Raw genomic sequence first — 114,383 nt, forward strand, 5'->3', positions numbered from 1 at the left:
CGCTGATCCACTCATCCGCCCGTCCGACGTCTCCGAATACCTGCCGACGCGCCCGGCGGGGCGTGAGCATGCCGTGGCCCGGGCCGGAGGAGTTGATCTGCAGATGCGCACCTCGGATCCCGACGTCGTCGCCTTGGTCGACGACGTCCTGTACCAGCATGTCGAAGAGCACTGCAGCGTCCTGACCGGCGTCGACGACGAGCTGGCACCGCTGACGGATTCCCTGCGCGGCGCGGTGGGCGGCGGCAAACGCGTGCGGGCCACGTTCTGTCTGCTCGGGGCCCAGGGTGCATCCGGCGGTCACCGTGTCCCGGGCGTCGTCGAGGCCGCCGCGGCCATCGAACTGTTCCATCTCGCCGCCCTCGTCCACGACGACCTGATGGACAACAGCGCCGATCGTCGTGGCAGGCCGACCGTGCACCGGTCGTTCACCGAGGAGCATCTGCGGGCGGAGCGACTCGGCGACCCGGCGGCACACGGTGCAGCCGTGGCCATCATGGCCGGTGACCTCTGTCTGATGTGGTCCGACGATCTGATCGCCCGCGGCCTCGCGACCGCCGACGGCACGGTCGCCGGTGCCGCACGCCGCGAGTGGCAGGGCATGCGCGACGAGGTCTTCGCCGGTCAGTTCCTGGACATGCTCAGCCAGACCCAGTCGGCGACGTCGAAACATCGTGCACTACAGGTGCTTCGGTTCAAGAGCGCCGAGTACACCGTCGCACGGCCGCTGCGTCTCGGCGGAAGTCTCGCCGGCGCCACACCCGACCTGCTCGACCGATTCGACCGGATCGGGCTCGCGGCCGGTGAGGCATTTCAGCTCCGCGACGACCTGCTCGGTGTCTTCGGCGACCCGGGACGGACTGGGAAACCCGTCATCGACGACATCCGTGAGGGCAAGCGCACACTGCTCGTCGCGTTCGCCGAGGAGCGGGCGTCCCGATCCGAAAGGCGCGTGCTGGCCGATCATCTCGGAAAGCCGGAGCTGACCGAGGACGAACTGCGCATGGTGTGCGAGGTGTTGATCCGGACCGATGCGGCACGACTCGTCGAGGAGCGGATCGACGACCTGGCCGATCGAGCACTGCGTGGCGTCGACGACCTCCCCGTCGACGACCGCACGAAGGCCGAGTTGTCAGCGCTCATCAGGCGATGTGTCTGGCGCGACGCGTGACCGGGGCACCCCGAACCGACCACGGTGTGGTGGTCGAACTCCGTGTGTGGCACGTCGATTCGATCGTGCAGGCGGTGCGGCGGGTGGCGGGCGACCGCCGGCGCCTCCGCACTCTGCCCGGTCTGCTGTTCGCCAAGTCGCTCGGCACCGGCTCGGGACGCACGTTCACCATGCGCGACGCCGATCCGCACCGCTGGGCTCTGCTCACCGTCTGGCAGGACGGCGATGCCGCCGCAGACGGCGCGAATGCCGAAGTGCTGCAGTCGTGGGCGGCCAACAGCGACGAAGAACTCCGCGTGACCATGCGGCCGCTGACCTCGCGCGGCGCCTGGTCACGCACGGATCCGTTCGGCGCAGGCCGGGCGGCAGACCGGAACACCTGGTCCGGTCCCGTCGCCGCCATCACCCGGGCACGACTGCGGCCCACCCGGATGCTGTCGTTCTGGCGTGCGGTGCCCCCGGTCGCCGACGCCCTCACCGACGCATCCGGCCTGCGTCTCGCCGTCGGCATCGGCGAATCCCCGATCGGGCTGCAGGGCACCTTCTCCCTGTGGGATTCGACCGACTCGCTGACCTCGTTCGCGTATCGTTCTCCGGCCCACGTGTCCGCGGTGCGGCGGACCAAGCCGGCCCGCTGGTATGCGGAGGAGCTGTTCGCCCGACTCGCCGTCACCGACGTCGTCGGCACGTATCAGGGGCGCACCCCGTGAGCGCCTCACCGGGTCGGACGGTGCTGGGGCGGACGGTGCTGGGGCGGACGGTGCTGGGGAATCGCCGTGCCATGGCCACCGGTGACGGACCACGCCGGTGGACGCGGGTTGTCGCCTGGGTGTTGTTCGGGGCCACCGTGATCGTGCAGATCATCTTCCCGTACACCGACGGCGGCACCCTGTCACTGACCGTCGCCAGCGTGCTCCTCCTCACCGCGGCGGTGATCGTCGACGTCGGCGTCACCCGCGGTCCGGGCGCCGCGATGATCCTGGTGGTGGTCGCCGGTGGTGGCGGGTTGCTCGCCGAGACGATCGGAGTGCACACGGGCCTCCCCTTCGGAACCTATTCGTATTCCGGCACACTCGGCCCCGAGGTGCTCGGCGTCCCGGCCCTCGTCCCGTGCGCCTGGATCATGATGGCCTGGCCCGCACTCGCCGCGGCCCGGCGCCTGGTGGGTACCCGTCGACGGTGGGCGACGGCCGCGGTCGCGGCCCTGGCACTGACGTCGTGGGACGTGTTCCTCGACCCTCAGATGGTCGATCAGGGTCATTGGGAGTGGCGATACCCGACGCCCGCCATCCCCGGGGTGGAGGGGATTCCCGTCACGAACTTCGTCGGCTGGATGCTGGTCTCGCTGGTCATGATGGTGTTGCTCGACCGGTTCATCTCGCGCGGTCCGTCGACACCACCGCCGGCGGACGCCCTGCCGATCGCCGTCTACCTGTGGACCTACGTGTCGTCGGTGCTGGCACATGCGGTCTTCTTCGGCCGCCCGCCGGTGGCGCTGGTCGGCGGCCTGATCATGGGCGTCGTCGCAGTGCCGTTGGCGATCAATGTCATCCGTGAGGTGCGAGATGCGCGGTGAGATGCTCGCACGCGCGGCGGTGTGGTCGGGGACCGCAACCGCCGTCGCCTCCCTCGCCCTGACGATCGACAACGCCCGGCGCATCCGGCGTCCCGATCATGACGCGGCGCCCGCACCGGAGTCGCTCACGGTGCTGCTCCCGGTCCGCGACGAGGTCGACAACGTCGCGGCCTGCCTCGACTCCATCGGTGCGGCGGCCGACCGATGGCCGGGTCCGGTACACATCATGGTCCTCGACGACGAATCGACCGACGGCACCGCAGATGTGTTGGTCGACCTCGCGGTTCGTGACCGGCGCATCGAGGTGCTGTCGGGCAGTCCACCGCCGCCGGGATGGCTCGGCAAGGCATGGGCGTGTGAGCAGTTGTCCGGCAGGGTGTTTCACGACGGTGTCCTGATCTTCGTCGACGCCGACGTCCGGGTCGCGCCGTCGGCCTTCGCGGCGTCGGTCGCGCTGCTGCGCCAGACCGGTCTCGACCTGGTGTCGCCGTATCCGCGACAGATCGTCGGCGGTCCGGTCGAACGTCTCGTCCAGCCGCTGCTGCAGTGGTCGTGGATGAGCACCCTGCCACTCGGCCTGGCCGAACGCTCACCTCGGCCGTCGCTGTCCGCGGCGAACGGACAACTGCTGGTGGTGGATGCGGCCGCGTACCGCCGTGCCGGCGGGCACGGGGCGGTGCGGGACGAGGTGCTCGAGGACATCGGTCTGCTGCGGGCCATCAAACGATCAGGCGGCCGCGGAGTGGTCGTCGAGGGCAGCGAGCTGGCGACCTGCCGCATGTACGACGGGTGGCAGGAGGTCCGCGGCGGCTACGGCAAGTCGCTGTGGACAGCATTCGGTTCGATCCCAGGAACGGTCGCGGTCACCGCGTTGCTGATCCTCGGATACGTGGTCCCCGCGGTCGCGGCGACGCGCGGATCGCCGGTCGGTGCGCTCGGCTACCTGGCGGGCGTCGCGTCACGGGCCATCACGGCCCGCCGGACCGGTGGCCGGGTGTGGCCCGACGCGTTCGCACACCCGCTGTCCGTCGTCGCATTCGCGGCGCTCACCACGGATTCGGTGGTGGCGCATCGTCGCGGGCGGCTGCGGTGGAAGGGCCGACAGGTGAGCTCGTGACGCGGATCATCGTGGTGGGGGCCGGGGTCGGCGGACTGGCCGTCGCGATCCGACTGCAGGCGCAGGGCCACCAGGTCCTGGTCCTCGAGCAGGCCGAGGAGGTAGGCGGGAAGCTCGGCGTCCTCCACCACGACGGCTTCACCTTCGACACCGGGCCGTCTCTGGTGACCATGCCGCACATCCTGGAGGAACTCTTCGCCGACACCGGCGCACCGCTGTCGGAGGTCCTCACCCTGCAGCGACTGCCCGTCGCCGCCCGCTACCGCTTCCCGGACGGCACGGAACTGGACATGCCCGGCGAACTCGATGACATCCCGGCTGCGCTCGACGATGCACTGGGCCCCGGCACGGGCGATCAGTGGTCATCGTTCCTCCGCCGGGCCGAGAGGATCTGGGATGCCACCCACGGCCCATTCCTGGAATCACCGGTCACGTCCGCCGACATGATCCGGATGGCCCTGCGACCGGCCGATCTCCTCCGGGTGGCGCCCTGGCGTACGTTGCGGGGTGTGGGCCACCGCTATCTGCGTGACCCGCGGCTGGTGATGCTGCTCGACCGCTACGCCACGTACACCGGCTCGGACCCGCGGCGCGCGCCGGCCGCGCTCGCATCGGTGCCGTGGACCGAGCAGGCCTGGGGATCCTGGTATGTGCGAGGCGGTCTCGGCACCATCGCGACCGCGCTCAGGAATCGCTTCGAGGATCTCGGCGGTCGGGTCGAGACGGGCACCGAGGTCGCCGAGATCACCACTTCCGCCGGTCGGGTCGACGGCGTCGTCGCGGGCATGAAGCATCGATCGGCCGATCTCGTCGTGGCGAACGCCGACGCGCACGAGGTCTACGATCGGCTCGTCCTCGACCACCGGGCCCTACGCGAGGGCAGCCGGATTCGGCGCACCACCCCATCTCTGTCCGGGTTCGTCATGCTGTTGGCGGTCGACGACCCACCCGCCGATCAGCCGCATCACCAGGTGCTGTTCGCCGAGGACTACGACGCCGAGTTCGATGCCGTGTTCGGCCGTGGGGGCAGTCATCGTCCGGTGGAGCGGCCCACCGTCTACATCTCCGCACCGGACGATCCCGCCGTGGTGCCCGGGCCCCGGACCGGGGCGTGGTTCGTACTCGTGAACGCTCCGCCCCACGACACCGGACTCGGAACCGATTGGGACGCTCCGGGTCTGGCCAACAGCTACGCCGACCAGGTGATGGCCGTCATGGCCGAACGCGGAGTGGACGTCGCCGACCGGATTCGGCACCGGATCATCCTCACCCCGGCGGACCTCGAGCGGCGGACGATGACGCCCGGCGGCTCGATCTACGGCACGGCCTCCAACGGTCCGCGAGCGGCATTCCTCCGGCCCGCCAATACCTCCCCCGTTCCGGGGCTCTATCTGGTCGGCGGGTCGTCGCATCCGGGAGGCGGGCTACCTCTGGTGATGCTGTCGGCGCGGATCGTCGCCGACCTCATCGGTCGGTCGGGATAGTCGCTCGAGAGATCACGTACCAGACCGCGAGACAACGGCTTCCGGCACCGGCAGCGGCCCGACGGAGCGGTCTCCGCGGACGCGCTTCCGGACGAGTTCGGCGCTGATCAGGCACATCGGCAACCCGATTCCCGGTGTGGTGCTCCCTCCGGCATAGAAGAGACCCGAGACCTTGCGGGAGCGGTTCGCGGCACGCAGGAATGCGCTCTGCCGCAGCGTGTGTGCGGGACCCAGCGCACCCCCGGACCACGAGTTGAGATCGGTGACGAAGTCGGCGGGACCGACCGTCCGCCGCACGACGACACGGTCGGCGAGGTCGGGCACGCCGGCCCAGCGGGCCACCATCTCGATGGCATGGTCGGCGGTCTGCTCGATGAGCGGGTCCCCGGTCCCGTCGATACCTCCGCGCCCCAGCCCGGGATCGGCCGGGACCGGCACCAGGATGAACAGATTCTCGTGATCTGCCGGAGCCACCGAGCCGTCGGTCGCCGACGGCTTGCACACATACAGCGATGCGGGAGTCGGTATCCGCGTGGGTTTCTCGAAGATCGAGTCGAAGTTCGCCGTCCAGTCCTCGGTGAAGAACAGTGAGTGATGCTGCAGTTCGGGCACGGGGCCGCGCACGCCGAGGTAGACGAGGACCGCGCCCGGACCGGATGTCGCGCGATCCCACCAGCGCTGCGGGAACGTCTGCAGTTCCGGTGGCAGCAACCTGGTCTCGACGTGATGGAGATCGGCGGCACCGACGACGATGTCGGCCGGGACGATCTCGGTACCGCCGCCCGGCGTGCGCACCTCGACGCCGCTGACCGCGGGCCGTCGGCGACGAGCCGGCGAGGTGGGCCTGCGTGACTCGGTGAGGATCGCGGTTGCCGGCGTCGACGTGCGGATGCGCACTCCGCGTTGCTCGGCCAGCCTCACGAGCGCGTCGACGAGTCGGGTGAATCCGCCATCGGGATAGCGCACCCCGTCGGCGAGATCCAACAGGCTCATCAGGTGATACATCGCCGGTGCGCGGTCGGGTGAGGAGCCGAGGAACACCGCGGGATAGCCGAGGATCTGGCGCAGACGCCGGTCGCGGAAGCGCGCCGCGATGTGCTTGTCGAGGGTACCGACGAGCAGGGCGGCCAGACGCGGGGCGTTCGCGAGGACGTCGCGCCCGAGGAATGCCCGCGGTGAGTCGAAATTGGTGTACAGGAACCGTTGCACCGCAAGGTCGTAGGCGTGTCGCGCCGATGCCAGGTACTCGTCGAATGCTACGCCCGCTCCCGGCTCGACGGCATCGAAGAGCGCCCGGTTGACGGACTCGTCGGCCATGATGTCGATGCTCTCGTCGTGCCCTTCGAAGAAGACGCGATAGCCGGGATCGAGACGTCGCAGGTCGATCTGTTCGGCGGTCGTCGTACCGAGTAGTCCGAAGAAGTGGTCGAAGACGTCGGGCATCAGCCACCACGACGGCCCGGTGTCGAAGCGGAAGCCGTCCCGGCTCCATGAGCCTGCCCGACCACCCGGTTGCTCGTTCTTCTCCACCACCTCGACGTCGTGCCCGTCCTCGGCCAGCAAGGCCGCGGTCGCCAGGCCGGCCACCCCGCCGCCGATGACGACGATTCTCTTCGGCGCGCCGGTCACCCGTGGACCGCCCCGGCCGGCGCGGGCCTCGGCTGCCCGCGACGCAGCGCCGCGGCGGTCGCGATCCTCGCCTTGGCCGCCGACGACACCCGCACGCGTTGCCGCAATGCGACGTCGGCCGGCGTGTCTCGCAGCCGGGTCGAGAGCGCGGCGAAGAGATCGTGGGCGGTGCAGACGGCGATCCGGCTGCTGCGCGGCAGTCTCGGGATCACCGCGGCCGCGGCCGCCAGATCCAGATCGATGTCGTCGAGCCAGCGGTTCCACGCCGTGTCGGTCGGGTCGGCGGGGTCGAGTCCCACGAGGTATCGGCGACCGAGTTGCTGGCTGTCGTCGCCGAAGTCGCGGAGGAAGTTGATCTTCTGGAAGGCGGAACCCAGGCGCTGGGCTCCCGGTGCCAGGTCGTCGTAGTCGGCGGCGCACCGTGGGTCGCCGGCGAGGAAGGCGCGAAGACACATCAGGCCGACCACCTCGGCCGATCCGTAGATGTAGGTCGCCAGGCTGCGCTCGTCATGGGTCACGACATCGACGTCGGATCGCATGGATGCGAAGAACGGGGCGGTCAACGACGTGTCGATTCCCACCCGCTGCGCGGTGCGCGCGAATGCGTGGATCACCAGGTTGGTACTCACCCCGGTCGCCATGGCCGTGTGGGTCTCACGTTCGAAGGCGTCCAGAGCATCTCGGCGTTGAGCCGAATCCTGTTCGGGTCGTGGCGCATCGACGATCTCGTCGGCGACCCGCACGAGAGCGTAGATGTTGTGCACATCGCGACGGACCGGCTCGGCCAGCAGTCGCGAGGCCAGCCCGAAGGACGAGGAGTACGACCGGATGATCAGACTCGCGCTGGCCTCCGCCAACGCGTCGTAGTGGTGATACGGCAGGTCTGCGCGGTCCGTCGACGAACCGCGTGTCACCGACGTCATGACCGCCCCGATCGTGTCGCCGCGAGTCGGTAGGGGTCCCGGCCCGTTCCCAACGACAGGATCTGTTCCACGAACCACGGGCTCAGGGCCCACGGACTCCGCTCCGCGAGCGACCACACGTCGGCGATGTCCGCCCACACGAAGTCCATGACCTCGTCGGGATTCGGCTCCGGGTGACCGTTCGCGCGGGCAACGTAGACCGGGCAGATCTCGTTCTCCACGGTGCCGCTCGCATCAACCGCCCGATACCGGAAGTCGGGCAGGACCGCCTGGAGGTCGTACACCTCGAAGCCGAGTTCACGCGGCGCGTACCTGCGGACCGCGTCTTCGACAGTCTCGCCGGGGCGCGGATGTCCGCAGTACGAGTTGGTCCACACGCCCGGCCATGTCCGCTTCCCGAGCGCGCGGCGGGTGATCAGGATGCGACCCTCCCCGTCCACGACATGACAGGAAAAGGCCAGATGAAGCGGGGTGTCGGGACCGTGGACGGTACGTCGGGGTGCGGTGCCACGCGGCCTTCGGTCGGCGTCGATCAACACCACGAGATCGTCTGTCATCCCCTGCTCCTCCATCACTCACCACTGACCAGTGTGCTCGGGCAGTGAGTGCTTCGGAGCCGACGGGGTTCCGGATGGCGCTCAGCGGCGCGGATTGCCCCGGTACTTCCGGTGGTATTCGTCGTAGAGGTCGGCGTTCTGCTCGCGTTCACGCTTGCTCACCAGATCGGGATCGAGCCCGTGCTGTGCGAGGCGGTGACGTCGGTACACGCGATTGAGCGCGATCGAGAAGAAGATGTACGGGAGGATGATCGGGATCGTCATGTTGAGCCGGACGATCCAGTCCGCGGGGACGAACAGCATCGGCACCAGGATCAGCACACAGGGAACCGCCCAGCGAAGGACCATGCGCGTGGTCGCGCCGGGGCCCGTGAGGTCGTTGGTCACCCAGGTCCTCATCGACGCCGGCAGCTTCGCGCCGTAGGCGTATCGGACGTACTGCCATCCGGTGGGCCGGGCGGCGTCGCTGGTCCGCCCGGTTCGCGGACCCTCGAGTGACCTACGGACCGACTGGTGAGCAGTCTCGCGGGTCATGGGCTCTCCTCATCCGGGCGTCGGCGGCACCTCTCCATTCAATCGTACACGATTGAATAGGTCCCTATCGTCGTCACCTGAGCGTTTCCATCTCACAGATCGACCGCGCGCGTCCGCTGCGGCGGAGGTCCGACGAACTCCAGGTCGAGGTCCGCGGCCGCGGCCCCGAGTTTGGCCATCATGTCTCCCGGGTTGATGAGTCCTTCGGTGTGCACGAAGTCGTCGGTGTTCTCGCCGGTCACGTCGAAGAAGCTCTCGAACACGTCGGAGGTGAGCATGCCGAGCATCGTGGTGTTGTGTGCGTCGAACGCGAAGCTGTGGATGGTGCCGGCGGGCGCGTGCAGGTAGTCGCCGGCGGTGAGCAGCGTTTCGACACCGTTGGCGTACAGCCACACCCGTCCGGAGACGACGAAGAAGTTCTCGGTGTGCTGACGGTGGAAATGCTGCGGGATGTACGGCGACTTCCCGCCCAGGGTCAGCACCGAGAAATAGCGGCCTCCCGTGGTGCGGCCACGAGTGCCGTAGGCGTTGATCGCGTCGGGCCAGGCACGTCGGTCGCCGGTGTGTGCGCGCAGAAAGTAGCCCTCGACGCTCTCCGGCAGGACGTCGTCCCACGCGTCGCACGCCGCCACACGCGGAAGATCGTGCAACCGAGCACCGGTCGGCGCGAACAATTGATCCGCGTTCCTCGATATGCCGGATCGTCCATCGGCCGAGTAGATGCGGGAGACGACGTCGGCGCCGGAATCGGCCAGTGCGTCGAGGGCTCCGCCGGGCGCCGACCAGAACAGCAGCTTGGTCATGTGGCCGAGCATCCGGTACGCGACCGGGATGCCGGGCGGCACGTGGACAGAATCGCCTGGGGTGAGGATGCGACTCTCGCCGGGTAGCCAGAACTGCACGCATCCGTCGAAGACGTAGTAGGAGCGCTGATGGTCGGGCAGGCTGTGGAAGCCGGCACCCGCTCCGCGCGGGCCGAGAATGTATGCGGCGTCGAACAATCCGCCGGTGTCCGCGGCGCGAGCGATCACCGTCCAGAGTTGGTTGTCGACCTCGTAGCGCATCCCTTCGCCGTCGGCGAGACGGTACGGAACGGGTTCCCCCGGGAGCGCGTCGACCACTGGGGCGAGCTGGTGGATGGCACTGAGGTCGGTGGCCGGGGTCATCGGATTCCTCCTGAGGTCGTGTTCATTGCGCGCGGAGCGGGAGCGGCGAGGTGTCGGGCGAAGAAGTCGCCGATGTCGTCGAATGCGAACGTCGTGCGGTCTTCGGTTCGGACGGTGTCGCGCGCCGAGAGGTGCAGCGCAGCCGCGGGACCCTCCGCATCGAGCCGGCCGTCATCCATCACCGGCGGTGACGGTACGTCAGATCTGTTGGGCGGGTTGAGGAATCCGTGTTGGAAGCCATCGACGAGGTAGAGGTCGACCTCGACGCCGGCGTCCGCCAGCGCATCGTAGAGCCGTCGGCTGTGGTCGGCGGCGACCAGCAGATCACCGGTGCCATGGGAGATCTGGAACGGCGGCGCACCCGCGGTGACGTGGTGGAGCGGACTTGCGGCACGCGCAGCGTCGGGCAGGTCGGCCGGGTCCCCACCGATCAGCCGCCCCTCCGGGCTCTCTGCGGGTGAGGTGACGCCGGGCAGTGGCAGCCCCGGCTCGATCTCGCCGGGGACCAGGGTGGCCGGGCCGTAGGATTCGGCGACGGCCTGCACGCCGGCATCGCCGGTGGTGGGGCCCTCACCGGGCAACTGGTCGACGGCGGAGAACAGACCGGTCAGTGCGGCGAGGTGACCTCCGGCGGACGCTCCCCAGACACCGATGCGGGTCGGATCGAGACCGAGATCCGATGCGCCATCGCGCAGATGCCGGATGGCCGCGCGCACGTCGTGGAGCTGGGCGGGGAAGTGCGCCTGTCCGCTGAGCCGGTAGTCGATGCTGGCCATCGCGAATCCGCGCTCACAGAAGTGGCGTACCAGGTCCGGGCACAGGGTCCGGTCACTGGTGAACCATCCACCGCCGTGCAGGAAGACGATCACCGGCGCAGGCACAGGTGCGCCGGGGGTGACGAGGTCGAGGTGCAGGTCGCCGGCCTCTCGACGCGCATAGACTAAGTCGCGGCGGACGATTCCAGAGGATCTCACGCTCCCCAGTCTGTGGCGGCAGGGTGACCGAGTCCACAAGGAATCCGTGCACGATCATGAGGCCCGGCCTCATGATCATCGGCGAACGAGCCTGCTCACCGCCTCCACTGCGACCGCCTCGAACGCGTCGATCAACGGAATGGCGTGGGACTTCCGTCGGCACAGGTAGGTGGTCACCGGTGGAAGGTCGGTGATGGGGATGTAGCGCAATCCCGGCCGGGCATGCGTGGATGCGGCGGTGGCGCCACAGATGTTGACGCCGACACCCGCGGCGCACAACTGGAGCACCTCGTCGAACTGGTTGGCCAGCGGCAGGATCCGGGGGTGGACGCCGCTCGGCCGCGGGTCGACGAACCAGCCCTGGGCTCCCCCGGCATCACGTATGCCGATGAAGGTCTCCTCGTCGGTTTCCTCCAGCCGGACCGATTCACGATCGGCCATCCCATGCGATTCGTTGACCACCAGCATCCGGTCCTCGGACCACAAGGGCGTGGTCTCGATTCCGTCGACATGTGGCCTCTCATGACCGATCATGAGGGACACCTCGACCTCGCCGTCACGCACCGCGGTCAACGGATCGGTCAACGGAAGACTGTGGATCTGCCATTCCACGTCGGGAAACCGTGCGACCGCGGCCGCCAGGACCGCGTTGGTGAACTCGTTGGCCGCGGCGACCCCGATCCGGAACACCCTCGGGGACTTGCGATCTGCGTCCGCCCATGCCGTGACGCCGTCCATGGCGACAGCAACGCTGCGAGCGAGCGGGACGAGGTCGGCGCCTCGCGGGGTGAGCTGCACCTGCCGGGAGGTCCGTCGGAACAACGGTGTGCCGACGCGCCGTTCGAGTTGCTGGATCTGCTGACTCAACGACGACGGCGAGATGTGCAACCGTTCGGCGGCCCGGGCGAAATGGAGTTCGTCGGCGACCGCGAGGAAGTACCGCAGGTGCTGGACGGTGAGATCCACGGTGACCTCCGAACTCGGCTGACTATCGCCAGTGTCGCATATCGCGCCGGGCGGGCATTGGCCCGCAGGTCACGTGGCGGTCAACACCTCAGCGAGGGACCGATAGACTCCCGCCGGTCACCTTGTCCGGGACGATCTCGCCGGCGGCGATCCGATCCCTGATCTTGAACTTCTGGATCTTTCCGGACGGGGTCATCGGGAACGATTCCGCAAAGAACCACATCGACGGAACCTTGTGCGCCGAGATACGTTCGCGACACCAGGCTTTGAGCTCGTCGGGGTTCGGCGGCGCCGCCGGATCGATCGCGCAGATGACCGCACCGATCTGCTCGCCCCAATAGTCGTCCGGAACTCCGACGACAATCACGTCATGCACCTCTGGATGGTCGAACAACAGGTCCTCTATCTCCCGCGGGTAGATGTTGACCCCACCGCGGATGATCATCTCCTTCAGCCGGCCCGAGATCTTCAGAAAGCCTCGTTCGTCCATCGTCGCGAGATCACCCATGTGCAGCCAGCCGTCGTCGTCGATGGTTGCAGCGGTCGCCTCCGGCATGTCGAAGTAGCCGATCATGTTCTGGTATCCGCGGCAGCAGATCTCGCCTTGTTCACCGAGCGCGACCACCCGACCGTCGATCGGATCGACCAGTCGGACTTCCAATTCCGGGAGCGGCTGCCCGACGGTGGTCGCCTGGTCTTCGGCGGTGTCGGTGACCTTGGTCTGACTGATCACGCCGTGCATCTCGGTTTGTCCGAAGAGAATCGAGAAGCTGCAGTTCCAGGTCTCGGTGACCCTACGGACCAGCGCCTCGGGGACGGTTGCCGCGCCCGAAAGCACGGTCTGCATACTCGACAGATCACGGGTGGCGCTGTCGGGGTGATCGAGCAGGGCTATCAACATCGTCGGCACGAGCAGTCCATGCGTACCACGGTAGGTCTCGTACGCCTCGAGGACACCCGCCGGATCGAAACCGGGCAGCACCACATATGTTCCGTGCGCCGACATCGTCCCGAGTTCGGTGACCGCACCACCGCCGATGTGATACATCGGCATCGCGTTCACACAGACGCCGCCATCGCCCATCCCCGCGCGCTCGAAGACAAAGGTGGCTTCGTTGACGATCCCCTTGTGGTGCAGCAAGGCTCCTTTCGGAAACCCTGTGGTCCCTGAGGTGTACTGGATCTGGACGGGATCGGTCGGCGCCACGTCGGGAAGTCGAATCGCGGCGTCGCTTCCATCGGCGAACTTCTGCCACTCATCGTCAGGGATCGTCGTGCGGACCGTATCGACCTCTGCCCCTGCCGCGTCGACGATGGCAGCGAGATCCGCACCGCGGTAGGAACGCTGGTAGAAGATCCCGACGGCCCCGGACTGACGCAGAACGTACGCCAACTCGTCTTTTCGGTATGCCGGATTGGCCGCAACCACAATCATTCCCGCCATCGCGATCGCCTGCTGCAGCACCACCCAGTCACCGCTGTTCGCCGCGAAGATCGCGATGCGGTCGCCGGGCTCGAAATCGGCCAGAAGCGCTCGCGCGTACCGCTCCGTGTCCCGTAGGAGTTCTGCGTAGGTCCACGAACGACGCTCACTCGGGTCGGGAACCGCGTCCACCAGGGCAACCCTGCCCGGCGCAGCGGCGGCGCCTTCCCGGAGGAGTCCGGGCAACGTGATGTCCCTGACTCCTGAACTCGGCACAGCCGGCCAATCAGATGTCTTGAGCTTCATGGTTTCTCCTGTCAGAAGTTCGAGAGCCTCCGGCAGACAGCCGCCGAATCAATCGGGCCTGGAGTGCTCTATGTCACATAGTAACGGTCGGACCATTGGTCCGCAACTGTTGCGATCGGCGTCATAGAAATGACTGATCCCCCGAACATGCTGCGCTGCAACGTGTTCGGTAACTCCGCAACGGGCCGTCATCGTCGGTGGTAACTCACCGAGGCAACGGTGCACAGCCGATCGTCAGACGTCCGCGACTCGACCCGCACCACCGCCGAGTTTCGACCTACATGTAGTGGAAGACAACGGAATACCAATCTCGAATCCGCTCTTCCCGGCCGAATGTAGGACATCTGCAGCAAAGTAGGCGTCAGTCCGTCAGTGCATGTATCAACCGTGGCTGTTGCCGCCCGCTCCGACATGAATGCCGCAACTCCACCATGCAGAGAACCCGCGGGATTGAGACAGAGACGACCGACGTCGAGCACGCTCGCGTCACTTCGACACCGACCTCCCAACAACGTGATCACATTCCCGCTTCCACGGTCGATCGCCTCGGGAGCGGTCTGAGCATTTGAGATCGACTGGTCAAGTGTGAAGACCACTCGCTCTACAGCTTTGGCGACCACGTCACCGCCGAACGTCACGATTTCACCGTCGGAGACGGCCGATCGCTCGTCCCTGAAGATCGTACGGCTCGAGGACCGGAGGTCCGAGCCGTCGACGACCGGGGCGCCGCAGAAGGTGATCGACAAGTCGGTGGTGACCGCCCACGCATTCCGAGGCCGGTGTGCGACCGCCGGGCTGCCGATCGCGGTGTCGATGAAGACGCAGAGTGCACCATAGGCGATCCGACCGTCCTCACCCACCAACCACTCCCCGGTCGTCATGGCTCCCGCCGTGTTGCTGGAGGTTCCGATCACCGAGTGCACGCCGAACACGGCCTCAGGGTTTCCCAGCACCGCCGTGATCGGTGGATCATCCACCGCGATAACGCCCTTGGCGTCGACGACAGCGGCCACGGAGCACACCTCCTACAGTTCTTTCGAGACCCGCGCGTTGAGACACTGCATCAGAACGCGGAGATCCCACCGTTGACACTGATGGTCTGCCCCGTCAGCCGTGCCGCCGCGGGGCCGGCCAGGAAGACGATCAGGGCGGCCAGGTCATCCGGAACTGCCACGCCCAGGTGGGCCTGGGTCGCCGCCTTCTCGAACAGTGATCGACTGAATCCGTCACTCAGCACATTGTCGGCCGTACGGGTTCCCTCGATCAGGGAAGGTGTGACCGCGTTGACCCGCACGCCATTTCGTTTGGCTTCGACCGCGGCTACCCGCGAGAACATGACTATTGCAGCCATCGCAGCACCCAACGCACTCTCGCCCGGCGTCGGGACCTTGGCGGCATCCGAGGCGATGTTGATGATGCTCCCCCCGCCCTGCGCTTGCATCAGCGGAAGCACCGCACGTGTGAACAGCATGGGCGGCAGAGCCTGGCCGCTCAGGATGGCGGAAATCGACGCGGAAGGCGTCCGATGTAGCAACTCCGGCTTGTAGGCCGTCGTCGTCGAATTGACACAGATGTCCACCGATCCCATCGCGTGCTGCGACGCGGAGACGACGCGATCGACCTCGGCCTCGTCGGAGGCATCTGCGGCCAGGAACAGGACGTCCGCTTCAGGATGGCTGTGCAGCACCGTTTTCCGCGCCAGACCTCCTCGCTCCTCATTGCGGCCGACGAGCACCATTCGTCCGACTCCGGCGTCTGCGAGACCGAGGGCAGTGGCTAGTCCGACACCGGACGTCCCGCCGACGATGATCGCACCGGCTTCCTCGTACCTGCGAACCAGTGGGGGTTCCGACATTCACTTCACCTCTCGGGACAGCCGACTACATGCACCCGAAATTTCGTGTGCACATGGTCTCTAGTTTTACACCATCGACTACTTCATAGCTAGAGTTGTATCATTTCAATATCTTGCCACCCCGGCACGTCCCCCGCCCCTCCTGGAGACCACTGTGAACCCGATCGTCAACCGCTACACGCAGCTCGTCCAGATCGACCATCCGATCGTTCAAGAGGGGCTCGGACCCTTCCGAACACCCAAGCTCGCCGCTGCCGTGTCGAATGCCGGCGGGCTCGGTACGGTCTCCATGCCCGGGATGCCGGCGGACCTGGCGGCCGGTGCCCGCCTGTTCCGCGACCACATCGAGGAATGTCGATCACTGACCGACCGTCCGTTCGCAGTGAACATCCCGGTCGGCGTCGACGGCAACGGAGTGGTGTTGCCGTTCACCGACATCTACATCCGCATGGTGCTCGATGCGCGGCGCGAGGACGCCGAGTTGGCTCGTCAGCTCACAGTCCTCACGACCTCGGCCGGGTTTCCGGGGGACTACATCGCCCCGATCCACGATGCAGGCATGATCCATCAGCACAAGGTCGGCTCGACGCGACAGGCCGTCAAGGCCGCGGAAGCCGGCGTCGACGTGATCATCGCCGCCGGGTTCGAGATGGGTGGACATGCGCCGAGCAAAGCTGTGCACTCCTACGTTCTCGTCCCCAGCGTGACCGAGGCCGTCGACGTTCCGGTCCTGCTGACCGGTGGCGCCAGAGATGCACGCGGGCTCGCAGCGGCCATGGCCTTGGGCGCAGATGGCGTGGCCATGGGAACCCGATTCATCACCAGCACGGCGAATACCGACTGGCACCCGGCCTACATCCAGGCGCTCATCGATGCGAAGGAAGGAGATGACGTCGCCTTCGACGGCGTGTACGGGCCCTGCCGGGGGCTCAGGAACGCCGCCTCACGCCGGCTCACGGACCACGGCACGCCGGACTCCGGAGAGATCGCCGACGCCGTCGAACTCACCCGGTGGAAGATCGAATCGATGCAGCGCGCCCAGACCGACGGGGATGTGGAGCAGGGACTGGTCCTGGCGGGGCAGGTGGCTTCGGCGATCGACGACATCATCGACATCGCGGAGTTCGTCCCGAGCACGGCCCGAGGTGCGGCGGAGATCCTCCACACACTCGCTTCATCGCTTCCCACACCGGCGGTTTCAGCGTGACTGCCCGGGCGTGAGCGTCAGGGCCAGTCGCTACGATGTCGCTCATGACCGATCGTGCCGCCGAGTCGGCGGAAAGGCCCGCGACCTCGATCGGCAGCGCTCGATCTGCTCTGATCTCCATCCTCGGCGAGCTCGTCGCGCCATACCGCCAACCGGTACACACAGCGGCCTTGCTCTACGCGCTCACCGGGGTGGGCTTCGGAGAGTCGGCGAGTCGGCAGGCAATAGCCCGGGCAGGGGCGTCCGGATTGATCTCCGCCGAGCGTGATGGACGCGAGACGAAGTGGGCGGTCACCGAGCGTACGTACGAGATATTCCGCGAGGGCGTCAACCGGGTGTTTCCCGATGCCTCTGCCGGCCGCCGTTGGGATGGTAAGTGGCTGGTGATCATCGTGCCGATTCCCGAATCGCATCGCGCGACCCGCAAGAAGCTGTACGCGGCCTTACGGTGGGCCGGTTTCGGGAATCCGAGCGCGGGAATCTGGGTCACTCCCCACGTCGAACGACTGCCTGAAGCCCAGGCAGCGATCGAGTCTCTCGGATTGTCGACCAACACGATCTCGTTCATCGGATCGACCGCGACGATCGGGATACCCGAGGCCGAACTCGTGGAGCGGTCATGGGACCTCGAGAAGGTCTCGGCGGCATACGACGAGTTGCGGGAGCGATTCGACCACCCCGAACAGCTCGCGGGCAAGGACGCCCTGGTGGCACACATCGAGCTGATCGACGCCCTGCGCCACACCCCTTATATGGATCCGCAACTGCCACAAGAACTCCTGCCTGACTGGCCCGGCCTCACGGTCGTCCATCGGCTACAGGCCCTGCGTGCCGAACGCGCACCTGCGGCGCACGCACACTGGCTGACGATCGCCCGCCTCGACTGAATATCCAGGACTCATCGCCCTGCTGAATCCTGCCCGCAGCACATTTTACATTTCTAGACATCTTCATCCTGTAGTTGTAGTATTTGATCGACGCCACGATGAGACTTTCCCAGTCCACAGCCACCGCGTCTCATCCACAGCCAAAGGAATCTCGTGAGCGAACTCCACGCGCCCTCGATGGCGATGTTGCAAACGGTCGCCGACGACCCCGTCACATACGCCAACAACTGGAAGACGGCCCACCAGCGCCCCGTGGTCGGGTCATTCCCGATGAATTTCCCCGTCGAGCTGGTCCACGCGGCCGGCGCGCTGCCGGTGATCATCCAGGAGAGCCGGACGCCCATCACCGAGGGCCGGAGCCTGCTCGCCGAGTTCTACTGCGGATACACGCGGAGCGTCGCCGATCAGGCCGCCATCGGCGAACTGGATGTGTTCGACGCCTTCGCCGCGGCCGACCATTGCGTCCAGCTGCTGGGTGCGGTCGACGCCATTCGATATACCCGCCCGGAAAAGCCGGTCCACTTCGCACAGTTCACCAGCGCCATGGATGACGCGTGGACGAAACCGCGGGTGGACGGCCGGATCGCTGAGCTGAGGTCGCAGATCGAGACCGTGACCGGGACAGCGGTCGAGACTGACACACTCTCGGCAAGTATCAAGGCGTTCAACAGAAATCGACAGCTTCTCCGCCACTTCTACGAACTGCGGCGGTCGGGTCGTGCGCGCATCACCGCGAGCGAGATGCAGCTGTTGGTCAAGTCAAGCATGGTGATGGACATCGACCAGCACACAGCGGCCCTGCAGACCATTCTCGCCGAACTCCCCGTCCACGACGAAGCACCGGATGACGTGGTCCGCCTGCATATCTCGGGGCACTTCTGCCACGCACCCCGTCCAGAGATCCTCGATGTCATCGAAGAATCCGGCGCCATCGTCGTCGACGACGACCTGTACACCGGATTTCGATACATCTCGACCGACGTCCCCGAGAGTCAGGACCCACTCGCAGCCCTCTCGTCGTGGTATCTGGAGCGCAATGTCAAGGCGCCGTGCCCCACTCGAGTCACCAGCGAAGTCGATTGGGATACATATCTTCTGGACTCCATCGCAGCCAGTGGCGCGTCGGGCGTCCTGGTTCTGATGGCCAAATTCTGTGAACCGCACATGTTGTATTACCCGGAGCTACGCAAGGCACTCGAGAGCCACGGCATTCCGTCCTTGCTCATCGAGACGGAGCACGAAGGAATCCCGGTCGAGAAGCTGCGAACACAGATGGAGACGTTCGTCGAACGAATCCGTCGCCACGTGACCACGGTCGCGGTCTGAACCAAAGGAGTGCACTGTGCAAACCGAACTGTTCCAGAAGGACAAGACCAACAAGCTTTCCAGCACCCGGGTCGGCGGCAAGATGACCGCCGATTACTGGGAGAACATCTTCACCGCGAAGGAACGCGGCAAGCACGTCGTCTGGTACAACGGGGCCGCCATGAACCCCTTGTTCCAAGCGGCGGGTCTCGAGTGGTGTCACGGCGAGGCATTCGCGGCGCGCCTGGCGGCGCAGCATCTCGAAGAGCCCGCGCAGGCAGCGGGCGCCGAGTACGGGTACATCGGCGAATTGTGTTCATATGCCAGGACACATCTGGGATGCGCGGTCCTGACGCAGCAGAGTCGCACCGAAAGCGAGACCGGCGTGGTCGGCCTACTGGACCAGAAGGAACTCGCCGCAAAACTGCCCGCACCGGACTTCTTCGTCAACGGCTACGCAGGCTGCAGCACCGGTCAGCAGTGGGATGCGATGACCTACCGCGTCTTCGATCGCAAGCTCCCCGTCTTCAATGTCTCGCTGCCGATGCTATGGGGCAACAAACCCGACGCCGGCTATATGCGCGGCGAGGAATGGGTGGAGGTCAGCGACTATGCCGAGGGGCAGCTTCGCGAGCTGATCACCTTCCTGGAACATCAGACTGGCCGGCCATTCGACTGGGATGTGTTGAGTGAGAGCATGTCCTTCATCAAACGTGCCTCGGAACTCCGGCTCGAGGCGATGCAGCTGTGTACTCACGCACCGACGCCGGCGACGTACTGGGACTGGGTCGCCAGCATCGCGCCCATCAACTTCCTGCCCGGAAATCAAGCGCTCGTCGACTACTTCGCCGGAGTGAAGGCCGAGATCGAGCAGCGCCTACGGGATGGCGTGTCCGCGGTGAAAGACGAGCGCTACCGCGTGTACTTCGACGGGATCATGAACTGGAACAAGCTCGGTTTCCTGACGAGGAAGTTCGCCGAGTACGACGTATCGGTCGTGGCCGGCCGTTACACGCATGAATCATTTTGGCAGGAACCACAACTCATCGATGTCGACAACCCGCTGCGCGGCATGGCGCAACACTATCTGCTATGCCCGTTGAACCACGGGCTGAAGAACCTGCAGGAGCTGTTGCTGCGCCGGCTCGACGAGTACGCGATCGACGGCATCGCCTTCCACTCGACTCGAACCTGCCGGGCCATGACGAATCCACAGACCATGTTGGCGAAGACGGCCGAGCGTGAACGCGGTGTGAAGTCGTTCTTCTTCGAAGGCGATGTCGCAGACGCATCCTTCTACAACGACGAGCTGTTCGACAGCCGCCTCGAGGCGATGCTGGAGGCGATCGACGTGCAACGCACGAAATCACTGGTCTGATGACCTGGTACACGATGGGGGTCGATCTCGGGTCGACGACCGCCAAGGCGGTCGTCGTCGATCAGGACGGCACACGTGTCGGGTCGAGTGTGATTCAGATGGGTGCGGTCAGCCGCGATGCAGTCGTTCTCGCGATGGATCGTGCGCTGAGCGCGGCCCAGCTGGAGGCACGAGACATCAAGCGCATCATCAGCACCGGCTACGGACGCAAGCTCGTACCCGGGGCAGATCGGTCGTTCACCGAGATCACCTGCCATGCCCGGGGTGCCGCCGCCATGCATCCCGGCGTTCGTCTCGTGATCGATATCGGCGGCCAGGACAGCAAGGCGATCACCGTCGATGCCGACGGACTTGTCGATCGTTTCGCGATGAACGATCGGTGCGCGAGCGGCACCGGACGCTTCTTTGATGTTCTCGCGCGCGCGCTGGAAGTGGATGTGAGCGAGGTCGGGGCGCTGGCCATGTCCGGAACCGACGGTCTCGAGGTCAGCAGCATGTGTGCGACCTTCGCCGAGACCGAGGTCATCTCGATGCTTGCCCAGGGCCAGGCGAAGCCCGATATCGCAGCGTCCGTACACAAGGCGGTCGCCGCGCGCACGGTTGGACTCGTGTCGCAGGTCGGCAAGGCGACGCCGACGGTGATGACGGGTGGGGTCGCTCGCAACGAGGCGGCCCGCCACTACCTCGAGAAGGCTCTCCGTCAGCCGGTCGAGTTGCTGTCAGAGCCGCAGATCGCCGGCGCCTACGGGGCCGGCCTTCTCGCACGCGACGAGTACCTCGGATCGCTCGGCCGGGCCGAGACCCGGGACTCGGCAGCAAAAGGGCAACTGGCCGATCGTGCGAACGGCATTGTGCCGCAATGCGCGGGATGCAACGGGAGCCTGGGCCACAGTCACGATCACGAGCCTGTCCCGCTGACCCTGCGGAGCAAATTGTGACGCCTGTGGGTCTCAACGATTCCACGGTCGTCGTCGTCGACGACGACACCCCGCTCGGGCGTCTCGTGGCGCTCCGGTTCGTCCGGGCCGGGTCGCAACGTATCGGCATCGTCAGTTCCGATGCCGCACGCGCCGAGGCCACCGCCCAGGAGGTGTTCGCCGCAGCGTCGGGAATGTGGGCGGTCGCCGCCTCGGGCGATCTGTTGTCGAGGTCCGACGCACAGCGGATGGTGTCGGAGCTCGCAGCCTCACTGGGCGACGCGGATGTCGTCGTCAGTTGCCGCCCCAGCTCAGAGCTGGTCAGCGACGTCGTTACGGAAGACATGGCCGCGCGCGAAGCGGGCATGGTGATCCGTGTCGGCGCCCACGATGCGCACGAGGTCATCGGGGGCGTCACCGTCTGCACAGCCGCCACAGATCGCGAGCCCCGCGACACGGCGGCGTCGATCGTCGACGCTGCCTTACGATCTCGCACCGTCACCAATCGTGACGCGCGGTAATCGCACGAGATGCGTGGACGCTGCGATCAGGTTGTCGAACGCGGCGCAGACTCCGCGACCAGACTGGTCCACCGCGAGTGGGCGGTGGCCGACCACTGCTCTCGGCGCCGCCGAAACAGGGCTGCTCCCTCCCTGCCGACCCACTCCGGAAGGAGTTCTTTCGGCAGTTGCGGATCCAGCCGCATGAAGCGCTGCTGAAGCGAGACCAACTCGATGTAGGCGAGGAGCACCTCGTCGTCGTCTGACGGGTCGGCCCCACCGTCCTGGGTCAGCAGTGTTCGGTAGCTCGTCTCCAGATCGGAGAAGTCCCAGGCCCGGGCCACGATCTCATCGGTGGCGAGTCCGCCGAGTCCGAGAGAGCCGGTCAGCACGAGCGCAGAATCGGACAAGCCGAGCGTCGAAACCAGATCCGCGAGTTCTCGCTGACGGTCGACGTGCGGTGTCACCCATACGCCCGGATTGACATTTCCCATTCCAAGCCAGCTCAGGCCGCCGTTGAGTCGGTTGCGCACGGTGCTCTTCCGTTGCGACACCGTCACTGTCAGCACGAGCCACTCATTGTCCCAGGGCGACGGTCCCTCGAGGTACGCACTCGACCGCTTGATACCGTCCGCCGCAAGCGCTCGACCATGTTCGGCGAGATGCCATCTCACGCCGCGCCCGACCCGCTCGCGCTCGATCCACTTGGCTGACGCAGCACGTGAGAGGAGTTGCCGCACGGCGTGTTCCTCGATACCCATTCCCCCGAGCACCTTCATCAACGCGGCAGTCCATGCGCCCTCGTCCGAGTCGAACAAGAACTCGCCGATGACCGTCAACAGCATCGACCGGGCGCTCGGCGGCGGCAATGGCTGCCGAGCGAAACGGTGGTACGCGATCAACGACTCCTCCTATGGTGTGCTGACGAATTTACCCACTTGCACCTGCGAGAGGAACTCATAGGCACTCAATCTGTCCTGCAGCGACTCGACGTCCACATTCGCCGCGCCATCGGCACTCACCACCACTGTGACATGGCGTCTGAGCCCGGCGTCATCGATCTCGATCACGCAATCGACCGGCGCGCGACTACAACTGGCCACCACTTGATGGACCTCATCTCTCAACGCCAGCGTCCGCAATGCCGGTTTCGAGATCTTGCCCACGGGTGTCAGGGGAAGCCGATCGAGGACCGTCACATGCGCCGGAACCGCCGCCTTCTCTTGAACGGAATCACGACAGAACATCAGGAGGTCGGCCGATTCGGCGGTCGCCCCCGCCTCCAGTTGCACGTACGCAACCGGCATCTCGCCCTTCGCCCGGTCCGGCCTGCCCACCGCGGCCACCATCTCCACGGCCGGGTGTGCCGCCAGTGCTTCCTCGATGTCCCGCGGGTCGATGTTGTGCCCACCGCGAATGATGAGGTCCTTACTGCGCCCCGACACCCACACGTAGCCGTCATCGTCGATGGAGCCCAGATCACCGGTTCGCCCCCAGACACCACCGTTCGGCACGTCCTGCACGAAGAACTGCGTGTTCAGTTCCTCGTCGAGATAGCCTTCGCTGACCGTCGGTCCGCCGATCAGCAACTCTCCCGGCTCACCCGGCCCGCAGTCGCGCAGCCAACGACCGTCATCGTCGAGAAGCACCGCCCGCACTCTCGACTGCGGCAGGGGCCGGCCGGCAGAGCCCACACGGGGATGCTGATCGTCGTTGGGGTGGCCGGTGATGGTGCCATGAAACTCGGTGCCGCCCCAGCACTCTCGTAGCCATATGCCGAACCGTTGGTGAAAGCCGCGGATCAGCGCGGTCGACACAGTGCTCCCGCCGACGTTGAAATCGGTCAACGTCGTGGGGCCGTTCGGCGCCGACGGGGCGTGCAGCAATGCGAATGCTGTGGTCGGCGTGGTCATCGTCGAGGTCATGCCGTATCGCTGCACGATGTCCCAGAAACTGTCGACGACATCGCGGGACCGGAAGCCGCCAGACGTCAGCGTCAGCAGCGTCTGACCGTAGACCACGGACCGCAGTGCCAGTGCGATGCTGCCCCCACAGTGAAAGTTCGGCATACCGTGGCCGATCACGGTCTCTTCTTCGCATCCCATCAGCGCACCGACATTCCACGCGATGATCAGTTGGCCGTACTGCGACATGCGCACCAGTTTCGGAGCACCCGTGGTACCACCGGTGGGCATCACCATGCTGTCGCGGTGAGGATCGTCGTCCACGTCGACCCGGCGGTCACGATGGTCTTCCACTGCGGCAGTGAAGGTGTCGTGTTCCCCGCCGACGAGCAGAATCTCGTTGAGAGTCGGCACTGCTGCCAGTATCGCCGGAATGTCCGAAGCTCGCTCGGCGAGAACCTGACTGGTCGTGACCATCACCGTGGCGGCTGTGCGGTTGAGGGTGTTGACGAGAGAGGCGATCTCGAGGAAAGGGTTGAGCGGCACCGCGATCCCCACTCGCTGCGCACCCCACGTCGCGATGAGCCCCTCGGGGAACATGGGCAGCATCACCGCGACCACGCTCGGTGCACCGGCGGCACGATCGAGGAACATCGCTGCCGCGCGTTGCACGGCCTCCGCCAGTTCGCGGTAGGTCACCTCCCGCCTGGGGGTCATGAAGTCGGGCGCCTCGAGGTGCACGATCGCTGCCTTGTCCGGGAAACGGCGAGCTGATGCGGCAAGGCAGCCGTATATCGTCCGAGCGGGCAGAAGGTGGTCGTGATCGCGGCGTTCGACGTCGAGAATGTCCTCAGGCGTCCGGACTCGGTGCCGCACCACCGATCGTCGCACAGTCGTGTCAGACAACGGAGATACCCCCGTTGACGCTGATCACCTGTCCGGTGATCAGACGCGAGAGTGGCGACGCGAGGAAAAGGATCGCATTCGCCAGATCCTCGGGCTCGGTCAATCCGAGTTGTGCCTGGGACACGATCTTGTCGAAGATCTTCTTGCTGAACTCGGCGCTCATGGCGCGATCGTACGAGCCGGTGTTGACGATCAAGGAAGGTGTCAGCACGTTCACTCGCACGCCGTACCGCTTGGCCTCGACGGCGAGCGTCTGGGAGAAGGTCACGATGGCTGCCATCGCCGCTCCGATCCCTGTTTCACCCGGCGTGGGCACCTTCGCGGCGTCCGACGCTATGGTGACGATCGAGCCCCGACCTCGTTCGCGCATGACGTCGACGACAGCTCTGCTCATCAGGACCGGCCCGAGCGCCTGCTGGACCAGGATGTCCATCAACTTCTTCGGAGCGATGTTGTGCAGCAACGTCGGCTGGTACTGCGCAACTGTGGAGTTCACGAGGACATCGACATCACCCAGGTGCTCCTTCGCCTGGCGGACGACGTCGTCCGCGGCCCCGACCTCGTTGATGTCTGCGGCGACGAACAGCACATCGCACTCGGGATTCGATGCCGCCAGGGCGGTCACCGCATCTTTCCCGCGTGCCTCGCTACGTCCGACGATGACCTGTTTCGCGGCTCCGCAGTCCGCGAAGTAACGGGCGGTGGACAGGCCGACCCCCGACGTGCCACCGGCGATCACTATGCCTGTGCCTCGGAAGTCGTATCCGTCTCGGGGAGAGGGTGCTGAGGTGATGTGTGCGTCGGTCATTGTGCGTTACTCGCTTCTTTCGACTGCGTGGCCTGCGCCGCGAATGGGATGGACTCATGTTGTGGAGCATGGATTTTGACGATGTACTTCGCGCTCACCGCGCCCAGTGCGCACATGGCCAGGCACAACCCACAGACAGTCCACACGCCGCCGGCGGTGGGTTCGAGGGCCGTGGCGACCAGCGGCGCGAAACCGGCGACGAGCGCGGCCAACTGCATGCCGAACGAACCAGCCGTGTATCGCACGGCGGCGGGCAGACTCTCGACGACGAAGGCCGGAAAGATCCCGTTGACCACTGCGTGACCCAAGCCTGCGACCAGTATCAACGAGATGAACACAAGGGCGAGATTGCCGACCCCGAGCATGGCGAAATAGAGAAAGAGCAACAGCGACTCCGCCAACAGACCGAAGATGATCAGACGGCTGCGGCTGACCCTGTCGGACAGGGCACCCCACACCGGGTTCATGAGGACGACGACGAGAGTTGCCGCCGAGACCACCCACAGCATGCTGGTGCGAGGAATCCCCGAATTGCTGACCGCGTAGCTGAGGCTGTAGACGGTGATCACGTACCAGATCGACATCATGCCCGCCATGATGAAAGTGATGCCGAGGATGGTCGTCGGGTACTTCATGAGCGCATCGCGGATCGGGCGGTGTTTCACCGCAGCCGATCCGGCGGGGCCGGTCGCCCGGTCCGCCTGGCTCTGCTTGAAGTCGGGAGTCTCGTCCAGCCCACGGCGGATGAGCATGCCGACGAACACGATCACGGCGCTGAGAAGAAACGGCACGCGCCATCCCCATGAGTCGAACTGATCATCCGGCATCAGCGTCACGATCGCGAAGACGATCGTCGCCAACAACGTGCCGCCCTGCGCCCCGGCGGTGGAGAAGCTGCCGTAGAACCCGCGTTTGTCACGCGGAGCGTGTTCCACCGATATCAGCACCGCCCCGCCGAGCTCTCCACCGACCGCCAGTCCCTGTAAGACACGAAGCACCACCAACAGAACCGGCGCAAGCGCTCCGATCGTGTCGTAGGTCGGCAGAAGACCGATGCACACTGTCGCGGTGCCCATCACAGCAATGGTGAGCAGTACGGCCGTCCTGCGACCGTGTTTGTCGCCGATGTAGCCGAACAGCAGGCCACCGATGGGCCGTGCCAGGTAGCCGGCGGCGAACGTCGCGAAGGACAGCAGCAACGCCACGTGAGCGCTGACATCACGGAAGAACAGGTCACCGAAGACCAGCGCGGCGGCGGTTCCGTATGCGACGAGGTCGTAGTACTCGATTGCCGATCCCGAGAACGCAGCGAGCGACGCACGTCGCGACGTCGCCCTCGAGGGCGGCGACGCGACGGCAACGGGCGGGGATGTGGACATGTGAACTCCTGACAGGGTGATGGGATTCGTCGAGTGAAGTGGTGACGACATCGTGGTGGCTGGACGACGATTGGTACGACCATAGAATGTGAGCTGGGTCTCGTCAAGGGCTGTTCTGGCACCAACCAGATCGAATATCCTTGCGCACCAACATCTTCAGCACCGACGCAGTGCGCTCCGCACATGTGTACGAACCGCCGGTGCCGTACGGCGCAACTGGGGCCGCCACGGCCCAGGTTGCCCCGATTGCCTGTACAGCACTATGTGGAGCATAGCCCCTAGCTGCAACGTTGTACACTTTTTTTCACATACATTTGCATTTCGTCCAAAGTGGGCGCATGATCGGGTCGTCAGGTGGAACACAGCCCAGTGCACCCACACATCCGGCACATCGCCACGCGAGAGAAGGACGAGCGAGACCCATGCCGTCGACGTTCACACAGGCAATGGCCACCTTGGGGGCCGCTGCCGAGTTTCCCAATACCTATGTCGCACAGTGGAAGCAGCGAACAGGCGGAAAGGCCATCGGACTGTTCCCGATGAACTTCCCCGCCGAACTCGCCCACGCTGCGGGCGTGTTGCCGGTGATCATCCAGGAAGATCGCGAACCCATTACCGCAGGACGAAACCTGCTGGGCGAGTTCAACTGCGGCTATACACGCAACCTGGCCGATCAAGCGGCGCTCGGCCGGCTCGACGTCTACGACGGATTCTTTCAGGCCGACCATTGCATCCAACTGCTGGGCGCGGTTGACGTCGTGCGTGAAGACGAGCCGGACAAGCCCGTCTACTTCGGTCAACTGATGTCGTCCATGGGCGACGAGTGGACGTTTCCACAAGTGCTGGAGAAGATGAACGACTTCCGTGTCGAGCTCGAGAAGTTCACCGGCAGAGCTGTCTCAGATGACGACATCGCGAACAGTATCGAGATCTTCGATGAGAACCGCCGACTGATGCGGTCCATCTTCGACCAGCGCCGGCACGGTGACGCCGCGCTCGCGCCGGATCAGATACAGGTCCTGGTCAAGTCGAGCATGATCATGGACAAGCAGGAGCACACAGAGTTACTTCGCGAGGTGATGGCTGAACACGGCCCGGTTCCTCGCGACGACAGGATTCGCGTTCACCTGTCCGGTCACTTCTGTCACGCACCCAACCCGGAGTTGCTCAAGGTCATCGAGGACAGCGGCGCCATAGTCGTCGACGACGACCTGTTCCACGGAACCCGATATGTCTCTACCGACGTCGGCAGCACCGACGATCCGATGGCCGCGCTAGCATCGGTATATCTGCGTCGCAACAGTGCCGTTCCCTGCCCGACCCGGGTCCAGCACGACGTGGACTGGGACCGCTTTCTGGTCGATTCGGTGATCGCCAGCGGCGCACAGGGTGTCATCGTGTTGATGGCGAAGTTCTGCGAGCCACACATGTTGTTCTATCCAGAACTTCGAAAGGCATTGGAAGCCCGGTCTATCCCGTTGTTGCTCATCGAGACCGAACACGAAGGTCTACCGCTGGAATCCATCCGGACCCGGGTCGAAGCTCTCGTCGAGCGGATCCGGCGCAAACAGCTCACCACCGTATAACGCCCGCTTCGACCTCACCCGGAGGACAACTGTGTCAGCCCCCACGCTCGCCAATTCGAACAAGCTCGTGATCCCCACCGCCACCAACATGGTCGGTGACTACTGGGACAATCTCTTCACCGCGAAAGAACGCGGCAAACAGGTCGTCTGGTACAACGGTTCGGCGGTCAATCCGTTCTTCCAGGCAGCCGGCCTCGAATGGTGCCATGGAGAGGCCTTCTCGGCACGCCTTGCTGCCCAACAACTGGAGAAGCCTGCACAGCTCGCCGGTGAGGAGTACGGGTACATCGGCGAACTGTGCTCGTACGCACGCACACACCTCGGCTGCGCCGTCCTGACGAAGCAGGCGAGATCCGAGGACGAGACCGGCATCGTCGGCCTCGTCGATCAACAGGAACTCGCGTCTCGCCTGCCTGCCCCGGACTTCTTCGTGAACGCCTACGCCGGCTGCAGCACCGGTCAGCAATGGGACGAGATCTCCTATCGCGTATTCGGCAAGCAGGTCCCGATCTTCAACGTCTCGCTTCCGTTCCTTCCCGGCAACAAACCGGACGCCGGTTATCTGAGCGGTGAGGAATGGGACCAGGCGTCCGGATATGTCGCCGATCAACTCTACAAGTTGGTCGAGTTCCTCGAGACGATGACTGGTCGTCCATTCGATTGGGATGCATTGCGACAGAACATGTCCTACATCAAGCGCGCATCCGAGCTCAGGCGAGAGGCCATGGCCTTGTGTAGAGCAGCACCGACACCTGCGACCTACTGGGACTGGATCGCGAGCATCGCGCACATCAACTTCATGCCGGCCGGGCCCGAGTTGGTCCAGTACTTCACCGATGTCAAAGCCGAGGTCCAGCGTCGTCTCGACAACAGCACCGCCGGAGTGCGCAACGAGCGGTATCGCCTCTATTTCGACGGCATCATGAATTGGAACAAGCTCGGCTGGCTCTCGCGCAAGTTCGCCGATGCCGATGTCGCCGTGGTGTGTGGACGGTATACCCACAACGCGTTCTGGCAGGAGCCGCATCTCATCGACACCGAGGACCCGATTCTCGGCATGGCGCAGCATTACCTGCTCTGCCCGACAAATCACGGTGTCAAGACACTCAAGTACCTGACCAACCGCGACTGTGTGGACTACGGGATCGACGGCATCGTCTTCCACGCGTCTCGCACCTGCCGCGCTTTCACCAACCCGCAACACCTGCTCGCGAAGTCGGCACAGAAAGAACTCGGCATCCCGTCCATGTTCTTCGAGGGCGACGTGGCGGACGCATCCTTCTACAAGGACGAGATCCTCGAGAGTCGACTCGCGGCAATGCTCGAAGGTATCGACGTCCGCCGAAGCCGGATCTGATCGACCGTGACGGACCATTTCATGGGCGTCGACCTCGGGTCGACCTCGGCGAAGGCCGTCGTCCTCGACGACGGTGGACGGCTGTGTGGAGCCAGCGCGGTGCAGATGGGAGCCGTCAGCAAGGCCGGGCTGCAGCGAGCCGTCGATTCGGCGTTGGCAGAGGCATCACTGCGCCGAGCAGAGATCACGGCGACCATCAGCACCGGCTATGGGCGAAGACTCGTCCCGGGTACCGGACGCACCTTCACCGAGATCACCTGTCACGCGAGAGGAGTTGCGGCCCTGTGCCCCGGCGTTTCGCTCATCGTCGACATCGGCGGGCAGGACAGCAAGGTCATCGCCGTCGATGGCGACGGACTGGTCGAGGACTTCGCGATGAACGACCGATGCGCCAGTGGAACAGGACGGTTCTTCGAAGTGCTTGCACGCGCGATCGAGTGCGAGGTCGACGAACTCGCCGGTCTCGCCCTGTCCGGCGACAAGAATCTCGAGGTCAGCAGCATGTGCGCCACGTTCGCCGAAACCGAGATCGTCTCCCTGCTCGCGAGTGGCTGCGAACGAACCGACATCGCAGCTTCGGTTCACCGCGCAGTGTCGGCCCGGACACTGGGGCTCGTCGCCCAAGTGGGCAAGCGCTCGCCGATCGTCATGACCGGAGGCGTGGCCAAGAACGCCGCAGCGGTGCACTATCTGAGCGCCGCACTCGACGCGCCCGTCACGGTTCCGCCGGATCCGCAGATCACCGGCGCCTATGGCGCCGCCCTGTTGGCCCTCGAAACCTACGGAGCGAGTATTTCGATCGAGGATGTAGAGGTCGAAGGAGTCGGAGCAGCCACCGACGCGAGCCACTCGTGCGGGGGCTGCGCTGGATCGACCCCGCTGCACATGCCTTCGGTTCGAGTTTCATAGATTCACGATCCACCCGCTCGCGAGCCGCCATACCGGCCGGCTGCCATCCAGTCGAACGTCGCTGCATAGAAAGCAGGAGGACGCCATGGAACAGACACATCATTCGTTCTGCCGAGTCTGCATCAACCAGTGTTCGATACTCGTGAAGACCGAGAATGGCGTAGCGACTGCTGTGCATGGCAACAGCAGCAACGAGCTCTACCGCGGGTACACGTGTGTCAAGGGAAGGTCTCAACCCGATTACCTCCGACACTCGGACCGCCTCATGCACACTTTGGCTCGAACTGCCGACGGTCACCACCCGATGCCGGTCGAGACGGCGCTGGACCAGATCGCCGACCAGTTGGCCGATATCCGTGATCGCCATGGCCCCAGGGCGATCGCCAGTTATGCCGGCACGATGGCCCACATCACCACCGCGCCGACGGCAGCGCCGTTGCACGACGCATTGTTTGATGCGATCGGCTCCGACATGCGGTTCGACCCGAACACCATCGACAAGGGCGGGAAGCAGGTCGCCGCATCGCTGCTCGGCTCCTGGGGTGCTCCTTCTCAGGGCTTCGCGTCCCCTGAGGCGATCTTGTTGATAGGCATCAATCCAGTGGTGACGTGCACGGGTCTTCCCGCGGGCGCACCCAAACGATGGCTTCTCGATACGCTTGCGGCCGGCTGCAAGTTGATCGTCATCGATCCACGCCGCACCGAGGTCGCTCGACTTGCCGACCACCATCTGCAGGTGGCCCCCGGACATGATGTCGCGATCCTCGCCGCCATGATCCGTACCGTGATCGAGGATGACCTCTTCGATCACGATTTCGTACATCGTCACGTCCGAGGTCTTCCGGAGCTTCGTGCCGCCCTGAGCGCATTCGATCCCGATCAAGTGGCCCGACGTGCCGGAATAGCCGCCACAGACCTCGCCGCTGCGGCTCGCTGCTACGCAGGAGCACCGCGGGGATACACAATGGCCGGGACCGGGCCGAACATGGCGGGGGACGGAACTCTGGTCGAGTACCTGGTGTTGGTTCTCGAGACACTGTGTGGCCGCTGGCTGCGAGCCGGTGAGACGGTGGCCGCGACGCCGACCTTACTCCCTCCGACATCTTATGTGGCACAGGCTAGTTCATTTGAGGGCAAGTGGGCGCTACCCGGAAGGATACGGGTGCGCGGCCTGCGACGAACGAAGGCCGGTATGCCCACAGCCGCGTTGACAGACGAAATTCTCACGCCAGGTGAGGGCCAGGTCCGCGCACTGATCAGTTGGGGTGGTAACCCCGCCGTGGCATTCCCGGACCAACAACGCACAATCGAAGCGCTCAAGTCGCTTGACCTTTTTGTTCAGATCGATCCGTGGTACTCGGCATCGGCTCAGTTCGCCGATTACGTGATCGCACCTACGATGCCGTTGGAGGTGCCGTCCACGACGGTCTTTCTCGACTACCTTGCGGCCCGAGGCACCGGCTACGGGATCGGGCAGGCCTACGGTCAATACACGCCCGCAGTCGCGGAACGACCCCCGGGGTCCGATCTCATCGAGGAATGGCAGTTCTTCCTCGGCCTGATGCGGCGCATGGGATATCCCGTCGAGGTGACACCGTTCGGCACTGGGCCGCAAGGGCCGCGCTACACGATCACCGGTCAGCCCACCACCGACCAACTCATCGAAATCCTGTCCCAAGACGCGTCCATTCCGCTCGCAGAGGTGAAGTCACATCCCGGTGGATTGTCCCGGTCCGACCGCCTGCAACGGGTCGACGAGGGGGATCCTGAGGTGACCGATCGTCTCGACATCGGCAATCCTCTGATGATTGACCAGCTTTCCGAACACCTCGACGTGTCCACGACAAAGGACCGCTCCGACCGACCCTTCCGGCTGTTGTGCCGCCGTTATCTGCACGTTTACAACTCTTCCTGCAACGTCGAGCGGACCAATCGGGGAAAGCCCTACAACCCCGCATACATGAATCCTCACGACTTGGCAGCCCTTGACATCTCGGAGCGTGACCTTGTGCGGATCACCTCCGATCGCTCAGCAATTGCAGCTGTGGTGCATGCGGACGCCCAACTCAGACCGGGGGTGGTCTCGATCGCCTTCGGCTACGGTCCAGCGACCCGAGACGACGACGTGTGGGCAGTCGGAAGCAGTCCGAGTCGGCTCGTTTCGGTGTCTGATGTCTTCGACAGGTACACCGGCCAACCGCGGATGACGAACATCCCCGTATCCATCGAAAGGATCACGTCCGAGCCGCAGCGTCATCAACAATGAGGCGCACTCCCCGGATTCGTTGCGGTGCCGGTTCACACACGCAGATCCACAGAGTCACGGACCCTGCCGGATACGGCCTCCGCCGGCGCGCGCCTCCGCCGTGACCGCATCCGACCTCCCCAGCTCCTCGTGATCGAGCGAGTATCGATACGATCCCATGCCGAGCAGGCATGCGATACCGGCGACGACCATGACGACGATCGGCAATGCACCTGCGGCGTAGGAGCCGGTCGCACCATAGACCTGTCCCAACAGGAAGATGCCGAACGCCGAACCCATCGCATACAGGAAGTACACACATCCGAGGACTCGTGCGTACGAGTGCTTCGGGAAATACCTGCTGGTCATGTACGCGGCCATGTCTCCTTCGGCACCGAGCGCGAAGCCAACCAGAATCGCGCCGGCGAAGAGCAGTGTCGTGGTCGTCGGCAGGATCAACAGCGATACACCGACCGCACACAGCGCGAAGATCACCGAGCCCACGATCGGAGCGAAGACCCGGTCGAGGAGGTACCCGACCACGAGACGCGCCAACACCGACGACAGGCTGAGGACCGACAGGATGACCACTGCGGTGCCTCGTCCGATTCCCTTGTCGGTCGTCATGGGCACGACCTGCGACATCAGCCCGAACGTGGCCGAGGACACCAGGAAGATCGCAGCCGCCAGAAGCCAGAACTGCCGGTAGTTCTTGGCGATGGAGAACAGTGACTCGCCGGCAACACGTCCGGCGGCGCGGGCCTCGCGGCGTTCGGCCTCATGCTGAGCCGGCATACGCGTGACGAACGAATACACAGCGGCGGGGATCAACGTGCACAGCGCTCCGATGACCACAAACGTGGTCCGCCACCCTGCGAGTCCCAGCACCCAGTTGGCGAGGTAGGGCATCAAGACACCACACGCCCCCAAACCCGCCATGAGGACTCCGAGCGCAAGGCCCCTGCGATTGCCGAACCACGCGCTCACGACTGTCGCATGCGCGACCGGGTTCAGCGCACCGGCTCCCGCACCGATCAACACGCACAGGGCGTAGAAGGCGACCTGGCTGTCAGGCATTGCCGCCATCAACATCAGTCCACCGCCGAAGGCGAAGACCATCGGTACCGAGGGCCGGCTGGGCCCGTACCGGTCGACCAGTAAACCGAGGACGACGATCGACACGCCGGTCAGGATCGTCTCGATGGACAGACCGTTGGATATGACGCTTCGATCCCAGCCGAACTCCTCGGACATCGGCTTGCCGAGCACGTTGAACAGAACGTTCACGGCGGTCGTGCCGAACAGGAGGGTGAGGAAACCTGTTGCGGCATACCACCATTTGTTCAACTGCCGGCTCTGGGCCGTGGTAGTCGTCGTACTCATCGGAAGTCCTTCTGTCGCGGCCGATTCGTGCAGCACCGGAGGCCCCACCCCCGTTAGGTGCCCGGCGTCACAAAATGACACCATATGGACAGTCCAAAAGTAAATATCGGACCAAGAATCGACAACCCGCTTCCCCTACTCGAGCTCGGGTATTGCCCATCGGGCGCCCTCGCAGCTAGTGTTGTGCAAATGGTCAGTCCTAATGACCAGAAGATCACCGAGGGCCCCGCGCCCACGACATGAGAGGACACCGAAGTCTGATGGCCGACGATTTCACCGACATCACCTACGAGGTCGACAACGGGCTGGCATGGATCACGATCAACCGGCCGGACCGCTACAACGCCTTCCGTGCGCAGACCGTCGACGAACTGATCCTGGCGTTCAAGCGTGCATGGGCGAGTTCCGAGGTCGGCGTCGTCGCGCTGACCGGTGCCGGCGACAAGGCATTCTGCGCGGGTGGCGACCAAAAGCAGCGCATGGAGACCGGCGACTACGGTCCTTCACAGAGCGGTCTTTTCGAGGTCGAATCCCTACATCGAGTCATCCGCGACAACCCGAAGCCGGTCATCGCGGCCGTGAACGGGCTGGCCATCGGCGGTGGGCATGTGCTCCACGTGCTGTGTGACCTCACGATCGCCGCCGATACCGCGCAGTTCGGACAGAATGGTCCGCGGGTCGGCTCGTTCGACGCCGGTCTGGGGTCCGGTTACCTGGCCCGCGTCGTCGGCGAGAAGCGGGCGCGCGAGATCTGGTTCATGCTTCGCCGTCTGTCTGCGGAGGAAGCCCTCGACTGGGGCCTGGTCAACAAGGTCGTCCCCGCCGCCGATCTCAAGGCCGAGGTCCGCGCGTGGGCGGATCAGATGCTCGACTTCTCCCCCACCGCCCTGAAGGTGCTCAAGCAGTCACTCAACACCGACACCGAGCATTTCGTGAGCATCGGCCAGATGGCCTACTCCACGCTCGAAATCTTCGGGGAGACTCCCGAATCGCGCGAGGGGATCACCGCGTTCAACGAGAAGCGCAAGCCGGACTTCACTCCTTACCGAGGAAAGTGACTTGCAGTTCTCACCCGAGCAGCGCGAGTTCGCGACGGCAATTCAAGACTACTGCCGCCGCGAACTCGCCACGGTTGCACAGCGTGACGCCGTCACCGACGGCGGCACACTCTCCAACAGCCCCCAGGTGCTCAGCGACTTCGCGCGCCACGGCTGGCTGGGGGTGTCGCTGCCCGACGAGTACGGTGGCGGCGGTGCCGGTTTCGTCGACGAGTGCGTCTTCCTCGAGGAATCGGCGCGTGGACTCGCTCCGATCACCGGGTACTCGACCGGGCTGACGGCCGCGCAGACGTACCTGCGTTGGGGCAGCGACGATCAGAAGAAGACCATCGTCACCAACCTGACCGCCGGCCGCCTGGAAGCGATCGCACTCAGTGAGCCCGGCGCCGGGTCCGATCTCGCCGGCCTGCGGGTGACGGCTCGCCGCGACGGTGACCGGTATCTGATCAACGGGCAGAAGACCTGGATTTCGGCGGCGCACGTCGCGGAGCACATCCTGGTTCTCGCGCGCGAGGACTCCTCGGGCACCAAACACCAGGGGATGACTCTCCTCATGGTCCCGACGTCGACTCCAGGCCTCACGATCCGCGGGATCGACACGATGGAGGCCCACACGTGCAACGATGTCTTCTTCACCGATGTCGAGGTTGCGACATCCGCCGTCGTCGGTGAACCGCGCAACGCCTGGAAGCAGCTGATGCGCGGGCTGAGCATCGAACGCCTGATCATCGCCGCGATGAGCATCGGCGGCGCGCGACGGGCGCTGGACGACGTCATCGCGTACGCGAAGGAACGCGAGCAGTTCGGACAGACATTGTCGTCCTACCAAGCGCTTCGCCATCGCCTGGCCGACCTCGCCACCGACATCGAGGTTGCGCGGGTCTTCCTCTACGACGCCGCCTCGCAGATCGATGCGGGTCTCGAAGATGACCTGTCCCGCCAGAGCGCAATGGCCAAGATGCGCTGCACCGAGGTCGCCAAGCACGCGACGCTCGAGGCGATGCAGATGATGGGCGGCTACGGCTACGCAAGGGAATACGGCATGGAGGGCCAGGTCCGCCGGGCTCTTGCTCCGCCGATCTACGGTGGCACCAACGAGATTCAGCGCGAGATCATCGCCAAGAACATCGGCTTGTGAGATACACGCACATCTCCTGAGACAACGAGGTACATGATGACCGAGGATACGACTTTCTCACCGAAACTATTGTCCGGCAAACGAGTGCTCATCACCGGTGGTGGGACGGGATTGGGTCGCGGCGTCGCGCGTCATCTGGTCGACCACGGCGCCGAGGTCCATCTGTGGGGGCGCCGCGAAGCCGTGCTCGCCGAAGCGGCGGAAGAGGCCTCTGCATCCCGGCCAGGGGCCGTTCAGTACCACACCGTCGACGTGCGCGACTACGAGAACGTCGACGAGACGATGGGCCGGATCTGGTCGGAGTTCGGGCCGTTGACAGGTGTGGTCAACAACGCAGCGGCGAACTTCATCGCGCAGACCAAAGACCTGAGTCCTCGTGCATTCCAGGCGATCACCAGCACTGTGATGAATGGCTCGTTTCATACCACGCACGCGGCCGGTAAGCGCTGGATCGCCGATGGACTCCCGGGCAGCGTGCTGTCCACGTTGACGACGTGGGTGTGGACGGGATCGGCGTTCGTGGTGCCATCCGCGATGGCGAAGGCCGCGGTCCACTCGATGACGATGTCGCTGGCCGTCGAGTGGGCCAAGCACAACATCAGGCTCAATGCCCTTGCTCCTGGCCCGATTCCGACGGACTACGCGTGGGAGATGCTCAACCCCACCGACAAGAGCTCGGTCGGCGCGACTCAGGCCGATCAGATTCCCGCCGGACGGACCGGCACCATGGAGGAACTGGCCAATCTCACCATGTTCCTGCTGTCCGATGCGTGCGATTACCTGACCGGACAGACCATCGCGATGGACGGTGGGCAGATGCTCGCCGGTCCGGGAACCTTCGCCGGGCTCAACGGTCTCACCGACGCCGACTGGCAGCAGATCAAAGAGACCAGCAAAGCCGCCTCGGAATCCGCCAAGGCGCAGCGGAGCGTGTAGACGGGCGGACGTATGCATACGACGGTGGGGCGCATCAATTCGATGCACCCCACCGTCATATCCGCACTTGTGGTCAGGTCACTGCGGAGGAGACCCGTTGCGCCGACCGTTCGATCGACACGCGGTCGCCGGCCACTCCCGGCTTCCAAGGCAACAGAAGTCGGTCCCGGCCCTTGTCGACGTACCGAGGAATCACGTGAAGATGGAAATGGAACACCGTCTGCCACGCATCCGCGCCACAACAGTTGAGCAGGTTGACACCATCTGCCCCGAGTTCGGTGATCGCCTTCCGAGCGACCCGTTGCGCCGTCAGGGTGACCGCGCTCAGGTCGTCCGGAGGGATGTCCAGCAGATCCCTACTGTGGCGCTTGGGGACGACGAGCAGATGGCCATCGGATGCCGGGTTGACGTCCATGAATGCGAAGGTTGAATCATCCTCTGCCACCTTGTGACTGGGAATCCTCCCGGCCACGATGCCGCAGAACACACACTGGTCGGCCATTCCGGAGATCCCCTCGTGGACGGTCAGAGCGACGGCCGGTACTGGTACTTGCTGCTGCGGGTGAGCGCGAACTCGAAGATGCCCGTACCTCTCACCCCATCCAGATCGAAAGCGCACAGGCGGTCGGTCAACGCGGAGTCGAGCGAGCGTGGCGACACGGCTCCGCCCAGGTCGTAGCGATCTGACTCGACATGGTCCACGCCGCGCGACACCCCGTGGTGCCCACCGTATCCGGCGCCGGCCATGAAACCGCCGCCGGCCCGTGCATCGGCATGTACCCGATATACCTCGCCAGATGCGGTCGATACCTCGACCTCGCCGTCCACGAGGTCGAGGTCGTCGGTGAAGGACAACGCGTGCCGCACACCGGTGATCGGATCGAGCCGACCGTTCTCGCGCATGACAGCTCCCTCCAAGAGAAGCCGGTCACCACTTCGGGTCTCGACCAGTAGGAATCCGATCGAGAAGTCGGGGAACTGCGCTTGATACCAAATGTGCAGCCCTTGGCCGCCCGACATGGTGCGGACTCCGCGCGACCGATCACGCTGGCCGTACCAGCCGTCGACGGACACCGATTCTCCGTCGATGGTCAACTCACCGTCGTAGCGCCCGGACTGGAACAGGTGATCGAACGACGTCCGCTTCGCTGACTCGTTGGTGACCGCGACCTCTCCGAACCACGCCGGGGTTCGGGCACGCCAACGGACATCGAACTCGACCCCGATCTCGTTGGCGGCGAGCTGAAGTCGCCACAGTGCGTTCGGCTCGACGACCTCGAACCGGAACGGCCCAGCACCAGATCTGTCGGTGGCACTCAGCAGACTCGCATGCCGGAGATTGCGTTGCTCTCCCTCGTGCGACAGCACCACGAAGCCGTCCACGGTGTCTTTGGGCGGATAGATGCCGAATCCCATGATGATCGAAGGTGACAGCTCATCGGTCGGATGCATGTTGAACATCAGGCGATCGAAGAAGCCGTCCGGCAGGTCGATTGCGTCGGCACCGACGAGCGGATCGTGGAAGGTCGTCGCGTCATCGTGGGTGGTTGACATGTGCACTCCTAGGTGTGTATTCGCGGTCGTCGGGCGAACCCTGTCGATGTCAGAGGCCGGCCGGATCCACGGCTGCCAGGCCGGCCGACCGGCGCGCGTCACGGAGGAAGCTCTGCACGAGCGCCGGGTCCGAGTAATAGGGATCGCCGATGCCGTCGCGCACGCGGCGACGGCTGTATTCGTAGAGGACCGCCAGTTTCCACAACGATAGCGTCGTGTACCAGGCGAGGCTGCTGACGTCGCGGCCCGTTCGGTCACCGTAACGCTGTGCCAGCTCGGATTTTGTCGGATATCCGTCCTCGAGCATGGCTGCGCTCAACTCGGCGGTGGGATTCATCGGCTGCCCCGGATCGGGTACCGTCGCGAGGAGATAACCCAGGTCCAGGAGTGGATCGCCGATGGTGGCCAGTTCCCAATCCAGCACCGCGGCAATCCGACCCGGTGTGTCGGGCGCGAGGATCACGTTGCCGATGCGGAAATCGCAATGGATGAGCGTCGCACCCGACTCCGTCGGGACGTTCTCCTCCAACCATGCATCGACATCGGCGAACTCCGAGGGCGGAGTGCCGTTCTCGTCGGAGACGAGGCGGCGCATGCGCTGGAGGTGCCGCGCGTTGAATCCTTCTGGGCGTCCCATCCGTTCGAGCCCGGCCTCTCGCCAGTCGACGGCATGGAGGTCGGCGAGAGTGTCTACCATGCTCTGACCGATCGCCCGTCGCTGCGCGACCGAGTCGAGGGGTGGAGGAGTTCGGTCGGTGACCACCGGCCCCGTCGCGAAGCTCATCACATAGAAGGGGACGTCGAGGACCTCGCCGTCCTGTGCCACCGCGAGCACCTCCGGCACCGGCACCACTGTCGGGTAGAGCGCGGTGAGCAACTTCGCCTCCCGCACCATGTCGTTGGCACCCGGGGGAATCGGCGGCGGCGGTGGACGTCGTACGACCACGCTGGTCTCCCCATCGCTGACCAGGAACGTCAAGTTCGAATGGCCGTCGCCGATCGGCCTGGTCGTGATCGAGCCCGTCAGAATCCCACGTGTCTCGAGGAAGTCACGCAGGGCATCCCGCGTCTCCACATCCCAGTCCCATGACATGTCACATCACCGACCGGTGAACTCTGGCTGCCGCTTCTCCTTGAAGGCCGCCAGCGCCTCGGGCATGTCATCGGTGCGCGTCAGCAACGCCTGACCACGATTCTCGAGTTCCAGAGCTGCTTCGTACGAGGATATCTCGGTGTTGCGCTGGATTGCCCGCTTCGACATCCGTACGCCTCCGGGTGAGTTCCGTGCGATCAAACGCGCCATCGCGAGCGCCTCGTCAAGAAGCTGCTCCGACGGCACCACCTGATTCACCAAGCCGGTCCGGAGTGCTTCGTCGGCCTTGACGATCCGCGCGGTGAATCCGATCTCCGCCGCCCGAGCGGGCCCGACCAGGCGCGCGAGGTTGTACGAGGTGCCCAGCTCCCCCATCGACAAACCGACCTTCACGAACGCAGCGCTCATTTTCAGAGTCGGTGCAGCGAGTCGGATATCGGCGGCGAGGGCGAGCGCCATCCCGCCGCCCGTGGCGGGACCGTGCAGCGCAGCGATCACGGGGAAGGGCAGGTGACGGATCGACTGGATACCGCCGGTGGCGGTCTCCTGGAACTTCAGGAACTCGCGCACGCCCATCTCGGTGATCACATGGATCTCGTCGAGGTCGAAGCCGGCACAGAACGCTCGCTCACCGGCCCCGGTCAGGATGAGGGCGCGCAAACCGCTGTCTCGCAGCGCCCGACCGGCGGCGAGATGTTCGTGGAACATGGTCACCGTCTGCGAGTTCATACGATCGGGACGGTTGATACGCAGGATGCCGATACCTGGTTCTGCCTCCTCGAAGGTCAAAGTCTCGAGATCGGGGAATTCGATGGTCATCTCTCGGTGCCTAACCCTGGTGTGTGGTGTCGCGGAACGGTCATCGGCCCTGGAAGACCGGTGCCCGCTTCTCTTTGAAGGCGGCGAGGGCTTCGGCCATGTCCGGACTCCGGGTGAGCAGCGCCTGCCCACGGTTCTCGAGTTCGAGCGCGGCGGCGTACGAGCCGACCTCCAGATTCGCTTGCAGGGCGCGCTTCGAGAGCTGCACTCCGCCGGGGGAGTTGGTCACGATCTGCTCGGCAAGGGCGAGCGAGTCAGCGAGGACGTCGTCAAGGCTGACCGAGTTCACCAGACCGAGTTCCTCGGCTTCGGCCGCCTCGACGATGCGGCCCGTGAAGCAGATCTCGCTGGTCTTGGCCGGGCCGATCAGGCGGGTGAGCAGCCACGAGGTACCAAGGTCCCCGGCCGACAGTCCGATTCGGACGAACGCCGCGTTGAACTTCGCCGTCGTGCCCGCCAACCGGATGTCGGCGGCCAGGGCGAGAGAGAATCCACCGCCCGCGGCGGCGCCGTTGACCGCCGCGATGACCGGCACCCGCAGAGACCGGATAGCGGACAATGCGCGGGCGGCGCGTTCCTGCTGATCGAGCATGCCGAGCGCCCCCAGGTTGGGCAGATCGTCGGCGTCGGCGAGGTCATACCCGGAGCAGAACGCCTTTCCTGCGCCGGTGAGAATGACGACCCGGCAGTCGTCCTCGGTCTCCAACCCCCACGCGAGCTGTTCGAGCTCGACGAACATCAGGTTGGTCATCGCGTTGTATCGGTCGGGTCGATTGAGCGTCACAACGACGATGCCCGGCTTGACCTCCTCGGCGAGCAGGGTTTCGAACCTCGTGTCCAGGGTCTTCATCATCGAACTCCTCGTGCTGGTGTGTGATGTGGTCGACTACCGATCAGCGGAACTGCGGTCTGCGCTTCTCGACGAATGCAGTGATGCCCTCCGCTGCTTCGCCGTCCTCGAAGAGCGTCTGGATCTGGTCGACCTCGAACCGCGCGCCGTCGGCGAGCGGAAGGTCGAACGCCCCGTCAACGGTGCGGACCACGGCGAGTTGTGCAGGCAGGGACGGCCCGACGAGTTCGTCCGCGAACGCCAGTGCAGCCTCGACGGCGCTGCTGTCCGTCAATCGGTCCACCAGCCCGATCCGATATGCCTCGTCGGCCGGGACCTGCCGCGCTGTCAACATGATGTCGAGAGCGCGCCCACGCCCGACGAGTCGGGGCAGGCGCTGAGTCCCGCCAGCGCCCGGAATCAATCCGAGCTTTACCTCGGGGAGTCCGAGCTTGCCGTTCGGCCCTGCCACGCGCAGGGTGCATGCCAGGGCCAGCTCGAGCCCACCGCCCAGCGCGATACCGTCAACGGCCGCGATGGAGATCCAGCCGGCCGCGGCGATCCGGTCGTTGACCTCGCGCATCTTGTCGCCGTACGCAGTGAACGATTCGGCATCGATCGACGACAGGTGTTTGATGTCCGCGCCGGCGGCAAAGAATCCCTGCTGCGCCGAGGCGATCACCATGACCTTGACGTCGCCCGCCTTCTCGGCGGCGTCCATGGCGAGGTGGAGGCCGTCGAGCAATGGGATACCCAGCGCGTTGGCGGGTGGACGTTCCAAAGTCACGGCGACGATTCCTGGTTTGACCGTCTTCCAGGTGACGACATCTTGCGCCTGGTCTGCCATACGTCCTCACATTTCGCCTACTGACCCCCGTTCGACGGTCAGATACTCCTCCCTGGAAGCTATCCAGTCCGCCCGTTCAAGTCAACCATTATTTTGGTACGACCAAAAGACGTTTGAGCAACACTCCCTGCGTATGGGGTCGCGACGACAAGGGCGTTGCTGTTAAATTAGGTACGACCAAATGCACAGAAAGCAGGTGGCAATGCCCGAGTCGCCCTCGTCGAGCGCGGTCGCGCGACACCCGGTACAGCTGCAACCAATGCAGGTACCCAAAGCATCAGATGTACTCGCCAACGACCTCCGCGAGCGCATCCTTCGTAACGAGTTCCCCTCGGGCACCGCGTTGCCCCCGGAACGCGAGCTGGTCACCCAGACTCGCATGAGTCGCACCACGGTCCGCGAAGCGTTGCGAATCCTCGAGGTTCAAGGACTCGTCACGATCAAGACGGGGCGGTCGGGTGGTGCGTTCGTGCAGCAACCGGGGGGCGATGCACTCGCCACGTCGGTGAGTCTGCTCATCCGCGGACAGCAGTTGAGGTTGACGGCCCTACTGGAGACCCGCGAGGCCATCGAGCCGGCGTGTGCGAGCCTTGCCGCGAAGTACCGGACCGACGACGATCTGGCAGCGCTCGACGCCGCCAACACCGCGATCGGCGACCTCGATCTGTCTCTCGAGTCGTTCCTACAGGCGAACGTGGACTGGCACCTCGCGGTGGCCACTGCAAGTCACAACGAACTGCTCACGGGCTTCATGAGTGCGCTGTCCCACGCGATCTACACGTCGACGGAGAACAAGGCCTTCGTGGACGACGACGTGCGCAGGACGACCTACAAGGCGCACAAGACCATCACCGACGCGATCAAGGCCGGCGATTCTGCTGCTGCGATGCGTCGTATGACCAAGCACGTGCACGGCTATGCAGAGGCGGTGGTCCAGGTCGAGGAGCGCACGAAGATCGACCTGGGCGAGTCCTGAAAGGGTTCAGGTCTCGATACGCCGCCTCGCGCCAGGGCGCTCGGAGGCGTACTCGACCAGCGGTCAGTCGATTTCCGATGATCGAGGAGGCGACGAGCGCGAGGAGCCGTATCGAGATCGGCCGAGGTTCAGACTGTCGCGGGTGACGACAGGTGCTGCCGAAGGCCCGCCAGGATCTCCGTGTTGATGTTCATGGTCTCCTCGTCGGAGAGCCCCCAGGGCGGAGCGATCAGGTCGAGGTGGTCGAAACCGGAGGGGATGCGGCCGAGCGCGGCAGCGAATTCGGGCGGCCGGCAAGCGATCGCGATCGTATCGATCATCTCGTCACTCACCGCACGCACGAGCGCATCGGTATCGCGATCCCTGGCTGCCTGCCGGATCACCTCCTGCGCGGCACTCCAGCCGTGCAACTCGAACAGCCGGTCGTAGACCCGTGAGGCCGCGTACTGGCCGATGGCGAACGCCGCCTGCCGACGTGCGAGTTCGACATCGTCATTGATCGCGCAGATGCGAATACCCATGATCGTGACGTCGGCGGGGTCGCGTCCCGCACGTTCGGCACCGATCGCGATCTCGTCGGCGACGGGCCCTCGTACGTAATCAGCGGTGAACATCGGGTGACCGACGAGGCCGTCGGCATGCTCACCCGCGGTGCGCAGCATGAGCTTGTTCACGCCCGCTATCCAGAGCGGGATGGTCGGCCGAACCGGTTCCGGCACATCGGAGGTCGGCCTGATATGGATGCTGTAGAACCGGCCATCGTGATCCACCGGCCCCTCGTGCAGCCGCCACAACGCCTTGAGAACGGTCAGCAGCTCGGCCATACGCGCCGCGGGTGCTTCGCCACTGACGCCGTGCCAGGCCTCCATCATCTTCGGTGTCCCGTTGCCGAGTCCCAGGATGATGCGGCCGCCCGACAGTTCGTCCAGGTCACGAGCCTCCGCTGCCCACATGAGTGGGCTGCGGCCCACACCGTAGGCGATGTTGGTTCCGATCGCGATGGTGTCGGTACCGGCAGCCAGCGCGGCCATCGGGATCGTCGCGGACCTGCTGTACAGCTCACTGGTCCAGACCGCGGCACATCCCACCGCTTCCGCCTCACGGGCCAGCTCGGTCATCGTCTCGAATCGACGACGACCACTACCCACTCCGAATGCATTGACACCGAAAGTCGCCACGGTAATTGTCCTTTCATCGAGCATCAGGCGCGCCGGGGGAAGCGGTCGAACTCGGGCCTGCGCTTGGCCTTGAATGCCTCACGCCCCTCCTTCGCCTCTTCGCTGGCGTAGAACAGCAGATTGGTGTCATGCGCGAGTTGTTGGATGCCGGCGAGTCCGTCCTCGGCGGCATGAAAGCTCGCTTTCATCAACCGTAGAGCCATCGGTGAGAGTTCGAGCATCTCCCGGCACCACCGCACGGTCTCTCGTTCGAGATCGGCCAGCGGTACCACAGTGTTGACCAACCCCATCTCCAGCGCCTGCTCGGCGCTGTACTGACGGCAGAGGAACCAGATCTCCTTGGCCTTCCGGATCCCGACCATGTCGGCCAGCAGTCCGGCCCCGAAGCCTCCGTCAAACGATCCGACGCGCGGACCGACCTGCCCGAGACGGGCGTTGTCGGCGGCGATCGTCATGTCGCACACGATCTGCAGGACGTGCCCGCCCCGATCGCATACCCGGCGACCATCGCGACGACCGGCTTCGGCAATCGGCGGATCTGCACCTGTAAATCCGTGACGTGGAAGCGCCCGACCGCGTCGGGCCGGTCGGGCTCGGTCAGATAGCCCGTGTCCCCGCGGACCCGCTGGTCACCGCCCGAGCAGAACGCCTTGTCGCCCTCCCCGGTGAGCACGATGACCCCGATACTCGGATCCTCGCGTGCATGGGTCAATGCCTCGGAGATCTCGATGAGTGTCTGGGGCCGAAAGGCGTTGTGCACCTCGGGTCGGCAGATCGTGATCTTCGCGATGCCGTCATCGGTCCGGGAGTAGTCGACGTCCTCGTAACGACGGACCGTAGACCACTCGACCGTTGGAGTGGTCACCGTCAGGCCATCGTGAGGCCGCCGCTGACCGACAGGGTCTGACCGGTGATGTATCCGGTCTCGTCGGAGGCGAAGAAGGCGACTGCTGCAGCAATGTCGGCCGGGAGGGCAAGGCGCTTCATCGGCACGGCACGGGTCATTCCGCCGAGCACCTTGTCGGCGTCCTGGCCGGAGTTGTTCGCGAACTTTCGAAGCGCCGGGGTGTCGGTGGGTCCGGGGCACACGGTGTTCACGGTGACGCCCTTGGTCGCGACCTCGCGCGCGAGCGTCTTGGTGAAGGCGATGATGCCGCCCTTGGCGCCCGAGTAGACCGCCTCCAGCGACGAGCCGACACGTCCCGCATCGGAGCCGATGTTGATCACCCGGCCGAAGCCCCGCTCGATCATGCCGGGCACGACGGTGTGGTTGACACGGAGCGCGCCCTTGAAGTTGATGTCGAGGATCTTGTTCCAGAAGTCCTCGTCGGTGTCGAGGAACTTCATGAAGTCATCCCAGCCCGCGTTGTTGACCGCGACGTCGATCGGGCCGAGCTCCTGCGAGACCTGTTCGACCGCAGCCTTCACCGAGGCTGTGTCGGTGACGTCGATCGGAACCGCGATGGCCTCTCCCCCGGCCGCGACGATCTCCTTCGCGGTCTGCTGCGCGACCTCGAGGTTGAGGTCGGCGACGGCGACTCGGAAGCCGACCTCGCCCAGCTTCCGGGAGATGCCTTCGCCGATGCCCTGGGCGCCGCCGGTGACGAGCGCAACTCGATTGCTCATGACTTGGTGTCCTTTCGTTGGTGTGGTGTCTGCTTGTCTCATGCAGCGGCTTCCACCGCGTTCGTGAGTTCGTCTCGGAACTCGGGAGCGGCGACCGCGATCAGTCTGCGCCGCCGCTCGGCGAGTGGTTGGCCCCGCAGGTGTGCGATGCCGTGTTCGGTCACCACACAGTCGACGTCGGCGCGTGCTGTCGTCACGACGCCTTCGTCGAGCGTGAACTTGATCGACGATCGCCCACGCATGGTGGAGCGCAGGGCAACGATCGAGCATTTCCCGGTGAGGGCGGCAGCTCGCGCGAAGTCGACCTGCCCACCGACCGCCCCGAGATAGGTGCCCCTGCTCATCTCCGCACCGACCTGTCCGGTCAGGTCGACCTCGATCGCGAAGTTGACCGCGACCAGCGAGGAGAGCTGCGACAAGACCTGTGGCGCATGGGTATAGCTGGTCGGCCGGAACAATACCGGCGCCGCGGCTATCCGCGCGTACATGTCGGCCGAACCGAGCGCCGTACCCGCCACGGACAGCCCGGGGTCGATCTGTTTGCGCGCGCCGGTGATGACGCCTTTGTCGATCAAACTGAGCACGCCGTCGGTGATCATCCCGGTGTGCACGCCGAGATCCTTGTGACCGGCAAGCGCGTCGAACACTGCAGCGCCCGTCGAACCGATACCCACCTGGAGGGTGTCGCCGTCGTCGACGAGTTCGGCGATGTACTCGGCGATCGCCCGATCCAGATCGCCGGGTGCGCGGCGCGACTCCTCCTGCAACGGCCGGTCCGTTTCGATGGTGGACACGAATCGACCCAGCGGGATTCGCGGGGACCCGGGTACCACCGGCATCTGCTTGTTGATCTCGGCGAAGAGCAACGACGTGTGGGCGATGGCGTCCGCCATGTAGTCGACGCCGATACCCAAGGAGCACATGCCGTCCGCATCGGGCGGTGCCACCTGCAACAGGCCCGCATCGCACGGCAGCCGATGCTCGGCGAACATCCGCGGAAGTGCCGAATAGTGACACGGCACGACCTCGAGCTGGTCGGTCGCCCCGAGATCACGCAGCGCGCCCAGCCCGCCATACGACACCATGGTGTCGGTCGGCGAGATGGCCTGCGCCAACTGATCGTTCCAGCTCAGTCCAGTGAACAGCCGCAGCGGTCCGAGCTCCGGTGCCTGCTCGAGGAGTTCGTCGACGAGCGGGCGCGGCTCGGCGGCCGCCTGACTCCACCACACGCCCGTCCCGGGTTTGAGCAGTCCCCCGAAGTCCACCATCAGTCCACTCGCTCGATCAGGGTTCCGGTTCCGAGACCACCACCGCAGCACATGGTCACCAGTCCCAGATGGCTGTCCCGTCGTTCCATCTCGTTCAGGATCGTGGCGATCAGACGCGCCCCGGTGGCACCGACCGCGTGGCCGAGGGCGATCGCGCCGCCGTTGACGTTGACGCGGTCCTCGTCGGGTTTGAGTTCACGCTGCCATGCCAGCACCACCGAGGAGAACGCCTCATTGACCTCGAACAGGTCGATGTCGTTGATCGTCAGTGCGTTTCGCTCGAGAAGCTTGTGTGTCGCCGGGATGGGACCGGTCAGCATGATGATCGGATCGACACCGACGGTGGTCTGATCAGCGATGCGCGCACGCACCCGCAGACCGTGTCGATCCGCGGCTTCGCGTGTGCACAGCACGACCGCCGCCGCACTGTCGCAGATGGGGCTCGACGACCCCGCCGTGATGCGGCCGTTCTCGGGGCGGAATACGGCCTTGAGCTTGCTCAGCGTCTCGAGTGATGTTCCCGAACGTACGGTTTGGTCGCCGGTGCGGACCTCGCCATCCAGTTCCATCGAGACCATCTCGTCGACGAACCGACCGGCCTCGATGGCATCAGTCGCCAATGCGTGCGAGCGCACGGCGAACTCGTCCATCTCCGCGCGCGAGATGCCCCAGCGTTCTGCGATGAGTTCGGCGCTCTCCCCTTGCGTGACGAAGTCGTAGCGTTCGCGCAGTTCAGCCGGCCATGGCTCGCCATAGAGTTCGCTGATCTTGGCGGGCGAGTTCATCGGCACATGACCCATGTGTTCGACGCCGCCGGCGATCACGATGTCGTGCACTCCGGAGGACACCAATGCGGCAGCGAAGTTCACCGCCGTCTGCGCCGACCCACACCGACGGTCCAGTGTGGTCGCGGGCACCTCTGCCGGATATCCGGCCTGCAGCCAGGCATTTCGGCCGATGTTGCGGGACTGTTCACCGAACGGCGCCGTACATCCGATGACGAGATCTTCCACCACACCCGGGTCGATACCCGTGCGTGCGACCAGATCCTGGTAGCACGCGGCGAGCATCGCGTTCGGATGGGTGTCGCGGAACCAGCCCTTCTCGGGATGCGATTTGCCGATGGGGGTACGCACCGCCTCGACGATGACCACCTCTCGTCCCGCGTTGACGAAGGGGCCGGACACCTTTGCTCCCATGTCAGATCACCGTCCCGCCGTCGACCGGCAGGATCTGCCCGGTGATGTAGGCAGCCGCATCAGAGGCGAGAAACACGAAGGTCGGCGCGATCTCGTCCGGATATGCCCAGCGACCCAATGGGATTCGCGCCAAGGTCTTTGCCGCGAGCTTTTCGTTGCTGCGGATGTTCTCGGTCATCGCGGTGGCCGCGAGGGGTGCCACCGCATTCACGGTGACCGACTGCCTCGCCAGCTCACGAGCGAGCGACTTCGTCAGGCCGATGATGGCCGCCTTTGCCGCTCCGTAGTTGGCTTGGCCGATCGTGCCGGTCAGTCCGGCCGCCGATGTCACATTGATGATCCGGCCTGTGCCGTCCTCGGGCAGCACGTCCAGCGCGGCGTGGCTGCAGTGGTAGCTACCCATCAGGTGGGTGTCGAGCACCCTGCGGAACTTTGCCTCATCCATCTTCGGGAACATTGCCGGCGCGATCACGCCGGCGTTGTTGACGAGGATGTTCAGTGTCCCGCTGCCGAGTTGAGCAGCCGCGGCCACCGCATCCCGCGCGTTGTCGGCGTCGCAGACATCCAGCGCGAAGGGCTCCGCCGTGCCACCGGCGGCGGTGATGCGTTGGCTCACCTGGGCCGCCGCGTCCTTGTTGATGTCGGTGACGAGTACGGCGGCGCCCGCAGCGGCGAACGCTTCCGCGACGGCCGCGCCGACGCCACTGCCGGCGCCGGTGACGAGTGCGGTGCGTCCACTGAGCCCGAAGACGCTGATTCCCTTGGGCTCCGAAGATCCCGAATAGTCACTCATCAGTAGCTCCTGGGTAGGCCGAGGACGTGCGATCCGAGGTAGTTCAAGATCATCTCCTGGCTGATCGGCGCGATTCTGGTCAGCCGGGCTTCGCGGAAGTACCGGGCAACGTTGTATTCCTCGGAGTAGCCCATTCCGCCGTGTGTCTGCAACGCACGGTCGGCTGCTTCGAACCCCGCGTCGGCACACAGATACTTCGCGGTGTTCGCTTCTCGGCCACAGGGTTTCCCGTTGTCGTACAGCCACGTCGCCTTGCGGAGCATGAGTTCGGCCGCGTCCAGCCGCGCGAGCGACTCGGCGAGCGGGAACTGGATTCCCTGATTCTTGCCGATTTGCCTGCCGAAGACCTCGCGGTCGTTCCCGTACCGGACACCGGCACGAAGCGCGGCCCGGCCGATACCGAGAGCCTCTGCGGCGACGAGACACCGTTCTGGATTGAGGCCGTCGAGAATGTACTTGAATCCCTGGCCCTCCTCGCCGACGCGGTCTTCGATCGGGACCTCCAGATTGTCGATGAACAACTCGTTCGACGTGACCGCGTTGCGCCCCATCTTCTTGATGGGTCGGATGTCGACCTTGTCGCGATCGAGATCGGTCAGGAAGAGCGTCAGACCGTCGGTCTTACGCGGAGATTCGTCGAACTTCTGGGTGCGGGTCAGCAAGAGGATCTTCTCCGACTCCACGGCCTTGGAGATCCACACCTTACGGCCGTTGACGACGTACTTGTCGCCGTCCCGCTTGGCGAACGTGGTGATCTTGGTCGTATCGAGGCCGGCTCCCGGCTCGGTCACGCCGAAGCACACATGCAGATCCCCGTTGACGATGCGCGGTAGCGTTCGCTTCTTCAGTTCCTCGCTGCCGTGCACGATGACCGGGTGCATACCGAAGATGGACAGGTGCATCGAACTGGCACCGTTCATGCCCGCACCGGAGGCCGCGACCTGTTCCAGAAGGATCGACGCCTCGGTGATCCCGTACCCGTGGCCGCCGTACTCCTCCGGGGTCGTGATCCCGAGCCAGCCCCCCTCGGCGAAAGCGTTGTAGAACTCCGTCGGGAATTCGTGCTTCTCGTCCTTTTCCTGCCAGTACTGGTCATCGAACTTCGCGGCGAGTTCGGTCACCGCATCACGAATCGTGATCTGGTCCTCGGTCAGTTCGAAATCCACGTCAGTTCTCCATCTCCTCAGTCCTGGCAACTATACCAATGGACTGACCAAATAACGCAAGGGGTTGTGATCAGGTTGTTGCGGCGGGTTCGTCGAGCAGGGACGCGGCGATGCGCTCGTTCCAGGTGCCCGGGGCGCCATAGAGGGTCCGGTCCAGCTTGGCGCGCTTGTAGAAGAGATGCAGATCGTGCTCCCACGTGTAGCCGATGGCGCCGTGGACGGTGAGCGACGATTCGGCCACGTCGGCCACCACCTTGGTGACCTGGGCCTTCGCGACTGCCGCAATCGTGTCGGCGTCCGGAAGTCCGGCGTCCACCGCCGCCGCGGCGTAGAGCGCGATCGAGTACGACGACTCGACGGCGACGAGCATCTGGGCGGCGGCATGTTTGACCGCCTGGAACGCCCCGATGAACTGGCCGAACTGCTTTCGTTGTTTGCTGTAGTCGACCGCCAACTCGAGCATGCGTTCGGCGGTTCCGAGGGCGTCGGCGGCCACGAGGATCGCCGCCAGCGCCGAGGTCCGTGAGAATGGACCGTCATCGTGCGCGACGAATCCGTCGGCCGCGGCACCGCTGAACTCGACGGTCGCCGCCGCGCGTGAACGATCCAGCAGATTCGTTGCGGACAGGGACGCCGCCGATGCCGCCACCCGTACCCATCCGGGACCGTCGGCACCCTCGACCGGCACGACGAAGACATCGGCGTCGACAGCCCCGAGGACGTGGGTCACCGTGCCGGAGACGGTTGCACCGTCGATGGTCAGCGGCGCCCACGTAGGTGCGCGATCGGCACGAAGAGCGAGAGCGAACTTCTGGTCGCCGGCCAGCTGGGCAGCCAACTCCTGGTCGCCGAGCAGCGGCGCAACAAGGGCTGCGGCGAGCCATCGCGAGTCGGGAACCGCTGCGCGGCCGAACTCCCGCGCGGCGAGCGCCAGCTCGAGAACCCCACCTCCCTGGCCTCCGGCCTCCTCGGGATACCCGACTCCCCACCAGCCCTCGCCGATCAACGCGTCGGCGAAGCGCGACGAGTCTCCTGTGGCCTGCAACTCCCGGACCGTGTCGGTAGGGAACTTGGCGGAGATCCATTCGCGCAGTGATGACGCGAACAGCTCCTGTTCATCGGACAGTTCCCAGTGCATGGGCGCTCCTCACTTCACAGCCGCGTCGGGTGCGGCTTCTCGGTCGGCGCCGTGCACAACGGCACTGATCGCCTCGACGGCCTCAGGGTTCTCCGCACTCGACAGGTCCCCGGGGTCGGTGCCCATCGCCGCGGCGCGAACAGCGCGGCGGAGGATCTTGGCAGAACGGGTCTTCGGGAGGGCGTCGACCGTCCAGACCTTCGCCGGTGCGAACGGTTTGCCCACGCCGGTGGCCACCAACTGCCGCAACTCATCAGAGACACCGCCGGTGGGCACACCGGGACGGGGAACCCAGAAGGCCCACACGGTTTCGCCCTTCTTCGGGTCCGGGACGCCCACCGCCGCAGCCTCCGCCACTGCGGGATGCGTCGTGAGTACCGATTCGACCTCGGCCGGGGCGAGACGCTTGCCAGCGACATTCATGACGTCGTCGGATCGGCCCAGGATGTACCAGCGGCCGTCATCGTCGATCAGCGCGAAGTCGCCATGACACCACATCCCCGGGAAGGTGGACCAATACGATTCGAGGTACCGTTCGCGATCACGCCACACGCCCCGGGTCATCGCCGGCCACGGCTGCCGGCAGACCAGCTCGCCGATACTGCCGCGCAACGGCTTCCCGTCGTCGTCGACCACATCCACGTCCATCCCGAGCGACGGCCCGCCCAGGGAGCAACTCGGGATGGACTCCACCGGGTAGGGCGCCAGGAACGAGCCGCCCACCTCGGTACCGCCGGAGAAGTTGATCACCGGAACGCGTCCGCCGAATACTGTTGCGGCCAGCCAATCGTAGGAGTCGGGATCCCACGGTTCACCAGTCGATCCGAGTACTCGCACCGACGACAGGTCGCGCTTGGCGATCTCTTCGAGCGGCGTCGATCTGATCGCCCGGATCAGGGTCGGCGAGACTCCCAGCATTGTGACGCTGTGACGCTCGGCGAGATCCCAGAGCCGGCAGGTGTCCGGCACATCGGGAGAACCTTCATACAACAGAAGCGTTGCGCCGTTGGCGTGCGTACCGAATGACGCCAACGGGCCCATGACCCAGCCCATGTCGGTGATCCAGCAGAACGTCTCGCCCGCCGAGATGTCGAACGAGTACGCCACCTCGGTCGCCACCTTGATGGTGAAGCCGGTGTGGGTGTGGACGGCGCCCTTGGGTTTTCCGGTGGTACCCGACGTGTAGCCCAGCATGAGCGTCTGCATGGCGGGGAACGGATGGAACTGGTGTGGTTCCCGCGCGGGGTCGATGAGCGCATCCCAGCTGACTGTCGCGACGTCGGCGCCGCCGACGTCGACTACGCCGCCGACGTTGCCTATGGTGATGATCGAAGAGACCGACGGCGTCTGCGACAGCGCCTTGGCGAGTTCGTCGGCCATCGGCACGGTGCGGCCCCGTCGAATGGTGCCATCCGCCACGACGACCGCCTTGACCTCGGCATCGTTCAGTCGCGACGCGATCGCCGGCGCGGCGAACCCGGAGAAGAGGGGGACGAGGATGGCTCCGATACCGGCCGTGGCATACAGCGCGACAACAGCTTCCGGGATCATCGGTAAGTAGATACCCACTGCATCGCCCTCCCCGACACCGAGTTCGATCAGTCCCGCCGCGACGCGGCCGACCTGATCGGCGAGTTCGCGGTAGGTCATCGTCCGGACCGTCCCGTCCTCGGCCTCATGGACAACGGCTGCGCGGTCCGCACCGTCGGCGAGCCACCGGGTGATGCACGCGTCGACGGCGTTGAACGTTCCGTTGACGAACCAATCCGGGAATTCCGCGCCGCGGGAGGTGTCGAGGACCTTGTCGTACGGCGTCGCGAACGGGATGCCCAGGTCCTCGATCGCCGATTCCCAATACCAGGACACGTCGGCCGTCGACCGCTGTCGGAGTTCGTCGATCGACTCGATGCCGTGTGCGCGCCCGAGGCGCAACACGTTGGCGTTGTCGATGTAGTCGCTGGTCGGATTCCACGTGTATGTGCTCATCACGCCGCCTTTCTCAGCTGCGGGGCATCCCGAGCACGCGCTCGGCCGCGATGTTGCGTTGGATGAAGGTAGAACCGCCCGCGATAGCGGTGCCGCGAGCTTGGTAGGCGAGGCGCAGCCAGCGCTGTTGGTCGCCATCCGCGGTCTGCGCACCTGGCGCCTCGTCGCCGGCCGCGAGCCCGAACTGCCCACCGAAATCGCTGAGCTCGAGCCCGAAATCGGCGATGTCCTCGACCAACGGGCAGAAGTAGAGCTTGCCGATGGAGGTCACCGGCCCCGGCGGCTGCCCCGAAGCAGCGCCGGTGATGACCCGCTGACCGATCAGATAGTGCGTCAGGGCACGGCCGTAGAGGTCGGCGATACGCTGCCGGATCTCGGACCTCCCCATCAACGGGTTTCCGTCATCGTCAATGGTTCGTCTGACCTGATCGATCAGGTCGCCCACCGCTCGAGTGGTGTTGACGCGACCGGTGGCGATCCCGACGCGCTCGAACGCGAGCGTGCCCATCGCGACCTTCCATCCGCCATCGACCTCGCCGACCACCGCGGAGTCCGGCACGAACACATCGTCGAGGAATACCTCGTTGAACTCGGCCTCGCCCAGCATGTGCTCGAGCGGGCGCACCGTGACCCCGTTCGCAGTCATCGGCAACAGGAAGTAGGTGATGCCCTTATGCCGGTCACCACCTCCGGTGCGCGCCAACAGGATCGCGTTGTCGGCAATCTGCGCGCGCGACGTCCAGATCTTCTGGCCCTGGATCGTCCATCCGCCGTCCACCTTGGTCGCCTTGGTGCGCAACGACGCGAGGTCTGAGCCGGACTCCGGCTCGGAGAAGAGCTGGCACCAGATCTCGTCGCCCTTCAGGATCGGCTCGAGATACCGCTGTTTCTGCTCATCGCTGCCGAACGCGACAACGGTCGGCCCCGCGAAATCCTCACCGATGATGTTCAGTCGCTCGGGCGCGCTGGCGCGGTCCATCTCCTCGTTGAAGATCGCCTTGATCTTCGCATCGGCACCCGCGCCGCCGAAATCAGTCGGCCACGACAGCCCGGCGAAACCGGCATCGAACAGTTTCCTCTGCCACACCGACCAGAATTCCCGTTTGTCCTCGAGCCGTGTCGACTCCGGCCAGGACAGAGCCGGCACAGTATCGGTCAACCATTCACGAACGCGAGTCCGGAACTCCGCTTCGTCCGGCGAATCGCTCAGATCCATCTGAACCTCCACATCATTATGGCTCAAAGGTACTATAGGTCAGACCATAAAATCTAGGAGGTTTGGATGACGAGATCCTCGACTCAGGGGATACCCATCGGTTCGGTGCTCGACACGGTGTCGTTCGAGGTCGAAGCCGGGAAGATCATGGAGTTCGCACGAGCCACGCATGCCGCGGACCCCGTGCACACCCACCCCGAGGCCGCCAGGGCAATGGATTTCCCCAACGTCCCGGCGACTCCCACCCACGTCGTTGTCGCCGCACATCATCGCGATCAGAAGGAGTTCGTCGCGGCTCTCGGCCTTGCCATCGAGCGCGTCGTGGTCGGCTCGGTGGATTGGGAGTACATCCGACCGATCGTCGCGGGAGATCGATTGACCGGAACCCGCCGCGTCATCGACGACGTCACGCGGGAGGGCAAGCGTGGTGGGGTGATGCGTCTGGTCACTCTCGAGACCGCCTGGGTCGACGACACAGGCGCCACCGCCGTAACGCAACGTGAGGTACTGATCGAGAGAGGCGCGTGATGGGCCGTCCGGCAGCGACATTGGAAGTCGGCCAAGTAGTGGAATCGCGATCGATCGGACCGATCACTCAAACCGACATCGTCCGATTCGCCGGTGCCGGAGGGGATTTCAATCCGCTGCACCACGACGCGGCGTACGCGCGTCAGGCCGGCCTCCCCGACGTCATAGCGATGGGCCAGATGCAGGCAGGAATGCTTGCCGCATGGATCGCCGACCTCGTGCACGTGGAGAACCTGCTGTCGTTCTCGGTCCGGTTCGCGTCTCCGTTGGCGATCGGCCAGACGATCGAGATGACCGGGACGGTCTCTTCGGTTAGTACCGAGGATGCCACGGCTCACCTCGAACTCCTCGCGAAGTCCGGTGACAGAGCGGTCATCTCAGGGCGTGCACGCGTCAGAATCGCACTCTCCGGATAGCCGTCGAGATCGTGCTGCGATCAGCAGCGCAGCACGATCTTGCCGAATGCTCCGCCGGCCTCGAGTTCTGTGTGGGCCGCAGCTGCGTCGGCGAGTGAGTAGGTAGCGGCGATCGCCGGCGGAACAACTCGACCCGTCGAAACGAGGTCCATGAGATCACGGAAGTCCTCACCACCGCCCATTGTGGTGCCGAAAAGACTGTACTGTCCGAAAAAGAACGGCCGGACGTTCATCGTGACCTGTTCGGCGACATTGGCGCCGAGCACGACGAGTCGCCCACCCGGCCGCAAAGTCTGAACGGAGCGATCCCAGAGTCCAACCGGATCGAGGACGACATGGAACCCTGCGCCGTTGGGCGAGAGCTCCTTTGCCAGTTGTGGCCAGTTGTCGTCGGTGTGCAGGACGCCGCCCGCGGCTCCCGCGCGCTGCGCCTTGTCCAGCTTCTCCGACGTCGACGCGGTCACGAATGTCTGCGCTCCGACTGCCGATGAGAGCGCGAGCGCCATGGTCGACACACCACCCCCCGCGCCGATGACGAGCAGCGATTCGCCTGACGTGAGACCTGCACGTGTCAGCAGAGCGCGGTAGGCGGTGACACCGACAAGTGGTAGAGCCGCGGCCTGCTCCCACGAATAGCCGGCGGGACGAGGTGCGAGGCATTCCTCCGGGACGCTGACGTACTCCGCGTAGGTCCCCGCCGTGTGATCACCGAGAATCTGGAACTGCGGCGATGGCGCCGCTGACCGGTGTCCCCAGTACAACGACGGCAGGATCACCACTTCTTCGCCGGTGTCGACACGAACACCGGCGCCATCTGCACCCGGCGTGTGCGGCAACGGAGAGCGGTACTGGCCTCGGCGAACCAGAACGTCGTGCCAGTTGAGCGCGGCCGCATGCACTTTAACGATGACCCAGCCGGATCGCGCGATCGGCTCGTCGACCTCGCGCGGAACGAGCACCTCGGGGCCACCGAAGTCCGACATGACTATCGCCTTCATGCTGTCGACCCTGTCACGCTGTTCACCTCTGCACGACCACGTTCGCAACGGCACAGAGCTTACCCGTCGAACTCCTGGCGTTCACTCGCACCACGGCGAGCGAACGGCCCCGGTGGACCACCTCGGCCTCGAAAGACGTCATGCTCGCAGCATCTCCGGGGCGGACGTAGGCGATGTCGATGCTGGAGGTGCGGAGGACACCACCGGCATCGAGCGCCGACATGGCGGCGAACTCCGACCCGCAGATCAATACGCCACCATGCACGTTGCCCATGCCGTTGGCCGCCAGGGGTGTCGGCGACAGTTCGACGATCCCGGCGGTGATGTCGCGGAATCCTAGAGCATCGCGAACCGTGACCTCACCCGCCGGCAGCTCGAAGTCCACGGTGGAGTTCGACGGACGGGTCGCGACCTCAACCAGATGAGAACGCTGGGTCACCAACGCAATCGGACGGCCGGAGGCGTCGGCCACCACGCCGCGCGTGGTACCTCCAAGGTCGTCGCGTGCGATCAACTCGCCGGTGACGGTCATAGGTGGGCCCGCGATCGGGGGATCGGCGAGGAAATCCAACCGGATGCCGAGGCTGACAGGCCACCTGTCGGTGCCCGAGCCGGCCGCCACGACATATCCGGTCACGTCATCGAGCGGAACACCTAGGGCACCGCGGCAGGAGCCGGCCACCGGGTCATTCAGCCAGCCGCCGGCCTCCACAGCGAGTTCACCTCGATCGGAACCGAGGGTCACCGGACTGACCCGTAGCAGTGCTTCGGCTCCGGAGACGACGAATTCGGCGGTTGTTGTTGACATCCGGTTCAGAGTGCACCGGCAGCGGTCGGCTGTTCGAGCTCGGCCGCCACCTTCTTGCGCAGCACATGCTTCTGGATCTTGCCGGTCGCGGTCATCGGCAACTCGTCGATCGCGATCACCCGCTCAGGAGTCTTCTGGATGGCCACGCCCCGATCCGTGAGGTAGGTGCGGAGATCGTCGACAGACGGGACAGGGTGTCCGTCCTTCGCCACGACGTAGCAGCACACCTTCTCACCGAGCTTCTCGTCGGGCATTCCGACGACGGCCAGCGAGAGCAGATCCGGATGATCGGCGAGCTTGTCCTCGACCTCACGGACGCTGATGTTCATGCCGCCGCGGATGACGATGTCCTTGGTACGACCGGTGACCCGGACGAAACCGTCCTCGTCCATGACCCCCAGATCACCCGAACGCGAGAAGCCCTCGGGGGTATACAGCTCGGCTGTGTCCTCGGGCCGATTCAGATACTCGATCATGTGCGACGGGCCACGGTAGGCGATGTCGCCCTCGGTGCCGCGTGGCACAGCGAATCCGTCGGCCCCGACGACCCTGACCTCCGCACCCGGAAGGGCAGCGCCATCCGAGGTGATCGCACGGTTCGGGTCGTCTGACACGGTGCAGGTGGTCGTTGACAGGTTCTCGCTGCGGCCATACAGCGACAGCACTGACGTACTCGGCAGGTGAGCCGTGGCATTCTCGACCACCGACGCGGGGATCGGCGAGCCCGCACAGGTCCATACCCGCAGTGACGACAGATCGGCCTCCGGATGACCCTCCGCTGCCGCCATCAGGGTCTGCAGGAAAGTCGTCGCGGTGACGGCTGCCGTACACCCGTACTTCTGGATCTCGATGAGTCCCTGCGCCGGGCTCCATTCCGCCATCACATGTGTGGCGGCTCCGGCGATCAACGGGATCAGCACACTGGTGACCAGGCCGGTGGTGTGGGTGATCGGAGAGGGACCGAACTGGACGTCGGCTTCAGTGTGACCGAAGGCGATGGTGAGCGCGCGAGCACCGGACGCATACGTGTTGAAGGTGTGTACACAACCCTTCGGCCGCGAGGTGGTCCCGGACGTGTACACGATGACGAACGGGTCGTCGGGGTGCACCCGAAAGTCCAGTTCGGCGTCGACCTCGGCAGGCTCGATCCCGTCGACTATCAGATCCTCGAACACCGTGATGTCACGGGCGGCAAGCGACTCGTGCGTGTTCTCCGGAGCACGTACGGCGACGATGGATTCGAGCGTTCCGGAATCTTGACGGATCTCGTCGAACATCGAGACATAGTCGAAGCCCTTGAACTCCGCCGGCGCGATCGCCATCTTGATCGAAGCATCCGATACCACGTGCGACACTTCGTCTTTGCGGTAGATCGGCATGATCGGCACCATCACTGCGCCGATCCGCGACAGTGCGGCCGCCGCCACGACGAATGCAGCCCAGTTCGGGAGTTGTACCGCTACCCGATCGCCGGCCGCGAGACCACTTCGGCGCAGGCCCAAGGCAAGCCGCTGGGCGGTGCCGTACAGGTCGGCGAACGTGAGCGAGTACGTCCCGTCGGTGATGAACACCTTGTCCGGGTGCGCCTCCGCACGGGAGCGAAGGAGTTCGGTGAAGTTCTCGTCCGTCCATTGCCCGCTCGCATAGTACTCATCGATCTGAGCCTGGGTGTATCGGCCGAGGTCTCGCTCGCTCGTCATGGTGCCCGTCCTTCGTCGCCCTGCTTGCTACGTTTGAAGATTAGAATGGTTAGACCGAATAGCGCAAGGTTCTTTCTTGATGCTCCCGCCAGGACCGAGGTCGCAGGGTCGATCGCCAAAAAATTCACCCGAAAGAGGCAGGAACCGAGTCAAGAGGGCTATTTTTATGGTCCTACCAAACAAACCATTGAGCTAAGGCCGTTCCTCGACCATGCTGGAGTGACGCCGTTCACAGGCACCGCAAGAATCATTTGTGCACACGCCGCACAGGAGGAGCGAGATGACAACCATCGACTACCGCGAGTTCTACATCGATGGCGGCTGGAAGAGGCCTGCGACGAGCGAAATGATCGCGGTGAACTCACCGACCACCGAGCAGGCGATCGGCAGCGTTCCCGCTGCATCGACGGCGGACATCGACAATGCGGTCGCGGCGGCACGGCGCGCGTTCGACGATCCCGATGGCTGGTCGACATGGCATCCGAAGCAGCGCGCCGAGGCCCTCGATCGCTTCGCGTCCGAGCTCGAATTGCGGGCGGCCGAGACAGCGCGACGTGTGTCCATCCAGAACGGCATGCCCATCTGGCTGGCCGAGCAGTTCGAGGGCGGCTTCCCCGCGGTCCTCCTGCGCTACTTCAGTCAGATGATGGTGGATTCGCCGGCCATCGATGAACGTCCCGGAATGCTGGGTGGCACGGCACGGGTCACCCGACACCCCATCGGAGTCGTCGGAGCCGTCGTACCGTGGAACGTCCCGCAGGCGATCTCCTTCCTGAAGCTGGCTCCGGCGCTGGCCGCGGGATGCACCGTCGTACTCAAGCCCGCTGAGGAGACGGTCCTCGACGCGTTCCTCATGGCCGAGGCAGCGGCCGCGTCAGGACTCCCGGCAGGAGTGCTCAACGTCGTCCCAGGTGGACGCGATGTCGGCGCTTACCTGGTTGAACACCCGGGTATCGACAAAGTGTCATTCACCGGATCCACGGCCGCCGGTCGTAAGATCGCCGAAGCGTGTGGCCGGCTCCTTCGCCCCGTCACCTTGGAACTCGGCGGCAAGTCCGCTGCCATCCTGCTCGACGACGTGGACCTGAACGCGTCTCTCGAGTCCCTCTTCGGGGTGACGTTCCTGAACAACGGCCAGATCTGCTGGCTCAACACGCGAGTGCTGGCTCCGCAATCGCGATATGGAGAGGTGGTGGACACCCTCACCGACCTGGCGAAATCGCTCAAGATCGGCGATCCGCTGGATCCGGCGACCAAGATCGGCCCGTTGGTGTCTGCGCGACAGCGCGAGCGTGTCGAAGGCTATATCGCCAAGGGCAAGAGCGAGGGCGCCAGATTGACCACCGGAGGCGGTCGGCCGGCCGATCTCGACACCGGGTTCTTCATCGAACCAACGATCTTCGCCGACCTGGACAACGACGCCACCATCTCGCGCGAGGAGATCTTCGGCCCTGTGCTCAGCGTCATCCCGTTTGCCGACGAGGCCGAGGCCCTCGCGATCGCCAACGACAGCGAGTACGGTCTCGGCGGATCGGTCTGGTCGTCGGACATCGAGCGTGCCGCCGACATGGCCTCGAAGGTGAAATCCGGCACCGTGGGTGTGAACCACTACTCGAACGATCCCGTTGCACCCTTCGGCGGCATCAAGAGCAGCGGGATGGGTCGTGAGCTCGGACCCGAGGGCCTGCACACCTTCCAGCACCTCCACACGGTCTACCTGCCGCCTGCGGGATGAGACCTCGACAGATGACGATCCGCTAGACTGTGTTCCGCATCACAGTACGGAGTGCATGGAGTGAATCAATCGATTATGACGACAGAACCGCAGACCGATGACTCCCCTTTCGGAGGATTACGGCGGTTCCTGTCACAGCTCCAGCAGGTCGATGAGGCCGACCTCGCCTCGGCGACCTGTCGCGAGGTGTGCTCGGATCTCGGGTTCTCGAAGGCGATGTTCTCGCGCGTCACCGGCTCGTCCTGGGCGCCGGAACACGTCTACGTCGCACCCGAGCTCGAGGACGGATACCGCGAACTCTGCGATGCTGTCGACGGGACACCGGTGCCGTTGCTCCGGGCACCGCGCGAAGCCGACCTGGTGAGGCTTCGCCGTCCGTACGTGCTCAACCGTCGGGCATTTCATCGCGAGGCATATCGGCCGTTGATCGATCTCTCGGATCCCGCGGCGTACGCGGCCGCCCCGATCCTCGTCGACGGGCGGACGGTGGCGATCCTTCATGTCGATCGAAACCGCGAGAGCATCTCCGACGACGATGTCCGCGCCCTCCTCATGGCCACCCGGATCTCTGGAATGGTGATGGCCACGAAACAGTATGTCCGACATCTGGACACCCGGCATCGGGCACTCGCCGGCATGGTCGAGGAGTTGATGGCCACTGACCAGGCACCGGCGACGACGTTTCGTCGGCGCGCAGTCGACACCCCCGATCCACATCGCCGTGAATCGGACGACCGCGACGCCCTGCTGACCGAGCGAGAAGGGGATGTGTTGCGGCTGTTGGCCGACGGTGCCACCAACCGCGAGATCGCATCACAGCTGTTCATCTCCGATGGCACGGTGAAGTCCCACGTTCGTCGCATCTTCCAGAAGCTCGACGTGCGATCCCGCGCACAGGCGGCCGCGCGTTATCGGGAGAGACGGCCCGGCGCGTTCACCCACGCGTGATACCCGACAGGAATAAACGGGAGCGGGTCGAGGCCGCGTTGGTCTCGGTCATGGACGCATCCGACCACGACAGCCTCGCCCAGGTCTTCTGTCAGGCGATGGCTGCCATCACGGGTTCCGAGAGCGTCGCGCTCGCCGAGATCGACGACGTCACGATTCACGAACTGGCGCGCGTCGAGCGACCTGGCGCGCCGTCGCTCCTGTCCAACGATCGCCTGACCGTCGGACTCGCCCCGCGCGCGTCGACATCTGTCACATGGCACCAGGCGGCGGGCGCGAACACGCCTGGGCAGGGCACGGTGACAATCGTCGATCTGCCCTCGGACGGGACACGAACCGTCGTGTTCATCGACGGTCAGGTCGATCAGGACGATCGCGAGTCGGTTCTGCTCCTCGTGGACATCGCCGGCGCGACGGCGGAACGTATCGCCGGCGCAGAGCGGCTGCGGGATCAGGACAACCGCTTTCGGTCGCTGAGCGAGCGGATCAAGGCGCTCGGGAACAACGACCCGGAGGACATCCATGACGATCGTGCCGCTGAATTCGCCTCAACCGCCGCGCTTCTCACGGAGCGTGAGCGTGACATTCTCGAGGACCTTCTCCGCGGGGCCTCCAACGCAGCGATAGCGGAGACACACACCCTCTCGATCGAGACGGTCAAGACCCACGTCAAACACATCCTGCGAAAAATGGGCGCGAACAACCGAGCCGAGCTGATTGCCCGTTCCGGGTGACGGTCGACACTTACATCGCCGAATCGACGACCTCGACGTGGACCTCGCTCTGATCGGCGATCACGAGCTGGCACGACAGGCGCGAGTTCGGCCGCGCGCCATCCAGGAACTCGATGAGTTCGGCCTCCTCATCAGTCGGCGGATCGAAGCCGTCTGTCATCGGATCATTCAGATAGACATGACATGTCGCACACGAGCAGCTACCGCCACATTCCGCGACGATACCCGGCAGATTGTTGCGTACCGAACCGTCCATGACCGTCTGGCCGGCCGGGACATCGACGGCCTCCTCGGTGCCGTCGGGCAGGTGGTAAACGACGCGTGCCATGTCTGTCTCCTCGATAGTTCAGGCTGTGCGAGATCTGCGACCTCCGCCTCATCGTGTGCCAGATCGAACCCCAAAGCATCACCTCTTCGGTGTAATCGCTCACCCGACAGAGGTATACGCCGTCACATGGTCTGTAGATCCCTCCTTGTGTGGGACAGATACCCCGTCGGGGGGACGAGCCGGACGTGATGCAGCGCACACACTGGACCACGTTCCAGCCCAGTGTGACGCACGAGATAGGACGCTCATGACCTCCACAGCGCAATCCCCCGCCGATCTGATCATTCCCGACGACGTCGCACAGCAGATCGTGCTTCCGGAAGGGCATCGCGACGACGGCCGCCTATTCGAGGCGTACCGCTGGCTCCGCGAGAACAATCCCCTGGGACTGGCACGGGTCGACGGTTACGACCCGACCTATCTGGTGAGCAAGCATGCCGACATCATGGAGATCGAGCGGCAGCCGCAGATCTTCACCAGTGCCGGCGGCGAAGAGAAGGGGAAGTTCAACCCGATCCTGGCGAACCAGGCGGGTGACGAGTTCACCAAATCCATCAACAACGGCAGCCTGCGCGTCCTGGAGACGCTGACCTATCTCGATCCGCCCGAGCACACCGTCGTCAAAGACATTGCCGCCGACTGGTTCCGACCCAACAACCTCAAGCAGTGGGAGGACACGATTCGGACGTTGGCCCGTGAGTCCGTAGATCGCCTGCTCACGACGGACGGAAGGATCGACTTCGTGAAGGACTTTGCGCTGCAGTATCCATTGCACGTGATCATGAGTTTGTTCGGGGTCCCGGAATCGGACGAACCTCGGATGATGGCTCTGACTCAGGAGTTCTTCGGTACTGCCGATCCAGACGCGGCCCGCGACGATGTCGAGCCGCTGACCCCCGACGCCGCTGCCAAGCAATGGGTGGCAACGATTCAGGACTTCTATGCGTACTTCGACGAACTGCTCATGAGTCGCCGCGCGAATCCGACTGGCGACCTGGCCTCCATCATCTCCACCGCCAAGGACCCTGACGGCGAGTACTTCGCGAAGGAGGTTGCCTACGGCTACTTCATCGCGATCGCCACCGCAGGCCACGACACCACTTCCTCCACCATGGCCGGCGGCATCCACGCGATCTCGCAGAATCCCGGGCTCCTCGGTCGGCTCCAGGGAGACCTGTCCCTCGTCCCCAATCTCGTGAACGAGTCGCTCCGTTGGGCATCGCCGGTCAAGCACTTCATGCGCACCGCAGTCGAGCCTTATGAGCTGCGCGGCCGCTCGATCCAGCCGGGCGACCGGTTCATGCTCCTTTACCAGTCGGGCAACCGCGACGCCGATGTGTTCGACGAGCCGGATGTGTTCAACATCGACCGACGCCCCAATCGGCACATCGCCTTCGGCTACGGGCCACACATGTGCATCGGCCAGCACCTGGCGAAGATCGAACTCCGCATCATGTTCGAGACCTTGCTGCCCCACCTCACGAATGTGCAATTGGCGGGAGACACCAAGTTCATCCAGACCAACTTCGTCGGCGGCCTCAAGAACATGCCGGTCGAGTTGGCGTTCGCCTGACGATGAGCACAACAGGCAACCCGGTTGTCATCGTCGGTGCCGGGCACGGCGGAGCGGGACTCGCCGCCCTGCTCCGTCAGTCCGGCTTCGACGGTGAATTGGTGCTGGTCGGCGCCGAAGCCCACCACCCATACCATCGGCCACCACTGTCGAAGAAGTTCGGCGGCGACGAGGAGTACCAACTGCTCCGCCCCGCGGAGTTCTACGCCGAGAACGGCATCGACTTCCGGCGCGGGGTCAGTGTCGTCAGCGTCGATCGGCCCGCCATGCGCGTGGAGCTGTCGGATGGATCGAGCCTGGGCTATCACGTGTTGGTGCTCGCCACCGGATCGACGCCGCGGCAGCTCCCGATTCCGGGCGCCACCGCGAGAGGCGTGCTGACCTTGCGCACCCTCGACGACGCATGGGCATTGGGCACGGCCCTCGACAGTCGCGCGCCGTTGGTGATCGTCGGTGGAGGGTACGTGGGCATGGAGGTCGCCGCTGTCGCCCGGTCGCTGGACATCCCGGTCACCATCATCGAACGCGAGCGGCGCGTACTGGCACGCGTCGCCAGCCCCGAACTCTCCGAACGCCTCACCGAGTATCACCGTGGTCGTGGAACCGATATCCGAGTCTCCGCACAGATCAGGGCAATTCGTACCGAGTCCGGCTCAGCGTGCGGTGTGGAACTGACTGACGACACGCTCGTCGAGGCCGCCACGGTTCTGGTCGGCATCGGTGCCGTACCCAACGAAGGGTTGGCGGGCGCAGCCGGATTGGCCTGTGCCAACGGGGTGATCGTCGACGAATGTGGCCGAACCAGTGATCCGAGGGTGTTCGCCATCGGCGATGTCGCCCGTCGACCACTCCCGGGCACCGACGAACTCGTCCGGCTGGAATCCATACCGAACGCCACCGAACAGGCCCGGCAGGTCGCTGCGGCCATCCTCGAGAGCGCGCCCCCCGAGCCCGAGGTCCCGTGGTTCTGGTCGGACCAGTTCGATCTCAAGCTCAAGATCGCCGGCCTGATGGCCCCCGGGTGTCGCGTGGTCGCTCGTGCCGGAAAGAAGCCGGGCGCATTCGGCCTGTTCCATGTCGCCGACGATGCCACCGTGGTGGCCGTCGAAACCGCCAACTCGCCGGGCGATTTCGTGACAGGAAAGAAGTTCATCGCAGCACGGACGTCCATCGATCCCGAGCGACTCGCCGATCCCGATGTCTCGCTGCGCGATGTCGCCGCCATACCGGCAGCGGGCGTATGAGATCCCACCCAACCAGTCGAACTCAGGAGAAGAACATGCAGACACAGGCAGCGTTGCTGACCGGACCCGGTAGTGATTTCACCGTGGCCGACATCGACATCGACGGACCGCGGGCCGGCGAGGTACTCGTGCAGATCGCCGCTGTCGGCATCTGCCACACCGACCTCGCCGCTCGGGATGGGGTGCTGCCCTTGGAATTCCCCGGTGTCGCCGGCCACGAAGGCGCAGGCACGGTGTTGGCCGTCGGCGATGGCGTCACCAAGGTCAGCATCGGCGACAAAGTAGGCGTCACCTTCAACAGCTGCGGCCGGTGCACCACCTGCACCACGGGGCGCCAGTCCTATTGCGAGAACTTCAACGAGATGAATTACAGCGGTGTCCGCAACGACGGCAGCAAGCCGCTCAGCATGGACGGAAAGCCGGTGGGCGGCCTGTTCTTCGGCCAGTCGTCGTTCGCCCGAGTGGCTCTGGCCAACGAACGCAACGTCGTGAGGATCGATGACGACATACCGTTCGAGCTACTCGCACCGTTGGGCTGTGGCGTGCAGACCGGGGTGGGCGCCGTCATGCGGTCCCTCTCCGCCGAAAAGGGCTCCACAATCGCCATCGCCGGCGGCGGTTCGGTGGGCCTGTCCGCGGCGATCGGCGCTGTCATCCAGGGTTGCGCGACCATTCTGGTCATCGAACCCAATCAGACTCGCCGCGAGCTGGCCCTCGAACTGGGTGCTACGCATGCCATCGACCCATCGGCCGGGGGCGTCGCCGAGCAGATCCGCATGGCGGTTCCCAACGGCGTCGACTACATCGTCGACACCACCGGGATCCCTGCAGTGGTCGAAGCCCTCATCGGCGCGACCGCGGTGCGCGGAACAATCGGCCTGATCGGCGTGCCGTCCGACCCGACCGGCACCATCGGCCTCAACATCATCGCCGCGCTCACCCTCGGTCTCACGATCACCGGAATCATCGAGGGCGACAGCGTGCCCGACGATTTCATCCCGGAACTCGTTGCACTCCACCGCGAAGGCCGCCTCCCACTCGAGAAGCTGGTCACGACCTTTCCTTTCGAGAAGATCAACGATGCCGTCGCGGCTCAACACGATGGCTCTGTGGTCAAGCCGGTACTGGTGTTCGACGACGAGTCATAGCGCGTCCCGACCTGGCGCTTGGCCCCGCAATGTCCTCTGATCGCGGCGGGGCCAAGTGCCTTCGATGGCTTTGCAGACAATTGGTCTGTCCAAATATTGGCGCTTGGGCTACGCTGAGGCAACTCGTTCGATGCCATGGAGGAAAGATGATCGGCCCCAATATGCTGTACCCCAACATATCTGAGTCAGATCGATCGATGATTCGTTACCTACTGCGCTGGGCACCGTTTGACGGCGGTGACGACGAGATCTTCCCGACGTTCGGAATCAGCCCAGGTACTTTCTACCTGCGCGTCGGCCGACTGCTCCAAGCCGAACCCGACCGAATCCCGCATCACAATCTCGCAGAGTTGATCGCGTACTGTGCCCGAAAAGCGAGGGCGACGTCAACAGGTCGCTGATTTCGAGCGGTTACCCGTTATCCCACGCCAGGACCCGCTGTGCCTGTTTCAGATGAGGAAGATCCAGCATCTTGCCTTCCAGCGCAACGGTTCCCACATCCGCAGAGAACGCTTGCACCACCCGCTGGGCGAACTCGATCTCGTCGGTCGAAGGGGTGAACGACGAGTTGATGATGTCAACCTGGGCGGGATGGATAGCGATTCGTCCGCTGAAACCCTCTGCGCGCGCACGTCGCGAGGACTCGGCAAGGCCGGCGTCGTCGCGAATGTCGACGTACAGGGTTTCCACCGCTTCAACATCGGCGGCTCGCGCGCCCATGAGGGTCAGGGAACGCACCACCTGATAGGTGGTTGCCCACTCGCCGGTGGAGCCGAGATTGGTCGACGCGCCCAGGGCAGCGCTGAGGTCCTCCGCACCCCAGGTGAGGCCGTACAGCCGGTCCAGCCCCGCGGTCGCGAAGTCACCGAGCCTGAACGGTGCGAGCGGCGTCTCGGTCGCAACCGGCAGAACCTGCACGGTTCCGGTCACGATCCCGTAGGCAGCTTCGAGAGCGTCGATATAGTGGTGCACGCGCCGCACATCCTCGGGCCCTGTGATTTTCGGGATCATGACGCCCGCGGGAACGGCAGGGATCACCGCCGCGAGGTCCGCCAGCGCGTGGCCGGTCTGGAGTGGATTGATCCGCACCCACAACTGCGGACCACCGGTGGATACGAGTTGGGCAACAACAAACTCGGAAACCAACTGACGCGCCAACGGCTTTCGCGCAGCGCTTACCGCATCCTCAAGATCGAGAATCACCGCATCGGCGGTCGTTCCGGCAACCTTGCCAAGCTTCTTCTCGCTGTCGCCGGGAACGAACAGAAAGGACCGAAGCGGGCGGCTCATTCCTGCGGCTTCTTCCGCTGCAGCCCGCTTCGCTTACACGTCGCGACCAGTTCGTCGTTCTGATTGAACGCCTGATGCAGAAAGGTGACGATGCCCTCGTCCGGGCGGGATTTGGAATCGCGCAGCTCGATCACCTCGGTGACGACATGAATTGTGTCACCGTGGAACAGCGGTTTGGGGAACCTGACCTCGTCCCATCCCAGGTTGGCCACCGCGGTACCCAGGGTGGTGTCACCGACGGAGATGCCGACCATCAGCCCGAGTGTGAAGGCGCTGTTCACGATCCGCTGCCCGAACGGCGTGTCCTTCATGTATTCCTCGTCGAGGTGCAGCAACGCCGGGTTATGCGTCATCGCCGTGAAGAGCACGTTGTCGGTCTCGGTGACCGTGCGCCTGATCGGATGATCGAACCTCTGCCCGACCGACAACTCGTCGAACCACACACCAGCCATGGCGCACCACCTCCGCAATCGAATTAACGGATCAATGGTACGACCATAAGCTGGATGCGGTCAATCAGTTCTCAGTACGCCGAGTTGACGTTGTCCATCGAGCCGTAGGTATGCGCGGCGTAGTTGCATGCGGCGACGATGTTGGCGACCGGGTCCCAGACGTCGAACTTGGTGCCCTCGACGTGGTACGCCGCAAAGGTCGGGTCGATCACCTGCAGCAGCCCCTTGGACGGGATGCCGGCGGCAGCGTTGGAGTCATAGAGGTTGATGGCCCGCGGGTTGCCGGTGGACTCGCGCATGACGTTGCGCATGATGCCGTCGTAGCTCGCGGGGATGTTGTTCGCCTTGAGGATGTCCAGCGACTGACGAATCCAGCCGTCGAGGTTGTCGGCGTAGACCGGTCGCGGCGGCGGGGCCGGGGCCACGATGGGCTGGACCGGCTTGTTGGCGGCCATCTCGATCTTCGGGGTGGGTGCGGTCTTCACCGGGAAGGCCGGCGTGGACGCGGACGCGTCGGTCTCGGCCGACGGCGCGGTATGGGTGGTGGCAACCGGCTGACGCTCGGCGTTGGCGGGCTCGGTGGTGCTGATCGCACCGGCGGTGATGGTGGCCGCGACCGCGAGCGTGGCCGCGCCGCCGACGTAGCGGATGTGGGTACGGGACGCGCTGGTCCGGGCACGCCGGAGCGACTTCGAGAGAACGAACATGTAACTGGTTTCCTGAGTGTTGGTCCGCCCATCGGCGGGCAGCAGACAACCTCCGAGGCGCGGTGGCGCTCCCGGCTACGTGGGTCATCGCTGACATGGACTTGTTGAACAAGGGACGCTGCCGTCCCGGCGCATGCCGCAATCGACCCACCGCTGTAGGGTCCAGGCGAGAATCGCTCAGGCGGCGACGGTGGCGGTGTCAGCCCCGATAGCCGCAGCGAGACCGCGGATTGCGCATGCGGGAGAAATCCGCATAGCTACTCCACTTTCTCGTGCTGCAGACGTCTCGTCTGCGTTCGTGGTTGATAACAGATTGATATACGTCCCTGAGAAAAGTCCAATAGCGGACCCGCGCACGGGGCCGATACGGCATCGAACCGACCCGTGTCAATGTCCGAAAAATGTGGTTTGCCCTGGAGGTATGCGAAATTTCGGCTCCGTGATCCGTTTCACAAGTTTGCTGGTCGAAATTCCGCGGAATCGGCGCCGGAAGGTCACGAAACAGTTCATTGAATACGCACGGACCCCGGGGGCCACCGTAGGACCATGACCTCGGTTGGCGACCTCGAGAGGGCCTGAGCGCGCTTAGGTGGACGCCGTGTCTCTTCCGTTGCCATTTCTTCGCCGATCCGGTGCCTGACCGTCGCACCTCGCCCGTCCGGCGACGCCTATCCTGCTGACAAGTCGACCATCGGGGGGCCACCGAAGGGATGACCGTTGGGCGGACAGCGTCGACGTCTCGTCGCCGCCACCATCGCGGCGATCCTCGCGGTGCTCATCGCAAGTGGATGTCAGGACACCGCGACCACACCGCCGGCGAGCCCATCCCCGTCCCCGGATCGCATCCCGGCCGATTTCGATGTGACGTTCCGCTGGATTCCAGGCGCTGTCTTCGACGTCTCCGGCCAGGAAGGCACTTTCGTCCGGGCGTTCGTCGAGTCGTTCGAACTCGCGAACGCCGGACGGTCGGTCGACTGGGGCTACCACGGATTCGCCCATGCCGCCCCGTCGAACATCGCGCAGATGATCGCTGCGTACCCGCCGGAGCAGTCCGCCGCCAACCCCGGCGTCGGCACCGCGTTCTTCACCGGCCTGCGCCGCGTCGACGATGGCGACTGGACCCGAATCATCTTGTGTCGCCATGGTTATCGTTCGATCAAGGTCAGCGATCGCGAGTGGTCGTCGCGCGTTGATCGCCCACGGCCGATCGAGATCGACTTCCGGCGCAGCCACACCGCACTGCCCACCAACACACGGGGTACCGCCCGCACACCGCGTGGTGATGTGTTCGGCGACTGGTACGCCACCCGCTACGACTTCTCCGCGATCTATCCGCGAACCACGGCCGACGAACACGCCTGCGCCGCTGCGGCACCGTCCGAGGTACCCGCACGTGCCCCCGAGATCGGACCCCGACCGTGGCCGAGTCTGCCGCCGAGCCCGGGCTGGCAGGCGACGTCGCCGCTGTGATATCGGTCCCGACCGACCGAAGGAACTGGCGGCCACGACAGCTGGAGTGCCACCATGGATAGGTGAGTCATGCAACTGATCGAGCGAGGGTGGGTGTGTTCCCGCTGCTCTCCCCACGGCGGTGGCCCATCATGCGCCTCATCAGCGGCAGCCCGCTCATCCGGCGAACCGATCGTGTCCAGGCGCTGGCGACCTGTCTCGCCGCCCTCGTGGCGCTGATCGCGATCCCCCTGGCGGTGCAGGTGGAGGACGAGGTCCACACGGTGCGCTCCGCCGAGATCGCCGAGCACGCCCGAACGACGCAGGCCGTCGAGGCGACGGCCGTCGAGGACAGCGCCGTGATCCTCGCCGAGGGCCAGACGGGCACCACCGTCACCGCACGGTGGACCTTCGCCTCTTTTCCGCATCGCCAGGTCGTCAGTGTCGACAAGGCCGTCGTCCACACCGGTGATCACTTCACCGTCTGGGTGGATCCGCGAGGCCACGCGACACACGAACCGCTGTCGGAATCCGAAGCCGGCGTCGGTGCGGCTCTGACCGCGGTGGCGTTCTACGGGGCGGCCCTCACCCTGTGCGCGTTGTTCGTCCTGAGCGTGCGCACCATCGTCGGTCGGCACCGCGGGCGCGCCTGGGACGCGGCACTGGCCGCACTGACCGGCACCGATGAGGACCATCACCGCCAAATGTGAGCACCTCGCCCGGCGCGCGTTTGCGACAGTCCGCGGCGGGGTATCGACTCACGATGGAATCGCAGATCACCCTGTCGGTGAACGGCGTGACGTACGACCTGGTGGTCGACACCCGGACCACACTGCTGGATGCGTTGCGCGACCGCCTCGACGTCTACTCGCCGAAGAAGGGTTGTGACCACGGCCAATGTGGGTCGTGCACCGCTCTGATCGACGGAAGACGGGTCACCACGTGTCTGTCACTCGCCGTGGCTCAGGACGGTGCGACGATCGTGACGTCCGAAGGACTGACCGACCAGGCAGACGGATTGCATCCGATGCAGCAGGCGTTCATCGACCAGGACGGCTTTCAGTGTGGGTACTGCACTCCCGGACAGGTGTGTTCGGCAGTCGGGATGCTCGACGAAGTCGCGGACGGACACCCGAGCCACGTCACCACAGACCTCGAGGGTGAGATCGAGCTGTCCGATGCGGAGATTCGAGAACGCATGAGCGGCAACCTCTGTCGATGCGCGGCGTACCCCAACATCCTTGCCGCGATCCGACAGGCGGCAGCGCGATGATCCCGTTTCGCTACGAACGCGCCACCGACGCACCCAGCGCGGTCGTCACGCTGAGGGAGAACCCCGGCGCCAAGGTCCTCGCCGGCGGCACCAATCTGGTGGACCATCTGAAGCTCTGCGTCGCGACACCAGAGCTGCTCATCGACATCTCACGGCTTCCGCTGGACACGGTCGACACGTGGGGTGACGGGACGGTCCGGATCGGTGCGAATGTGCGCAATAGCGACCTGGCGGCGCACCCCGCCATCCGTCGCGGGTATCCGATGCTGGCGCGCGCACTCTTGTCCGGGGCGTCCCCGCAGCTTCGCAACCTGGCGACCACCGGCGGGAATCTCTTGCAGCGCACCCGCTGCGTGTACTTCCAGGATCTCTCCACCCCGTGCAACAAGCGAAACCCCGGCAGCGGATGCTCGGCGATCGGCGGATACACGCGCTACCACGCGATCCTCGGTGCATCCGAACACTGCGTGGCCACACATCCGTCGGACATGGCTGTCGCGCTGACCGCCCTCGACGCCACGGTGGTCGCACTCGGGCCGAATGGCGAGCGCCGCATCCCGGTACCGGAATTTCATCGACTCGCCGGCGACGAACCCGATCGCGACACCGTGCTCGAACGGGACGAGCTGATCGTGGCCGTCGAGCTCCCGCCCGTGGTCCCGGGTGCCGTGTCGACATACCGCAAGGTCCGGGACCGTGCCTCGTACGCCTTCGCGCTCGTGTCGGTGGCAGCCGAACTGCGCATCGGTGACGGCACCATCCGCGACGTCCGGATCGCATTCGGTGGCGTCGCCCACAAACCCTGGCGCGCCGTGGGTGCAGAGCATTCCTTGCTCGGCGCGGAACCGACGCTGCGGGCGTTCAGCGCCGCCGCAGATGCGGAACTGTCAGCAGCCCGCGCACTCCCCGGCAACGAGTACAAGATCCCGTTGATACGGCGAACTCTCGTCGCAACACTGCGCGAGTTGGTCGAATGATGAACGCCATCGGAACGTCACTCCCGCGCATCGACGGACAAGCCAAGGTCACCGGCACAGCGCGATATGCGTACGAACACCCCGTCGCTGATCCAGTTCATCTGTTCCCGATCACGGCCGAGGTGGCCCGCGGCCGCGTCACCCACATGGAGACGGAGGGCGCAGAGGCGCTGCCCGGCGTGCTGCTGGTCCTGACACCCGACAATGCACCACGCCTGGCCGACACGTCTGATGGCGACCTGACGATCCTGCAAACGACAGACGTCTCCTACCGCGGCCAACTGATCGGCGCGGTGGTCGCCGAGACACCCGAGATCGCCAGGCAGGCAGCGGGCCTCGTGTCTGTCCGCTACGACGAGCAGGACCACGACACCGGTTTTCGAGTCGACCATCCGCAGGCGTACCGGCCCGAGTCGGTCAACGGCGGGTACGCGACCACAACGGACGCCGGCGATACCGAGTCACTGTTCGCCCGGCCCGCGGATGCCTCTGTCGACCACTGGTATTCGACACCGGAGGAACACAACAACCCGATGGAGCCGCACGCGGTCATCGCGCTGTGGGATTCCACCGAACCGCTGCTGACAATGTATGACTCGACGCAGTCGACGCACGGCGTGGTGTCCGCGCTCGCGCCGGTCCTCGGCCTCGAGCGAGACCAGATGCGGGTGATCGCACCGCATGTGGGCGGAGGATTCGGGTCAAAGGGGTCCCCACACTCGCACGATGTACTGGCCGCCATGGCGGCGATGAGGCTGCCGGGTCGCCCGGTCAAGTTCGCTGTGACGCGCCGGCACATGTTCGCCTTCGTGGGTTATCGGGCCCGCACCGCGTCTCATGTGCGCATCGCTGCCGACCATAGAGGACACATCACTGCGCTCGCACACGACGCATTCGCGCAGACGGCGCGTGTCAAGGAGTACGTGGAACAGGCTGCGGTGCCTGCGCGAAGCATGTACGCCAGTCCGAATCGGCACACCGATCACCACGCCGTCCCGTTGGATGTGCCGGTGCCCTACTGGATGCGCGCGCCCGGCGAGGCCCCCGGCATGTTCGCCGGGGAGGTGGCGATGGACGAGCTCGCCGCGGAGTGCGGCATCGACCCCATCGAGCTGCGTGTACGCAACGAACCGCTGTCCGATCCCGAGACCGGAAAACCGTGGTCGTCGCGCCGAGTGCTGGATTGTCTCCACGAAGGTGCCCGCCGATTCGGTTGGGACACAAGGTCAGCGTCCCCGGCGAGCCGGCGCGAGGGCAATTCCCTGATCGGCATCGGTGTAGCCGGTGCCGCATATCCGCACATGGTCATGCCAGGTACCGAGGTGTCGATCGGGTTCGGTGACAACGGGCGTTACTCCGTCCGTACCGGGGCCGCCGACATCGGCACCGGCGCCTGGACCACGCTCACTCTCATCGCTGCTGACGCCCTCGGGTGCCCACCCGAACAGATCGCCCTGGAGATCGGCGACAGCGCCCTGCCCAACGCGACGGTCGCCGGCGGATCGTCGGGCACCTCGTCGTGGGGCTCGGCGATCGTGACTGCCGCCCATCAGTTTCGCGCCCGATTCGGCGACGATCCGCCTCCCGGCGCCGAATTGACCGCGCACGCACCGGACAATCCGGATCTGGAGAAGTACACGATCTCCTCGTTCGGCGCTCATTTCGTCGAGGTACGCGTCGACGTCGACACAGGCGAGATCCGGATACCGAGGATGCTGGGCGTCTTCTCGGTCGGCCGCGTGATCAATCCACGAACAGTCCGTTCACAACTCATCGGCGGGATGATCTTCGGTGTCTCGATGGCGCTCCACGAGGAGAGTGTGCGCGATCCGCGTTTCGGGCACGTGGTCACCCACGACCTCGCGGAGTATCACATTCCGGTGCACGCCGACATCGCGGAGATCGATGCCACATGGCTCGACGACACCGACGAGCACGCGACGCCGATGGGCTCGCGGGGCGCCGGTGAGATCGGCATCGTCGGCAGCGCCGCCGCGGTGGTCAACGCGATATACAACGCCACCGGCGTTCGGGTACGGGACCTTCCGGTTCGCCTGGATGATCTGCTGACCGGGCTGCCCGCGCAGTGAGCCGCCGGATCAGCCGACGCTGGACTCCGACGGTGGCGCCGAACCACCTTCGGTTGTACGGGTGGCCATCAGACGGATGATCTCGTCGCGATCGGACGTGGACGGCAGACCCATTGCCGGGGTGTAGCCGTAGACCTCGTGCAGCGGCGTGGAAGCGGTGCGGCCCGTGAGGATGTCGACCGAGTCGCTCCCGATGAGCCCGGGATGTTCCACCCCACACGCCTGAGACACTTTGAGTAGATCTCGCCGCAGGGTCTTGATGTAGTTCGCCACCCGCACTGCCTTCACCTCGGGGACCAAACCGCGCGCCAGCCAAGAGTTCTGTGTCGCCACTCCCGTTGGGCAGGTGTCGGTGTGACACTTCTGCGCCTGGACACAGCCGATCGCCAGCATGGCCTCCCGGGCCACGTTGACCATGTCGCAGCCCAGCGCGAACGCGACGACGGCGTTGTCGGGGAGCCCGAGTTTGCCCCCACCGATGAAGGTCACTTGTTCGGCCACTCCCCGTTCGGCGAAGATCCGGTAGACCTGTGCGAACCCGAGCTGAAAGGGCAAGGAGACGCTGTCGGTGAAGATCAACGGGGCCGCGCCCGTTCCGCCTTCGCCGCCATCGATGGTGACGAAGTCCGGCCCGCGGTCGGTCGAGTGCATGAGCTCGGTGAGTTCGTACCAGAAGTCGAGGTCACCGACGGCTGCCTTGATCCCCACGGGCAGCCCGGTCTCGGTGGCGAGCAGTTCGATCCAGTCGAGCAGGCTGTCGGTGTCGGAGAACTCCGCATGCCGCGACGGGCTGATGCAGTCCCGGTCGGCCGGGATGCCCCGCGCCGACGCGATCTCGGCGGACACCTTGGGCGCGGGCAACAGGCCACCGAGGCTGGGCTTGGCACCCTGACTCAGTTTGATCTCCAGGGCGCGTACCGGTGCGCCGGCGACCACATCGCGGAGCTTGGCCAGGTCGAAACGACCCTCGTCGTCGCGACAGCCGAAATAGGCGGTACCGATCTGGAAGATCAGGTCGCCGCCGTGGCGGTGATAGCGGGAGATCCCGCCTTCACCGGTGTTGTGCAGGCAACCTGCCAGGGCCGCGCCCCGATTCAGTGCCTCGACCGCGTTGCCGGACAGCGAGCCGAAGCTCATCGCGGAGATGTTCACCACCGACTCCGGCCGGAACGCGTGCTGCCGTCCGCGTGCTGCGCCGATCACCTTGGCGCACGGCAGGCTGACCTCGTGACCGGCCTCTGGCGTCGATCGCGGCACGGTCCGCGTGAACGTGCGATGCTTGATCACCGCGTATCCGGCGGTGAACTCGAGGTCGTTGTCGGTGCCGAACCCGAAGTAGTTGTTCTCCTTCTTCGACGACGCGTACACCCATCGCCGCTGGTCGCGGGTGAACGGCCGCTCCTCATCATTGGCGGCGACGATGTACTGCCGCAGTTCCGGCCCGATCGACTCGAGCCAGTAGCGGGCGTGCCCTACCAGCGGGTAGTTGCGCAGCAGGGCGTGTTTGCGCTGGAAGAGGTCGCGCAGGACGACGGCGGTCAACGCCGACGCGGCACCCACGGCGGCGGCAGACATCGATCTGCTCATGCCGTGAGGATTACCGCGCGTCCGCCTGTCGAAACCTCATCACGCCGACGATTCCAGTCCAAGCAACGGTCCCGGTCTGCACGGGTCACGGCCGCATCAGCACCGACGTCGACGGGAAACTCTCGGCGAAGTTGTCGGTCAGCGGTGCGATGAAGACGTTCTCGGTGCGGGTGCGACTCACCCGCCACCGCCCGTCCTCCTTGCGGAAGGCGTTGTTCAGCCGGCTGGACCGCAGCAATGCGCGACCGTCGGAGAACAACCACGGCTGCATGTGAATCCATTGGCCCGTCGCCTCGTCACCGTCGACGTGGATTTGTTCGGAGGTCAGGTAGTGGGCGTTGAGCAGCAGAGCGGGGTCGGACTTCTGACCCCAGAAGTTCTGAAAGTGCTCCCGGATCGCGGCTTTGCCCTCCGCGCGACCGAACTGCCCCGTGTAATACTCGCCGACGCCCTCCCACACCGCGTCCTCGGTGTAGAGGTCGACGATGAGTTCGATGCGCTCGGCGTCGTCACGCACACCGAACTCCGGACACGGTGTGTCACAGAGGAACATGTACCGGGCCTGGATGCGCCGGATCTCCGATTCGGCCTCCAGGCACTCGACTCGCGCGGTGAGTGCCGCGATGATGTCGGCGGTCATCGTTCCAGGACCTCCACCACTGCGCCGGCCTGACGTATCCACTCGCTGATGCGTGCCCCCGATTGGCGGGCGGGCAACTGTCCCAGGCGAAGCGTCATCGAGTAACCGCCGTTCGGGTCGCGGATCGGCAGCACCAGCGACCCGACGTCGTAGATCTCGTCGTCGGCCAGATCGCGTACGTGATAGTCGACGGGCGAACTGCCGATGGACTCCCGGATACTGCGCTCCTGTAAAGGTGTCAACCGACCACTCTCGTACTGTCTTGTCGCCGCACGCATCTCGTCGTAGGCCGCATTGCCCTCGGCCGGCAGGAACGAGATCAGGTATCCGTTGTCTCGCACGAATGCCAGTCGGGCACGGTGCATCTCCTTGACGGTGTCGTCGGCGCCACGCAGCTTGGCGATCCACCGCTCCTGTGCGTCGTGGTCCTGATCGAAGACATAGGAGTCGCCGATCGGTGGGACCATCGGAATCCGATGTGCGAGGCCCTCTTCGCGATCCACCCCGGGCGCGGTCGCCGAGAGCACCGTGGCCATCTCGTCCGAACTGACCGCGGTGAACACCGAGACCTCGCATCCGATCGACGACGCCAGGGCGGCGACCTGCGGCCGGGCGGCGTGCGCGGCGTGGATCGCCGGCAGGATCTCGTGGTCCATGCGGGCCATCAGTGAGGTGCACACGAAACTGCCGTACCCACCTTGGAAGAAGATCAGCGGCGACACCGGATTGGTGACGGCCAGGTCGCGGACCTCGCACAGGGCAATCCAGTGATCGCCCGCTTCGACGGTGTCCCACAGCCGCGTGTCGATCCAGGCCACCGAATCGCTGAGCACCGGATCACCGGACGGGGATTCGAACCAGTCGATCCCGTCGAGCTTGTTCTCCCACCGCTGCGCGATCGTGAGAACGACATCCTCCTGTTCACCGCCGAGGATGTTGATGCACAGCGAGGAGCACGCCCGCATCTTGTCGAACGTGCGGGAGGTCTTCATCGGCATGAACGACACCAGCGGCGGTTCGAGGGAGACGGAGCTGAAGGTGCCGACTACCATCGCGAGGATCTCGCCGTCCTCGTCGCGCCCGGTGACCACGACGACACCCGTGGGATAGTGCCCGAGGACATCGCGGAAGACCTTGGGGTCGAGGGCGGCAGAGATGTTGGTGGACATGGCTTCTCCTGAGTTCGATGGTCGTCGCGGCGTCGGGTTCACGATCAGGCCGCTTGCTCGGCGTCCTGCGTGACGTATCTGCGCTGCAGCGTCGCCCCGAGGCGCTCGGGCCTCAGGAAGGCGATGCACAGGGCGCCGCCGATCAACAGCACGATGCCGGTGATCGTGAAGGCCTGGTGCACACCGTCCGCCATGTGCTGCGACATCTCCGCACTCGGTGTGACGCCCTTCGGCGGCGAGATGTAGCCGGCCCGGGACATCAGCCAGCCCACCAGGATCGGCGAGATGACCGCGCCGAGCGAGGTGATACCGCCGAGGGTGGCCATCATGATCGGCCGCTGACGGGCACCGACGGCGTAGCCGATGGCCGATGCCGTCATCGGATAGGCCAGACTGCATCCGCCGGCGATGCAGAGCAGGGCCACCGCGACCACCCCCGACGTCGCCTGGATGGCGATGAAACTGAGTCCGGCCACCACTGCGGCACAGCCGAACGGCACGGCGATCGCCACATGGGCGGTCCGGCCACGCCGCAGCTGCCGATGGCCCACGACTCCGAGTCCGAGCAGCACCAACGCCCCGACGATCCACGGCAGGGTGGTCACCACCCCGACCTGAGGAAGCGACAGCCCGACGACGGTGCCGAGGTATTGCGGTAGCCAGGTCGTCAGGAAGCCCTGCACCCAGAAGTTGGATGCGCCACCGATCACCGCGGACAGGAAGGCGATGCTGAGCAATGCGCGCCAGATGGCCACCGGCTTTTGCTCGTCGACGGCGGAGGTCTCGACCTCGTTCGCGGCAGCCGCATCCGTCGTGGCCTCGTCGCCACGCGCGGGTGTGCTCGACGCACCGTCGGTGCGTGTGCCGGCCCGGTGCGGGCCGTCGGCACCGAGGAGGAACCAGGCCAGCGTCCACACGAGGCCGACGATGCCGAGGACGCCGAATGCCCATCGCCAGCCCCACGCGGCGATGACCCACGCGAGCACCGGCGCCGCGATGACCGGGCCGAGCGTCGATCCCATGGCCACGAGATTGGACGGGAACGCACGTCGCAGGGGCGGGAACCAGGTCTGCGCCGACGTCAACGACATGGCGGTCGCCGGTCCCTCCGCACCGCCCAGGACGATGCGGGTGATCAGCAGGATCGCGGCTCCGCCGCCGAGCAGCATCGGGAATTGCAGGACCGCCCAGACGATTCCCATCGTGAAGAGAATCCATTTGACCGAGAACTTCGACGCGAGGAAGCCGGTGATCACCGACACGATCGCGTAGAGGAAGAAGAACGAGCTACCGATGAAGCCGAACTCGACTGCGGTCAAACCGAGTTCGGGCATGGCATCCGTCGAGACGAGTCCGAGTACCGCCTTGTCGGCGAAGGCGATGATCTGGAAGAGGACCAGCAGTCCGGTGACGAGCCATGCCCGGCCCGATACTCGTCCGAGGTCGAGTCTCGGTCGGTCGGCGTGCCGATCGACCGGTGCGGTCGTGGTCGCGGTTACTTTGGTGGCCATCGTCTTTCCTTCGCCGTCTTTCCTTCGCCGGGCGGCTTGGGGGATCTGCTGGTGGACCGGGTCGGGGGACCTGGTGGTGCGAAACTATGTCGCGATGTCCCTACGGCGGTAGGAGGGAAATCTTTACTGTTGTCGGCGCAGCCCGCGGGGCACACTGGTACTCACCGGAAGAAGGAGGAACGGTGAGCTCGGCCTACGTGACCCAGCCCGTCAGCGACCAGGCGACCGCAGTGCACGAGAGTGTGGTGTCCGCGGAGACCCTCGTCGCGCAGGTGCGCGACGAGATCGTCCGCGCGGAACCCGAACTGTCGGCCTGGGTCGAACTCTCGACAACCTACCTCGACGACGCACGCTCGGAGGACATGACGCCGGGGCGACGCCCGCTCCGCGGGGTCTCCGTCGGCGTCAAGGACCTGATCGATGTCGCCGGATTGCCCACCCGCGCAGGCACCACCGTGACCTCGGCTCTGCCGGCCACCACGGATGCGGCGTGTGTCCGACGACTGCGCGAACTCGGCGCCGTCGTCCAGGGCAAGACGGTGACCACCGAGTTCGGCTACTTCTTCCCCGGCCCGACCCGTAATCCCTTCCACCCGGGACACACCCCGGGCGGCTCGTCGAGCGGATCGGCCGCCGCGGTGGGGGCGGGCGTGATCCCCCTTGCCCTGGGAACCCAGACCGCGGGCTCGTTGACACGACCCGCGTCGTACTGCGGTGCCGCCGGGATGGTGCTGGCGCAGGGGACGACGAGCCTCGACGGTGTCACCGGCCTCAGTCCCTCACTGGACTCCCTCGGCCTGCTGACCCGCACGGTCGCCGACCTCGAATACGCCTATACGGCGTTCACCGGACGCGCCCCGCGCACTCTCGGGCGGGCCGTGGTCGGCACGGCCCTGCGATGGCACGGCAGCGATCTGCACGCCATCGATCCGGCCATGACAGAACTCCTCGCCGCGCTCCCCGGGATCCTGGCCACGGCAGGTGTCGACTGCGCAGACCTCGAATGGGACGACCACGTCCAGACCCTCGCCGACGATCACCTCACCGTCATGGGCCACGAGGCCGCCGCGACCCTGGCCGACACCGTCGACGCCCACGGCGAGGACCTGAGTCCCCAGCTGCTGTCGCTGGTGCGCACCGGACACACCGTGGCCGCCGACGATCACCGCGCGGCACTGATCCGTCGCGATCGGTCGCGGGAGTTGCTGGCGGAGATCCTCGGGCCGACCACCGTCGTCGTCGGTCCGGCCGCACCCGGCCCGGCACCGAAAGGACTCGATGCCACCGGTTCTCCCGTGCTCAGCCGACCGTGGCAGCTGCTGGGCTGTCCCGTCGTGGTGGTGCCCGGTGCCCGCACCGCCGACGGTCTGCCCCTGGGCCTGCAGGTCATCGGATTGCCCGGGAGTGAGTCGCACCTCTTCGAGGTGGCGACCGCCCTCGAGCCGTTGTTGCGCGCCCGACCGGATCAGTCAGCCTGAGCTACCGGATGTCCCGAGAGAAGTCGACCAACATGGCCATCAAACCCCGCCCCGTCACCCACCACCGCATGTTCCTCACCTGCTACGAGGACACGTTCAACTACGGCTGGCATCACGTCGACCTGTTCGTCCACGACGAACTCGGACGCGAGGTGAACTGGGTGCACTGGACCGTCGAGGCCGACGGTCCCGAAGCCGCCGACGAATCGGTCCGCAGCGAGGAACCGTGGTTGCAGCGCACGTCGCCGTGGGAGCATCGGGTGAGTGCGGTCGGCATGAACTACTGGACGGCCGATGCGTCCTGGGACGACGACGAGTCAGACCGGGACCGGCCCGGATACGAGGACTGATGGCGGAAGCAGCGGGTGAGGCGGCGTCGTCGACGACCGTGTATGTCGTCGACGATGATCCTGCGCTGTGTGAATCGGTCGACTGGCTACTCGGCAGCATCGGGATCTCACCACACATCTGCCACAGCGCCGACGAGTTCCTCGACGCGTATGACGGCGGCCATCCGGCCTGCATCATTCTCGACGTCCGCATGCCCCGGATGAGCGGGCCGCGCCTGCAGGAGAAGCTGAACGAGTTCGCTCCGCACGTGGCGATCATCTTCGTGTCCGCACACGGCGACATCCGGATGTCGGTGTCGACCCTGCAGGCCGGCGCATTGGACTTCCTCGAGAAGCCCTACGACCCCCAACGACTGCTCGACGCCGTCCAGGCCGGCATGGACAAGGCCACCGAACGTTTCCACACCTTCGCGCAGCGACGATCCATCGAGGCCAAGGTGGCGTTGTTGACGCCGCGTGAACGCGACATCCTCGCTCTCGTGGTGGAGGGTCTGCCCAGCCAGAACATCGCCCGCCGGCTGCAGATGAGTGTGAAGACCGTCGACGTCCATCGTGCGCGGATCAAGAGCAAGACCGACGCCGACAGCATCAGCACGCTTGTCCGCGACATCCTGAGATTCGATGTGGCGGTGCCGACGGACGCCGCCTCCTGACCTCGACGGTTCAGTAGTAGTCGAGCACGATGCGGGAGCCCCTCGCACGCGAGACGCAGACCGCGATGACCTCTCCGGATTCCCGTTCCGCCTTGGTCAGCACGTTGTCGCGATGCTCGGGGTCGCCGTCGAGGATCTGCATGATGCAGGTGCCGCAGATACCCTCCTGGCACGAGGTGTCGACGTCACATCCGTTCTCCTCCAGCACTTCCACGATGCTCTTGTCCGCTGGGACCCGATAGCTCTCGCCCTCCAGTTCCACCTCGAACGCCGTGTTGCTGTCTGCCGATGGCTGCTCGGTGGCATGGAAGTTCTCGAAGTGGACCGCCTCGGCGGGTACGAAACGCTCCGCCAGTGCGACGACCTTCGTCATGAAACCGTCCGGGCCACAGACATACACGTGGGTACCCTCGCCCGCCTGCGACAGGGCGGAGGCCAGCAGGGCCTCCTGCCCGTCACGGGGGACACCGAGGTGTGCATGCAACTTCTCCGGGCAGCGGTCACGCAGCAAGGGCAGGAACGCCGCATCCTCCTCGGTCCGCGAGAAGTAGTGCAGTTCGAAGCTGATGCCCTGCACATCCATGTACCGCGCCATGCTGAGCATCGGTGTGATCCCGATGCCCGCCGCCACCAGCACGTGGTGAGTGGCATCGGAGCCGATCTCCAGGAGGTTGCGGGGTTCGCTGATCTTGAGGGTGTCGCCGACCTTCACCTCGTGCAACGCCACCGAGCCGCCACGCGAGTTGGCCTCGCGCTTGACGGCCACCGCAAACGACTCACGTCCGTCGGGACGGCTGCACAACGAGTACTGCCGTGTGATGGCGGTGGGTCCCACGACGTCGATGTGGGCGCCCGGCGAGTACGAACCGATGGGTGTGCCATCGGATTTGGACAGATAGAAGGTCTTGACCGTCGGCGTCTCCTGGACGACGTCCGAGACGATCACATCGATGAGCGACATGGATGATTCTCCTGGTACAGCGGGTTGGGTCAGCGAACGTAGAGTCCGCCGTTGACGTCCCAGCACGCGCCGGTGACGAAGTAGGCATCGTCCTTGGTGAGCAGGCCGACCATGTCGGCGATGAACGACGGGCTGCCGAGCCGACCGACCGGGATGCCGGCGATCACCGCATCGAGTCGATCGGGCGGAACGGTCGCCTTCACCACCGGAAGGTCGTGCGGCCCCGGGGCGATCGCGTTCACCGTCACCCCACTGCCCGCGAGTTCACGGGCGAATATCTTGGTCGCGGTGAGGATCGCACCCTTGGAGGTGGCGTAGTGGGCGCCGGTGGCGGTGCCACCGTTCTGGCCGGCCAGCGATGCCATGTTGACGATACGACCGTAGCCACGTCCGGCCATCGCGCCACCGAAGACCTGACAGCCGAAGAAGATGCTGTTGACATTGGTGTTGAGCACCTGCGTGAACTCGTCCTCGGCCAGCGTCATGAGATCGGCGGCCTGGGTGCGGGCGGCGTTGTTCACCATGATCGTCGGTGTCCCCCAGAGGGTTCGGCACTCGTCGAGCGCACGCTCGAAGTTCTCCTTGTGCCCGACGTCGAGGGGGATCGCGCGCGCCGTGGAGCCGTCGGCCGAGAGTTCGTCGGCGACCACGGCTGCGGCCTCGACGTCGATGTCGGTGAGCAGGACGCGGTGTCCGTCGGCATGCAGACGCCGGGCGATGTGAGCGCCCATCCCGCCGGCCGCCCCGGTGACAACGGCGATACCGGAAGTCGTATCTGGTGCTGTGGTCATGGAACCCGTCCTCACAGAAGGTATCCGGACGCGCTGACCGCGTCCTCGCTGTCGATCAGGCGGGCCACCTTCAGCGCGATCTTGTCGCCGTCGTCGGACAGCGCGATCCGATGCGTCATCTCGGCACCGATGGTGGAGAACGCATCCCGCTTGAAGGCGTTGAGGATCTGCGCGGACCGCAGGATCACCGCGTCGTCGTCGACCTCTTCGACGGTGAACCGCGAGACGATCCGCACGGTACGCGCGGCGGCGACAGCCGACGGCGCGTAGCCCTGCATCATCCGCTGGACACGCAGACTCCGCATGCGCTTGTCGTCGTAGACCATGTTGAGCGACGACGCGAAGTCGTCGGTGTCCGGGTCGATCGGGATCACATACATCGCGTCGTCGGTGTACATCGACTCCCAGGCCACGTAGTCCTTTGCGTCGAGGACGGCCGCCTCTTGCCAGACCAGCTGGATGGCCCGCAGGACGCGAGTGTCGGTGAAGGTGAGTACGTCAGACATCGCTCATCATCCTCTTCCACATGTCGTAGGACTCCCGCATGCCCGTCTCGTCGGTGACATGCGATGTCGGCCAACCCTCTTCGGTCGTGTATTCGCGGTTCTGCCCGCGGTTCACCAGGATCGGCATGTTCGGATTGCCGCCGGCGCCGATCTGCACGCGGTCCCAGCCCTCGGCATCGTCGGGGCTACCGAAGCCGAACGGTCCCTGGAAATGCTCGTGGATACGCAGGCGTTCCCGGTTGATGCTCTCCGGGCCACCGTCCATACCGATCGCCATGTGCCACACCTCGGTCACGTCCACGCTGATCGGGACGAGGACGCGGAAGAACGACGACGACATCGCGATGTTCGGGAACATGTTGAGGTTGAACCCACAGCCGTGCATGGACCGCATGTACCGGCGGATGCGTTCGGGGCTCTCGCCCGCCTGCTCGAGTTCGTCGACCAGATGCTGGAAGCGCGGCTGGATCTCTTCGTCACCGTTGTCGACGTCGAGGTCGGCGTGCGCCGCCGCCATGATCGCGACGCTGTGTCCGTTGCCCAGCGCATGGGTCTCGGCGGCCGGATCGTCCATGAACGACATCATGTTCGCGGTCTCGGCATCCACCGAGGCCATCCACGACTTGTGGACCATGGGGAAGTGATAACCGTCGGTGGTGTTCTCCAGCTGGATCTTCCAGTTGCCCTTGAAGCGGAACTTGTGCGCACCCAGCACCTTGGTGGGGAATCCGTTGGACTGCTTCAGGAAACGCTCCATCCAGATCTTCGCATCGCCGAGGAACTCCTCCAGCGGTTCGATGTCCTGGTCGAACGTCGCCCAGATCATGCCCAGGTAGCTCTCCGTGCGCAGCTTCTGCAGGGGGAAGTCGTTCTTGTCGACGACGCCCTCGTACCCGTCCGGGTACGGGATGCCGCGCAGTCGGCCGTCCAGGGTGTACGACCAGTTGTGATACGGGCAGGTGAATCCGTTGGCCTTGCCGCTGCGCTGATCGCACACCGTCGCACCGCGGTGGCGGCACCGGTTGAGCAGGGTGTTGAAGTTGCCCTTGCGATCCCGGGTCACGATGACCGGCTGATCACCGACCTGGGTCGTCTTGAAGGATCCGGCCTCGGGGATCTCGCTCTCGTGCGCGACCCACACCCAGGTCCGGTAGAAGATCTTCTTCATCTCCTCGTCGAAGATCTCCGGATCGGTGTAGAGCGCTCCGGCGACGCGGTCGTTCTCGGCCAGGTCGGAGAATCCGCGGGTCGGCCTCTCAATGGTGGTCATCGGTGTCCTTCACTGTCTTCGCCATCAGGTGTGCGGCGCTGGGAAATCGGTTGGTCAGACGTCGTCGCGGATCGTGAGTTCGCGACCCATCCGGGCTTCGATCTTGAAGTACTTCCAGAGCGCGAACTCGCCGACCATGGTGGTACGCAACAGGTTGCACGCGTCTTTGACGGTCGGCTGGTCGCGCACGTCGGCCAACACATAGAAGGTCCACGGCCATCCGTCGGACGGGCCGACCATGTGCGCGTCGTCGTCGAAGGTGCCGATGATGTCGACCCCGTCCATGTTCTTCAGCGCGGACAGGAATCGCACGGTGGCGTCCCAGACCGGGCCGATATCGGCCTTGGGGAGGTCGAAGAAGTTCTGGTTGTTGCCGACACAGAACAGCGTGCGCAGGGGCGCGGCGGCCATGAAATACTCCTGGATCGTCGATGATTGCGGGCTGGTAGGACGCGGACGCGTCCTAGCGGTCAGGGGAAGCTGGGGATGCCGGCATCGAGGCCGAGCATGAGTGCGCCCGCGGCCTCGTAGGTGTTGGTCTGCAGCATCGCGTGCTGCGCCGGCACGAGCGCATCCTGCAGATAGCGCTGGAGCGGGTGTGTCTCGTAGATCGCGCCGGTGCCGGCGAGGTCGAAGGCCTGCAACACGACTCGACGTCCTGTGTGCGCGGCATGGGTCGCACTCAGACGCAGCATCGCCTTGTCGTCGGTCGAGATATGCTTGTCGGCAATCGCTTTGGCCCACACCGCTTCGGTGGACTCGTAGAAGAATGCGCGCGCGGAGCGCAGCTCGGCTTCGGCGACGGCGAGCCCGGACTTGTAGGCCGGGCGGTTGCCCTTGCTGGCGCCGCCGGTGATCGAGGTGCGGGCCGCCCCGACCTCGAGGGCGTAGTCCAGAGCACCGCGGGCCGCGCCGAGGGTGACCACCGCAAGGACCTGCGCGGCATAAGCGAGAGCGGGATAGCGGGTCAGCGGCTCGTCGATCAGTGGTGTGCCGCCGCGGACGAAGGTCATCTCCTCGGGAACGAAGAGCCGGTCGGCGCGCACGGCGTGGGATCCGGTTGCCTTCATCCCGGCGACATCCCAATTGTCGACGATCTCGACGTCGGCCGGATCGACGAGCGCGGTCAAGGGCTTGCCCTCGGTCTGCGGTCCGCCCGAGAGCCCGATGCCGATGATGTCGGCGCCGCGGCAACCGCTCGCGAACTGCCACACGCCCGAGCAGAGGTATCCACCGTCGACCTTCTCGGCCTCCTGCATCGGGAACAGTCCGCCCGCGTAGGCGATATCCGGTCCGTCGGCGTAGATCTTCTTCTGGGTGGCCACGGGCAGGGGCGCGAAGTAGACCAGGGACGATCCGAAACTCGACACCCACCCGGTGGCCGGGTCGACCGCGGAGATGCTCTCCACCTTCGACATGAAGTCGGCCGGCGCCATCGGCTCACCACCGAACTCGGTCGGCGTCGACGCCCGGTACATGCCGGCACGCTTCAACAGGCCGATGAAGTCCCGGGGGACGTACCGCTGCGCATTGAACTCGTCCCGGCGATCCCGGAGCACGTCGAGCGCGTGATCGAATGCGGCGTCACGTGCGGCGCCGGCTGGTTCCGCCACCACCCGTTCGGTCAGGCTCTCCGTGGTCATCGCTGTCTCCGTTCAGATTCGACAATCGCTCTGGGCGCTACACTATGGACGCGTGCGCATCGCCGGTATCGGGATTTCCTGCGCTGTCGCTAAGCATTTCCCTTACTTGCGCCGCACCACGAGACGATCGATGCTGTCCGGTGAAGGCGAGGTGATGATGTGTTCCCTGCGCGTCGCGACTTCGAGCAGATGATCCTGAACACCGGCACCGGGATACTCATCCACGAGGCCGGCTCGAAGAACATCCTCTGGGCCAACCCGGCCGCGTGCCGCATGTTCGGCTTCACTCTCGAGGAGCTCAAGCCACTCAAGGCCCATCACATGAGCGCCCAGGAACGCCAGTATCGCCGCGAGGTCGGCGTCGCCTGGCTGCAGTCGGCCGTCGTCTACGGCTCCAGCCGGAAGCAATGGAAATACCGCGCGAAAGACGGCACCGACTTCCTGACCGACGCCCGCGCGACACTGGTGCGCTGCGAGGACGGTCCGGTCATCATGGTCGAGTTCCGCAACATCTCCGAGGAAGTCGAGTTGCAGGAAGAGCTCAGCTGGGTGTCGGACTCGCTCCAGCGGATCATGACCCACACCTCCGCCGGGCTGGTGGTCCTCGACGACGACAACTGCATCGACGACATCTCCCCGCTGGCCGCGCAGTTGTTCGGCAGTACGCCGGCGGCACTGTCCGGGGTCCACCTCGAGGACCTGGGCCGGTGCGATCCCCGGCTCAACAGCGACCAGGTCGTCGCACGCCTCGACGGCCGGGCGGGTTCGGTGAGCATCCAGCAGGAGATCATCAAGGACGACGGCACCACGGTCTGGCTCGCAGGCGAACTCGAGATCGTGGCCCACGACGGCATCCGGTCACGGGTGCTGACGATCCGCGACGTCACCGACCGGGTGGAGTGGGAGCGCCGCAACGCCTACCAGGAAGCCAACCTGCAGTACCTGAGCCGGTATCACGCGATGGGTGACATGGCGATGATCCTGGCCCATGAGCTGGGCCAGCCGCTCGCCGCGTCAACGAACTACCTCAGCGGACTCAAGGCCCGGCTGTCCGCGGAGACGGTCGACGCGCGCAGCCTCGAGTACGGGATGGACCAGATCGAGAAGCAACTGCGCCGCGCGGCGGACATCGTGACGTCGGTGAAGCGCTATGTCCGTCGGATCGAGAGCACCACCACGCTGATGGATCTCAACGAGACCGTCGAGGAGAGTCTGTATTTCGTGCGACTCCGCGCGGCGGAGCGGGGCATCCGGGTGTTCGCCGAGATTCCTGATCGCACGCTGTCCATCCAGGGCGAGAACGTCCTCATCGGGCAGGTCATCATCAATCTCTGCGTCAATGCGCTCGACGAGATCGCCCAGCCGACAACCGAGGTCAAGGAACTGGCCGTGGAGACCGGCGAGGACGACGGCAGCGCATGCGTCTGGATCCGGGACCAGGGACGCGGCATGACCGGTGTTCCCGCCGACCGGCTCGCCACCGGCGCCTTCTCCGCGAAGCAGGACGGCTCGGGTATCGGCCTGATCATCTCCGAGCACATCGTCGAACGCCACGGCGGCACGATCGAGTACCTGCCGAACGAGCCGTCGGGGACGATCGCGAAGGTGTCGCTGCCCCTTGCCGACGCTCCGGCACCGAGCCGACCTGCGAAGACCGGGTAAAGGTTTCTGTACCCCGACGTTGGCAAGACCCAGTGGTGCGGCGTCGGCGCGCTGGATACTTTGGTCTGCAGCGGCTGCGACAACAGCCGTCGATCGAGACCGACAGCGCCGTCACGTCTCCCACGTCATCCGAAGTCATCAGTGCGGAAACGTGTTTCGTGACAGGCCCGGCGCCGGCGCGCCCGCGGGTCTCGTCGACGGGTACGCGTCGTCCGCAACCAAGGAGGATCACATGCCCAGTCCCGACGTACTCGTGCTCGGCGCCGGTACCGCCGGTTCGGTCATCACCCGACGGCTGCTCGACGCAGGTCTCACGGTGAGCCTGGTCGAGGCGGGCGGCGCGGACACCAATCCCGCGATCCACGACATGTCACGCGTCGGTGAGCTCTGGCTTGGCCCCGAGGACTGGGGCTACTTCTCCGCACCGCAGCCCAACGCGATGAATCGTCGACTGCACATCCCGCGGGGCAAGGTCGTGGGCGGCTCCAACCAGCTCAACGGCACCATCTGGGTGCACGGGTCGCCCTGGGACTACGACCAGTGGTCCGCCGCCGGCAATACCGGGTGGGACTGGGAATCGGTGTCGCCGTTGTTCAAACGTATCGAGAGCGCACAGAGCCCGGATGGCATGATCGACACCGTCGAACCCGATCTGTCACCGATCCAACAGGGCATCCTCGACTCCGCCGTCGCACACGGCCTCCCGCTGAACCCCGACTACAACTCCGGTGCCCAAGAGGGCGTTTCCCGGATGAAGCTCAATCTCCGCGACGGTCAACGCCTTTCCACCTGGGCCGCCTACATGCGCCCGGTTCTCGACCACCCGCGCCTCACCCTGGAATCGAACGCACTCGTGCATTCCCTCATCGTGTCCGACGGCGCTGTGCGCGGAGTCCGGATCATCGACGCCGACGGCGGACGGCGAGAGTTGCACGCCGGTCTCGTCGTGCTCAGCAGCGGCGCGATCGGATCACCGACCATCCTGCTGCGCAGCGGGATCGGCCCCGCCGATGAGCTCCGGCGGCAGGGCATCGACGTTGTCGCCGACGTCCCCGGTGTCGGAAAGAATCTGCAGGACCACTTCCTGGTCCCGGTGATCTTCGGAACCGACAAGCCGATCGACCCGCCCCGGCCGTTCCAGCCGGTGACCCAGACCCACTGGTTCTGGAAGAGCGACCCGAACCTTCCGGTGCCGGATACGCAGCCGATCAACTTCAGCGTGCCGTTCTACTACGACGATGGGATGACCGGCCCGGCTTCGGGATTCACGCTGCACGCCGGACTCATCCGTCCGCACAGCACCGGCAGCGTCACTCTGCGCGACACCGATCCCGGGTCGGAGCCGGTCATCGACTTCAACCTGTTCGACGACGAGCGCGATCTGTTGGCGCTCGTCCGGTCGGTACGGCAGTGCCGCGAGGTCGGGCGCACAGGCCCGCTCGCCGACGAGTGGGGCGCCCGCGAGGCCCTGCCCGGCCCCGACGTCGACGACAGCGACGAGGCACTCGCCGCGTGGGTGCGCCGAGCCGTGAACACCTACCACCACCAGGCCGGTACCTGCCGGATGGGCGCGGATCCCGACGCGGTGGTGTCGCCGGCGCTACGCGCGGTCGCCGTGGACAACCTGGTGATCGCCGATGCATCGGTGATGCCCTCTGTCACAACAGGTAACACCAACGCGCCGACGGCGATGATCGCCGAACGCGCCGCCGAACTGATCACCGCGGGTTGACCAAGCAACCCACGCAGCACCAAGGAGTAGTACCGATGATCGACATCTCGAACCTGCATACCGGCCTCTACATCGGCGGCGAATGGCGCGACGGTCGCGACACGTTCACCACCCTCAACCCGGCCACCGGTCAACCCCTGGCCGAACTCGCCGCGGCCGACGCGGGCGACGTCGACGCCGCGGTGTCGGCGGCCACGGCCGCCTTCCGCGGCGACTGGGGTGCGCTCGCGCCGTCGCGAAAGGGCGCCCTGCTCAACAAGCTCGCCGATCTCGTCGAGCGTGACGTCGAGCAGCTCGCCGCCCTGGAGTCCCTGGACATGGGTCGTCCGGTCGGCATGAGCGCCGCGATGATGATCCCGAATCTCATCGGGACGCTGCGGTACTACGCGGGCTGGGCCGACAAGATCAACGGAGAGCTGATCGCCAACGACGGCTACATGGGCGGGCCCGTGCCCACCCACGCATACACACGCCGTGAGCCGCTCGGTGTGGTGGCGGCCATCGTGCCGTGGAACGCACCACTGATGATCCTCGGCTGGAAACTCGCCCCCGCGCTGGCCTGCGGCAACACCGTGATCATCAAGCCCGCCGAGGACGCCTCCCTGTCGATCCTGCGACTCGCCGAACTCGTCACCGAGGCGGGTTTCCCGCCGGGCACCGTCAACGTCCTCCCGGGCGTGGGCAAGGTCGCCGGCGAGGCGCTGGCACTGCATCCGGGGATCAAGAAGATCTCGTTCACCGGCTCCACCGCCACCGGACGCGCGATCCTGCAGAACTCGGCGTCCAACTTCAAGCGCACGGCGCTCGAACTCGGCGGCAAGGCACCGCAGATCATCTTCGACGACGCGAATCTGGAAGCAGCGATCCAGGGCACCGCGATGGGCCTGTTCTTCAACCAGGGTGAGGTCTGCGCCGCGGGCACCCGCGTGATCGCCCATCGGAAGGTCTACGACGCCGTCATCGACGGACTGAAGGGCGCCGCACAGGCACAGGTCATCGGCGACCCGTTCGACCCGTCGACCACGATGGGCCCCCTGGTGAACGAGCGCCAGCGCGATCGCGTGCTCGAGTACATGAAGACGGGCGCGGGCGAAGGTGCCGACGTCGTCACCGGCGGTTCGGCGCCGGAAGGCCCCGGATTCTTCGTGGAGCCGACCGTGCTGGCCGGCAACAACGAGATGACCGTTGCGCGTGAGGAGATCTTCGGCCCGGTGGGCGTCGTGATCCCGTTCGACAGCGACGACGAGGCCATCGCGCTGGCCAATGACAACCAGTACGGACTGTCGGCCACCGTCTGGACCAGTGATGTGACTCGGGCACACACGATTTCGGCGAAGGTCGAGGCCGGCGCGATCGGCGTCAACGGATGGTCCCCGCTGGCACCGCAGCTGCCCTGGGGTGGCGTGAAGGCCAGCGGCGTCGGACGAGAGCTGGGCTACGAGGGCATCTTGTCCTACACCGAGCCCAAGACCGTCACCATCGTCTTGTGATCAGTCGGGTCCACTGATCCGGCGAGGTCAACGATCGACTGCGGGGTGGGCGATGTGCGGTAGCCGTCGCCCACCCCGTTTGTCGTGTGCTCACTCGGCCGGGGTCGCGAGGACGGTGTCCAGCAGCGCCAGCTGAGTGGCCCGCGACGTGCTCGACCGGTCGAGGACGGCGCTCACCTGCAGCCCGATGATCGCCGTCATCAACACCTCGACGCCCGCGTCGACCTCGCACGACGGGAGTTCACCGTCGTCGATGGCTTCCCGCCAGTAGGTCGCCATCCGCCGCTTCCAATCGGCGACGGCGAGGTTGTTCACCGCAGCCATCCCGGCGTCGGTCATCGCCCGCTGCCACAGTGACACCGCGATCCGCGCCTCCAGCCTGGCCTCGTCGGTGAGCGGCATCAACTCGATACACAGCCTGCGCAGGGCCTGACCACCGGTCCCGTCCCCGACGGATGTGTCGATCCGCTGGTTCGTGGCGTCGATGACGTACTCGAACGCCGTCCGCAGGATCTCGTCCTTGCCCGAGAAATAATGACTGAGCGCGCCGTTGGTGTAGCCGGCCTCGGTCGCGAGGTCGCGCATGTTGATGCCGTCGATGCCGCGATCGGCGATCAGCCGCCATGCCGCGGCCACGATCGTGCGGCGTCGTTCGTCGTGGTCGACCAACCGCGGCATCAGCGATCCGCCCTCTCGACGTCGACGGGTAAAGGTTTCCCCGATGTCGGGGCCGACTCGACCGCTGTAACCTCCATCACAACGTTTGATTCTACGCATGTTGAACCAAACCGCCTCAGGTACCCCACCCACGTCGCGCGATCAGCCCGGGCGACGTTCAGACAGAGGACGATCATGTTGGAAAACCCCATGGTCACGCCGCCGGTCACCGGCGACCGTGACTCGCGCTCGCTGAAGGGATCGATCGGCGTCGCCGGCATCGTCTTCCTGGTCATCGCCGCCGCCGCACCACTGACCGCGGTGGCCGGCTCGTTGCCGGTGATGATCGCGATCGGCAACGGCGCCGGTGCACCCATGGCGTACATCGTGGCCGCGCTGGTCCTGCTGGTGTTCAGCGTCGGTTACGCGGCGATGAGCTCGTCGGTCACCGACACGGGCGCGTTCTACGCCTATGTCACCAAGGGTCTCGGGCGCCCCACCGGTCTGGGTGCGGCAGGTCTCGCGCTCCTCGCGTACACCACCATCCAGGCGGCGATCTACGGTCTCGCCGCCTCGACTCTGAAGGATGTGGTGATCCGCTTCGGCGGTCCCGATCTGCCGTGGTGGCTCTGGGCCTTCGTGCTGATGGCGATCGTCGCCGTACTCGGTTACCGCAGTATCGATCTCGGGGCAAAGGTGCTCGGCGTACTCCTCATCGCCGAGATCGCGCTGATCGTCGCGTTGTCGGTCGGTGTGCTCGCGAAGGGAGGCGCCCACGGCATCGATTTCGTCTCGTTCACCCCCTCCGCATTCTTCTCGGGTTCGCCCGGCATCGCGTTGATGTTCGCGATCGGTTCATTCGTCGGGTTCGAGGCCACCGCCATCTACGGCGAGGAGGCGAAGAACCCCAAGCGGACCGTGCCGATCGCGACCTACGTCGCGGTGATCACGATCGGCGTGCTGTACGCCGTCGCCAGTTGGGCCGTCGTCATCGCGTTCGGCAGCGACAATGTGCAGGCCGCCGCGCAGGAGAACACCGCCGACCTCACGTTCATCGCCGCGTCGCAGTTCCTCGGCGGCGTCACCGCCGACATCATGATGGTGATGCTCGTGACGAGCCTCTTCGCCGCTCTGCTCGCGTTCCACAACGCCATCGCGCGCTACACATTCGCCCTGTCCCGCAACGGTTTCGCGCCGCGTCGACTGATGAACGTGCACACGCGGCACGGTTCCCCGCACGAGGGTTCGGCCCTGCAGACGGCCACCGCCTTCGTCCTCGTCGGTGCGTTTGCCATCGCCGGTGCCGATCCGGTACTGCAACTGTTCACCTGGATGGCCGGGGTGGCGATCGTCGCGATCCTCGTCCTCATGGTGCTCACCAGCGTCGCGATCATCGCCTACTTCCGGCGGTCGAAGGTCGACAACCGGCTGTGGCACACCAGGATCGCACCGGTACTCGGCACACTCGGGCTGGTCGGGATCACCGCGCTCGTCGTCGCGAACTTCACCACGCTCATCGGCGGCTCCCAGGTTCTGTCCGTCATCTTCCTCATTGCCATCGCCGCCACCTTCATCGGCGGTTGGGTCGCGGGCCGGGTGTTGCTCTCCCGCCGCGAGAATGCCGACCCCTCGGCTCGGCCGATCCCCTGAACCCCGAAACCCAACTGACAGGAGACACTTCGATGTCTGACACGCAGAACACCCGGAAGGTCGTCGTCGTCGGTGCCGGCTTCGCGGGGCTCATCGCCGCCCGCGAACTCGAGGCCGCCGGAATCGACGTCCGTATCCACGAGGCCCGCGACCGTATCGGCGGTCGCGCCTGGACCGATGAACGCCTCGGTGGTCACGCGCTCGAGATGGGCGCGACGTGGGTCCACTGGATGCAGCCGTTCGTCTGGACCGAGATCACCCGATACGGCCAGGAGATCTACCCCAGCCCCGACATCGAGGACGCGTACTGGGTCAGCCAGGGCGTGGTGCACCAGGGTACCGAGCACGATCTCGACGAAGCGCTGAGCCGGTTGCAGGAGAAGATCTTCGAGGGTTCCCGCGAGTTCTTCCCCTACCCACACGATCCGTTCGCGATCCTCCGCGACGAGTCCACCGATCCCGACCTGATCGAGCGATTCAGGCAGGCCGACAAGGGCAGCGTGCTCGACTGTCTGCGCAACGGCGACTTCAGCCAGGAGGAGATCGATCTCGCGGATTCGTACTGGTCGGCCGGCTACCAGGGGTCGACCGCCACCGCGTCACCGCTGATGGCCAAGCACTGGGCATCGCTGAGCGATCATCGGAGCTCGTTGATGGACGAGCAGACCCTCCGCTTCAAATTGACCAACGGTATGCGCGGCCTCTACTCGTCGATCGCCGCGGACCTGCGTGCCGACATCTCATTGAACTCGCCGGTCGCGGCCATCGAACACTCGACGGACGGTGTGCGCATCACCCTCGTGGACGGGTCGGTGGAGACCGCCGACGCCGTGATCGTCACGGCACCGATCGGCGCCCTCGGCAACATCCGGTTCAGCCCCGAACTCCCCGCCACCCAGCAGAGCGTGATCGAGGAGGGCACCAACTCGGTCGGGTTCAAGATCTGGATCAAGGTCGCCGGTCGCCACTCGATCATCGCCGGCGCGCCCGGAGACCACCCCATCTCGCTGCTGCGCAGCGAGTACTTCCTCGATGACGAGGACGCCACGATCCTCGTCGGCTTCGGCTCCGATCACACGACGATCACCCTGGACGACGTCGAGTCGGCGCAGCGGGCCGTCCGTGTGTGGCGTGACGATCTGACCGTTCTCGACTGCGGCGGGCACGACTGGGTGGCCGACACATGGTCGGGCCAGACCTGGGCAACCCTGAAATCGGGTCAGTTCTTCAACGGCTGGAGTCGGTTCCACACCACCGACACCCGACTGCGCTTCGCCGGCGCCGACTTCGCCAAGGGGTGGAACGGCGTCGTCGTGGACGGCGCGATCGAATCCGGCATCGTGAACGCCCGCGCGCTGATCAAGGAGCTGGTGGTCGACCGGCGGCGGTGAGCGGATGGTGGGCCCGGACCGTGCCTGAGCGACGCGACGGCATTCGTGCAGCTTGGGTACGCTCGGACCGACACCGGACGACGAAAGACACACCACCATGAACGCAACGGTCACCCCTGAAGCCGAGAGCGCGATCATCGACATCGCGCAACGCCACGGCCTCTCCCGCGATGCGGTGCTGGCCATGCTCCTCGCGGTCAACAACGGCGGCGGCACGATGGCGCAATTCTCCATCCCCGAACTGGGCGGCTCCGGGCAGTGGATGCGCGGCGGTATGACGATGGTCGGCAACATGTTCGACAACGCGCTCAAGGCTCGCGTCGATTCGCTGTGCGCCGAACTGTCCCAGCTGCTGGCGACCACCACCATCTTCCCGCCCGCCGAGACCGGCTATCGGTCCGGCTTCACCTCGAACAACTGGTGGCCGGGTGATCTCGGAGTCCCCAGTTCGTCCGGCGGGCAGAACGACGCACGCTACGCGGTGTTTCCCGGCACGAGGCGGCTGGCGATCCAGGTCAACGGTGTCACAAGGGTTTTCGACACCGGCGAGCACAACATCGGCGGTGTGCAACAGCAACAGGGCGGCGCGTACGGCTCGGTGAACTTCACCAGCCAGTTCGGCACCTTCGATGTCTCGAGTCTGCAGGAGCTCGGAACACAGCAGGTGGCCGAGACACCGGTCGCCGCGCCGGCGCCCCAGGAGACCTACGAGCAGCCGGCACCGCCGCCCGCATACCAGGAACAGGCTCCCCAGTACGCCCCGAGCACACCTGGACCGACAGACGATTCCGCCGGCATCATCGCCGCTATCGAATCACTCGCGGGACTGCATCAGCGCGGGATTCTCTCCGACGAGGAGTTCTCGGCGAAGAAGGCGGAGTTGCTCGGGCGGCTCTGACGCGTGGCGCCGATCAGCGTCGCGGCACGGCTGTGGTCCCCCGAACCATGAGGGTGGGTTCGAGCACCTCGTCGATCGGCCCGGACTGCGTCTCCTCGAGTAATCCGATCGCGAGTTCGACTGCTTTGCAGGCGATCCCGTGTGCATCCTGGTGGATGGTGGTGAGGTCGATGCGTGGGTTGTCGGACAGGAGACTGTCGTCGTAGCCCATCAGTGACACGTCGCCGGGCACGTCGATGCCGGCACGGGTCAGCACGTCGAGGAGGCCGAGCGCACAACGGTCGTTGCCGGCCAGGATCGCGGTCGGCAGGCGCGGCGCGGCCATGATCACCCGCGCCGCATCGGCACCGGCGATCTCGTTGTGCGCGCCGGGCACAACGGAGATGTGGGCGCCGAGTCCGTTGGCCGTCATCGCGCTGCGGTAGCCACGCCGACGGTCGCTCGAACCCGGATCGTGGCCGCCGTCGACGTGCACGATGTCGCGATGGCCCAGTCCGACGAGGTAGTCCACCGCTTCGCGCATCCCCTTGGCGTCGTTCGTCCGGACGGTGGCCATCGCACCCTCCATTGCTTTGCCGGGTAGACGCTGCCCCACCAGTACCGTCGGGACCCGCTGCGCCAGGTCGGCCAGGTACGACGGAGACGAGCTGGGACCGAGGAGGATCACCGCACCTGACCGGTGAGCCAGCAGCGCATCGATGGACGCGCTCTCCTGCCTGCTCGGCAGGTTCGCCGACAGCAGCACCTCGTAGCCGTACTTCTCCGCAACCGGGTGGATGTCGGTGACGAGTTCGGCCTGGAACAGCTGCCGCACGTCCATCAGGACCCCGAGCGTGCGACTGCGTCCCAACGCCAGCGTCCTGGCCGCCGAGTCGGGCCGATAGCCGAGTTCGTCGGCAACCGCCAGCACCCGCTGCCGCGTCTCATCGCTGGCGCCGGGTTTGCCGTCGAGCACGAAGGACACCAACGTCCGCGACACCCCGGCACGCTCGGCGACCTGCGCCATCGTCGGCCGACGACGGGCCTTGCTGTCCGATGAACCAGGTGACACGGCACACCCTCCCCTGAAAGTGACGGTTGACACAGTTGCGTCTGCCCCACATGATAGACCTCACGCGCGTTACTAACGCGCGTTAGATCGAGAACTCCCGGCGGAACGAGGACCCCCGAATGTCCACCACCCAGCAATCCACGGCGTCTCACGGACGCTTCCTGACCAAACTCACCGTGATCGCCACGCTCGGCGGCCTCCTGTTCGGCTACGACACCGGCGTCATCTCCGGCGCACTGCTCTACATGAAGGACGACCTGGCCCTGACGTCGTTCACCGAAGCGGTGGTCGTCAGCTCCCTGCTCTTCCCGGGCGCGGCGTTCGGCGCGCTGTTCGGCGGTCGCATCGCCGACCGCCTCGGACGAAAGCGCACGCTGCTGCTCTGCGGCGCGATCTTCCTGGTCGGCGCTCTCGCGTGCGCGCTCGCGCCGTCGGTCGCCGCGATGGTCATCGCCCGGATCATCCTCGGATTCGGTGTCGGTGCCGCCGCCGTGACGTGCCCGCTCTACCTGGCCGAGATGGCGCCCGCTGATCGACGCGGCCGGATGGTCACCATCAACGAATTGATGATCGTCACCGGACAGATGCTCGCCTTCGCCGTCAACGCACTGCTGGATCACCTGGTCAGCGACCCGCACGTCTGGCGGATCATGCTCGCCGTGGCCTCGATCCCGGCCGTGACGCTGCTAGTCGGAATGCTCTTCCTGCCCGACTCGCCACGCTGGTATGCCCTCAAGGGCCGGATGGGTGAGGCGCGTTCGGTTCTCGAGCTCAGTCGCACCTCGTCGGAGGCCGACGCCGAGTTCGCGATCATCGACGAGCACACCAAACACATGCTCTCGTCGACGAAGACACCGTTGTCGGTCCTGCGCGACGTCCCGTGGATTCGACGCATCGTCCTCATCGGCTGCGGGTTGGCCATCGTCCAGCAGGCGACCGGCATCAACACCGTCAACTACTACGCACCGACAATCCTCGAAGACAGCGGCCTCGGCGTCAGCGCCGCCCTGGTGGCCACGATCGCGGTCGGTGTCACATCGGTGGTCACCACGATCATCGGCATCATCCTGCTCGGCTACATCGGGCGCCGCACCATGCTGCTCATCGGGTTCGCCGGTGTGGCCGCGTCGCAGGCGGCACTCGCCCTCGCCTTCCTCCTCCCCGAGACGACCAGCCGCAGCTACATCATCCTCGCGTGCATGGTGCTGTTCGTCGCGTTCGTGCAGATGTTCATCGGCACCTGCGTCTGGTTGCTGCTGTCCGAGATCTTCCCGTTGAGCGTTCGCGGATTCGCCATGGGCATAGCCGTTTTCGTCCTCTGGTGCACCAACGCGGCCATCTCGTTCGTCTTCCCGCTGCTGAACTCGGCGCTGGGTTCCACCGGCACCTTCGGTTTGTTCGTCGCCGTCAACATCGTGTCGTGGCTCTTCGTTTACCGCACGGTGCCCGAGACCAAGGGCACCACCCTCGAAGAGCTCGAGGAGCGTCTCGAGGTGGAGGGCACCGATCGGTTCGCCGCGATTCCGGCGACTTCAGCGGCCTGAGCACGACGCAGGTCGATACAGTGAACCGGTGGATGACGAGTTCAGCCTGTTGCGAGACAACGCCGCAGAACTCGGTCTCGAGATCCCCATCCCGTCGGTCACCCGTGTCGACACGGCGGTCGGCGAGCACGTTGTCAGCGCCCTCGCGTGGGGATCGGCGAATCCGCGGGCGGTGTTCCTGCACGGTGGCGGCCAGAACGCCCACACGTGGGACAGCGTGCTCCTGGCCTTGGGCGTGCCGGCGCTCGCCATCGATCTCCCCGGCCATGGGCACTCCTCCTGGCGCGCGGACGGTGACTACACACCGGCACCGAATGCTCTGGCGATCGCCCCGGTGATCGCGGAGCTGGCACCCGACGTGGAACTGATCGTCGGGATGTCGCTCGGCGGGCTCACCACCATTCGCCTCGCCGCCACCGACCCGGATCTGATGCCCCGCGCGGTCATCGTCGACGCCACGCCCGAGTCACCGCAGCGCGCAGCCGAACTCGAACGGCAGGCCCGCGGCACGGTGGCCCTGATGGAAGGACCTCAGGAGTTCGACAGCCTGGAGGAGATCGTCGACCTCACCCAGGCTGCCGCGCCGACTCGATCGCTGTCCTCGATCCGCCGCGGCGTCGTCCACAACACCCGGCAGCGTTCGGACGGCACCTGGGTGTGGCGCTACGACCGAATCCGCAAGGCCCCTCCGGTGCAACCACTCTGGGATGATCTCGCGGTCGCCGAGGTGCCGATGACGCTCGTCCGCGGTGGTCGTTCCCCGTTCACCACCGACGATGACATCGAGCGTTTCCGGAGTCGGAGCGCATCCACCGACGTCGTGGTGATCGAGGGCGCCGGCCATTCTGTGCAGAGTGATACACCAATCGAATTGGCCGGGGTGATCGCAGCAGCGCTGGGCGATCGATGAGACGGATTCCGCGTCAGGCGAACCGCGCAGCCAGCGCTCGCAGCGTGCCCTCGATCCCCTCACCGTTCTTCTTGTCGTAGCCGAGGATCTCGATGATCTTGGGCACCTTGATGGTCGAGTAGTCGAAGGTCTCGGTGACCTCGGTCGCCGTCGGCGAGGTCTCGTTCAGTTCCCAGCGCCAGCGGTGACCCATCGGGTGCTGCCATTCGACGACTCTGCCGTCCTGGAAATCGGTCACCGTGGAGGTGATCTTGTAGGGCACGCCGTACTGCTTCATCCCGACGCTGAACCTCGCACCCAGGCTCAGCGCGTCTGGCCCCTTCACCGGTGTGTCGCGCACGGTGCCCGACCCGTCGATCTCGGGATGCCGATGCGGGTTGGCGATCAGGCTGAAGATCTCTGCGGCGGGAGCGTTCACGACGACCCGCCGAGATACCTTGTGCGCGCCGGACTCGATCCTTGTGACGGTTGCTTCTGCCATGGAAACCAACGTACGCCGCGTGCGGCGGCCTACGATCTGCACACAGTCGTTCGATGTTCCCCGCGAGAATCGAGGACCCATGAGCAGAGATCAGTTCAGCGAGCCCGAGACGCTGGCGGACGGCAGCACCGTCATCTACGTCTCCCGCCCCACCAGACAGGGGGAGTCACGACCGATCGGGATGTACACGGTGGCCAACGGCGCCACCACGTGGACACCGGCCGTCGATGCCGGCCGCGCCGCATTGATCGGCGCCAGCACCGGTTTCGTGGCAGCACTTCTGGGCACCATCGCGGTGGTGAGGCGACCACCGTGGCCGGATCTGACCGAACGTGCGATGACGGCGATCCAGGCGGCAAAGGGTCGCGCGACGGACTGATCGTCGGCCTGGTCGTCGGACCCGGTCACCGGGCGATCTCCGCCGGCACACCGAAGTCCCACTCCCGCATCAACATACGGGTCAGATGGTGTCGATGAGTTCACCACCCGCCCGGGATCGGCCGTCCTGACTGTCGTGACCAGAGATCGGGGTCGTCGCGGAGAAGACGATTGCGCCCTTTACGGCGGTACCGCCAGATCTGCGTCGCGCCGAGTCCCCACAGGAGGAACTGCGCCGACATCGCCCAGGTGAATGCCGCTGCCGGGTAGCCCGCGGCGTCGTCGGGAGTGCGCCAGTCGAGAAGGATGCCGATCAGCGCCACCGTGGTCAGACTGGCGAGGAATCCGCCCTGATTGATGATCCCGGTCGCGGTGCTCACCCGGAACACCGGATTCGATGTGCGTCCGAGGTCGAAACCGACCATCGATGCGGGACCGCCCATGCCGCAGACCACCACCAGCACGACGAGCAGCCAGAACGGCGCCGTCCCCGGCCAGGCCAGCACCACCGCCCACATCGTCGCGATCGAGGCGATCACCAGCAGCACGAGTGTCGACCGATGCCACGGCCAGCGGGTGATCAGCCACGCGAACGCGGGACCGAACGCCATGATCGAGAGCACCATGATCGTGAGCAGGAGACCCGCCGCCTCCGGGCTGAGTCCCTCGCCCTGCACGAAGAACGGATACCCCCACAGCAGACCGAGCACCGTGGCACTGAACTGCGTGGAGAAGTGCATCCAGAAGCCCAGTCGTGTGCCCGGATGCTCCCACGACGCGGCCAGGCTGTCCTTGATCCCGGACATTCCCAACAACGGACCCGAGGTCGATCGTGATTCGACGGAGTCGCGCACCACCACCAGGGTTGCGACGAGCAGCACGGCGCCGCACAGGCTGGTCGCCAGGTACGCGTGTGTCCATCCCCACGACGACAGCGCCCAGGTCATCGGGACTGCCGCGGCGACGGCGCCGAGCTGTCCCAGCACTCCGGTCAGCTGGGTCATCAGCGGGATGCGGCGGGCCGGGAACCAGGAGTTCACCAGGCGAAGGACGCACACGAACGTCATCGCATCGCCGACTCCGACGAAGAATCGCGACGAGAGCGCCCATGCATAGGTGTCCGCGAATGCGAAGCTGAGCTGCGCCGACGTCAGGATGAGGGTGCCGGCCAGCAACACCCGTCGTGGGCCGAACCGATCGACCATCAACCCGACCGGCACCTGCATGAGTGCATAGATCAGCAACTGCAGCACCACGAACGTCGACAGCTGCGAGGCGGTGATCTCGAAACGCTCCGCCGCCAGGAGTCCGGCCACCGCGAGCGACGACCGATGCAGGACCGCCACGAAGTACACCGACAGCGCCACGAGCCAGATCAGCATCGCCTGGCCGCGATGTGCTTGCGCCATCGTCGTCACGAGCGCGGCCGGTGTCGCGCGGTCCAGGGTCTGTCGATCACCCGACCATTGTCCAGGGCACAGGTGCGCCGTCCGACGTGCCCCCGCACTTCGTCCGCGTCGGGCAACGAGGTCTGGCAGGGTGGGCGTGAGATGAGCGCATCAGGTCTTGGCGGGCAACTCGACGACATGACGAACGTGGTGATGCTGATCATCGTCGTCGGTGTCGGTGTCGCCGCATCGGCGTGCGCCGTCGCGGCCGCCTACGTGTATCTGCACCCCGGCCGGGACCGTGACGTCCGAGACCGACTGGCACGGCGGTGGCTGGTGGCCACCGCCGTCCTCGGATTCACCGTCATCGGCCTGCGGTTCGTCTGGGTGCTACTACTCTGATCCGACCGTCGCGTTGGCCAGACTCTCCAGAGTGCTGGTCGCGTCGATGTACTCCTGCACCCAGCGCTCGATGACCGCGGCGGAGCGCTCCACCTTCTGGAACTGCCCGACGACCTGGCCGACCGGGTTGAAGGCGACGTCGATGCTCTCGTCGGGATGCTTGTGGGTCGCGGCGACCGCCATGCCGGACACCATGTACTGCAACGGCATTCCCAGCGGATCCGGATTGTTCGGGTTCTCCCAGGCCTCGGTCCAGTCGTTGCGCAGCATCCGGCACGGCTTTCCGGTGAACGACCGGCTGCGCACGGTGTCGCGGCTGCCGGCGTTGATGTAGGCGGCCTGCTGGACCGGAGTGTTCTCGGACTCCTCGACCATCAGCCACTGCGACCCGGTCCACGCCCCCTGGGTGCCGAGCGCGAGGGCGGCGGCGATCTGCTCACCGCTGCCGATGCCACCGGCAGCCAACACCGGACGCGGTGCGACGGCCTTGACGACCTGCGGCCACAACACGATCGAGCCCACCTCGCCACAGTGGCCGCCACCCTCGCCGCCCTGCGCGATGATGATGTCGACATCGGCGTCGGCATGCTTGAGTGCCTGCTTTGGGGAACCACACAGTGCGGCCACCTTGCGGCCCGCCGCGTGGATCTTCTCGATCATGTCGACCGGCGGGGTGCCGAGCGCGTTGGCGATCAGTTTCACCTTGGGGTGCTGTAGCGCGATCTCGACCTGCGGCGTCGCCGTCGCCTCGGTCCAGCCGAGCAGCTGCAGCGAGTTGTCGTCCTCCTCGTTCAGCGGAACGCCGTGATCGAGAAGCAGCTTGCGTCCGAAGTCGAGCGTCTCGGCCGGCACCATGTCCTGGAGCATCTTGGTGAGCTCCTCGGTCGACATGTCGGCGTCCATCCCCTCGTACTTGTTGGGGATGACGATGTCGACACCGTACGGGTGATCTCCGATGTGCTCATCGATCCAGTTCAGCTCGATCTCGAGCTGTTCAGGAGTGAAGCCGACCGCACCGAGCACACCGAATCCACCCGCCTTGCTGACGGCGACCACCACGTCGCGGCAATGGGTGAAGGCGAAGATGGGGAACTCGATACCGAGCTCGTCGCAGATCGGGGTGTGCATGGGACTCCTTCGAGCACGGCAGGACAGGTCTAGAACGTGTTCTAACACAAATCTAGAACACGTTCTACTATGCCCCCATGGATATGAAGAACAAATCGGTCCTGATCACCGGCGGCGGCAGTGGCATCGGCGCCGGCGTCGCGGCGGTGTTGGTCGAATGTGGCGCCAGGGTGACCGTGGTCGGGCGTACCGAGGAGCGCCTCCGTGAGGTCGCCGAGCGCCTCAACGCGCTGTCGGGAGGCGACGGCCCGGTGCTCGCGCATGCCGCCGACGTCACCGACGAGGACCAGATCGCGGCCGCGGTGGCCGCCGCAGCCGCGCACGGCGACGGGTTGCACGGCGTCGTCGCGTGCGCGGGTGGCAGCGAGACCATCGGCCCGATCACCCAGATGGACTCGGACGCATGGAAGCGCACCGTCGACCTCAACGTCAACGGAACCATGTTCACGCTCAAGCACTCTGCGCGCGAACTGGTCCGGGCGGGCGGTGGTTCCTTTGTCGCGATCTCGTCCATCGCCGCGAGCAACACCCACCGCTGGTTCGGCGCCTATGGCGTGACGAAATCGGCCGTGGACCATCTGGTCGCGCTCGCTGCGGACGAACTCGGCGCAAGTAGTGTGCGCGTCAACGGAATCCGACCGGGACTGATCCGCACTGATCTGGTGACCGCGATCCTCGACGATGCGGCGTTGAGCGAGGACTACCGGATCAACACGCCGATTCCGCGTATCGGCGAGGTCGACGACATCGGCCAGTTGGCGGCCTTCCTGCTGAGCGATCTGTCGGGCTTCATCACCGGGCAGGTGATCAACGTCGACGGCGGTCAGATGCTCCGGCGCGGACCGGATTTCAGCTCGATGCTGGAGCCGCTGTTCGGGAACGACGGACTGCGTGGGGTGGTGGGGACCTAGACCTATCGCGCGTTCTCGGGGTACCCGGCGAGCATCAGGCCGGCCACAGCCGAGAGCGCCTCCTCCCACGCCTCGGTCATCGGAGTGGTCCACTGGCTCCCGGCGCGTTCGGCCATCGTGGCCACGAGGGTTGAGGCCACGAGCCCGAACATCTGCGGCGTGACGCCGTATCCGGCGTGGCGTGCACCGAGCGAGCCGAGATGCGCCTGCAGCCAAGCCGGATCATCGAGGTGGTCGAGGACCGCCACCAGCGCCTCCTGGAGCATCGAGGCCTGCGCCCGCATGTCGGCGCTGAACAGATCGCGAACCTCTGGATGATCGTCGAAGAGCCGCTCGTAGAAGGCGGTGGTCAGCCCGGCATCGTCGTCGGCAGAGAGCGCCAGGCCTTCGAGAAGCAGTTCTCGGTTCATCCGCGTACCCCGTCCCTGCCTGTTCAGGCCTCAGAACCACATCCGCATGAGTCAATGAAACTCTCGATGTAACTCTGTAACAAGTAGCACGGTGTGTCGCCGATCACAAGATCGGGTGGGTGCAAGCGCGACGGAAGACGTCATGCCGCCGTCGAGGGTTCAACTCATGTCAGGTGACCCCAGCGCCGCACGGACTGTACGCACGACACCGTCTTCCTCGTTCGACGGCGCCAGGTGGCGTGCCGCGGCGAGGATACGGGGATGAGCGTTTGCCATCGCGTACGACCAGTCGGCGGTGTCGAGCATGGCGAGATCGTTGAGATAGTCGCCGAAAACCATTGTCTGCGCGGGTGATATGCCGAGACGTTGCTGGACCGCACGGACGGCGACGGCCTTGTCCACGCCGGGCGCCATGACATCGAGCCAGTGCTCACCCGAGACCACGACCTCCATCGCACCGTCGATCGCCATGATCTCTGGGGCGGTCACGGTCTCGATCCCGCCGAAGTCGTAGACCGCGACCTTGACGAAGTCGGCGTCCACACGGCTGAGATCGTCGACCACCTCGTGCGCGTAGTAGTACGGACTGACCTGCTCGAGGAAGGCGTCATCCGAGCGCTCGATGTATGCGCGATCGGGTGCGCACAGGACCACACCGATATCCGCCGAGCCCTCCGCTGCGAGACCGCGTGCACGCGCGAGCACCGCCTTGACGGCAGCCATGTCGAGGTGCACGACGTTCAGCACCTCTCCGTCACGCGCGACCACCGAACCGTTCTCGGCGATGACCACCAAACCGGGAACCGCATGACCCAATTGGTGAATCAACGTCGCCGCCTGACGACCGCTCGCCGGACTGAAGACGATCCCCCGACGACCGAGGTCGTCGAGCAATGGCCAGAGCGAGTCCGGGATGCGTTTGGCTGCGTCCAGCAGGGTGCCGTCCATGTCGGTGACAACCAGCCGGACGTCGTCGGGGACGGGTGGGATCGGGGTGCTCATCGCATCCATCGTTGCAGACGGGTGACGTCGCCATCCCCGCGGCGAACCGTTGGCCGGCGCCGAGTCAGGCGGCCTCGCACGCGTGATGGTCGCGCGAACATGTCAGCTCATGGACTTCACGATCTGGGTGAATCGCTGCAGCAACGTCCTGAGTTGATCCACGTCGGAGCCAGAGAGCTGTTGCAGCAGTAGTTCGTTGGAGTCCTTCGCACCGTGGTTGATCAAGTCGAGAACGTCTCGCCCGGCAGGCGTGAGCTTGAGAAGTGGGGACGTCTTGTGGTCGGGGTTGACGACCTGCTCGATCAGACCTTCATCGGCGAGCGAGTTCGTGAGACGGAGGATGTGCTGGCGGCTGACCCCGAGCCGGCGAGCGATCTGCGGAACGGTCATCGGTCCCGCACCGATCGTCCACAGGGTCTGCCAACGCGCCTGGGTCTGGCCGGCTCGCGCGGCGATCCCTTCGCCGAGTCGACGACCGGCACCAGCGGCTTCGTAGAGTTCCGAGAACAACTTCTCCGCACTGACCGCATCCGCCATGTCCGAATGATAGCCGCCTGACTCCTGAGCACCATACTGACATGCATGTGCAGTATTGACACCTACGTGTCGAAGTGTCACCGTTGAGTCACGCCCCCTTTTTTTGCCAGTCAGCTTCACACAAGGAGTCACCTGATGACATCCATCATCGACACGGTCACGACAGCCACGGCCCGTGGTGCGGCAGTGCGTCCCGTGATCGGCGGATTTCCGTACCTTGCCGAGGCCATGCGTCAGGCCGGGATCACCATGAACTACTTCGACGTGCCCTCGCAGTCGATGGTCTTCGTCACCGACGACGGGGACGTGCTCCAGCCGGGAAGCCTGCTCCATTCCGAACCGACCATCATGCCGCCGTTCGACGAAGCGGGACTGATCACCGCGCTGCGGGCGGACCAGCAGGGACGAAGCACCTTCCCGGAATTCGTTCGAGCCACCTTTTGCGCCGGAGTCGTCCGCTATGAGGTGGATCTGATCGCGCGCACCTGCACCTACGTCGGGGCCCGCGGCGAGCGGTATGTCGAGAACTACCCCGCAGTCGAGCTTCCACCCCCCGAGTCGACATCCGCGGGGGTCGAGCGTCTCTACGGATGACCCCACCACCCCGCTGGTCCGGCCCGACCTGCGCGCGCGCCGCTATCGATCGAAACCCACGAACGTGGCGGCCTCAGCGATCGACTTGCGTTCGGAGACCACGGTATTGGCCGGAAAAGTCTCGTCCGGCCAGCCCAGCGCGATGCTCTTCATGATCACCTGATCGTCCGGAATGCTCGCATGCTCTCTGACCACGGGCGACTGCATGATGCCCTGGCTGTTGATCACCGCGCCCAGGCCCCGCGACCAGGCGGCGTTGACCAGCGCAGTCGAGACAGCACCACAGTCGAACGGGGTGTCGTCGCTACCATCCAGAATGCGGTCGTAGGTCACGATGACGCATACGGGGGCGTCGAACTGACGAAATCCACGCAGCACCCAGTCCTGCCGCATGTCCACATCGTCACGGGCGATGCCCATCGCGCCGAACAGCTGCTTGGCGACCCGGACCTGGCGGTCACGATGGGTGCCGGTGAACTTCTCCGCGCCTGTCCGGAACTCTCGCGAATGGGGCACACCGGCGAGGTTGCGCTCGGTGTTTCCCGCGCGGATGCGATCCAGCGGTTCGCCGGTTATCACGTGGAAGTTCCACGGCTGAGTGTTCATCGACGACGGTGCCCGCATGGCGAGGGTGAGGATTTCCTCGATCAGCTCTCGGGGGACGGGGTCGGGCGTGAACCCGCGGATGCTCCTACGCCCCAGAATCACTTCGTCGTACTGCACCGACCCCTCCTCGCCGAGAGAACACGGACTACCGTCCACTTCATCGGTGACGAGGCTACCGTCGGCCGATTCGGTTGCGGGCAGCCCGTGACCGACCGTCACCTCGCGCGATCTGTTCGATGCGCGGGAGTGCGAGCGCCAGCACCGGCAGGTATCCGGCCGCCCACATCGGTGCTCCGAAACTGAGCACCGTTCCGCCTCGGACCGGCCTCACCTCGTGACGCGTCGCGGGTACACCCGCCACCGTCCACGCCCAGACGCGTCCGTCGACGAACTCGGTGATCTCGAACGGCAGGCGGACGCCCACGGTGGTCGTGACGGTTCCCTGGACGCCGGCGGCCAGTGGGGCGTCGCCGTCGACCTGTGCGACGGAGACCGTGGGTCCCCATTGCGGCCACATCGTGGTGTCGGTGATGATCGACCAGACCGTGGACGGCGTTGCCGCCATGCGCAATTCGGCCGTGAGCATGCCGTGGTCCCATCCGGGGCGGACGTGTCCCGCCGAGCGCACCCATGCCGGCAGATGCGGGATCGTCGGGATTCTCATCTGGCGCTGCGGTCCGTCTCATGCGATGAGGTCTCGGCCAGCGACCCGAGCAGGCCCAGCTTCTCCGCGTCGGCCGATCCGGGCTCCGCGTGGTAGGCGACGAGCATCAAGCCGCCGGCTCCGCTGATCGCGAGTTTCTCCCGGTCCAGACGGATCTCACCGACCGATGGATGGTCGAAGGTCACCGTGGCGCCGGTCCGGGGTGCGACATCGTGACGGGCCCACAACGTGCGGAAGAGTGGGCTGGCGAGCGAGAGTTCACCGACGAGTTCGATGTAGCGCGGATCATCGATGTCGGTGCCGACCGACTGGCGGAAGCCGGCGACCAGCGCGCCGGCCGCACGGTCGGCATGGGAGAACAGGGCTTGTTCGGCGGGGTCGAGGAACACGTCCCGCAGCCGGTTGCGGCCGACGCGCAGCCGCGGAGACAGTGCGGTGGCGAGCGGATTGGCGGCGAGCACGTCGAGGTAGCGACCCTCGATGAACGACGGGTAGGGCAGCTGCGACACGAAACGTGCCGTGGACGGCGGGACGGTCTCGCGCCGGGCGCGCCGGGGGCTGCGCCGCTGACGTTCTGAGGCGAGCGAGCGCAGGTAGCCGTCGTCGTCGAGTTGCAGCACCCGCGCGATCGCCTGGAGTACCTGGTCGGACGGGTTCCGGTCGCGACCCTGCTCGAGGCGCAGGTAGTACTCGGCGCTGATGCCGGCGAGCATCGCGACCTCTTCGCGCCGGAGGCCCGGCACCCGCCTCGAGGTGAGGGACGGGATGCCGACCTGATCCGGCGTCACCAGTTCGCGACGAGCACGCAGGTACTCGCCGAGCAGGTTCGGTTCGCCGGTCACACAGCCACGGTAACCACGGATCCGCTCTGTCAGCCTGTCCCTGCCACTACCAGTGTCAGCGGGGACCTGTCCCGACCGCCGCGATCGCGCCAGCCTGGATGTCATGAACAACGGAACTGTCCTCGTCACCGGCGGCTCGGGTTTCATCGCGGGCCACTGCATCCTCCGACTACTCGACCGGGGCCACACGGTCCGCACGACCGTGCGCAGCCTCCGCAAAGAGGCCGAGGTACGCAGCATCCTCGACGACGCCGGCATGAACCGCGGCGACGCACTCACCTTCGTCGAGGCCGACCTGACCGACGACTCCGGATGGGTGGCAGCGATGGATGGCGTCGACGCGGTGCTCCATGTCGCCTCACCCGTGCACATCGGTGCGGTCAAGGACGAGACCGACGTCATCGGGCCCGCGCGTGAGGGAACGCTGCGGGTGCTGCGCGCGGCGCGCGACGCCGGGGTGCGTCGTGTGGTGCTCACCTCCGCGTTTCACGCGGTCGGGTTCGGCCACGGCCGAGCGCACGCACCGTTCACCGAGGAGGATTGGTCTGTCGCCGACGGCCCGGGTGTCGACGCGTACGGTCGGAGCAAGCTCTACGCCGAGCGCGCCGCGTGGGAGTTCATCCACACCGAAGGTGGCACAACCGAACTCGTGACGCTGCTGCCCGTCGCGGTCATGGGACCGGTGATGGGCCAGAACATCTCGGGCTCGAATCACTTGATCCAGAACCTGCTGAAAGGGCAGATGCCCGGCATCCCCAACGTGTACATCCCTATCGTCGACGTGCGCGACGTCGCCGGCGCGCATGTCGCGGCGATCGACGCGCCGGGCGCTGCGGGTCAACGCATCCTCGTCGCGAGCGGCGAACCCGCCGTGGCACTGTCGGATGTGGCTGCAATGCTGCGGGATTCGCTCGGCAATGCCGCGGCGGAAGTTCCGACTCGACGGATTCCGGACCTTGCCTTGCGCGTTCTGGCTCTGTTCTCTGACGACGCGCGCGGTCCGGCGGCCGAGGTGGGGTTTCAGAAGATCGTTCGGATCGACAGGGCGCGAGGGATGCTCGGATTCTCGCCACGGAGGTCGGAGGAGGCAGTGGTCGCGGCGGGGAGGAGCATGGTGGAGAAGGGGCTTGTGCAGACGGGGCGTGGTGAACGTTCCGCGGAACGCTGTGGAGATTGCCCTACCGCGGCTTCTCCAGGAAGGTGTGCTGACGCGTGTCAGTATGAGAGACGATGACCGTGCACGCATACCGTGATCGATCGGCGGCCGACTGGCTCTTCGGTCAGGATCAGGTCTGGGCCGACCTCGCAGTCCTCGCTCCGATCGGCTACGCACGCTACGCGCGTCTGCGCTTCATCCCCGATCCCGAATTCCCCGGCCAACGCGAAAGTGACGCGACCATTCCGGACCTCGGAGGCCCTGCGCCGTCGGAGATCTGGCAGATGGGTGTCGCGGTAGCGCACCTCGCGCGTCACACGACCACTCCGACCGACTGCTTCTACCTGATCTGGGACGGCTGGCCCGACGTGGCATCGCTGTGCACCGGACTGGGAGCCGCCAAGGTCGACCTCGCAGACGACCGCGGTTCTGTTGTCCGTTCGTACTACTTGCTACGCGGCAACGCCGATCTGATCGCATGGGACGAGGACGAGCGCGAGGGACTCGGTTCTCACCTTCCTGTTCCGGCATTCGTGTGGCCGGCCGACCGTGCCTGGTGCATGGTTCGCGACGTCGATCCGCACTTCGCCAGCATCGGAGGGACTTCGGCGGCAATTGCTGATGTGCTTGCCGATTCCCGCATCGACGTCGTCGAGGACGAAGATCCTCGTGAGCCGCCCTGGTATGTGTGACGGTCGGCCCGCCTCCGAGCGGCAGACGTGGTCGCCGGCCCGCCGCCCCCCGACAACCTGATCCTGTTGTGCTCTGCTCACCATCGCGCGCTGCATCGAGGGGAATTCGCGATCAAATCGCTTGGCGGCCAACTGTTCAGCTTCCACAGATCCGACGGGTCGACCATCGAGCAAGCCCCGGCAGGCCACAAACCCGACGGATGGGAAGCCGATACGACGATCGAGGACGACGCAGTGCTGCCGATCAGCCCCGGACGTCACCTCGACGCGGGCTACGCGACCGAGGTCCTGTACGCCGCGTGGGCGTGGAAAGCACGGCAGTCCAACGACGATCTCGCTGCCGCGTGACGTTCCGCGGAACGTTCGTGGTGATGCGCCTAGCCCCGCGCCATATCCACGAACTTGCTCAGGTGCAGTTGGTGCGCAACGGTGATCGTCGCCGTCGGACCGTTACGGTGCTTGCCCAGAATGATGTCGGCTTCGCCGGCTCGCGGGTCGTCGCGCTCGAAAGCGTCTGGTCGGTGAAGGAGGATGACCATGTCCGCGTCCTGTTCTAGTGATCCCGACTCACGCAGATCCGACACCTGCGGCTTCTTGTCGGTCCGCTGCTCCGGACCACGGTTCAACTGACTGATCGCAACCACCGGAACCTCGAGTTCCTTTGCGAGCAACTTCAATTGGCGGGAGAACTCGGAGACCTCCTGCTGACGTGACTCGACCTTCTTACCGGAGGTCATCAGCTGCATGTAGTCCACCACGACGAGTCTCAGGTCGTGGCGCTGCTTGAGACGCCGTGCCTTGGCCCGGATCTCCATCATGGTCAGGTTGGGTGAGTCGTCGATGAACAGCGGCGCCTCGGAGATCTCACCCATGCGGCGGGCCAGCCGGGTCCAGTCGTCGTCGCTCATCGTGCCGCCACGCATGTCGCCGAGCTTGACCTTCGCTTCCGCCGACAGCAGGCGCATGACGATCTCGGTCTTGCTCATCTCCAGCGAGAACATGGCACTGGTCTGCTGATTGTGGATCGAGCACGACCGCAGGAAGTCCATGGCGAGCGTCGAGTTGTGGGTGGGCACCATCGCCTCACCGGCGAGGTACATGTGGTCGTCGTTGTCGACCTGCACGCACCGCACGGGCACGTTGTCGACCGGGCGCACCGCGATCAGCCGACGCACTCCCGCTCGACGACGAAGTTCCTTGTGCCGCACCGCCTTGTGATGGACGGTGAAGACATCGTCATCGGCGTCGACACGCAGCCAGCCGGTGGCCGAGCGCTTGTAGTTGTAGCCGAGTCCGGCCACCAGGTCGGCGACGACGGCGGTCATGTGCCGCGTGGCGGCCGGCACGGTGATCCAGCCGTCGTCGTCGACCGTGGCACGCGCGTCGAGCAACCCCGCGAGCAGTGCTCGACGCTGCGCGATGGACCCCCGCAGATAGTCGAAGGGGATGCGCCCACCCAGATCGGCCATCAACGTCATCACGTCGACCGGCCCCTCGGCGTCGATCCGCATGGCGATCTCCGGGTCGTCGAACGCCATCCCGGCGAGCGCGGCGACGGTGTACGGCCCGTAGGCGAACCGCTTGCGCGGCAGATCCAGCGGCTCGGTGTTACGCACCACCGCACACCCGACGTGAGCGCGCAGACCGTCGGTGGTGACGGTCTGACGCTTCCCGTCGATGTCGGCCACCCATTGATGCTGTTCGTCCGCGACGAGAATGGTGCCGTCGTTGAATTCGACCTCGTAGCACGGCCGTTCGGTCATCACCTCGGTGGCGGCGACCACCCGCGTCGGGCGACCCCGGGCGTCGAGCAACTGATCGCCGACGGCGACCTTGCCCATCGTGGTCCAGCCGGTCGGGGTCGGCAGCGGGGTGTCGAGCGCAAGCGCCTTGCCGACACCCGGCCGCGCCGCCACGATGATCATCTGTCCGGGATGCAGGCCATTGGTGATCTTGTCCAGATCGACGAAGCCGGTCGGCACACCCAGCGAGATACCACCACGCGAGGCGATGGAGTCGATCTCGTCCATCGTCGGCTGCAGCAGTTCTTCGAGCGGCACGTAGTCCTCGGCGGTGCG

110 protein-coding genes and 2 pseudogenes (2 of these 112 running past the window's edge) are annotated in these 114,383 nt (G+C 65.5%); 52 read left to right on the top strand and 60 right to left on the bottom strand.

Annotated elements, in window-relative coordinates; translation table 11 throughout:
* The 6 genes from helR to D7316_RS15670 form a co-directional block, all read left to right on the top strand.
* Nucleotides 1-6, top strand: the final stretch of a protein-coding gene (gene helR / locus D7316_RS15645) for an RNA polymerase recycling motor ATPase HelR (protein ID WP_124709066.1). Its footprint begins 2,208 nt before the window's first position; the window shows 6 of its 2,214 coding nt (coding positions 2,209-2,214); the start codon falls outside the window, past its left edge; its stop codon occupies nt 4-6.
* A gap of 97 nt (nt 7-103) precedes the next feature.
* Nucleotides 104-1,171, top strand: coding sequence for a polyprenyl synthetase family protein (locus tag D7316_RS15650; protein ID WP_124709067.1), 1,068 nt, complete (start codon nt 104-106; stop codon nt 1,169-1,171).
* Nucleotides 1,168-1,881, top strand: a complete 714-nt coding sequence (locus D7316_RS15655) for a monooxygenase (protein WP_408610014.1) — start codon at nt 1,168-1,170, stop codon at nt 1,879-1,881. Before D7316_RS15650 ends, D7316_RS15655 begins: the two co-directional genes overlap by 4 nt.
* Nucleotides 1,882-1,952: 71 nt before the next feature.
* On the top strand, nt 1,953-2,747 hold the full coding sequence (locus D7316_RS15660) for a carotenoid biosynthesis protein (RefSeq protein WP_124711376.1): 795 nt from the start codon (nt 1,953-1,955) through the stop codon (nt 2,745-2,747).
* On the top strand, nt 2,737-3,864 hold the full coding sequence (locus D7316_RS15665) for a glycosyltransferase (protein ID WP_124709069.1): 1,128 nt from the start codon (nt 2,737-2,739) through the stop codon (nt 3,862-3,864). Before D7316_RS15660 ends, D7316_RS15665 begins: the two co-directional genes overlap by 11 nt.
* Complete coding sequence (locus tag D7316_RS15670; protein WP_124709070.1) at nt 3,861-5,348, top strand: phytoene desaturase family protein; 1,488 nt, start codon at nt 3,861-3,863, stop codon at nt 5,346-5,348. Before D7316_RS15665 ends, D7316_RS15670 begins: the two co-directional genes overlap by 4 nt.
* Nucleotides 5,349-5,360: 12 nt before the next feature.
* Here the strand turns inward: D7316_RS15670 and crtI are convergent, their stop codons facing one another.
* From crtI to D7316_RS15720, 10 genes are all read right to left on the bottom strand, one after another.
* Nucleotides 5,361-6,977 (bottom strand): phytoene desaturase family protein, encoded by a 1,617-nt coding sequence (gene crtI / locus D7316_RS15675; RefSeq protein WP_124709071.1) that lies wholly within the window; start codon nt 6,975-6,977, stop codon nt 5,361-5,363.
* Nucleotides 6,974-7,900, bottom strand: a complete 927-nt coding sequence (locus D7316_RS15680; RefSeq protein ID WP_124709072.1) for a phytoene/squalene synthase family protein — start codon at nt 7,898-7,900, stop codon at nt 6,974-6,976. The genes crtI and D7316_RS15680 overlap by 4 nt, the downstream gene beginning before the upstream one ends.
* The gene (gene idi / locus D7316_RS15685) at nt 7,897-8,457 is read right to left on the bottom strand and encodes an isopentenyl-diphosphate Delta-isomerase (protein WP_124709073.1); all 561 of its coding nucleotides are present in this window, start codon (nt 8,455-8,457) and stop codon (nt 7,897-7,899) included. Before idi ends, D7316_RS15680 begins: the two co-directional genes overlap by 4 nt.
* A gap of 81 nt (nt 8,458-8,538) precedes the next feature.
* Nucleotides 8,539-8,991, bottom strand: a complete 453-nt coding sequence (locus D7316_RS15690) for a DUF5313 domain-containing protein (protein WP_164473803.1) — start codon at nt 8,989-8,991, stop codon at nt 8,539-8,541.
* Between the two features lie 92 nt (nt 8,992-9,083).
* Nucleotides 9,084-10,157 carry a quercetin 2,3-dioxygenase gene (locus D7316_RS15695; RefSeq protein ID WP_124709074.1) on the bottom strand — a complete coding sequence of 358 codons (1,074 nt, stop codon included), beginning with the start codon at nt 10,155-10,157 and terminating at the stop codon, nt 9,084-9,086.
* Entirely contained in the window at nt 10,154-11,131 is a 978-nt protein-coding gene (locus tag D7316_RS15700) for an alpha/beta hydrolase (protein ID WP_197718246.1), read from the bottom strand. The genes D7316_RS15695 and D7316_RS15700 overlap by 4 nt, the downstream gene beginning before the upstream one ends.
* A 75-nt stretch (nt 11,132-11,206) precedes the next feature.
* The gene (locus tag D7316_RS15705) at nt 11,207-12,097 is read right to left on the bottom strand and encodes a LysR family transcriptional regulator (RefSeq protein WP_124709075.1); all 891 of its coding nucleotides are present in this window, start codon (nt 12,095-12,097) and stop codon (nt 11,207-11,209) included.
* 88 nt (nt 12,098-12,185) lie between these two features.
* Nucleotides 12,186-13,826: an AMP-binding protein gene (locus D7316_RS15710; RefSeq protein ID WP_124709076.1), complete on the bottom strand. Its 1,641-nt coding sequence runs from the start codon at nt 13,824-13,826 to the stop codon at nt 12,186-12,188.
* Nucleotides 13,827-14,014: 188 nt separating this feature from the next.
* Nucleotides 14,015-14,839: a PaaI family thioesterase gene (locus D7316_RS15715; protein ID WP_124709077.1), complete on the bottom strand. Its 825-nt coding sequence runs from the start codon at nt 14,837-14,839 to the stop codon at nt 14,015-14,017.
* Nucleotides 14,840-14,889: 50 nt separating this feature from the next.
* Nucleotides 14,890-15,681 (bottom strand): SDR family NAD(P)-dependent oxidoreductase, encoded by a 792-nt coding sequence (locus D7316_RS15720; protein WP_124709078.1) that lies wholly within the window; start codon nt 15,679-15,681, stop codon nt 14,890-14,892.
* Nucleotides 15,682-15,835: 154 nt separating this feature from the next.
* Here D7316_RS15720 and D7316_RS15725 point away from each other — a divergent pair, with 154 nt between their 5' ends.
* The 6 genes from D7316_RS15725 to D7316_RS15750 all read left to right on the top strand — a co-directional run bounded on the left by D7316_RS15725 (nt 15,836) and on the right by D7316_RS15750 (nt 21,896).
* The gene (locus D7316_RS15725) at nt 15,836-16,888 is read left to right on the top strand and encodes an NAD(P)H-dependent flavin oxidoreductase (RefSeq protein WP_124709079.1); all 1,053 of its coding nucleotides are present in this window, start codon (nt 15,836-15,838) and stop codon (nt 16,886-16,888) included.
* Between the two features lie 35 nt (nt 16,889-16,923).
* Complete coding sequence (locus tag D7316_RS15730) at nt 16,924-17,775, top strand: PaaX family transcriptional regulator (protein ID WP_124709080.1); 852 nt, start codon at nt 16,924-16,926, stop codon at nt 17,773-17,775.
* 153 nt (nt 17,776-17,928) lie between these two features.
* Entirely contained in the window at nt 17,929-19,101 is a 1,173-nt protein-coding gene (locus tag D7316_RS15735; RefSeq protein WP_124709081.1) for a 2-hydroxyacyl-CoA dehydratase subunit D, read from the top strand.
* 16 nt (nt 19,102-19,117) lie between these two features.
* Nucleotides 19,118-20,458, top strand: a complete 1,341-nt coding sequence (locus D7316_RS15740) for a 2-hydroxyacyl-CoA dehydratase subunit D (RefSeq protein ID WP_124709082.1) — start codon at nt 19,118-19,120, stop codon at nt 20,456-20,458.
* Nucleotides 20,458-21,396, top strand: a complete 939-nt coding sequence (locus D7316_RS15745; protein WP_124709083.1) for an acyl-CoA dehydratase activase — start codon at nt 20,458-20,460, stop codon at nt 21,394-21,396. Before D7316_RS15740 ends, D7316_RS15745 begins: the two co-directional genes overlap by 1 nt.
* A complete protein-coding gene (locus D7316_RS15750) occupies nt 21,393-21,896 on the top strand; it encodes a Rossmann-fold NAD(P)-binding domain-containing protein (protein ID WP_124709084.1) in 504 nt (167 codons plus the stop codon). Before D7316_RS15745 ends, D7316_RS15750 begins: the two co-directional genes overlap by 4 nt.
* 26 nt (nt 21,897-21,922) lie before the next feature.
* Here the strand turns inward: D7316_RS15750 and D7316_RS15755 are convergent, their stop codons facing one another.
* From D7316_RS15755 to D7316_RS15770, 4 genes are read right to left on the bottom strand one after another with little or no spacing between them, the layout of a single operon-like run.
* Nucleotides 21,923-22,777: a PaaX family transcriptional regulator gene (locus D7316_RS15755; RefSeq protein ID WP_124709085.1), complete on the bottom strand. Its 855-nt coding sequence runs from the start codon at nt 22,775-22,777 to the stop codon at nt 21,923-21,925.
* A 9-nt stretch (nt 22,778-22,786) separates the two neighbouring features.
* Nucleotides 22,787-24,670 carry an AMP-binding protein gene (locus D7316_RS15760; RefSeq protein WP_232017190.1) on the bottom strand — a complete coding sequence of 628 codons (1,884 nt, stop codon included), beginning with the start codon at nt 24,668-24,670 and terminating at the stop codon, nt 22,787-22,789.
* Between the two features lie 7 nt (nt 24,671-24,677).
* The gene (locus tag D7316_RS15765; RefSeq protein ID WP_124709086.1) at nt 24,678-25,493 is read right to left on the bottom strand and encodes an SDR family NAD(P)-dependent oxidoreductase; all 816 of its coding nucleotides are present in this window, start codon (nt 25,491-25,493) and stop codon (nt 24,678-24,680) included.
* Entirely contained in the window at nt 25,490-26,872 is a 1,383-nt protein-coding gene (locus D7316_RS15770) for an MFS transporter (RefSeq protein ID WP_124709087.1), read from the bottom strand. The genes D7316_RS15765 and D7316_RS15770 overlap by 4 nt, the downstream gene beginning before the upstream one ends.
* A gap of 422 nt (nt 26,873-27,294) precedes the next feature.
* Here D7316_RS15770 and D7316_RS15775 point away from each other — a divergent pair, with 422 nt between their 5' ends.
* From D7316_RS15775 to D7316_RS15790, 5 genes and pseudogenes are all read left to right on the top strand, one after another.
* Complete coding sequence (locus D7316_RS15775) at nt 27,295-28,458, top strand: 2-hydroxyacyl-CoA dehydratase subunit D (protein ID WP_124709088.1); 1,164 nt, start codon at nt 27,295-27,297, stop codon at nt 28,456-28,458.
* Between the two features lie 31 nt (nt 28,459-28,489).
* On the top strand, nt 28,490-29,815 hold the full coding sequence (locus D7316_RS15780) for a 2-hydroxyacyl-CoA dehydratase subunit D (protein ID WP_124709089.1): 1,326 nt from the start codon (nt 28,490-28,492) through the stop codon (nt 29,813-29,815).
* Nucleotides 29,816-29,821: 6 nt separating this feature from the next.
* Nucleotides 29,822-30,724 carry an acyl-CoA dehydratase activase gene (locus D7316_RS15785; protein ID WP_124709090.1) on the top strand — a complete coding sequence of 301 codons (903 nt, stop codon included), beginning with the start codon at nt 29,822-29,824 and terminating at the stop codon, nt 30,722-30,724.
* 85 nt (nt 30,725-30,809) lie between these two features.
* A pseudogene (locus D7316_RS27730) lies at nt 30,810-30,959 on the top strand (hypothetical protein); the annotation flags it as partial.
* Nucleotides 30,960-31,028: 69 nt separating this feature from the next.
* The gene (locus D7316_RS15790) at nt 31,029-32,990 is read left to right on the top strand and encodes a molybdopterin-containing oxidoreductase family protein (protein ID WP_232016931.1); all 1,962 of its coding nucleotides are present in this window, start codon (nt 31,029-31,031) and stop codon (nt 32,988-32,990) included.
* Between the two features lie 54 nt (nt 32,991-33,044).
* Here the strand turns inward: D7316_RS15790 and D7316_RS15795 are convergent, their stop codons facing one another.
* Nucleotides 33,045-34,352: an MFS transporter gene (locus D7316_RS15795; RefSeq protein ID WP_124709092.1), complete on the bottom strand. Its 1,308-nt coding sequence runs from the start codon at nt 34,350-34,352 to the stop codon at nt 33,045-33,047.
* A gap of 260 nt (nt 34,353-34,612) precedes the next feature.
* Here D7316_RS15795 and D7316_RS15800 point away from each other — a divergent pair, with 260 nt between their 5' ends.
* The 3 genes from D7316_RS15800 to D7316_RS15810 are packed head-to-tail and all read left to right on the top strand — an operon-like array spanning nt 34,613 to nt 37,484.
* The gene (locus D7316_RS15800; protein WP_124709093.1) at nt 34,613-35,410 is read left to right on the top strand and encodes an enoyl-CoA hydratase-related protein; all 798 of its coding nucleotides are present in this window, start codon (nt 34,613-34,615) and stop codon (nt 35,408-35,410) included.
* A 1-nt stretch (nt 35,411) separates the two neighbouring features.
* Complete coding sequence (locus tag D7316_RS15805) at nt 35,412-36,548, top strand: acyl-CoA dehydrogenase family protein (protein ID WP_124709094.1); 1,137 nt, start codon at nt 35,412-35,414, stop codon at nt 36,546-36,548.
* Nucleotides 36,549-36,584: 36 nt separating this feature from the next.
* Complete coding sequence (locus D7316_RS15810) at nt 36,585-37,484, top strand: SDR family oxidoreductase (protein ID WP_124709095.1); 900 nt, start codon at nt 36,585-36,587, stop codon at nt 37,482-37,484.
* 73 nt (nt 37,485-37,557) lie between these two features.
* Here D7316_RS15810 and D7316_RS15815 read toward each other — a convergent pair whose 3' ends face one another.
* Genes D7316_RS15815 through D7316_RS15840 form a run of 6 tightly spaced genes read right to left on the bottom strand, consistent with a single transcriptional unit; the run spans nt 37,558 to nt 42,626 of the window.
* Complete coding sequence (locus D7316_RS15815) at nt 37,558-37,986, bottom strand: HIT family protein (RefSeq protein WP_124709096.1); 429 nt, start codon at nt 37,984-37,986, stop codon at nt 37,558-37,560.
* 23 nt (nt 37,987-38,009) lie between these two features.
* Nucleotides 38,010-39,038, bottom strand: coding sequence for a DUF7064 domain-containing protein (locus D7316_RS15820; protein ID WP_197718247.1), 1,029 nt, complete (start codon nt 39,036-39,038; stop codon nt 38,010-38,012).
* Nucleotides 39,039-39,087: 49 nt separating this feature from the next.
* Nucleotides 39,088-40,131, bottom strand: a complete 1,044-nt coding sequence (locus tag D7316_RS15825) for a phosphotransferase family protein (protein WP_124709097.1) — start codon at nt 40,129-40,131, stop codon at nt 39,088-39,090.
* A gap of 6 nt (nt 40,132-40,137) precedes the next feature.
* Complete coding sequence (locus D7316_RS15830; protein ID WP_124709098.1) at nt 40,138-40,950, bottom strand: enoyl-CoA hydratase/isomerase family protein; 813 nt, start codon at nt 40,948-40,950, stop codon at nt 40,138-40,140.
* Between the two features lie 40 nt (nt 40,951-40,990).
* Nucleotides 40,991-41,800: an enoyl-CoA hydratase/isomerase family protein gene (locus D7316_RS15835; protein WP_124711380.1), complete on the bottom strand. Its 810-nt coding sequence runs from the start codon at nt 41,798-41,800 to the stop codon at nt 40,991-40,993.
* Nucleotides 41,801-41,843: 43 nt separating this feature from the next.
* Complete coding sequence (locus tag D7316_RS15840; protein WP_124709099.1) at nt 41,844-42,626, bottom strand: enoyl-CoA hydratase/isomerase family protein; 783 nt, start codon at nt 42,624-42,626, stop codon at nt 41,844-41,846.
* A 259-nt stretch (nt 42,627-42,885) separates the two neighbouring features.
* Between D7316_RS15840 and D7316_RS15845 the strand changes: the two genes are divergently transcribed.
* Nucleotides 42,886-43,602, top strand: a complete 717-nt coding sequence (locus tag D7316_RS15845) for a FadR/GntR family transcriptional regulator (RefSeq protein WP_124709100.1) — start codon at nt 42,886-42,888, stop codon at nt 43,600-43,602.
* A 128-nt stretch (nt 43,603-43,730) separates the two neighbouring features.
* Here the strand turns inward: D7316_RS15845 and D7316_RS15850 are convergent, their stop codons facing one another.
* The 10 genes and pseudogenes from D7316_RS15850 to D7316_RS15895 form a co-directional block, all read right to left on the bottom strand.
* Nucleotides 43,731-44,780: an LLM class flavin-dependent oxidoreductase gene (locus D7316_RS15850; protein WP_124709101.1), complete on the bottom strand. Its 1,050-nt coding sequence runs from the start codon at nt 44,778-44,780 to the stop codon at nt 43,731-43,733.
* A 23-nt stretch (nt 44,781-44,803) separates the two neighbouring features.
* Nucleotides 44,804-45,645 (bottom strand): annotated as a pseudogene (gene menB, locus D7316_RS15855) (1,4-dihydroxy-2-naphthoyl-CoA synthase).
* A gap of 2 nt (nt 45,646-45,647) precedes the next feature.
* Complete coding sequence (locus tag D7316_RS15860) at nt 45,648-46,406, bottom strand: SDR family NAD(P)-dependent oxidoreductase (protein WP_124709102.1); 759 nt, start codon at nt 46,404-46,406, stop codon at nt 45,648-45,650.
* 38 nt (nt 46,407-46,444) lie between these two features.
* Nucleotides 46,445-47,674: an acetyl-CoA hydrolase/transferase family protein gene (locus D7316_RS15865; RefSeq protein ID WP_124709103.1), complete on the bottom strand. Its 1,230-nt coding sequence runs from the start codon at nt 47,672-47,674 to the stop codon at nt 46,445-46,447.
* Nucleotides 47,674-48,873: a thiolase family protein gene (locus D7316_RS15870; RefSeq protein ID WP_124709104.1), complete on the bottom strand. Its 1,200-nt coding sequence runs from the start codon at nt 48,871-48,873 to the stop codon at nt 47,674-47,676. Before D7316_RS15870 ends, D7316_RS15865 begins: the two co-directional genes overlap by 1 nt.
* A gap of 1 nt (nt 48,874) precedes the next feature.
* Nucleotides 48,875-49,666, bottom strand: a complete 792-nt coding sequence (locus tag D7316_RS15875; RefSeq protein ID WP_124709105.1) for an SDR family NAD(P)-dependent oxidoreductase — start codon at nt 49,664-49,666, stop codon at nt 48,875-48,877.
* Nucleotides 49,666-50,832 (bottom strand): acyl-CoA dehydrogenase family protein, encoded by a 1,167-nt coding sequence (locus D7316_RS15880; protein ID WP_124709106.1) that lies wholly within the window; start codon nt 50,830-50,832, stop codon nt 49,666-49,668. Before D7316_RS15880 ends, D7316_RS15875 begins: the two co-directional genes overlap by 1 nt.
* A gap of 70 nt (nt 50,833-50,902) precedes the next feature.
* The gene (locus D7316_RS15885) at nt 50,903-51,970 is read right to left on the bottom strand and encodes an acyl-CoA dehydrogenase family protein (RefSeq protein ID WP_124709107.1); all 1,068 of its coding nucleotides are present in this window, start codon (nt 51,968-51,970) and stop codon (nt 50,903-50,905) included.
* 9 nt (nt 51,971-51,979) lie between these two features.
* Complete coding sequence (locus D7316_RS15890) at nt 51,980-53,956, bottom strand: AMP-binding protein (protein ID WP_124709108.1); 1,977 nt, start codon at nt 53,954-53,956, stop codon at nt 51,980-51,982.
* Nucleotides 53,957-53,969: 13 nt separating this feature from the next.
* Entirely contained in the window at nt 53,970-55,172 is a 1,203-nt protein-coding gene (locus D7316_RS15895) for an acyl-CoA dehydrogenase family protein (protein WP_124709109.1), read from the bottom strand.
* A gap of 66 nt (nt 55,173-55,238) precedes the next feature.
* On the opposite strand from D7316_RS15895, the gene D7316_RS15900 reads away from it, so the two are divergent.
* Together D7316_RS15900 and D7316_RS15905 are read left to right on the top strand one after the other, a co-directional pair.
* Nucleotides 55,239-55,700, top strand: a complete 462-nt coding sequence (locus D7316_RS15900; protein WP_124709110.1) for an FAS1-like dehydratase domain-containing protein — start codon at nt 55,239-55,241, stop codon at nt 55,698-55,700.
* Nucleotides 55,700-56,116: a MaoC family dehydratase gene (locus D7316_RS15905; RefSeq protein ID WP_124709111.1), complete on the top strand. Its 417-nt coding sequence runs from the start codon at nt 55,700-55,702 to the stop codon at nt 56,114-56,116. Before D7316_RS15900 ends, D7316_RS15905 begins: the two co-directional genes overlap by 1 nt.
* A gap of 20 nt (nt 56,117-56,136) precedes the next feature.
* Here D7316_RS15905 and D7316_RS15910 read toward each other — a convergent pair whose 3' ends face one another.
* From D7316_RS15910 to D7316_RS15920, 3 genes are read right to left on the bottom strand one after another with little or no spacing between them, the layout of a single operon-like run.
* On the bottom strand, nt 56,137-57,114 hold the full coding sequence (locus D7316_RS15910) for a quinone oxidoreductase family protein (protein WP_124709112.1): 978 nt from the start codon (nt 57,112-57,114) through the stop codon (nt 56,137-56,139).
* Nucleotides 57,115-57,136: 22 nt separating this feature from the next.
* Complete coding sequence (locus D7316_RS15915; protein ID WP_124709113.1) at nt 57,137-57,922, bottom strand: hotdog domain-containing protein; 786 nt, start codon at nt 57,920-57,922, stop codon at nt 57,137-57,139.
* 5 nt (nt 57,923-57,927) lie between these two features.
* Nucleotides 57,928-59,622 carry an AMP-binding protein gene (locus tag D7316_RS15920; protein WP_124709114.1) on the bottom strand — a complete coding sequence of 565 codons (1,695 nt, stop codon included), beginning with the start codon at nt 59,620-59,622 and terminating at the stop codon, nt 57,928-57,930.
* Between the two features lie 280 nt (nt 59,623-59,902).
* Between D7316_RS15920 and D7316_RS15925 the strand changes: the two genes are divergently transcribed.
* From D7316_RS15925 to D7316_RS15935, 3 genes are all read left to right on the top strand, one after another.
* Entirely contained in the window at nt 59,903-61,357 is a 1,455-nt protein-coding gene (locus D7316_RS15925) for an aldehyde dehydrogenase (RefSeq protein WP_124709115.1), read from the top strand.
* Nucleotides 61,358-61,432: 75 nt separating this feature from the next.
* Nucleotides 61,433-62,305, top strand: coding sequence for a LuxR C-terminal-related transcriptional regulator (locus tag D7316_RS27475; protein WP_124709116.1), 873 nt, complete (start codon nt 61,433-61,435; stop codon nt 62,303-62,305).
* Nucleotides 62,306-62,355: 50 nt separating this feature from the next.
* Nucleotides 62,356-63,039: a response regulator transcription factor gene (locus D7316_RS15935; RefSeq protein WP_124709117.1), complete on the top strand. Its 684-nt coding sequence runs from the start codon at nt 62,356-62,358 to the stop codon at nt 63,037-63,039.
* Between the two features lie 10 nt (nt 63,040-63,049).
* Here the strand turns inward: D7316_RS15935 and D7316_RS15940 are convergent, their stop codons facing one another.
* Complete coding sequence (locus D7316_RS15940) at nt 63,050-63,367, bottom strand: 2Fe-2S iron-sulfur cluster-binding protein (RefSeq protein WP_124709118.1); 318 nt, start codon at nt 63,365-63,367, stop codon at nt 63,050-63,052.
* A gap of 247 nt (nt 63,368-63,614) precedes the next feature.
* Here D7316_RS15940 and D7316_RS15945 point away from each other — a divergent pair, with 247 nt between their 5' ends.
* From D7316_RS15945 to D7316_RS15955, 3 genes are read left to right on the top strand one after another with little or no spacing between them, the layout of a single operon-like run.
* Entirely contained in the window at nt 63,615-64,940 is a 1,326-nt protein-coding gene (locus tag D7316_RS15945; protein ID WP_124709119.1) for a cytochrome P450, read from the top strand.
* A gap of 2 nt (nt 64,941-64,942) precedes the next feature.
* The gene (locus D7316_RS15950; protein ID WP_124709120.1) at nt 64,943-66,184 is read left to right on the top strand and encodes an NAD(P)/FAD-dependent oxidoreductase; all 1,242 of its coding nucleotides are present in this window, start codon (nt 64,943-64,945) and stop codon (nt 66,182-66,184) included.
* A 35-nt stretch (nt 66,185-66,219) separates the two neighbouring features.
* Nucleotides 66,220-67,332: an NAD(P)-dependent alcohol dehydrogenase gene (locus D7316_RS15955; RefSeq protein ID WP_124709121.1), complete on the top strand. Its 1,113-nt coding sequence runs from the start codon at nt 66,220-66,222 to the stop codon at nt 67,330-67,332.
* 411 nt (nt 67,333-67,743) lie between these two features.
* On the opposite strand, the gene D7316_RS15960 is transcribed toward D7316_RS15955, so the two are convergent.
* The 3 genes from D7316_RS15960 to D7316_RS15970 all read right to left on the bottom strand — a co-directional run bounded on the left by D7316_RS15960 (nt 67,744) and on the right by D7316_RS15970 (nt 69,781).
* Nucleotides 67,744-68,622, bottom strand: a complete 879-nt coding sequence (locus D7316_RS15960) for an HpcH/HpaI aldolase/citrate lyase family protein (RefSeq protein WP_124709122.1) — start codon at nt 68,620-68,622, stop codon at nt 67,744-67,746.
* A complete protein-coding gene (locus D7316_RS15965) occupies nt 68,619-69,074 on the bottom strand; it encodes a MaoC family dehydratase (protein WP_124709123.1) in 456 nt (151 codons plus the stop codon). The genes D7316_RS15960 and D7316_RS15965 overlap by 4 nt, the downstream gene beginning before the upstream one ends.
* A 71-nt stretch (nt 69,075-69,145) precedes the next feature.
* Nucleotides 69,146-69,781, bottom strand: a complete 636-nt coding sequence (locus D7316_RS15970) for a transglycosylase SLT domain-containing protein (protein WP_124709124.1) — start codon at nt 69,779-69,781, stop codon at nt 69,146-69,148.
* A gap of 717 nt (nt 69,782-70,498) precedes the next feature.
* On the opposite strand from D7316_RS15970, the gene D7316_RS15975 reads away from it, so the two are divergent.
* From D7316_RS15975 to D7316_RS15995, 5 genes are all read left to right on the top strand, one after another.
* Entirely contained in the window at nt 70,499-71,251 is a 753-nt protein-coding gene (locus D7316_RS15975; RefSeq protein WP_124709125.1) for a hypothetical protein, read from the top strand.
* Nucleotides 71,252-71,313: 62 nt separating this feature from the next.
* Entirely contained in the window at nt 71,314-71,940 is a 627-nt protein-coding gene (locus tag D7316_RS15980; protein WP_124709126.1) for an Rv1733c family protein, read from the top strand.
* Between the two features lie 53 nt (nt 71,941-71,993).
* Nucleotides 71,994-72,503 carry a 2Fe-2S iron-sulfur cluster-binding protein gene (locus tag D7316_RS15985; protein ID WP_124709127.1) on the top strand — a complete coding sequence of 170 codons (510 nt, stop codon included), beginning with the start codon at nt 71,994-71,996 and terminating at the stop codon, nt 72,501-72,503.
* Nucleotides 72,500-73,480 (top strand): FAD binding domain-containing protein, encoded by a 981-nt coding sequence (locus D7316_RS15990; RefSeq protein ID WP_124709128.1) that lies wholly within the window; start codon nt 72,500-72,502, stop codon nt 73,478-73,480. Before D7316_RS15985 ends, D7316_RS15990 begins: the two co-directional genes overlap by 4 nt.
* Complete coding sequence (locus tag D7316_RS15995) at nt 73,480-75,570, top strand: xanthine dehydrogenase family protein molybdopterin-binding subunit (protein WP_124711381.1); 2,091 nt, start codon at nt 73,480-73,482, stop codon at nt 75,568-75,570. The genes D7316_RS15990 and D7316_RS15995 overlap by 1 nt, the downstream gene beginning before the upstream one ends.
* 9 nt (nt 75,571-75,579) lie before the next feature.
* Here D7316_RS15995 and D7316_RS16000 read toward each other — a convergent pair whose 3' ends face one another.
* From D7316_RS16000 to D7316_RS16015, 4 genes are all read right to left on the bottom strand, one after another.
* A complete protein-coding gene (locus D7316_RS16000) occupies nt 75,580-77,157 on the bottom strand; it encodes an FMN-binding glutamate synthase family protein (protein ID WP_124709129.1) in 1,578 nt (525 codons plus the stop codon).
* Between the two features lie 85 nt (nt 77,158-77,242).
* A complete protein-coding gene (locus D7316_RS16005; protein WP_124709130.1) occupies nt 77,243-77,797 on the bottom strand; it encodes a nuclear transport factor 2 family protein in 555 nt (184 codons plus the stop codon).
* Entirely contained in the window at nt 77,794-78,966 is a 1,173-nt protein-coding gene (locus tag D7316_RS16010) for a flavin reductase family protein (RefSeq protein WP_124709131.1), read from the bottom strand. The genes D7316_RS16005 and D7316_RS16010 overlap by 4 nt, the downstream gene beginning before the upstream one ends.
* Nucleotides 78,967-79,010: 44 nt before the next feature.
* The gene (locus D7316_RS16015) at nt 79,011-80,477 is read right to left on the bottom strand and encodes an MFS transporter (RefSeq protein ID WP_124709132.1); all 1,467 of its coding nucleotides are present in this window, start codon (nt 80,475-80,477) and stop codon (nt 79,011-79,013) included.
* A gap of 182 nt (nt 80,478-80,659) precedes the next feature.
* Here D7316_RS16015 and D7316_RS16020 point away from each other — a divergent pair, with 182 nt between their 5' ends.
* From D7316_RS16020 to D7316_RS16030, 3 genes are read left to right on the top strand one after another with little or no spacing between them, the layout of a single operon-like run.
* Entirely contained in the window at nt 80,660-81,955 is a 1,296-nt protein-coding gene (locus D7316_RS16020; protein ID WP_124709133.1) for an amidase, read from the top strand.
* Nucleotides 81,956-81,987: 32 nt separating this feature from the next.
* Nucleotides 81,988-82,305: a hypothetical protein gene (locus D7316_RS16025; RefSeq protein WP_124709134.1), complete on the top strand. Its 318-nt coding sequence runs from the start codon at nt 81,988-81,990 to the stop codon at nt 82,303-82,305.
* Entirely contained in the window at nt 82,305-82,958 is a 654-nt protein-coding gene (locus D7316_RS16030; RefSeq protein WP_124709135.1) for a response regulator transcription factor, read from the top strand. The genes D7316_RS16025 and D7316_RS16030 overlap by 1 nt, the downstream gene beginning before the upstream one ends.
* 10 nt (nt 82,959-82,968) lie before the next feature.
* Here the strand turns inward: D7316_RS16030 and D7316_RS16035 are convergent, their stop codons facing one another.
* Genes D7316_RS16035 through D7316_RS16060 form a run of 6 tightly spaced genes read right to left on the bottom strand, consistent with a single transcriptional unit; the run spans nt 82,969 to nt 88,129 of the window.
* The gene (locus D7316_RS16035) at nt 82,969-83,919 is read right to left on the bottom strand and encodes a PDR/VanB family oxidoreductase (RefSeq protein ID WP_124709136.1); all 951 of its coding nucleotides are present in this window, start codon (nt 83,917-83,919) and stop codon (nt 82,969-82,971) included.
* A gap of 29 nt (nt 83,920-83,948) precedes the next feature.
* Nucleotides 83,949-84,710 carry an SDR family NAD(P)-dependent oxidoreductase gene (locus tag D7316_RS16040; protein ID WP_124709137.1) on the bottom strand — a complete coding sequence of 254 codons (762 nt, stop codon included), beginning with the start codon at nt 84,708-84,710 and terminating at the stop codon, nt 83,949-83,951.
* Nucleotides 84,711-84,721: 11 nt separating this feature from the next.
* Nucleotides 84,722-85,216, bottom strand: coding sequence for an aromatic-ring-hydroxylating dioxygenase subunit beta (locus D7316_RS16045; protein ID WP_124709138.1), 495 nt, complete (start codon nt 85,214-85,216; stop codon nt 84,722-84,724).
* Nucleotides 85,209-86,486 (bottom strand): aromatic ring-hydroxylating oxygenase subunit alpha, encoded by a 1,278-nt coding sequence (locus D7316_RS16050; protein ID WP_124709139.1) that lies wholly within the window; start codon nt 86,484-86,486, stop codon nt 85,209-85,211. The genes D7316_RS16045 and D7316_RS16050 overlap by 8 nt, the downstream gene beginning before the upstream one ends.
* Nucleotides 86,487-86,540: 54 nt before the next feature.
* On the bottom strand, nt 86,541-86,897 hold the full coding sequence (locus D7316_RS16055) for a hypothetical protein (protein WP_124709140.1): 357 nt from the start codon (nt 86,895-86,897) through the stop codon (nt 86,541-86,543).
* Between the two features lie 59 nt (nt 86,898-86,956).
* Nucleotides 86,957-88,129: an acyl-CoA dehydrogenase family protein gene (locus tag D7316_RS16060; RefSeq protein WP_124709141.1), complete on the bottom strand. Its 1,173-nt coding sequence runs from the start codon at nt 88,127-88,129 to the stop codon at nt 86,957-86,959.
* Nucleotides 88,130-88,318: 189 nt separating this feature from the next.
* Here D7316_RS16060 and D7316_RS16065 point away from each other — a divergent pair, with 189 nt between their 5' ends.
* The 3 genes from D7316_RS16065 to D7316_RS16075 all read left to right on the top strand — a co-directional run bounded on the left by D7316_RS16065 (nt 88,319) and on the right by D7316_RS16075 (nt 93,013).
* Nucleotides 88,319-89,791, top strand: a complete 1,473-nt coding sequence (locus D7316_RS16065; RefSeq protein ID WP_124711382.1) for a PAS domain S-box protein — start codon at nt 88,319-88,321, stop codon at nt 89,789-89,791.
* A gap of 232 nt (nt 89,792-90,023) precedes the next feature.
* Nucleotides 90,024-91,523, top strand: coding sequence for a GMC family oxidoreductase (locus D7316_RS16070; RefSeq protein WP_124709142.1), 1,500 nt, complete (start codon nt 90,024-90,026; stop codon nt 91,521-91,523).
* A gap of 35 nt (nt 91,524-91,558) precedes the next feature.
* Nucleotides 91,559-93,013: an aldehyde dehydrogenase family protein gene (locus D7316_RS16075; protein WP_124709143.1), complete on the top strand. Its 1,455-nt coding sequence runs from the start codon at nt 91,559-91,561 to the stop codon at nt 93,011-93,013.
* 90 nt (nt 93,014-93,103) lie between these two features.
* Here D7316_RS16075 and D7316_RS16080 read toward each other — a convergent pair whose 3' ends face one another.
* Nucleotides 93,104-93,691, bottom strand: coding sequence for a TetR/AcrR family transcriptional regulator (locus D7316_RS16080; protein WP_124709144.1), 588 nt, complete (start codon nt 93,689-93,691; stop codon nt 93,104-93,106).
* A gap of 174 nt (nt 93,692-93,865) precedes the next feature.
* Between D7316_RS16080 and D7316_RS16085 the strand changes: the two genes are divergently transcribed.
* The 3 genes from D7316_RS16085 to D7316_RS16095 all read left to right on the top strand — a co-directional run bounded on the left by D7316_RS16085 (nt 93,866) and on the right by D7316_RS16095 (nt 97,609).
* Nucleotides 93,866-95,320, top strand: coding sequence for an APC family permease (locus D7316_RS16085; protein WP_124709145.1), 1,455 nt, complete (start codon nt 93,866-93,868; stop codon nt 95,318-95,320).
* 32 nt (nt 95,321-95,352) lie between these two features.
* A complete protein-coding gene (locus D7316_RS16090) occupies nt 95,353-96,711 on the top strand; it encodes a flavin monoamine oxidase family protein (RefSeq protein ID WP_124709146.1) in 1,359 nt (452 codons plus the stop codon).
* Nucleotides 96,712-96,808: 97 nt separating this feature from the next.
* Nucleotides 96,809-97,609, top strand: coding sequence for an SHOCT domain-containing protein (locus D7316_RS16095; RefSeq protein ID WP_124709147.1), 801 nt, complete (start codon nt 96,809-96,811; stop codon nt 97,607-97,609).
* Nucleotides 97,610-97,622: 13 nt separating this feature from the next.
* On the opposite strand, the gene D7316_RS16100 is transcribed toward D7316_RS16095, so the two are convergent.
* Nucleotides 97,623-98,615: a LacI family DNA-binding transcriptional regulator gene (locus D7316_RS16100; RefSeq protein ID WP_124711383.1), complete on the bottom strand. Its 993-nt coding sequence runs from the start codon at nt 98,613-98,615 to the stop codon at nt 97,623-97,625.
* 164 nt (nt 98,616-98,779) lie between these two features.
* Between D7316_RS16100 and D7316_RS16105 the strand changes: the two genes are divergently transcribed.
* Complete coding sequence (locus tag D7316_RS16105; protein WP_124709148.1) at nt 98,780-100,204, top strand: sugar porter family MFS transporter; 1,425 nt, start codon at nt 98,780-98,782, stop codon at nt 100,202-100,204.
* Nucleotides 100,205-100,232: 28 nt separating this feature from the next.
* Nucleotides 100,233-101,114 (top strand): alpha/beta fold hydrolase, encoded by an 882-nt coding sequence (locus D7316_RS16110; RefSeq protein WP_124709149.1) that lies wholly within the window; start codon nt 100,233-100,235, stop codon nt 101,112-101,114.
* A gap of 13 nt (nt 101,115-101,127) precedes the next feature.
* On the opposite strand, the gene D7316_RS16115 is transcribed toward D7316_RS16110, so the two are convergent.
* Entirely contained in the window at nt 101,128-101,595 is a 468-nt protein-coding gene (locus tag D7316_RS16115; RefSeq protein WP_124709150.1) for an SRPBCC family protein, read from the bottom strand.
* A gap of 79 nt (nt 101,596-101,674) precedes the next feature.
* Between D7316_RS16115 and D7316_RS16120 the strand changes: the two genes are divergently transcribed.
* Nucleotides 101,675-101,974, top strand: coding sequence for a hypothetical protein (locus D7316_RS16120; RefSeq protein WP_124709151.1), 300 nt, complete (start codon nt 101,675-101,677; stop codon nt 101,972-101,974).
* A 100-nt stretch (nt 101,975-102,074) separates the two neighbouring features.
* Here D7316_RS16120 and D7316_RS16125 read toward each other — a convergent pair whose 3' ends face one another.
* On the bottom strand, nt 102,075-103,382 hold the full coding sequence (locus D7316_RS16125) for an MFS transporter (protein WP_232016933.1): 1,308 nt from the start codon (nt 103,380-103,382) through the stop codon (nt 102,075-102,077).
* A gap of 141 nt (nt 103,383-103,523) precedes the next feature.
* Between D7316_RS16125 and D7316_RS16130 the strand changes: the two genes are divergently transcribed.
* Nucleotides 103,524-103,763, top strand: a complete 240-nt coding sequence (locus D7316_RS16130; RefSeq protein ID WP_331852573.1) for a hypothetical protein — start codon at nt 103,524-103,526, stop codon at nt 103,761-103,763.
* On the opposite strand, the gene D7316_RS16135 is transcribed toward D7316_RS16130, so the two are convergent.
* Nucleotides 103,755-104,891 (bottom strand): nitronate monooxygenase, encoded by a 1,137-nt coding sequence (locus tag D7316_RS16135; protein WP_124709152.1) that lies wholly within the window; start codon nt 104,889-104,891, stop codon nt 103,755-103,757. The two genes, D7316_RS16130 and D7316_RS16135, sit on opposite strands and share 9 nt — an antisense overlap.
* Before the next feature lie 77 nt (nt 104,892-104,968).
* On the opposite strand from D7316_RS16135, the gene D7316_RS16140 reads away from it, so the two are divergent.
* On the top strand, nt 104,969-105,802 hold the full coding sequence (locus D7316_RS16140; RefSeq protein ID WP_164473804.1) for an SDR family oxidoreductase: 834 nt from the start codon (nt 104,969-104,971) through the stop codon (nt 105,800-105,802).
* A 2-nt stretch (nt 105,803-105,804) separates the two neighbouring features.
* Here the strand turns inward: D7316_RS16140 and D7316_RS16145 are convergent, their stop codons facing one another.
* The 3 genes from D7316_RS16145 to D7316_RS16155 all read right to left on the bottom strand — a co-directional run bounded on the left by D7316_RS16145 (nt 105,805) and on the right by D7316_RS16155 (nt 107,751).
* Nucleotides 105,805-106,212 carry a globin domain-containing protein gene (locus D7316_RS16145; RefSeq protein ID WP_124709153.1) on the bottom strand — a complete coding sequence of 136 codons (408 nt, stop codon included), beginning with the start codon at nt 106,210-106,212 and terminating at the stop codon, nt 105,805-105,807.
* A 159-nt stretch (nt 106,213-106,371) separates the two neighbouring features.
* Entirely contained in the window at nt 106,372-107,214 is an 843-nt protein-coding gene (locus D7316_RS16150; RefSeq protein WP_124709154.1) for a Cof-type HAD-IIB family hydrolase, read from the bottom strand.
* A gap of 102 nt (nt 107,215-107,316) precedes the next feature.
* On the bottom strand, nt 107,317-107,751 hold the full coding sequence (locus D7316_RS16155; protein WP_124709155.1) for a MarR family winged helix-turn-helix transcriptional regulator: 435 nt from the start codon (nt 107,749-107,751) through the stop codon (nt 107,317-107,319).
* A gap of 135 nt (nt 107,752-107,886) precedes the next feature.
* On the opposite strand from D7316_RS16155, the gene D7316_RS16160 reads away from it, so the two are divergent.
* The gene (locus tag D7316_RS16160; protein ID WP_124709156.1) at nt 107,887-108,345 is read left to right on the top strand and encodes a DUF1398 family protein; all 459 of its coding nucleotides are present in this window, start codon (nt 107,887-107,889) and stop codon (nt 108,343-108,345) included.
* A 42-nt stretch (nt 108,346-108,387) separates the two neighbouring features.
* Here D7316_RS16160 and D7316_RS16165 read toward each other — a convergent pair whose 3' ends face one another.
* The 3 genes from D7316_RS16165 to D7316_RS16175 all read right to left on the bottom strand — a co-directional run bounded on the left by D7316_RS16165 (nt 108,388) and on the right by D7316_RS16175 (nt 110,457).
* Complete coding sequence (locus D7316_RS16165; RefSeq protein ID WP_124709157.1) at nt 108,388-109,068, bottom strand: nitroreductase; 681 nt, start codon at nt 109,066-109,068, stop codon at nt 108,388-108,390.
* 55 nt (nt 109,069-109,123) lie between these two features.
* Nucleotides 109,124-109,537, bottom strand: a complete 414-nt coding sequence (locus D7316_RS16170) for an SRPBCC family protein (protein ID WP_124711387.1) — start codon at nt 109,535-109,537, stop codon at nt 109,124-109,126.
* Between the two features lie 74 nt (nt 109,538-109,611).
* A complete protein-coding gene (locus D7316_RS16175; protein WP_124709158.1) occupies nt 109,612-110,457 on the bottom strand; it encodes a helix-turn-helix domain-containing protein in 846 nt (281 codons plus the stop codon).
* A 103-nt stretch (nt 110,458-110,560) separates the two neighbouring features.
* Between D7316_RS16175 and D7316_RS16180 the strand changes: the two genes are divergently transcribed.
* The 3 genes from D7316_RS16180 to D7316_RS16190 are packed head-to-tail and all read left to right on the top strand — an operon-like array spanning nt 110,561 to nt 112,653.
* A complete protein-coding gene (locus tag D7316_RS16180) occupies nt 110,561-111,691 on the top strand; it encodes an SDR family oxidoreductase (protein WP_124709159.1) in 1,131 nt (376 codons plus the stop codon).
* Complete coding sequence (locus tag D7316_RS16185) at nt 111,688-112,305, top strand: hypothetical protein (RefSeq protein WP_124709160.1); 618 nt, start codon at nt 111,688-111,690, stop codon at nt 112,303-112,305. The genes D7316_RS16180 and D7316_RS16185 overlap by 4 nt, the downstream gene beginning before the upstream one ends.
* A gap of 27 nt (nt 112,306-112,332) precedes the next feature.
* Nucleotides 112,333-112,653 (top strand): HNH endonuclease, encoded by a 321-nt coding sequence (locus D7316_RS16190; RefSeq protein WP_124709161.1) that lies wholly within the window; start codon nt 112,333-112,335, stop codon nt 112,651-112,653.
* A gap of 29 nt (nt 112,654-112,682) precedes the next feature.
* Here D7316_RS16190 and dnaB read toward each other — a convergent pair whose 3' ends face one another.
* Nucleotides 112,683-114,383, bottom strand: partial view of a replicative DNA helicase gene (gene dnaB, locus D7316_RS16195; protein WP_124709162.1) — the 3' portion only. 549 nt of this gene lie beyond the right edge of the window; only the last 1,701 of its 2,250 coding nucleotides appear in the window; the start codon falls outside the window, past its right edge; it ends in the stop codon at nt 112,683-112,685.

Origin of the sequence: Gordonia insulae, assembly GCF_003855095.1 — a bacterium.
Taxonomy (GTDB): domain Bacteria; phylum Actinomycetota; class Actinomycetes; order Mycobacteriales; family Mycobacteriaceae; genus Gordonia; species Gordonia insulae.

What these genes read in the sequence shown, in the direction of transcription:
- D7316_RS16150 (WP_124709154.1), bottom strand. Translation starts at nt 107,214, where the DNA reads ATGAGCACCCCGATCCCACCCGTCCCCGACGACGTCCGGCTGGTTGTC.
- D7316_RS16080 (WP_124709144.1), bottom strand. Translation starts at nt 93,691, where the DNA reads ATGCCGCGGTTGGTCGACCACGACGAACGACGCCGCACGATCGTGGCC.
- D7316_RS15915 (WP_124709113.1), bottom strand. Translation starts at nt 57,922, where the DNA reads ATGTCAACAACAACCGCCGAATTCGTCGTCTCCGGAGCCGAAGCACTG.
- D7316_RS15815 (WP_124709096.1), bottom strand. Translation starts at nt 37,986, where the DNA reads ATGGCCGACCAGTGTGTGTTCTGCGGCATCGTGGCCGGGAGGATTCCC.
- D7316_RS15770 (WP_124709087.1), bottom strand. Translation starts at nt 26,872, where the DNA reads ATGTCCACATCCCCGCCCGTTGCCGTCGCGTCGCCGCCCTCGAGGGCG.
- D7316_RS16070 (WP_124709142.1), top strand. Translation starts at nt 90,024, where the DNA reads ATGCCCAGTCCCGACGTACTCGTGCTCGGCGCCGGTACCGCCGGTTCG.
- D7316_RS15890 (WP_124709108.1), bottom strand. Translation starts at nt 53,956, where the DNA reads ATGAGCACATACACGTGGAATCCGACCAGCGACTACATCGACAACGCC.
- D7316_RS16065 (WP_124711382.1), top strand. Translation starts at nt 88,319, where the DNA reads ATGATCCTGAACACCGGCACCGGGATACTCATCCACGAGGCCGGCTCG.
- D7316_RS15905 (WP_124709111.1), top strand. Translation starts at nt 55,700, where the DNA reads ATGGGCCGTCCGGCAGCGACATTGGAAGTCGGCCAAGTAGTGGAATCG.
- D7316_RS15885 (WP_124709107.1), bottom strand. Translation starts at nt 51,970, where the DNA reads ATGCACTGGGAACTGTCCGATGAACAGGAGCTGTTCGCGTCATCACTG.
- D7316_RS16050 (WP_124709139.1), bottom strand. Translation starts at nt 86,486, where the DNA reads ATGACCACCATTGAGAGGCCGACCCGCGGATTCTCCGACCTGGCCGAG.
- D7316_RS15765 (WP_124709086.1), bottom strand. Translation starts at nt 25,493, where the DNA reads ATGACCGACGCACACATCACCTCAGCACCCTCTCCCCGAGACGGATAC.
- D7316_RS16135 (WP_124709152.1), bottom strand. Translation starts at nt 104,891, where the DNA reads ATGCACACCCCGATCTGCGACGAGCTCGGTATCGAGTTCCCCATCTTC.
- D7316_RS15990 (WP_124709128.1), top strand. Translation starts at nt 72,500, where the DNA reads ATGATCCCGTTTCGCTACGAACGCGCCACCGACGCACCCAGCGCGGTC.
- D7316_RS15790 (WP_232016931.1), top strand. Translation starts at nt 31,029, where the DNA reads ATGCCGGTCGAGACGGCGCTGGACCAGATCGCCGACCAGTTGGCCGAT.
- D7316_RS15995 (WP_124711381.1), top strand. Translation starts at nt 73,480, where the DNA reads ATGAACGCCATCGGAACGTCACTCCCGCGCATCGACGGACAAGCCAAG.
- D7316_RS15730 (WP_124709080.1), top strand. Translation starts at nt 16,924, where the DNA reads ATGTCGCTCATGACCGATCGTGCCGCCGAGTCGGCGGAAAGGCCCGCG.
- D7316_RS15860 (WP_124709102.1), bottom strand. Translation starts at nt 46,406, where the DNA reads ATGAGCAATCGAGTTGCGCTCGTCACCGGCGGCGCCCAGGGCATCGGC.
- D7316_RS15690 (WP_164473803.1), bottom strand. Translation starts at nt 8,991, where the DNA reads ATGACCCGCGAGACTGCTCACCAGTCGGTCCGTAGGTCACTCGAGGGT.
- D7316_RS16035 (WP_124709136.1), bottom strand. Translation starts at nt 83,919, where the DNA reads ATGTCGCTCATCGATGTGATCGTCTCGGACGTCGTCCAGGAGACGCCG.
- D7316_RS16025 (WP_124709134.1), top strand. Translation starts at nt 81,988, where the DNA reads ATGGCCATCAAACCCCGCCCCGTCACCCACCACCGCATGTTCCTCACC.
- D7316_RS15895 (WP_124709109.1), bottom strand. Translation starts at nt 55,172, where the DNA reads ATGGATCTGAGCGATTCGCCGGACGAAGCGGAGTTCCGGACTCGCGTT.
- D7316_RS16045 (WP_124709138.1), bottom strand. Translation starts at nt 85,216, where the DNA reads ATGTCTGACGTACTCACCTTCACCGACACTCGCGTCCTGCGGGCCATC.
- D7316_RS15830 (WP_124709098.1), bottom strand. Translation starts at nt 40,950, where the DNA reads ATGACCATCGAATTCCCCGATCTCGAGACTTTGACCTTCGAGGAGGCA.
- D7316_RS15650 (WP_124709067.1), top strand. Translation starts at nt 104, where the DNA reads ATGCGCACCTCGGATCCCGACGTCGTCGCCTTGGTCGACGACGTCCTG.
- D7316_RS15825 (WP_124709097.1), bottom strand. Translation starts at nt 40,131, where the DNA reads ATGTCATGGGACTGGGATGTGGAGACGCGGGATGCCCTGCGTGACTTC.
- D7316_RS15775 (WP_124709088.1), top strand. Translation starts at nt 27,295, where the DNA reads ATGCCGTCGACGTTCACACAGGCAATGGCCACCTTGGGGGCCGCTGCC.
- D7316_RS16185 (WP_124709160.1), top strand. Translation starts at nt 111,688, where the DNA reads ATGACCGTGCACGCATACCGTGATCGATCGGCGGCCGACTGGCTCTTC.
- D7316_RS15955 (WP_124709121.1), top strand. Translation starts at nt 66,220, where the DNA reads ATGCAGACACAGGCAGCGTTGCTGACCGGACCCGGTAGTGATTTCACC.
- D7316_RS16010 (WP_124709131.1), bottom strand. Translation starts at nt 78,966, where the DNA reads ATGTCCACCAACATCTCTGCCGCCCTCGACCCCAAGGTCTTCCGCGAT.
- D7316_RS16170 (WP_124711387.1), bottom strand. Translation starts at nt 109,537, where the DNA reads ATGCTCACGGCCGAATTGCGCATGGCGGCAACGCCGTCCACGGTCTGG.
- D7316_RS15945 (WP_124709119.1), top strand. Translation starts at nt 63,615, where the DNA reads ATGACCTCCACAGCGCAATCCCCCGCCGATCTGATCATTCCCGACGAC.
- D7316_RS15665 (WP_124709069.1), top strand. Translation starts at nt 2,737, where the DNA reads ATGCGCGGTGAGATGCTCGCACGCGCGGCGGTGTGGTCGGGGACCGCA.
- D7316_RS15695 (WP_124709074.1), bottom strand. Translation starts at nt 10,157, where the DNA reads ATGACCCCGGCCACCGACCTCAGTGCCATCCACCAGCTCGCCCCAGTG.
- D7316_RS16015 (WP_124709132.1), bottom strand. Translation starts at nt 80,477, where the DNA reads ATGGCCACCAAAGTAACCGCGACCACGACCGCACCGGTCGATCGGCAC.
- D7316_RS15795 (WP_124709092.1), bottom strand. Translation starts at nt 34,352, where the DNA reads ATGAGTACGACGACTACCACGGCCCAGAGCCGGCAGTTGAACAAATGG.
- D7316_RS15810 (WP_124709095.1), top strand. Translation starts at nt 36,585, where the DNA reads ATGACCGAGGATACGACTTTCTCACCGAAACTATTGTCCGGCAAACGA.
- D7316_RS16075 (WP_124709143.1), top strand. Translation starts at nt 91,559, where the DNA reads ATGATCGACATCTCGAACCTGCATACCGGCCTCTACATCGGCGGCGAA.
- D7316_RS16105 (WP_124709148.1), top strand. Translation starts at nt 98,780, where the DNA reads ATGTCCACCACCCAGCAATCCACGGCGTCTCACGGACGCTTCCTGACC.
- D7316_RS15800 (WP_124709093.1), top strand. Translation starts at nt 34,613, where the DNA reads ATGGCCGACGATTTCACCGACATCACCTACGAGGTCGACAACGGGCTG.
- D7316_RS27475 (WP_124709116.1), top strand. Translation starts at nt 61,433, where the DNA reads ATGACGACAGAACCGCAGACCGATGACTCCCCTTTCGGAGGATTACGG.
- D7316_RS15960 (WP_124709122.1), bottom strand. Translation starts at nt 68,622, where the DNA reads ATGAGCCGCCCGCTTCGGTCCTTTCTGTTCGTTCCCGGCGACAGCGAG.
- D7316_RS16005 (WP_124709130.1), bottom strand. Translation starts at nt 77,797, where the DNA reads ATGACCGCCGACATCATCGCGGCACTCACCGCGCGAGTCGAGTGCCTG.
- D7316_RS16090 (WP_124709146.1), top strand. Translation starts at nt 95,353, where the DNA reads ATGTCTGACACGCAGAACACCCGGAAGGTCGTCGTCGTCGGTGCCGGC.
- D7316_RS15900 (WP_124709110.1), top strand. Translation starts at nt 55,239, where the DNA reads ATGACGAGATCCTCGACTCAGGGGATACCCATCGGTTCGGTGCTCGAC.
- D7316_RS15660 (WP_124711376.1), top strand. Translation starts at nt 1,953, where the DNA reads ATGGCCACCGGTGACGGACCACGCCGGTGGACGCGGGTTGTCGCCTGG.
- D7316_RS16115 (WP_124709150.1), bottom strand. Translation starts at nt 101,595, where the DNA reads ATGGCAGAAGCAACCGTCACAAGGATCGAGTCCGGCGCGCACAAGGTA.
- D7316_RS16040 (WP_124709137.1), bottom strand. Translation starts at nt 84,710, where the DNA reads ATGACCACAGCACCAGATACGACTTCCGGTATCGCCGTTGTCACCGGG.
- D7316_RS15910 (WP_124709112.1), bottom strand. Translation starts at nt 57,114, where the DNA reads ATGAAGGCGATAGTCATGTCGGACTTCGGTGGCCCCGAGGTGCTCGTT.
- idi (WP_124709073.1), bottom strand. Translation starts at nt 8,457, where the DNA reads ATGACAGACGATCTCGTGGTGTTGATCGACGCCGACCGAAGGCCGCGT.
- D7316_RS15970 (WP_124709124.1), bottom strand. Translation starts at nt 69,781, where the DNA reads ATGTTCGTTCTCTCGAAGTCGCTCCGGCGTGCCCGGACCAGCGCGTCC.
- D7316_RS15720 (WP_124709078.1), bottom strand. Translation starts at nt 15,681, where the DNA reads ATGTCGGAACCCCCACTGGTTCGCAGGTACGAGGAAGCCGGTGCGATC.
- D7316_RS15925 (WP_124709115.1), top strand. Translation starts at nt 59,903, where the DNA reads ATGACAACCATCGACTACCGCGAGTTCTACATCGATGGCGGCTGGAAG.
- D7316_RS16140 (WP_164473804.1), top strand. Translation starts at nt 104,969, where the DNA reads ATGGATATGAAGAACAAATCGGTCCTGATCACCGGCGGCGGCAGTGGC.
- D7316_RS16055 (WP_124709140.1), bottom strand. Translation starts at nt 86,897, where the DNA reads ATGGCCGCCGCGCCCCTGCGCACGCTGTTCTGTGTCGGCAACAACCAG.
- D7316_RS15870 (WP_124709104.1), bottom strand. Translation starts at nt 48,873, where the DNA reads ATGGGAGCAAAGGTGTCCGGCCCCTTCGTCAACGCGGGACGAGAGGTG.
- D7316_RS16095 (WP_124709147.1), top strand. Translation starts at nt 96,809, where the DNA reads ATGAACGCAACGGTCACCCCTGAAGCCGAGAGCGCGATCATCGACATC.
- D7316_RS16000 (WP_124709129.1), bottom strand. Translation starts at nt 77,157, where the DNA reads ATGAGCAGATCGATGTCTGCCGCCGCCGTGGGTGCCGCGTCGGCGTTG.
- D7316_RS15865 (WP_124709103.1), bottom strand. Translation starts at nt 47,674, where the DNA reads ATGGTGGACTTCGGGGGACTGCTCAAACCCGGGACGGGCGTGTGGTGG.
- D7316_RS16160 (WP_124709156.1), top strand. Translation starts at nt 107,887, where the DNA reads ATGACATCCATCATCGACACGGTCACGACAGCCACGGCCCGTGGTGCG.
- D7316_RS16125 (WP_232016933.1), bottom strand. Translation starts at nt 103,382, where the DNA reads ATGGCGCAAGCACATCGCGGCCAGGCGATGCTGATCTGGCTCGTGGCG.
- D7316_RS16085 (WP_124709145.1), top strand. Translation starts at nt 93,866, where the DNA reads ATGTTGGAAAACCCCATGGTCACGCCGCCGGTCACCGGCGACCGTGAC.
- D7316_RS15940 (WP_124709118.1), bottom strand. Translation starts at nt 63,367, where the DNA reads ATGGCACGCGTCGTTTACCACCTGCCCGACGGCACCGAGGAGGCCGTC.
- D7316_RS16120 (WP_124709151.1), top strand. Translation starts at nt 101,675, where the DNA reads ATGAGCAGAGATCAGTTCAGCGAGCCCGAGACGCTGGCGGACGGCAGC.
- D7316_RS15840 (WP_124709099.1), bottom strand. Translation starts at nt 42,626, where the DNA reads ATGGCAGACCAGGCGCAAGATGTCGTCACCTGGAAGACGGTCAAACCA.
- D7316_RS15680 (WP_124709072.1), bottom strand. Translation starts at nt 7,900, where the DNA reads ATGACGTCGGTGACACGCGGTTCGTCGACGGACCGCGCAGACCTGCCG.
- D7316_RS15935 (WP_124709117.1), top strand. Translation starts at nt 62,356, where the DNA reads ATGGACGCATCCGACCACGACAGCCTCGCCCAGGTCTTCTGTCAGGCG.
- D7316_RS15950 (WP_124709120.1), top strand. Translation starts at nt 64,943, where the DNA reads ATGAGCACAACAGGCAACCCGGTTGTCATCGTCGGTGCCGGGCACGGC.
- D7316_RS16180 (WP_124709159.1), top strand. Translation starts at nt 110,561, where the DNA reads ATGAACAACGGAACTGTCCTCGTCACCGGCGGCTCGGGTTTCATCGCG.
- D7316_RS16145 (WP_124709153.1), bottom strand. Translation starts at nt 106,212, where the DNA reads ATGAACCGAGAACTGCTTCTCGAAGGCCTGGCGCTCTCTGCCGACGAC.
- D7316_RS16060 (WP_124709141.1), bottom strand. Translation starts at nt 88,129, where the DNA reads ATGACCACGGAGAGCCTGACCGAACGGGTGGTGGCGGAACCAGCCGGC.
- D7316_RS16100 (WP_124711383.1), bottom strand. Translation starts at nt 98,615, where the DNA reads ATGGCGCAGGTCGCCGAGCGTGCCGGGGTGTCGCGGACGTTGGTGTCC.
- D7316_RS16155 (WP_124709155.1), bottom strand. Translation starts at nt 107,751, where the DNA reads ATGGCGGATGCGGTCAGTGCGGAGAAGTTGTTCTCGGAACTCTACGAA.
- D7316_RS15875 (WP_124709105.1), bottom strand. Translation starts at nt 49,666, where the DNA reads ATGAGTGACTATTCGGGATCTTCGGAGCCCAAGGGAATCAGCGTCTTC.
- D7316_RS15820 (WP_197718247.1), bottom strand. Translation starts at nt 39,038, where the DNA reads ATGTCAACCACCCACGATGACGCGACGACCTTCCACGATCCGCTCGTC.
- D7316_RS15745 (WP_124709083.1), top strand. Translation starts at nt 20,458, where the DNA reads ATGACCTGGTACACGATGGGGGTCGATCTCGGGTCGACGACCGCCAAG.
- D7316_RS15845 (WP_124709100.1), top strand. Translation starts at nt 42,886, where the DNA reads ATGCAGGTACCCAAAGCATCAGATGTACTCGCCAACGACCTCCGCGAG.
- D7316_RS15920 (WP_124709114.1), bottom strand. Translation starts at nt 59,622, where the DNA reads ATGACGAGCGAGCGAGACCTCGGCCGATACACCCAGGCTCAGATCGAT.
- D7316_RS16030 (WP_124709135.1), top strand. Translation starts at nt 82,305, where the DNA reads ATGGCGGAAGCAGCGGGTGAGGCGGCGTCGTCGACGACCGTGTATGTC.
- D7316_RS16130 (WP_331852573.1), top strand. Translation starts at nt 103,524, where the DNA reads ATGAGCGCATCAGGTCTTGGCGGGCAACTCGACGACATGACGAACGTG.
- D7316_RS15985 (WP_124709127.1), top strand. Translation starts at nt 71,994, where the DNA reads ATGGAATCGCAGATCACCCTGTCGGTGAACGGCGTGACGTACGACCTG.
- D7316_RS15710 (WP_124709076.1), bottom strand. Translation starts at nt 13,826, where the DNA reads ATGAAGCTCAAGACATCTGATTGGCCGGCTGTGCCGAGTTCAGGAGTC.
- D7316_RS15835 (WP_124711380.1), bottom strand. Translation starts at nt 41,800, where the DNA reads ATGAAGACCCTGGACACGAGGTTCGAAACCCTGCTCGCCGAGGAGGTC.
- D7316_RS15965 (WP_124709123.1), bottom strand. Translation starts at nt 69,074, where the DNA reads ATGGCTGGTGTGTGGTTCGACGAGTTGTCGGTCGGGCAGAGGTTCGAT.